The 115,343-nt window shown below is 46.1% G+C and carries 102 protein-coding genes, 2 tRNA genes and 2 pseudogenes (1 of these 106 running past the window's edge); 68 read left to right on the forward strand and 38 right to left on the reverse strand.

The window, feature by feature from the left end; genetic code table 11:
• Positions 1-1,260: DUF4114 domain-containing protein (locus QUB26_RS00935; protein ID WP_333316179.1), on the reverse strand; the 1,260-nt coding region annotated here is incomplete at its 3' end.
• Between the two features lie 641 nt (positions 1,261-1,901).
• Between QUB26_RS00935 and QUB26_RS00940 the strand changes: the two genes are divergently transcribed.
• From QUB26_RS00940 to QUB26_RS00955, 4 genes are all read left to right on the forward strand, one after another.
• Positions 1,902-5,423, forward strand: coding sequence for a hypothetical protein (locus QUB26_RS00940; RefSeq protein ID WP_333316181.1), 3,522 nt, complete (start codon positions 1,902-1,904; stop codon positions 5,421-5,423).
• A 367-nt stretch (positions 5,424-5,790) separates the two neighbouring features.
• Positions 5,791-8,664: a zinc-dependent metalloprotease gene (locus QUB26_RS00945; protein ID WP_333316183.1), complete on the forward strand. Its 2,874-nt coding sequence runs from the start codon at positions 5,791-5,793 to the stop codon at positions 8,662-8,664.
• A gap of 138 nt (positions 8,665-8,802) precedes the next feature.
• On the forward strand, positions 8,803-9,573 hold the full coding sequence (locus tag QUB26_RS00950; RefSeq protein WP_333316186.1) for a CPBP family intramembrane glutamic endopeptidase: 771 nt from the start codon (positions 8,803-8,805) through the stop codon (positions 9,571-9,573).
• Positions 9,574-9,579: 6 nt separating this feature from the next.
• On the forward strand, positions 9,580-10,128 hold the full coding sequence (locus tag QUB26_RS00955) for a DUF1349 domain-containing protein (RefSeq protein ID WP_333316188.1): 549 nt from the start codon (positions 9,580-9,582) through the stop codon (positions 10,126-10,128).
• A 156-nt stretch (positions 10,129-10,284) separates the two neighbouring features.
• Here QUB26_RS00955 and QUB26_RS00960 read toward each other — a convergent pair whose 3' ends face one another.
• The 3 genes from QUB26_RS00960 to QUB26_RS00970 all read right to left on the reverse strand — a co-directional run bounded on the left by QUB26_RS00960 (position 10,285) and on the right by QUB26_RS00970 (position 11,711).
• On the reverse strand, positions 10,285-10,563 hold the full coding sequence (locus tag QUB26_RS00960; protein WP_333041853.1) for a Photosystem I reaction center subunit PsaK: 279 nt from the start codon (positions 10,561-10,563) through the stop codon (positions 10,285-10,287).
• 298 nt (positions 10,564-10,861) lie between these two features.
• Positions 10,862-11,074, reverse strand: coding sequence for a chlorophyll a/b-binding protein (locus tag QUB26_RS00965; protein ID WP_333056696.1), 213 nt, complete (start codon positions 11,072-11,074; stop codon positions 10,862-10,864).
• A 511-nt stretch (positions 11,075-11,585) separates the two neighbouring features.
• Positions 11,586-11,711: a hypothetical protein gene (locus QUB26_RS00970; protein WP_263053573.1), complete on the reverse strand. Its 126-nt coding sequence runs from the start codon at positions 11,709-11,711 to the stop codon at positions 11,586-11,588.
• Between the two features lie 49 nt (positions 11,712-11,760).
• Between QUB26_RS00970 and hflX the strand changes: the two genes are divergently transcribed.
• Complete coding sequence (gene hflX / locus QUB26_RS00975; protein WP_333240419.1) at positions 11,761-13,356, forward strand: GTPase HflX; 1,596 nt, start codon at positions 11,761-11,763, stop codon at positions 13,354-13,356.
• 666 nt (positions 13,357-14,022) lie between these two features.
• On the opposite strand, the gene QUB26_RS00980 is transcribed toward hflX, so the two are convergent.
• Complete coding sequence (locus QUB26_RS00980; RefSeq protein ID WP_333056697.1) at positions 14,023-14,220, reverse strand: hypothetical protein; 198 nt, start codon at positions 14,218-14,220, stop codon at positions 14,023-14,025.
• A gap of 655 nt (positions 14,221-14,875) precedes the next feature.
• Between QUB26_RS00980 and grxC the strand changes: the two genes are divergently transcribed.
• Both grxC and gshB read left to right on the forward strand, forming a co-directional pair.
• Positions 14,876-15,139, forward strand: a complete 264-nt coding sequence (gene grxC / locus QUB26_RS00985; protein ID WP_333056698.1) for a glutaredoxin 3 — start codon at positions 14,876-14,878, stop codon at positions 15,137-15,139.
• A gap of 67 nt (positions 15,140-15,206) precedes the next feature.
• Complete coding sequence (gene gshB, locus QUB26_RS00990; protein ID WP_333316191.1) at positions 15,207-16,166, forward strand: glutathione synthase; 960 nt, start codon at positions 15,207-15,209, stop codon at positions 16,164-16,166.
• 59 nt (positions 16,167-16,225) lie between these two features.
• Here the strand turns inward: gshB and QUB26_RS00995 are convergent, their stop codons facing one another.
• On the reverse strand, positions 16,226-16,354 hold the full coding sequence (locus QUB26_RS00995; RefSeq protein WP_333316192.1) for a hypothetical protein: 129 nt from the start codon (positions 16,352-16,354) through the stop codon (positions 16,226-16,228).
• A gap of 11 nt (positions 16,355-16,365) precedes the next feature.
• Here QUB26_RS00995 and QUB26_RS01000 point away from each other — a divergent pair, with 11 nt between their 5' ends.
• The 4 genes from QUB26_RS01000 (at position 16,366) to QUB26_RS01015 (ending at position 23,761) form a co-directional block, all read left to right on the forward strand.
• Positions 16,366-17,505, forward strand: coding sequence for a Gfo/Idh/MocA family oxidoreductase (locus tag QUB26_RS01000; protein WP_333316194.1), 1,140 nt, complete (start codon positions 16,366-16,368; stop codon positions 17,503-17,505).
• 465 nt (positions 17,506-17,970) lie between these two features.
• Positions 17,971-19,785 carry a CHAT domain-containing protein gene (locus QUB26_RS01005; RefSeq protein ID WP_333316196.1) on the forward strand — a complete coding sequence of 605 codons (1,815 nt, stop codon included), beginning with the start codon at positions 17,971-17,973 and terminating at the stop codon, positions 19,783-19,785.
• A 166-nt stretch (positions 19,786-19,951) separates the two neighbouring features.
• Entirely contained in the window at positions 19,952-20,533 is a 582-nt protein-coding gene (locus QUB26_RS01010) for a hypothetical protein (RefSeq protein WP_333154909.1), read from the forward strand.
• A gap of 726 nt (positions 20,534-21,259) precedes the next feature.
• Positions 21,260-23,761 carry a glycosyltransferase family 2 protein gene (locus QUB26_RS01015; protein WP_333240432.1) on the forward strand — a complete coding sequence of 834 codons (2,502 nt, stop codon included), beginning with the start codon at positions 21,260-21,262 and terminating at the stop codon, positions 23,759-23,761.
• A gap of 432 nt (positions 23,762-24,193) precedes the next feature.
• Here the strand turns inward: QUB26_RS01015 and QUB26_RS01020 are convergent, their stop codons facing one another.
• On the reverse strand, positions 24,194-25,618 hold the full coding sequence (locus tag QUB26_RS01020) for an ABC transporter substrate-binding protein (protein WP_333240434.1): 1,425 nt from the start codon (positions 25,616-25,618) through the stop codon (positions 24,194-24,196).
• Positions 25,619-26,567: 949 nt separating this feature from the next.
• Here QUB26_RS01020 and QUB26_RS01025 point away from each other — a divergent pair.
• The 6 genes from QUB26_RS01025 to QUB26_RS01050 all read left to right on the forward strand — a co-directional run bounded on the left by QUB26_RS01025 (position 26,568) and on the right by QUB26_RS01050 (position 31,401).
• Positions 26,568-27,479 carry a heme A synthase gene (locus QUB26_RS01025; protein WP_333240437.1) on the forward strand — a complete coding sequence of 304 codons (912 nt, stop codon included), beginning with the start codon at positions 26,568-26,570 and terminating at the stop codon, positions 27,477-27,479.
• A gap of 307 nt (positions 27,480-27,786) precedes the next feature.
• The gene (locus QUB26_RS01030; protein ID WP_333240439.1) at positions 27,787-28,764 is read left to right on the forward strand and encodes a heme o synthase; all 978 of its coding nucleotides are present in this window, start codon (positions 27,787-27,789) and stop codon (positions 28,762-28,764) included.
• Between the two features lie 152 nt (positions 28,765-28,916).
• Complete coding sequence (locus QUB26_RS01035; protein ID WP_333240441.1) at positions 28,917-29,156, forward strand: DUF4926 domain-containing protein; 240 nt, start codon at positions 28,917-28,919, stop codon at positions 29,154-29,156.
• A 402-nt stretch (positions 29,157-29,558) separates the two neighbouring features.
• Entirely contained in the window at positions 29,559-29,909 is a 351-nt protein-coding gene (locus tag QUB26_RS01040) for a hypothetical protein (protein ID WP_333240443.1), read from the forward strand.
• Positions 29,910-30,100: 191 nt separating this feature from the next.
• On the forward strand, positions 30,101-30,610 hold the full coding sequence (locus QUB26_RS01045; protein WP_333240446.1) for a hypothetical protein: 510 nt from the start codon (positions 30,101-30,103) through the stop codon (positions 30,608-30,610).
• Positions 30,611-30,624: 14 nt separating this feature from the next.
• The gene (locus tag QUB26_RS01050) at positions 30,625-31,401 is read left to right on the forward strand and encodes a hypothetical protein (RefSeq protein WP_333240448.1); all 777 of its coding nucleotides are present in this window, start codon (positions 30,625-30,627) and stop codon (positions 31,399-31,401) included.
• On the opposite strand, the gene QUB26_RS01055 is transcribed toward QUB26_RS01050, so the two are convergent.
• The gene (locus QUB26_RS01055) at positions 31,398-31,706 is read right to left on the reverse strand and encodes a hypothetical protein (protein ID WP_333240450.1); all 309 of its coding nucleotides are present in this window, start codon (positions 31,704-31,706) and stop codon (positions 31,398-31,400) included. The genes QUB26_RS01050 and QUB26_RS01055 overlap by 4 nt on opposite strands.
• On the opposite strand from QUB26_RS01055, the gene QUB26_RS01060 reads away from it, so the two are divergent.
• From QUB26_RS01060 to QUB26_RS01090, 7 genes are all read left to right on the forward strand, one after another.
• A complete protein-coding gene (locus tag QUB26_RS01060; protein ID WP_333240453.1) occupies positions 31,705-32,118 on the forward strand; it encodes a hypothetical protein in 414 nt (137 codons plus the stop codon). The genes QUB26_RS01055 and QUB26_RS01060 overlap by 2 nt on opposite strands.
• Positions 32,119-32,286: 168 nt before the next feature.
• Positions 32,287-32,664 (forward strand): GIY-YIG nuclease family protein, encoded by a 378-nt coding sequence (locus QUB26_RS01065; protein WP_333240457.1) that lies wholly within the window; start codon positions 32,287-32,289, stop codon positions 32,662-32,664.
• 5 nt (positions 32,665-32,669) lie between these two features.
• Positions 32,670-32,876, forward strand: coding sequence for a hypothetical protein (locus QUB26_RS01070; protein WP_333056716.1), 207 nt, complete (start codon positions 32,670-32,672; stop codon positions 32,874-32,876).
• Positions 32,877-33,039: 163 nt separating this feature from the next.
• Positions 33,040-33,279 (forward strand): hypothetical protein, encoded by a 240-nt coding sequence (locus tag QUB26_RS01075; RefSeq protein ID WP_333240459.1) that lies wholly within the window; start codon positions 33,040-33,042, stop codon positions 33,277-33,279.
• Positions 33,276-33,527, forward strand: a complete 252-nt coding sequence (locus QUB26_RS01080) for a hypothetical protein (RefSeq protein ID WP_333240460.1) — start codon at positions 33,276-33,278, stop codon at positions 33,525-33,527. The genes QUB26_RS01075 and QUB26_RS01080 overlap by 4 nt, the downstream gene beginning before the upstream one ends.
• A gap of 18 nt (positions 33,528-33,545) precedes the next feature.
• Complete coding sequence (locus QUB26_RS01085; protein WP_333240462.1) at positions 33,546-34,238, forward strand: SRPBCC family protein; 693 nt, start codon at positions 33,546-33,548, stop codon at positions 34,236-34,238.
• A 476-nt stretch (positions 34,239-34,714) separates the two neighbouring features.
• Complete coding sequence (locus QUB26_RS01090; protein WP_333240465.1) at positions 34,715-35,089, forward strand: signal peptidase I; 375 nt, start codon at positions 34,715-34,717, stop codon at positions 35,087-35,089.
• On the opposite strand, the gene galK is transcribed toward QUB26_RS01090, so the two are convergent.
• A complete protein-coding gene (gene galK, locus QUB26_RS01095; RefSeq protein ID WP_333240467.1) occupies positions 35,079-36,158 on the reverse strand; it encodes a galactokinase in 1,080 nt (359 codons plus the stop codon). The genes QUB26_RS01090 and galK overlap by 11 nt on opposite strands.
• Before the next feature lie 378 nt (positions 36,159-36,536).
• Here galK and rsmA point away from each other — a divergent pair, with 378 nt between their 5' ends.
• A complete protein-coding gene (gene rsmA, locus QUB26_RS01100; RefSeq protein ID WP_333209787.1) occupies positions 36,537-37,358 on the forward strand; it encodes a 16S rRNA (adenine(1518)-N(6)/adenine(1519)-N(6))-dimethyltransferase RsmA in 822 nt (273 codons plus the stop codon).
• A 125-nt stretch (positions 37,359-37,483) separates the two neighbouring features.
• On the opposite strand, the gene QUB26_RS01105 is transcribed toward rsmA, so the two are convergent.
• Positions 37,484-39,010: an ATP-binding protein gene (locus QUB26_RS01105; protein ID WP_333240469.1), complete on the reverse strand. Its 1,527-nt coding sequence runs from the start codon at positions 39,008-39,010 to the stop codon at positions 37,484-37,486.
• Between the two features lie 90 nt (positions 39,011-39,100).
• Between QUB26_RS01105 and ispE the strand changes: the two genes are divergently transcribed.
• From ispE to QUB26_RS01135, 6 genes are all read left to right on the forward strand, one after another.
• Positions 39,101-40,078 carry a 4-(cytidine 5'-diphospho)-2-C-methyl-D-erythritol kinase gene (gene ispE, locus QUB26_RS01110; protein WP_333240472.1) on the forward strand — a complete coding sequence of 326 codons (978 nt, stop codon included), beginning with the start codon at positions 39,101-39,103 and terminating at the stop codon, positions 40,076-40,078.
• A gap of 183 nt (positions 40,079-40,261) precedes the next feature.
• On the forward strand, positions 40,262-40,615 hold the full coding sequence (locus tag QUB26_RS01115) for a DUF3082 domain-containing protein (RefSeq protein ID WP_333039267.1): 354 nt from the start codon (positions 40,262-40,264) through the stop codon (positions 40,613-40,615).
• Positions 40,616-40,690: 75 nt separating this feature from the next.
• On the forward strand, positions 40,691-41,317 hold the full coding sequence (locus QUB26_RS01120) for a DUF488 domain-containing protein (protein WP_333316198.1): 627 nt from the start codon (positions 40,691-40,693) through the stop codon (positions 41,315-41,317).
• On the forward strand, positions 41,295-41,747 hold the full coding sequence (locus QUB26_RS01125) for a DUF488 domain-containing protein (RefSeq protein ID WP_333240476.1): 453 nt from the start codon (positions 41,295-41,297) through the stop codon (positions 41,745-41,747). The genes QUB26_RS01120 and QUB26_RS01125 overlap by 23 nt, the downstream gene beginning before the upstream one ends.
• Before the next feature lie 72 nt (positions 41,748-41,819).
• Complete coding sequence (locus QUB26_RS01130) at positions 41,820-42,500, forward strand: dual OB domain-containing protein (protein ID WP_333240478.1); 681 nt, start codon at positions 41,820-41,822, stop codon at positions 42,498-42,500.
• A 105-nt stretch (positions 42,501-42,605) separates the two neighbouring features.
• Positions 42,606-43,340, forward strand: a complete 735-nt coding sequence (locus QUB26_RS01135; protein ID WP_333240480.1) for a hypothetical protein — start codon at positions 42,606-42,608, stop codon at positions 43,338-43,340.
• A 486-nt stretch (positions 43,341-43,826) separates the two neighbouring features.
• Here the strand turns inward: QUB26_RS01135 and QUB26_RS01140 are convergent, their stop codons facing one another.
• Positions 43,827-45,002: an AAA-like domain-containing protein gene (locus tag QUB26_RS01140; RefSeq protein ID WP_333240483.1), complete on the reverse strand. Its 1,176-nt coding sequence runs from the start codon at positions 45,000-45,002 to the stop codon at positions 43,827-43,829.
• 504 nt (positions 45,003-45,506) lie between these two features.
• Between QUB26_RS01140 and QUB26_RS01145 the strand changes: the two genes are divergently transcribed.
• From QUB26_RS01145 to QUB26_RS31925, 3 genes and pseudogenes are all read left to right on the forward strand, one after another.
• Entirely contained in the window at positions 45,507-46,343 is an 837-nt protein-coding gene (locus QUB26_RS01145) for a sigma-70 family RNA polymerase sigma factor (RefSeq protein ID WP_333247784.1), read from the forward strand.
• A gap of 192 nt (positions 46,344-46,535) precedes the next feature.
• Entirely contained in the window at positions 46,536-48,104 is a 1,569-nt protein-coding gene (locus QUB26_RS01150) for a tetratricopeptide repeat protein (protein ID WP_333316200.1), read from the forward strand.
• A 141-nt stretch (positions 48,105-48,245) separates the two neighbouring features.
• Positions 48,246-48,454: pseudogene (locus QUB26_RS31925) on the forward strand (serine hydrolase domain-containing protein).
• A 162-nt stretch (positions 48,455-48,616) separates the two neighbouring features.
• On the opposite strand, the gene QUB26_RS01160 reads toward QUB26_RS31925, so the two are convergent.
• Both QUB26_RS01160 and QUB26_RS01165 read right to left on the reverse strand, forming a co-directional pair.
• Positions 48,617-49,420 carry a lectin OAA family protein gene (locus QUB26_RS01160; protein ID WP_333206283.1) on the reverse strand — a complete coding sequence of 268 codons (804 nt, stop codon included), beginning with the start codon at positions 49,418-49,420 and terminating at the stop codon, positions 48,617-48,619.
• Between the two features lie 156 nt (positions 49,421-49,576).
• Entirely contained in the window at positions 49,577-49,951 is a 375-nt protein-coding gene (locus QUB26_RS01165; protein WP_333240495.1) for a hypothetical protein, read from the reverse strand.
• A 180-nt stretch (positions 49,952-50,131) separates the two neighbouring features.
• Here QUB26_RS01165 and metH point away from each other — a divergent pair, with 180 nt between their 5' ends.
• Positions 50,132-53,884 carry a methionine synthase gene (gene metH / locus QUB26_RS01170; RefSeq protein WP_333316202.1) on the forward strand — a complete coding sequence of 1,251 codons (3,753 nt, stop codon included), beginning with the start codon at positions 50,132-50,134 and terminating at the stop codon, positions 53,882-53,884.
• 476 nt (positions 53,885-54,360) lie between these two features.
• Here metH and QUB26_RS01175 read toward each other — a convergent pair whose 3' ends face one another.
• Both QUB26_RS01175 and QUB26_RS01180 read right to left on the reverse strand, forming a co-directional pair.
• The gene (locus QUB26_RS01175) at positions 54,361-54,984 is read right to left on the reverse strand and encodes a hypothetical protein (protein ID WP_333240500.1); all 624 of its coding nucleotides are present in this window, start codon (positions 54,982-54,984) and stop codon (positions 54,361-54,363) included.
• A gap of 269 nt (positions 54,985-55,253) precedes the next feature.
• Entirely contained in the window at positions 55,254-55,580 is a 327-nt protein-coding gene (locus QUB26_RS01180) for a YbjQ family protein (protein WP_172184303.1), read from the reverse strand.
• Positions 55,581-55,730: 150 nt separating this feature from the next.
• Here QUB26_RS01180 and QUB26_RS01185 point away from each other — a divergent pair, with 150 nt between their 5' ends.
• Both QUB26_RS01185 and crtO read left to right on the forward strand, forming a co-directional pair.
• Positions 55,731-56,831 carry a tetratricopeptide repeat protein gene (locus QUB26_RS01185; protein ID WP_333316204.1) on the forward strand — a complete coding sequence of 367 codons (1,101 nt, stop codon included), beginning with the start codon at positions 55,731-55,733 and terminating at the stop codon, positions 56,829-56,831.
• A 433-nt stretch (positions 56,832-57,264) separates the two neighbouring features.
• A complete protein-coding gene (crtO, locus tag QUB26_RS01190; RefSeq protein ID WP_333316206.1) occupies positions 57,265-58,962 on the forward strand; it encodes a beta-carotene ketolase CrtO in 1,698 nt (565 codons plus the stop codon).
• 77 nt (positions 58,963-59,039) lie between these two features.
• Here the strand turns inward: crtO and QUB26_RS01195 are convergent, their stop codons facing one another.
• Entirely contained in the window at positions 59,040-59,171 is a 132-nt protein-coding gene (locus QUB26_RS01195) for a hypothetical protein (protein WP_333240508.1), read from the reverse strand.
• A 285-nt stretch (positions 59,172-59,456) separates the two neighbouring features.
• Between QUB26_RS01195 and QUB26_RS01200 the strand changes: the two genes are divergently transcribed.
• From QUB26_RS01200 to QUB26_RS01215, 4 genes are all read left to right on the forward strand, one after another.
• The gene (locus QUB26_RS01200) at positions 59,457-60,557 is read left to right on the forward strand and encodes a saccharopine dehydrogenase NADP-binding domain-containing protein (RefSeq protein ID WP_333240511.1); all 1,101 of its coding nucleotides are present in this window, start codon (positions 59,457-59,459) and stop codon (positions 60,555-60,557) included.
• 387 nt (positions 60,558-60,944) lie between these two features.
• Positions 60,945-61,295 carry a hypothetical protein gene (locus QUB26_RS01205; protein WP_333240513.1) on the forward strand — a complete coding sequence of 117 codons (351 nt, stop codon included), beginning with the start codon at positions 60,945-60,947 and terminating at the stop codon, positions 61,293-61,295.
• Between the two features lie 286 nt (positions 61,296-61,581).
• Positions 61,582-62,103 carry a hypothetical protein gene (locus QUB26_RS01210; protein ID WP_333240516.1) on the forward strand — a complete coding sequence of 174 codons (522 nt, stop codon included), beginning with the start codon at positions 61,582-61,584 and terminating at the stop codon, positions 62,101-62,103.
• Positions 62,104-62,785: 682 nt separating this feature from the next.
• A complete protein-coding gene (locus QUB26_RS01215) occupies positions 62,786-64,111 on the forward strand; it encodes a hypothetical protein (protein WP_333316285.1) in 1,326 nt (441 codons plus the stop codon).
• A 140-nt stretch (positions 64,112-64,251) separates the two neighbouring features.
• Here QUB26_RS01215 and QUB26_RS01220 read toward each other — a convergent pair whose 3' ends face one another.
• The gene (locus tag QUB26_RS01220; RefSeq protein WP_333316208.1) at positions 64,252-64,539 is read right to left on the reverse strand and encodes a hypothetical protein; all 288 of its coding nucleotides are present in this window, start codon (positions 64,537-64,539) and stop codon (positions 64,252-64,254) included.
• A 145-nt stretch (positions 64,540-64,684) separates the two neighbouring features.
• Between QUB26_RS01220 and QUB26_RS01225 the strand changes: the two genes are divergently transcribed.
• The 4 genes from QUB26_RS01225 to QUB26_RS01240 all read left to right on the forward strand — a co-directional run bounded on the left by QUB26_RS01225 (position 64,685) and on the right by QUB26_RS01240 (position 70,584).
• Positions 64,685-65,578 carry an ion channel gene (locus QUB26_RS01225; protein WP_333316210.1) on the forward strand — a complete coding sequence of 298 codons (894 nt, stop codon included), beginning with the start codon at positions 64,685-64,687 and terminating at the stop codon, positions 65,576-65,578.
• Positions 65,579-65,637: 59 nt separating this feature from the next.
• Positions 65,638-65,985 carry a DUF433 domain-containing protein gene (locus QUB26_RS01230; protein WP_333240524.1) on the forward strand — a complete coding sequence of 116 codons (348 nt, stop codon included), beginning with the start codon at positions 65,638-65,640 and terminating at the stop codon, positions 65,983-65,985.
• Positions 65,986-66,179: 194 nt separating this feature from the next.
• Positions 66,180-67,355 (forward strand): exonuclease SbcCD subunit D, encoded by a 1,176-nt coding sequence (locus tag QUB26_RS01235; protein WP_333240529.1) that lies wholly within the window; start codon positions 66,180-66,182, stop codon positions 67,353-67,355.
• A gap of 187 nt (positions 67,356-67,542) precedes the next feature.
• A complete protein-coding gene (locus tag QUB26_RS01240) occupies positions 67,543-70,584 on the forward strand; it encodes an SMC family ATPase (protein WP_333316212.1) in 3,042 nt (1,013 codons plus the stop codon).
• 32 nt (positions 70,585-70,616) lie between these two features.
• Here QUB26_RS01240 and QUB26_RS01245 read toward each other — a convergent pair whose 3' ends face one another.
• Entirely contained in the window at positions 70,617-71,192 is a 576-nt protein-coding gene (locus QUB26_RS01245) for a Uma2 family endonuclease (protein ID WP_333240534.1), read from the reverse strand.
• A 166-nt stretch (positions 71,193-71,358) separates the two neighbouring features.
• On the opposite strand from QUB26_RS01245, the gene QUB26_RS01250 reads away from it, so the two are divergent.
• The 4 genes from QUB26_RS01250 to QUB26_RS01265 all read left to right on the forward strand — a co-directional run bounded on the left by QUB26_RS01250 (position 71,359) and on the right by QUB26_RS01265 (position 75,314).
• Positions 71,359-71,778: a XisH family protein gene (locus QUB26_RS01250; RefSeq protein WP_333240538.1), complete on the forward strand. Its 420-nt coding sequence runs from the start codon at positions 71,359-71,361 to the stop codon at positions 71,776-71,778.
• Positions 71,766-72,098 (forward strand): XisI protein, encoded by a 333-nt coding sequence (locus tag QUB26_RS01255; RefSeq protein WP_015174218.1) that lies wholly within the window; start codon positions 71,766-71,768, stop codon positions 72,096-72,098. Before QUB26_RS01250 ends, QUB26_RS01255 begins: the two co-directional genes overlap by 13 nt.
• 116 nt (positions 72,099-72,214) lie before the next feature.
• A complete protein-coding gene (locus QUB26_RS01260; RefSeq protein WP_333316214.1) occupies positions 72,215-73,384 on the forward strand; it encodes a pyridoxal phosphate-dependent aminotransferase in 1,170 nt (389 codons plus the stop codon).
• Between the two features lie 16 nt (positions 73,385-73,400).
• The gene (locus tag QUB26_RS01265) at positions 73,401-75,314 is read left to right on the forward strand and encodes an aminopeptidase P family protein (protein WP_333316215.1); all 1,914 of its coding nucleotides are present in this window, start codon (positions 73,401-73,403) and stop codon (positions 75,312-75,314) included.
• 493 nt (positions 75,315-75,807) lie between these two features.
• On the opposite strand, the gene QUB26_RS01270 is transcribed toward QUB26_RS01265, so the two are convergent.
• Positions 75,808-75,880 (reverse strand) — tRNA-Thr (locus QUB26_RS01270).
• 141 nt (positions 75,881-76,021) lie between these two features.
• Positions 76,022-78,178, reverse strand: coding sequence for a WD40 domain-containing protein (locus tag QUB26_RS01275; RefSeq protein WP_333316217.1), 2,157 nt, complete (start codon positions 78,176-78,178; stop codon positions 76,022-76,024).
• 653 nt (positions 78,179-78,831) lie between these two features.
• Here QUB26_RS01275 and QUB26_RS01280 point away from each other — a divergent pair.
• The 5 genes from QUB26_RS01280 (at position 78,832) to QUB26_RS01300 (ending at position 88,673) form a co-directional block, all read left to right on the forward strand.
• Positions 78,832-79,932, forward strand: coding sequence for a sulfate ABC transporter substrate-binding protein (locus tag QUB26_RS01280; RefSeq protein WP_333240554.1), 1,101 nt, complete (start codon positions 78,832-78,834; stop codon positions 79,930-79,932).
• A 238-nt stretch (positions 79,933-80,170) separates the two neighbouring features.
• On the forward strand, positions 80,171-81,031 hold the full coding sequence (gene cysT / locus QUB26_RS01285; RefSeq protein WP_333240557.1) for a sulfate ABC transporter permease subunit CysT: 861 nt from the start codon (positions 80,171-80,173) through the stop codon (positions 81,029-81,031).
• Positions 81,021-81,899 carry a sulfate ABC transporter permease subunit CysW gene (cysW, locus tag QUB26_RS01290; protein WP_333057939.1) on the forward strand — a complete coding sequence of 293 codons (879 nt, stop codon included), beginning with the start codon at positions 81,021-81,023 and terminating at the stop codon, positions 81,897-81,899. The genes cysT and cysW overlap by 11 nt, the downstream gene beginning before the upstream one ends.
• A 193-nt stretch (positions 81,900-82,092) precedes the next feature.
• A complete protein-coding gene (locus QUB26_RS01295) occupies positions 82,093-82,452 on the forward strand; it encodes an NIL domain-containing protein (RefSeq protein WP_333057940.1) in 360 nt (119 codons plus the stop codon).
• Positions 82,453-83,294: 842 nt separating this feature from the next.
• The gene (locus QUB26_RS01300; protein ID WP_333316220.1) at positions 83,295-88,673 is read left to right on the forward strand and encodes a DUF4347 domain-containing protein; all 5,379 of its coding nucleotides are present in this window, start codon (positions 83,295-83,297) and stop codon (positions 88,671-88,673) included.
• A gap of 64 nt (positions 88,674-88,737) precedes the next feature.
• Here QUB26_RS01300 and QUB26_RS01305 read toward each other — a convergent pair whose 3' ends face one another.
• Positions 88,738-89,118 (reverse strand): cytochrome c, encoded by a 381-nt coding sequence (locus QUB26_RS01305; protein WP_333205447.1) that lies wholly within the window; start codon positions 89,116-89,118, stop codon positions 88,738-88,740.
• 180 nt (positions 89,119-89,298) lie between these two features.
• Here QUB26_RS01305 and petG point away from each other — a divergent pair, with 180 nt between their 5' ends.
• A complete protein-coding gene (petG, locus tag QUB26_RS01310) occupies positions 89,299-89,418 on the forward strand; it encodes a cytochrome b6-f complex subunit V (protein WP_006632329.1) in 120 nt (39 codons plus the stop codon).
• Positions 89,419-89,625: 207 nt separating this feature from the next.
• On the opposite strand, the gene QUB26_RS01315 is transcribed toward petG, so the two are convergent.
• Entirely contained in the window at positions 89,626-90,708 is a 1,083-nt protein-coding gene (locus QUB26_RS01315; RefSeq protein WP_333316222.1) for a glycosyltransferase family 1 protein, read from the reverse strand.
• Positions 90,709-90,803: 95 nt separating this feature from the next.
• On the opposite strand from QUB26_RS01315, the gene QUB26_RS01320 reads away from it, so the two are divergent.
• Positions 90,804-90,953: a hypothetical protein gene (locus tag QUB26_RS01320; RefSeq protein WP_333240937.1), complete on the forward strand. Its 150-nt coding sequence runs from the start codon at positions 90,804-90,806 to the stop codon at positions 90,951-90,953.
• Here QUB26_RS01320 and QUB26_RS01325 read toward each other — a convergent pair.
• The 11 genes from QUB26_RS01325 to QUB26_RS01370 form a co-directional block, all read right to left on the reverse strand.
• Positions 90,936-92,006, reverse strand: a complete 1,071-nt coding sequence (locus QUB26_RS01325) for a glycosyltransferase family 1 protein (RefSeq protein WP_333316224.1) — start codon at positions 92,004-92,006, stop codon at positions 90,936-90,938. The two genes, QUB26_RS01320 and QUB26_RS01325, sit on opposite strands and share 18 nt — an antisense overlap.
• A gap of 169 nt (positions 92,007-92,175) precedes the next feature.
• Complete coding sequence (locus QUB26_RS01330; protein ID WP_333316226.1) at positions 92,176-94,305, reverse strand: glycosyltransferase; 2,130 nt, start codon at positions 94,303-94,305, stop codon at positions 92,176-92,178.
• A gap of 231 nt (positions 94,306-94,536) precedes the next feature.
• On the reverse strand, positions 94,537-95,094 hold the full coding sequence (locus tag QUB26_RS01335; RefSeq protein ID WP_333316228.1) for a hypothetical protein: 558 nt from the start codon (positions 95,092-95,094) through the stop codon (positions 94,537-94,539).
• Between the two features lie 230 nt (positions 95,095-95,324).
• Positions 95,325-96,398, reverse strand: a complete 1,074-nt coding sequence (locus QUB26_RS01340; RefSeq protein WP_333316230.1) for a glucose-1-phosphate thymidylyltransferase — start codon at positions 96,396-96,398, stop codon at positions 95,325-95,327.
• A gap of 284 nt (positions 96,399-96,682) precedes the next feature.
• Complete coding sequence (locus QUB26_RS01345; protein WP_333316233.1) at positions 96,683-97,393, reverse strand: M15 family metallopeptidase; 711 nt, start codon at positions 97,391-97,393, stop codon at positions 96,683-96,685.
• Positions 97,394-97,573: 180 nt separating this feature from the next.
• Complete coding sequence (locus tag QUB26_RS31930; protein WP_445299580.1) at positions 97,574-97,663, reverse strand: DUF433 domain-containing protein; 90 nt, start codon at positions 97,661-97,663, stop codon at positions 97,574-97,576.
• A gap of 124 nt (positions 97,664-97,787) precedes the next feature.
• Entirely contained in the window at positions 97,788-98,450 is a 663-nt protein-coding gene (locus QUB26_RS01350) for a class I SAM-dependent methyltransferase (RefSeq protein ID WP_333316235.1), read from the reverse strand.
• A 119-nt stretch (positions 98,451-98,569) separates the two neighbouring features.
• Complete coding sequence (locus tag QUB26_RS01355) at positions 98,570-98,881, reverse strand: hypothetical protein (RefSeq protein ID WP_333316237.1); 312 nt, start codon at positions 98,879-98,881, stop codon at positions 98,570-98,572.
• Positions 98,882-99,049: 168 nt separating this feature from the next.
• Complete coding sequence (locus QUB26_RS01360) at positions 99,050-99,247, reverse strand: hypothetical protein (protein ID WP_333316240.1); 198 nt, start codon at positions 99,245-99,247, stop codon at positions 99,050-99,052.
• The gene (locus tag QUB26_RS01365; RefSeq protein ID WP_333316242.1) at positions 99,248-99,670 is read right to left on the reverse strand and encodes a type II toxin-antitoxin system VapC family toxin; all 423 of its coding nucleotides are present in this window, start codon (positions 99,668-99,670) and stop codon (positions 99,248-99,250) included.
• Between the two features lie 11 nt (positions 99,671-99,681).
• Positions 99,682-100,128: a type II toxin-antitoxin system HicB family antitoxin gene (locus QUB26_RS01370; protein WP_333316244.1), complete on the reverse strand. Its 447-nt coding sequence runs from the start codon at positions 100,126-100,128 to the stop codon at positions 99,682-99,684.
• Positions 100,129-100,366: 238 nt separating this feature from the next.
• Between QUB26_RS01370 and rpmH the strand changes: the two genes are divergently transcribed.
• The 10 genes from rpmH (at position 100,367) to QUB26_RS01420 (ending at position 108,911) form a co-directional block, all read left to right on the forward strand.
• Positions 100,367-100,504 carry a 50S ribosomal protein L34 gene (rpmH, locus tag QUB26_RS01375; protein ID WP_006632320.1) on the forward strand — a complete coding sequence of 46 codons (138 nt, stop codon included), beginning with the start codon at positions 100,367-100,369 and terminating at the stop codon, positions 100,502-100,504.
• Positions 100,505-100,546: 42 nt separating this feature from the next.
• Entirely contained in the window at positions 100,547-100,951 is a 405-nt protein-coding gene (gene rnpA / locus QUB26_RS01380) for a ribonuclease P protein component (RefSeq protein ID WP_333313693.1), read from the forward strand.
• Positions 100,923-101,315 carry a PH domain-containing protein gene (locus QUB26_RS01385; RefSeq protein WP_333057957.1) on the forward strand — a complete coding sequence of 131 codons (393 nt, stop codon included), beginning with the start codon at positions 100,923-100,925 and terminating at the stop codon, positions 101,313-101,315. The genes rnpA and QUB26_RS01385 overlap by 29 nt, the downstream gene beginning before the upstream one ends.
• Before the next feature lie 204 nt (positions 101,316-101,519).
• Positions 101,520-102,668, forward strand: a complete 1,149-nt coding sequence (gene yidC / locus QUB26_RS01390; RefSeq protein WP_333316246.1) for a membrane protein insertase YidC — start codon at positions 101,520-101,522, stop codon at positions 102,666-102,668.
• Positions 102,669-102,679: 11 nt separating this feature from the next.
• A complete protein-coding gene (locus QUB26_RS01395) occupies positions 102,680-103,153 on the forward strand; it encodes a R3H domain-containing nucleic acid-binding protein (protein ID WP_333039170.1) in 474 nt (157 codons plus the stop codon).
• A gap of 97 nt (positions 103,154-103,250) precedes the next feature.
• Positions 103,251-103,763, forward strand: coding sequence for a YceD family protein (locus tag QUB26_RS01400; protein WP_333316248.1), 513 nt, complete (start codon positions 103,251-103,253; stop codon positions 103,761-103,763).
• Between the two features lie 115 nt (positions 103,764-103,878).
• On the forward strand, positions 103,879-105,387 hold the full coding sequence (locus QUB26_RS01405) for an AAA family ATPase (protein WP_333240896.1): 1,509 nt from the start codon (positions 103,879-103,881) through the stop codon (positions 105,385-105,387).
• Positions 105,388-105,588: 201 nt separating this feature from the next.
• Entirely contained in the window at positions 105,589-106,050 is a 462-nt protein-coding gene (locus QUB26_RS01410; RefSeq protein ID WP_333057961.1) for an SH3 domain-containing protein, read from the forward strand.
• 447 nt (positions 106,051-106,497) lie between these two features.
• Positions 106,498-106,674: a hypothetical protein gene (locus tag QUB26_RS01415; protein ID WP_006632312.1), complete on the forward strand. Its 177-nt coding sequence runs from the start codon at positions 106,498-106,500 to the stop codon at positions 106,672-106,674.
• A gap of 656 nt (positions 106,675-107,330) precedes the next feature.
• Positions 107,331-108,911, forward strand: coding sequence for a peptidoglycan-binding protein (locus QUB26_RS01420; RefSeq protein ID WP_333316251.1), 1,581 nt, complete (start codon positions 107,331-107,333; stop codon positions 108,909-108,911).
• 174 nt (positions 108,912-109,085) lie between these two features.
• Here the strand turns inward: QUB26_RS01420 and QUB26_RS01425 are convergent, their stop codons facing one another.
• The 3 genes and pseudogenes from QUB26_RS01425 to lipA form a co-directional block, all read right to left on the reverse strand.
• Positions 109,086-109,613 carry a transcriptional repressor gene (locus QUB26_RS01425; protein ID WP_006632310.1) on the reverse strand — a complete coding sequence of 176 codons (528 nt, stop codon included), beginning with the start codon at positions 109,611-109,613 and terminating at the stop codon, positions 109,086-109,088.
• A 366-nt stretch (positions 109,614-109,979) separates the two neighbouring features.
• Positions 109,980-111,245: an RNA polymerase sigma factor SigC gene (gene sigC, locus QUB26_RS01430; protein WP_333240889.1), complete on the reverse strand. Its 1,266-nt coding sequence runs from the start codon at positions 111,243-111,245 to the stop codon at positions 109,980-109,982.
• 871 nt (positions 111,246-112,116) lie between these two features.
• Positions 112,117-112,992: pseudogene (gene lipA, locus QUB26_RS01435) on the reverse strand (lipoyl synthase); the annotation flags it as partial.
• A gap of 91 nt (positions 112,993-113,083) precedes the next feature.
• Here lipA and QUB26_RS01440 point away from each other — a divergent pair.
• Positions 113,084-113,157, forward strand: a tRNA-Pro gene (locus QUB26_RS01440).
• Between the two features lie 78 nt (positions 113,158-113,235).
• Here QUB26_RS01440 and QUB26_RS01445 read toward each other — a convergent pair.
• Positions 113,236-113,487: a flagellar alpha dynein gene (locus tag QUB26_RS01445; RefSeq protein ID WP_333316253.1), complete on the reverse strand. Its 252-nt coding sequence runs from the start codon at positions 113,485-113,487 to the stop codon at positions 113,236-113,238.
• Positions 113,488-113,838: 351 nt separating this feature from the next.
• On the opposite strand from QUB26_RS01445, the gene QUB26_RS01450 reads away from it, so the two are divergent.
• A complete protein-coding gene (locus tag QUB26_RS01450; RefSeq protein ID WP_333316255.1) occupies positions 113,839-114,960 on the forward strand; it encodes an EAL domain-containing protein in 1,122 nt (373 codons plus the stop codon).
• A 75-nt stretch (positions 114,961-115,035) separates the two neighbouring features.
• Here QUB26_RS01450 and QUB26_RS01455 read toward each other — a convergent pair whose 3' ends face one another.
• Positions 115,036-115,343: the 3' end of an SDR family oxidoreductase gene (locus tag QUB26_RS01455; protein WP_333240883.1), read on the reverse strand. Its footprint extends 568 nt past the window's final position; the window shows 308 of its 876 coding nt (coding positions 569-876); the start codon falls outside the window, past its right edge; the stop codon is at positions 115,036-115,038.

A 115,343-nucleotide genomic window follows, 5' to 3' on the forward strand; every position in this document is an offset into this window, starting at 1 on the left:
AACTGCGGGGGAATTTTCGGTTTCTGTTTCAGCCGAATTCATCTCGGAATTAGGAATTTCCGAAACAGTCGGATTTTTGTCTTCAAATGCGGGGGAATTTTCGATTTCTGTCTCAGCCGAAGTCGTCTCGGAATTGGGAATTTCCGAAACAGTCGGATTTTTGTCTTCAAATGCGGGGGAATTTTCGATTTCTGTCTCAGCCGAATTGGTTGTAGAAGTAGTATCGGGTTTTTTGTCTTCTAACTTAGTCTCAGTTTTTGGCGCAGCATAAGCTATCAATTCTTTAGCTTTCTCTGATGTACGCCAATCGGAGTTTTTGGCAATTACATCATCCATTGAAATGACTTTAGGGGTGGCGCCTTTGAGCGAAAAGATGATATCATTGTAATCAGCATCGCTCCCTTCCCCTATCCCCATATCTTCCATAACAAATATACTGCCCCCATTCACCGCACCGGCAATTTGTCCTGGTTTAAAAACATCGCTGGAATTAGCTGTCGCCATTGAGAATAAGGGTTTTTTGTCTCCATCAATTCCTGGATTGTCGTATACTTCTTGTATTGTGCCGTTGGGAACTAGGATGATACCAATTTCATCTCCTGGTGTCATTGCAAAGGTTTTAATTCCTCGGTATTCCCCGATATTGAAGTTGTTTTCTCCCTCGAAACTAGAGAATTTCGCTGCTTCTTTACTGTCAGAAATGGCGATATAACCGAGTGAGGAGTTGCTTAAAGCGCGTCTGGCTGCTTCTTTGATAAATGCTTCGGAATCGGGAACAAATTCTTGCATTCCTGTGAGGCTGATAATTGCTAGTTCTCCTTGATACGAGCCTCCGTCTGATAGGTAATCGAACACAATTTTACCTGTTTCGTCTGCTTGGAAAATGCCGGAGTCGAAAGAGATGTTATTGCGAGTTGCTGGCTTGGTTGTATCGCCTGTGATTGCGTCGGTTTGAGTGGTGGATGTTTGCGGTTCTTCGGCGATGCTGTTGGTTGTTGGTGTTGAATCTTTGTTGAGGATGAAGGCGTCTATCTCTGCTTGTTGGGGAGATATTTCTGGGCTTTTATCGAGGATTTGGTTGTTTGATTGTAATAGTTCAACGCTGGGGTTTGTGGAGGATGTTTCGTTAACTGTTAGGAGAGTTTTCGGGGCAGAAGAGTAATTATTGGTAGAATTTGCTAGTTGCAAGTCTTCTGCAATGTCGGGGATGACAGAAATATTGGCAGTTATTTTTGGGGTAGATGCTTCGATTGGTGACATGATTTAAACTTCGGTTTTTTGATGATGAAAGTGACTAAAATTATGCAGAAGTTGAGGATGTTAATCTTGAAAATTTCGCAAGCAAAGCGATTCCAGACGATGCTGGAATTTTGTTTTTTTATTGAGGACGGAAGCTGCGATATCGACAGGTGAAAACTTGCCGATGCGGCTGAAAAAAAAATGATGTGATGGAATAATTGGGTTGTTTTATTGCTACGAATACATTTGAGAATATCAGTAACTTTTATCGATCGCAAGCGGTGTTCGCCATCAGGAAGTAAACTTTATGAAAGCTTTAATCCACTTCCGTGTACTGAAGTGTCACGCTACGAATTGTGGGATGAGTGACAACTTTGGACTGGCGATCGCCCAACTAATTTTTCTGTTTGTTGTATAAAAAGTAACTTAATTTGTTCGCCAAATTACGAAAAAACCGATCGCAACAACAGTAAAGGCTTTGGAAACTAGGTTGTACAGTCCAGGACGCAGACACACTATATGTAGTGTGGTGCGATTCCTAATAATTACTAACGACCAATGACTGAGGACTTCGCCTAAGTGAAGCCTAATATATGCCAAAATACGGACGAAATGTGCTATCTGTAGAAGACGAAAGCAGCCTTGACGAAATTTAAAGTCCCATGTTGAATGCGAACGGGAGCATATTGGCAGACAATCGATCGGCCGCGTCGCAGTGGGCGCAAGAAGCTTTAGGGCTTCCCGAAGTTCAAGTACAAGCGCGTTTGCGGGGAAACCACCTGCACATTTTGTGCGAAGCAGCGCAGTGTCCGTCTCAAGAATTGGTGACGGCGAGATTTACCAGCGCCCTCGAACACACTGATTTAACGCAACTGCTGCCCGATCGACCTAAAATTTACCAGTTGTTTCTGTGCGGCCGCAAAATCGGTTCCCGACAAAATGACTGGACAGTCCGGCTCGATTGCAGCAGTCCCAAGCAACAGCAACAGCCACAGCAACCGGAACCAAAAGTTGCCGAAGTGCCGCCGCCAGCGACTTCCCCCGACGAACCGCCAGCAAGCCCTAAAAGAGGCGGATTTTTCGGCAGATTTAAGAATGACAACCGCAAAGTCAAACAGACACCAAAACCGATAGAAACAGTCGCGCAACCGCCGCAAGTACGGGAAGAACTGGATTTTGACGCCGACAGTCTGCCCGTCGCCTCCCGCATTGAATACCCAGAAGCTTTTGAAACTTCCCCCGTGACGATCGACACTTCGGCTGCTGCGACGCGGGAAGCCGTCGGTTCCGCCGTTCCCCCGCAGCAGAAAGCCAACCGTGGCGCAGTGGCTTTGATTCAATCCCCCCAAGCTGACTCAGGCGAGGGCGATCGCGATGGAACATTAACGGTTTCGCCGGAAACGTTGGCGCGCCGGGGCTATCCAGATGCGATCGCCAGCTATCTCAGCGAAATCCTCGGCCCGATGGGAGTTTCGGTGAAAGTAAGCATTCGCGAAAAAGAACTCAAAAGCAGCCTAGAAACCCAGCCGGTGAATGGGCCGGAAAATATCAAGCCCAAAGAACGCCGGCTGCTGGTGCTGTGCGAGTCAGCTTACAGCCCCGACCCCTCATTGCTGGCCGAACCCATCGCCGGCAGGCTACGGAAACTGCAACTAGAGGATTTCCGCGAAGCCGTGATCGCCAGCCAAGTCAGCGGCGAAGCGAAACCGGACTGGCTGCTGCGGGTGGATTTGACTTCGCCCGACAAAATTCTTAAGGAATGGGCTAGGTGGGGAGACGTACAGTCGATCGCCAAACTGCTAAACCAACACTTGGCTGCATCGAGAGTCGAAGTGCGGGCTACCCTCAAAGAAGCAACCCTCCACCTGTTTTGCAGCAAAACTGCCAAAAAAGGACAAAAGCCTAAACGGCAAGAATACCCCGACAAGCAGCAAACCACCGACACGATCGCCCCTTTGTTAGCCTCCTTTGCACCCCAAGGCATCCGCGCAGCTACTATCTACGGCGTAGAACCAGCCAAGGACTCTCAGGCGGCGCCGGAGTCCCCCGTGTGGATAGACTGGGTGGACTTGCCTGCCGCCCACCACCCCGACTTGGCTGCAAACGCTAGAACGCTTGCAGTTGAGGGCGACCAATTGGCTCTGACTTTTTTATTGAACAGGTTGCTCAACCCCAATCTCAGACGCAAGCTGGAAACAGGAGGGATTCGGGCTGTCGTGCTGCAAAAAGCCAACGTGCTGCACGTCATGACAGAAGCTCTGACTTGCCCTTCTCAGTCGAAGATAGGCCCGCCGGTGGCGAAATTTTTGCGACAGTTACAAATTCCGGGAGTGGCAGGGGTGCGAGTCTACGGACGGCGCGCGGGCCAGAAGCTGCCCCTGTGGCGCTACGCAATCGACCTCAGAACCGCTGTTGACGAAGAATCAGCGACGGCACCCGCACAGGCTCCCTCCCAAGTGGCTGTGTTGGAAAAGGAACCGGTGCCGGAGTTTGCGCCGGCGGAGGATGGGAGTTTTTCGGGTTTGGGCGACAATTTGGTGTTCGATGCTCCGACGCCCAACTCCTGGCGGCCCCGCTTCAAAATCAGACTCCCCGGATACAATCTGGGCGAGCAGTTAGTTCAAGCTGCGGTGCAACCGCTTGTCGCTTCGGGTTTGTTTGTTCCCAACGATGGTTTATCCACGAATGCTGCTGCGCCGGGTGGCGTGAGAGCCGATCGCGCGGCGGGAATGGCTTTGATTTGGGCGATCGCCGGCTGTCTGCTGACTTTCAATACCGATTGGATCCTCGGTCAATTTCTGCAATCTGCGACGGTCAGTCAAGCTCCTAGTGCCTCCGAAGTTTGCAGCGGCCCAAATTGTCAACATTCAGCTCCCAAGGCTTTAGGCGACGTTACAGCCAGACTTCCGAACGAAACCGCGAACCCCGTTCCCCCTTCTGGGGAGGTGAATTTGCCTCGAATTCCGTTGCAACCGTCGCCGGAAGCGAACCAGCAAGAGGCTTTCAATGGCTCTGGGTTTACGAAACCGGGAAATACTAGCGTTCCTGTAGCTGATGTTTCTGCTCCTCCGGTGTTCCCAACTTTGAGGAGCGAGCAGCTTGACGATCAGATAGCGCGCTATCAAGAGTACATCCACCTGCACAAAAAACCGCCGGATATTTTAATTGTCGGTAGTTCGAGGGCGCTGCGGGGCATCGATCCGGCGGTTTTGGAAACAGCTTTGGCAGCTTCGGGCTATCCGGGGCTGAGGGCTTACAATTTTGGAGTTAATGGAGCTACTCTCCAAGTTGTAGATTCGATCGTCCGCCGGATTTTGCCGCCGCAACAACTGCCGAAATTGTTGGTGTTGGCTGACGGGGCGAGGGCTCTCAACAGCGGGCGGCCGGATTTGACTTTTAGTGCGATCGCTTCTTCGGAAGGTTACAGGCAATTGAGCCGGGGTAGTTTTCTGATCCCCACCAATCAATTAGAATCCGAAACATCGAAAGAAAGCGCTAACAATCCGGTGGCGACTGCGACTGAATTGGTGAACAATTTGGGACAAGCTCAAGCTAATGTTCAGCAAGTGGTGAGTCAAAAGTTGGTGGAGGGTTCTGCAACTTACAAAAAGCGCGATCGACTTAAAGGGTTTTTGCGATCGATCGTTAATCCCTCAGCCCCTGTTGCAACCGACAGCCCCCAAACCGCAGCCCTGGGTGAACAAACAAGGGAAAATAATGCCCAGCCAACTGCTGTGAGTAAACCAGTCAGCGAGTATCAACCAAATGGCTTTTTGCCGATCGATATACGCTTCAATCCCGAAACTTACTTTCAGAAACACCCGAAAGTATCTGGTTATTACGACTCCGACTATCAAAATTTTAAATTGGTAGGCGAACAAGCTCTAGCACTCAAAAATCTGATCGAATTTACCAAAGTTCGCAACATCAATCTGGTGTTTGTGAATATGCCTCTGACTGAAGATTATTTAGACCCGGTGCGGACAGGTTACGAACAAGAATTCCGGCAATATATGCAAGAATTAGCAGCTCAAAGCGGACTAATTTTCCTAGATAAGAGTTTATTGTGGCCCCAGGCGCGGGAATCTTTTTCCGACCCCAGCCACCTCAACCGTTACGGTGCTGTTGCAGTTTCTAAGCGGTTGGCTCAAGATCCCATGATTCCCTGGCCAGCGCAACAATAGTTCTAATTTTTGAGCTTTGAGTTATTTTAGATGTTAAATGCTCCTCAGATGTTGCACCATTGTCAAGAACCGGCTCTTCGGCTCGTTCCACAAAGAGTGAGTTTTCTTCTTGTGGAACAGGCCGGAAAGCCTGTTCCTAAACAAGTAATATCAGGTTCGGTTAAATAGATATAATTCCTGTAGGGGCGGGTTCACCAATAATAATTCCCTAAAATTGACAATCTCATAAACCCGCCCGGTCGGTTCTTATAAGCAATTAACCGAACTTGATATAATTGAGAATGGTGCAAGATGTGAGATGCTCCCAACATTGCGAGTGCGGCTCGACTATCTCAAAACTATTCTTTCCTGCGGCTAAATACTGAAAATGAAAAGATTGATATTTCCTGAAAATAGCAAAAATACACAGATAAAAAATCCTAGAAAAAATCTGCCTTTGATATTTTTTATATTATCTTTAGCATTTTTCTGTTTCAGTTTGTATAAAGGTTTCTTTTTACCATTAGCTTTATCATCTGGGCCGCCCAGCAACGAACCAAGTACCGAACAGCAAACTCTGGCACCCTTTGAAGAGGTTGTCAAAGACGCGAAAAAGTTAGAGGGACTATTTACTCTTTACCGCAATCAAGCAACTGATAAAGTATATCTGGAAATTAAACCGCAACAACTCGACAAAAAATTCCTGTGCTTTGTGACATTGGCATCGGGTTTGGGGGAAGCGGGCATTTTGAGCGGAATGCCGATCGGCGATTTCTTGTTTCAACTGCGGCGCGTCCAAAATAACGTGCAGTTTGTGATACCAAATATAAATTTTCGCACAAGTCCGGGCGACCCGCAAGCAGGTTCGGTAGCACGGGGATTTAGCGAGTCGATTCTCTATTCTTTGCCTCTCAAAAGCATTCATCCGCAAAGACAAACTCTGCTAATCGATTTAGGCGATTTGCTGATGAGCGACAAACGCGATTTACCAGGGGTAAAAGCGATTTTGCCGATGCTTTTGGGCGCTTCTTACTCGATCGATGCAGACAAGTCTTCTTTTAAAGATGTTAAAGCGTTTCCGCTGAATGTGGAGATTGCTTCTGTCTATGGTTTTTCTAGCGATAATGACAGTGAAGTTAACTATTTACCTTCGATTCCTGACAGTCGGGCTTTTAACCTCCGCATTCACTACAGTTTCTCGGAAGTGCCGCTAAATAACGGCTATCGGCCCCGACTTGCGGACGAGCGAGTGGGCTATTTCCTCACAGCATATAAGGACTTTTCTGACAAGAATAGCCGGGAGCCTTTTGTGCGCTATATCAATCGCTGGCATTTGCAAAAGCAAATCCCGACGGCGCCGATGTCGCCTCCGGTTCAGCCGATCGTCTTTTGGATTGAAAATAATGTGCCTACCGAATACCGAAACGCAATCCGCGAGGGCGTTTTGGTGTGGAACAAAGCTTTTGAAAAGGCAGGTTTTACTGAGGCAATTCAGGTCAAACAAATGCCGGACAATGCTAAATGGGACCCGGCTGATGTTCGCTACAATACTATCCGCTGGTCGAGTTCTTTTGAGCCTCAGTTTGCCGGCATCGGGCCGTCTCGCACTAACCCGCTGACGGGGGAAATTTTGGATGCTGACATTCTGTTGGATGCTAATGTTGTCCGGGAAATCAAACAGGGTTATCGGTCTTTGGTGGAACAAAATAGATCGCTATCTAAGAGTTTTCAAGGGCGAAACGGTTCTAATACCAATCCCTGTCAGTTTGGGATGTATTCTCGCTATTTGAAGGTGCTAGAAAATGGGGATTTAGGAAAAAGCAGCGGGGAAAATGCTCAAGGTGGAATTGCTGATGATTTGCCGACTTTGGTAGAAAGATACCAAGAGCAAAAGCGATCGTCTTTATCGCGGTTGATGTCGAGTTCGGATATGTGTTTTGGGTTGGAATCGAACCGCCAGTTTGCGATGGGGGCAATGTCGATCGATTTGTTGGAAAATGCAGCGCCTAGCAGTGGGACGATTGACAATTATGTGAATGAATATATCCGATTTTTGACAGCCCACGAAGTCGGTCACACTCTCGGTTTGAGGCACAATTTTCACGGGAGTACGATGCTGCAACCGGAGGATTTGAACAATACTCAGGTAACTCGGACGCAAGGTTTGGTAGCGTCGGTGATGGATTATGTGCCGATTAATTTGGCACCTGCCGGAACTGTGCAGGGCGACTATTATCCAACGATTGTAGGGCCTTATGACGATTGGGCGATCGAGTATGGTTACAAGGTGATTGGCGGCCGGGACCCGAACAGCGACTTACCCACGCTGCAACAAATTGCCAGCCGCGGTGCGGAACCCCAATTATCTTACGCGCCGGATGAGGATTCTTTTGATATTCTCGATCCGGCTGCAAATACCTTTGATCTCAGCGCCAATATGCTGAGGTATTCGCAATGGCAATTGGATAATGCTAGGGCGATGTGGAAGCGTTTGGAAAAGCGAATTCCGGTTGGGGAAAACGGTTATAACGAACTGCGGGTGATGTTTGATTCGGTGTTCGGGTATTATGTTCAGCAGGTGATGAATGCTACTTTGTATGTGGGGGGACAGTCGTTTAGTCGGATTCGCCCTGGAGATACTAATGCGAAGTTGCCGTTTGTGCCGATCGAACTTTCTGTGCAGCGAGAAGCATTAGCAACCCTTGAAAAGTACGTTTTTGCGCCGGATGCGTTTAGTTTTGCGCCGGAATTGCTGAATAAATTGGCGCCTTCGCGCTGGGAACACTGGGGAAGTCCGGCTTTGGTGTTTCCTCTAGATTACCCGATCGGCGATCGAATTACTTTTTTGCAGCGGTTTGTGTTGCGGGTTTTGCTATCTCCGACGCGCTTGGCGAGGCTGCGGGATGCGGAGTTAAAATCAGCGCCGGAAACTGCTTTGAGGTTGCCGGAAGTGTTGAATACTGTGCAAAAGGATATCTGGCAAGAGGTTTTGCAGCCGGAAAAGAAGATGCAAATTCCAACTTTTCGGCGTTCTTTGCAGCGGGAACATTTAGCAATTTTGATCGGAATGGTGCTGCGAAAAACGAATGTTCCAGAGGATGCGCGGAGTTTGGCTTGGTACGAGTTGCGGCAGTTGCGGGAGGGTTTGAGCAAGAGTATTCGGAATTTGGATCGGAATGCGGATGCTTATACGCGGGCTCATTTGGAGGAAACGCGCGATCGAATTTCTAAGGTTTTGAATTCGCAAATTCAGTCGAATTAACTGGGGGGTTCAGAAACCGGGTTTTTGAGGAAGATATTTCGTGGCCACCCCCAGATTCGATAAAAAACCCGGTTTCTTTGGTGGAAGTGCGTAATTCCTGACTTATTAATTGGGTGTTTCTATCTGCAATCAAAAATTATGACTACAGATACTTCAAACAAACATCACCTTCGATTGGCGTTATTTTGGGCATTACTGGGGAGTCTGGCAGCGTTGGCATTATTTCCTTATGCGCTGTCTCTGAATCCAGCAGTTAGGCAAGTGCCTACACCGTTACCTGTTATAGCTATTGCGTCCGCCCTTCAAACTGGACTTCTTTTGATTCTCCTGAATTGGATTGGACTGCGCCTCGGTAAATCGATCGGACTTGATACGCCCATAGCTCGTGCTTTGGTATATCGACAGCCTGTTCCCACTCTTTCTAAATCTGCTATCAAAACGGCACTGATAGTCGGTGGCGTTGGTGGCATCGTCTTAATTGGATTGAGTTTAGGGTTTGAACCTTGGATGCCTCCAATGGCTTCAACAACTGCGTTAAAAATTGACCTCTGGAAACGCATATTAGCTTCCTTCTACGGAGGCATCACCGAAGAACTCTTGCTGCGACTGTTCGGTATGACATTGATGGCGTGGCTACTTTGGAAGATTTTTGAGCGAGACAAACTGCAACCCTCTACATGGATTTTTTGGCTGGCAATTGTGGCGGCGGCAATATTGTTTGGTGTGGGTCATTTGCCTGCCGCTGCCAATCTCTGGGGGCTAACCCCAATCGTCATTTTCCGAACGATTGTGCTCAATGCCCTCTTAGGGATTCCCTTTGGTTTTCTTTACTGGCGTTGGGGATTAGAATATGCTATGTTATCTCATTTTTTGGCCGACTTGGTACTGCACGGAATTGGAGGAAGTTAGCAAGAGATGCAAACAATGCAATGGTACAACGAACCTTTACAATGGCATGAGGATAACGATGTTATCTACATTACCGCCGGCGCGAAGACTGACTTTTGGCGCCAAACTCATTACGGATTCATTCGCGATAACGGCAACTTTTACTACCGTCAAGTCTCAGGCGACTTTACAGCCGAAGTCAAAATTACTGGTTGCTATCGATCGCTCTACGATCAAGCAGGATTGATGATTCGAGAGAGCGAAAATATCTGGCTAAAGTGCGGCATTGAGTTTGTTGAGGGAGTGCAAAACGTGAGTGCGGTTGTGACACGAGACTATTCCGATTGGTCTGTTATGCCGCTGGAAGTGCCGCCTGTTTCCCTGTGGCTGCGGGTAAAGCGCCGAGCTGAAACGGTGGAAGTGCAATACTCGTTGAATGGGTCAGACTATTCAATGATGCGACTGGCATATCTAACTGAGTCACCAATCGTTCAAGTTGGGTTAATGTGTGCGGCTCCCCAAGGTGAAGGCTTTGCAGTCGAATTTGAAGGCTTTAAGCATAGTAAGCTGATCTAATAATGTGGATGGTAAAAAAACGATTTCTGCGCCACTCCATATATAAAATTAAAATTAGGGGTAAGTGCTTTTCACTTACCCCTACCATTTTTTTGGCGCTTTTTAACTTACTAAAAAATCTAGCAATAAATCACCACAAAAGCGACGCCATTTATGCTAGAAATATTTGTCGATGTTGAGGGTCAAAATCATAAATGCTCCGAGCAAATGACCTGCGCTCATGCAAGCCAGAAATGCCGGTACGCTAACATTGTTGAACAAAGACGGGAAGGGCAAAGGCATTTTTGGCCCGACGTGGGGATACCAAATTCGGCGACTGAGAACTAGCAATGCTAAGATATTGCAAACAAACATCACTATTGGTTTTTGCCAATTTCCTGATGCTGTGTCAGCCAGGGTCGATTCTACTACTGCCAGTAAATTTGAGTTAATCATCGTTGATGCTCCTATTTTTCATAAATTATCAGAAATGCTTGATGAGATTTTTTGCCAAAAATACAGCAGGGGCGATCGCCCTTACGCAATAAATATCTGTTGCTATTAATATTCACCGCGCCAGCTACAGCGCCCCCACCCGTAATCGTCGAATCACAGCAAGAAGTCTTTTAATGCCATTCAAAAGTAACGAAAGATACAAAGGGACCAAACCATACTCGCTGCCATTTGTAACTTTTAGCCTGTCTGGCAGTGGCGGCATTTACTCACGCTGCCAGACAGGAAACACACCTACTCATTACTGAGCAATGTAGGTAGGCAGAAAGTGGAGAATGTCGCGCAGAACGCTAAATCCAGCAGCATCCCAGAGCAAATAAGCTAAGAAACCGATCATCGCTAAGCGACCGTTCCAAAGTTCTGCTTGTGGGTTGAAGCCAAACAAGAAGGCATTCCGATCTTTGCCGTTGTAAGCATTAGCTGTAGGAGGCAGGTTAGTAGGACGAGTTTCCATGTTTTTACATTCCTTAACAATGTTTCGCTTCTCATGGTAGCGGCCTAATTTCTGCTTTGCTATCTGTCTCTAGGCCCAAGATACACACAAGTCTAAAGGAGGATTTGGAAACGGAAAAAAAAATGTTAAGTTTTGTTTCGCGAGATTTTTCAGCGATCGCCTGTATCTGTAGATACTAAATACAAGTGCAAGTTGAGATTGCTGCTGTGACAAGCCCGATCGCGCTGCCGCGACAAAAAACGGCGCTTTTGACTCGTCAGTAGATTTGAGATTTGAGATTTACTCTACAGATGAATCTGGAAGCTCTAAAATTTTGGCAGACTCACGACTGTTGTCGGAAAGCAAGTATCCGTTTTTGAGCTCGCTCAGACTGAATCCGCGAAATCCTAGAAGCAAGAAAATTTAGTAAATTTAAACTCAAAAGCCGAACACATAGCGCGGGAGTTAATTAAAATAGGAGATAAACAGATCGATCGGGAGAAACAGTTATCGAAACCATCTACGGCCATCTTCAAGGTTTAAAGTCCAGCCAGCTCAAGCAACTCGAAAAGCTGTACCACCAGCGACTACCGGGCGATCGCATCACCACTGCAGAATTCGCCCAGCGCGTCGCCGCCATCAGCACGGAAATAGACAAACCAATCTGCACCTACATCAACCGCCGTGGACAAGTAATTCGCGTCGGCGTGGGTTCACCGCGGCAAACCCAGATTGCACCCTTAGAATTACCCCGGTATGGGGGAGGTCGCCTCAGCGGCATTCGCTGCATCGCTACCCACCTAAAGCCAGAAACCCCAAGCGAAGCAGCCCTCACAGCAATGGCAATTCAGCGCCTGGATGCCCTGGTTTGGCTGACACTGACGGGGGGAGGATTTCAGCGTCGGGGGGGCGGTGCGACTGGTTACATCCAAGAAACTTATCTCGCTCACCTGATACCCCAGGGAGATCAGCCCAATTTTGAGTTCTCTGTTTTGAGCGCTCAGTTAGAACCAGATTCAACTGATGAAATAGAAGAGCCTTCAATTCCAAAGTCACTAATTCAAACTCCACACTTTCCCTGGAAAATATCAGAACCGCTGAATTTGGAAGAACTCGCCGACCAAGATTTTCTGGATTTGGTGGAAGGGCTCGAAGCAGAGTTTCAAGCAGAGTTTGTCGCTAAGCAGGTCGATGCAGACCAAGACAAAGTGCTGCTGGTAGGTGTAATGACTCAGCACATGACTCAGTTGGAGTTTGAGGACGGGCTCGCAGAAATCACGCGGCTGGTTGAAAGCGCCGGCGGTCAGGTTCTGCAAACAGTGCGCCAAAAACGATCGCGCCCCCATCCGCAGACAGTGGTCGGCGAAGGCAAAGTTCAGGAAATTTCCCTCACCGCTCAGACGATTAGCGCTAACCTCGTGGTATTCGATCGCGACCTGGCACCCGCACAAATACGTAACTTGGAAACTCAGATAGGTCTTCGCGTTGTCGATCGAACAGAGGTAATTCTCGACATCTTTGCCCAAAGAGCTCGATCGAGCGAGGGTAAACTACAAGTCGAACTCGCTCAGCTAGAGTATGCCCTGCCCCGGCTCAGAGGTCGCGGTCAGGCAATGTCGAGACAGGGTGGTGGCATCGGTACCAGAGGCCCAGGGGAAACCAAGCTAGAAACCGAACGGCGGACGATCGCCAAACGCATTTCTCGATTGCAGCAAGAAGTAAATCAACTGCTGGCGCACCGCTTCCGGCTGCGGCAGAACCGCCATCATCACGATGTACCCTCAGTGGCGATCGTTGGCTACACTAACGCCGGTAAATCTACTCTGCTCAACCTGCTCACAAATTCCGAAGTCTATGCCGCCGACCAGTTATTTGCCACCCTCGACCCCACAACTCGACGGTTGACCATTCCTGGCACTGTCACTAGGGAACCGCTATCGATCGTCCTCACAGATACAGTGGGCTTTATTCGCGAACTGCCTCCTGCCTTGATCGACGCTTTCCGGGCTACCCTCGAAGAAGTCACTGACGCCGATGCTTTGCTGCACCTCGTCGATCTCTCCCATCCCGCGTGGCAGAGCCAAATTCGATCGGTCATGAATATTTTGACCGATATGCCCGTAACTCCCGGCCCAGCCCTTGTAGTCTTTAACAAAATAGATGCCGTAGATGGAGAGACTCTCGCCCTCGCCCGAGAAGAATTTCCTCAAGCAGTATTTATTTCGGCCGCCAAAGGTTTGGGGATGGAAACTCTCCGCGACAGACTAGCTCAGCTCATTCAATACGCCCTCTACCCTCGGTAAATACTTAAATATTCCTTTTGAATAGTTGACATGGGGGAATATACGTACATATACTGAGGACAGATTTAGTCGAAATATGAGATGATAAAAGAGTAGTCAGATTGTGCATGGCAAAGTACAATACAGCAGCTCTATTTGGCGAGCGGTTAAATAATTAATTCCCGGAGGCCGCGGTCAAGGTAAAAAGACTCTTTGTTAATGGCTGTAAGGGCTGTTGGTTCAGAGGTAGCAAAAAGATGTTGCTTAACTGTTGCTTAACTGTTGCTTAACTGTTGGTTAACTCTGTGCAAACTACCTGTCTGTGCAAACCTCTGTGCAAACCACGGTACGGGATGTCAAGGTAAAAGAGAATAATTTTATTAAAGTGTTTGGGCACTTACCTCAAGCGCTATACTATCTTTTACAGACGTCCGCGAGAGAATACATCTTATTGATTGTAAATTGATTGTAAGATTGATTGTAAGAACTCTAAAATCCTTGCCCGTCGTACAGCGCTAATCTCTAGGACTATTTCTATTTTTCGATTTTACCACTGTTTAACTAAATAGTTATGTGTACGCCACTGGCAAAACTAGCAATTGGACTCTCTGCCACAATGGCAACAGCGTTTTACTATCTAGCTGCCGCCCCTCCGGCAGCTGCAGTAGATGTCTGCGGTCCGGGAAATTATTCTACTGCCTGTGCCCCCCCGCCGGCACCCACCCCAACGGCATCGGAGAGCCCATTGGCGACCCAGCCCCGTTTGTCCCAAATATACAGAACTACACCTTCGAGAAATGCAACTTCTATTCCGGAACCGGGTACTGCGATCGCAGTCCTACTGACAGGTGCAGGTATGATATGTTCCTGCAGAAAGCGAAACAATCAGGTTGGTCCGCAGCGCTAGGCAGGCTGATGACCAACCTGTTTGCCTTTAAAATGTCTCCGTTTTTTTTAAGCGAGGATATTTGTTTACTTAAATTTATATAAAAAATAAAAAGTTGTATAAAAAATAACTTGACACCTAGCTTGTGCGCTGCAAATAGAGCCAGATTGGGAATGAAGAAAGCGATAGCGACTTCAGTCAATCGATTTTAGATTTTAGATTTGAGATTTTAGAGGCGACCCCACGGATAAATGCTCTTTCTTGAGGATTTTCGATTTTCGATTTGGGATTGATTCCACGGATAAATCACGTGGCGGGTACCACCTTTGAAATTCCTGGTCAGGGTAAAAACAAGGAAGAAGGCAAATGCACTTCCTGGCAAGGGTTTTAGCAATGAATAACCTCCGGTGCAACAGATAAGGTTGCTATATGTTGCTATATATAATAAAAATTAAAATATAAAAATTAAAATAAGATTGGTTAAGATCAATGCTTCGCACAGTTTTTGAGAACCCACCGTATAATAAGGGTTTCAAGGCTCCTAGGCAAGTTTGCTACCAACGAAAAATCGAGGGTTTCAGCCTAGGAAGTAAAAAAAGTCCGCACTAGGGTTAAGATTAAAATTAAAAAATATTGTTATTGTTTGAGCGTCCCATGACCCCTAAAGTAGAAATTTACACTTGGAGAACCTGCCCGTTTTGCATTCGTGCCAAAGCACTGCTGAAACGAAAAGGGGTTGATTTCACAGAGTACGCGATCGACGGAGATGAAGCGGCACGGGATCAAATGAGCGATCGAGCCCACGGAGGTCGCACCCTGCCCCAGATATTTATTAACGACCAACACATAGGCGGCTGCGACGACATCCACCAACTCGATACTCAAGGCCTGCTAGATCCGCTGCTAGCAGCAAAATGAGGCATTCCCTGTGGAATTTTCAATTAGCCCAAATTTTTAGGCGACCAATTCTTAATTTTAACTGACAATGAAATTTGCATTCATCATCGATCCCCTCGCGCGACTAATTCCAGGACACGATACCAGCGTAGCGCTGATGGAGGCAGCTCAAGAGTTGGGTCACGAAGTCTGGGCGACTCAAGCCAACGAATTAAGCGTCATCGGCGGCAAAACCTGGGCAATGCTCAGTCGGGTAGCCCTCACCCCAGTAAAAGTGGTAGAGGGACGCTGGGAGGCGGCTGAGGCTTGGTACCAGGTAGAACAGCCTACTTTGCAGCCTCTGGAAGCAATGGACGCTGTATTTATGCGGACAGATCCCCCAGTCAACATTCCTTACCTTTACGCTACTTACCTTCTAGATGGCATCGATCCGGCTAAAACTTTGGTAGTTAACAGTCCCAAAGGATTGCGGGCGGCGAATGAAAAGATGTATGCTTTGCAATTTGAGGGAGCGATTCCTGAGACAATTGTTTCTCAAAACAAGCAGGTAATTCGGCACTTTGTCGAGAAAAAAGGAGCAGCAGTTCTTAAACCCTTGGGCGGCAAAGCTGGCGAGGGGATTTTGTTTTTGGAAGCGGACGATCGCAATCTTAACTCCCTGGTCGAAATTAGCACTCAACAAGGGCAAATTCCAGTGATGGTTCAGACTTATCTGCCGGAAGCCAAAGAGGGAGACAAGCGGATTATATTGTTAAACGGCAAGCCGATCGGTGCTATCAACCGCATTCCCACCGGAAATGAATTTCGCGGCAACATGGCCGTCGGCGGCCGAGTCGCAAAAACCGAAATTACCGATCGCGAACTGGAAATTTGTGCTCAGTTAGAACCAGTGCTGCAACGGGACGGACTGTACTTTGTCGGCATTGATATTATTGGCGGTTATCTCACAGAAGTTAATGTCACCAGCCCTACAGGTATCAGAGAAATTGACTTGTTTGACGGCGTTAGTTTGGGCAAACAAGTAATTGAATGGGTGGTTAGTCATTAGTCATTAGTCATTAGTCATTAGTCATTGGTTAGTCGTTATTAGTTATTGCTTATTTACTACTAATTAGCAATGACCAATACCCAATACCCGATGCCCGATGCCCGATGCCCGATGCCCAATTCCCAATTCCAAATTCCCAATTCCAAATTCCAAATTCCCAATTCCAAATTCCAAATTCCAAATTCCAAATTATTAAATTATGTCAAAAATTGGCGTTGCAGTAGTCGGTACAGGTTTCGGTCAAAAAGTACACATTCCCGGATTCCAGGCCCATCACCGGACAGATGTTGTCGCTGTTTACCACCGGAATTTAGACAAAGCAAAGGATCTCGCCTCTACCCACAATATCCCCTACGCTTGCGACTCGATCGCCGATATAGTAGCCATCCCAGAAGTAGCGGGAGTCAGCATTTCCACACCGCCCTTTTTGCATTATGAAATGGCAAAAACCGTCTTGGAAGCAGGCAAGCATTTATTATTAGAAAAACCCACAGCCCTGACAGCAAATGAAGCCAGGGAACTTTACCGATTGGCAAACAACGAATCTCAAACCGATTTTAAAAATGGTGGTTCGAGAGCAATTGCCACAATGGACTTTGAGTTTCGCTTCATCCCCGCATGGCAAATGCTAGCAGAATTATTGGCAGCAGAATATGTGGGAGAAAAGCGTTTAATTAAGATTGATTGGCTGGTTTCGAGCCGCGCTGATGCGAGTCGCCCCTGGAATTGGTACGCGCAAAAAGAGCGAGGCGGCGGCGTTTTGGGCGCGACAGGTTCTCACGTTTTTGATTATATTAGCTGGCTGTTCGGCGCGCCCCAGAGGCTTTCTGGGCAATTGATTACAGGAATTTCGCGGCGGCCAGATCCGAATGATTCGGGAAAATTAAAATTAGTTGATGCAGATGATTCTTGCACGTTGATGTTGGAATTAGCTGGGGGAACTCCTTGCCAAGTTTGTTTGAGTTCTGTTACGTATCAAGGGCGGGGACACTGGGTGGAAATATACGGGAGTAAGGGTACGTTGGTGTTGGGAAGCGATAACCAGCAAGATTACGTCCACGGATTTCGCTTGTGGGGTTCCCAAGGTGGAGAACCTTTAGCTGAAATCAAAATTCCTCAAAGATTGGAGTTTCCTCAAGTTTATCCAGACGGGAGAATTGCACCCTTTATTCGAGTAGTAGATAGGTGGGTTGAAGCAATAGATGCCGGTAAATCCTTGATACCGTCCCTCAGAGAAGGGGTTTACTCGCAGTTGTTGATGGATTTGACCCAGGAGTCGAATGCTACGGGGACTTGGGTAGATTTACCGAGTATTGATAAATTTTTGGGCACTAAGTAAAAACTCCCAAAGCAATCTCTCGCACTCGATCGCACCCCAAACCCGATAAACTACAAATAGAGAAACTCAATCCCACCCTATATCCAGAGTCGGTAGTTGTCAGTAACTCAGGGCTAAAGCCACTGAGCTTGTAAGAAATTACAAGTTGTTCTGACCAGACCCCTCTCAGGAGGAGACGTTATTCAGGTCACGATACCGGAGAATGCGACGCCAGTTTTCCGCTCTGTCATCTGCAATTAAACAGTTTTAAAGTCACTGAAACAGTGTTGCAGGTCTAACAAGCCTTTATAACCAGGTCGAGGCGAACATTACCCGAAAGGGATTCGGAGACAACCATATCTCCACAGAGGGGCAACCATACCCCTCTAACCCCGAAAGGGGATTCAAGGCGGTTGAAACCGCCGAGTCGTTTTCCTCTCAGGACTAAAGTCTCTGAGCTTCCCACTTACCGAGTGTTTTTTGTGAATGGCGCGCCCTGAAAGTCCTTGCCTCAGTATAGCGATCGCTCGCCTGAGAACCTCTGGGGCAAACCATTTTGCCACTTGGGTTCTACAAGCTCCCTATCCCAGCGGGTACGTTCACCACGATTGTATGTGGCCCGATACCCTCTCCCAATCATGGAAAGCTTGGCAGGAAATGTTTTCGCCCTCCGGGACAATTCACGAATTGCCCCTAAATCCTGATGGCAGTTTGGTCTCGCCGGAAAACAACCAGAATATACTGGCAGAAACTGAACAACGAATACCGACGCCCTCTGTGCCCCTCCACCTCGGTCAAGGGGGGTGGGGCGACAAGGGGGATCAGCATCCGCCTCGGCCACCGGCAAGCTACAGCAGTCGCCTGATGCAGCATTTGGGGATTAATCTTTGGCAGTGGCTGTTTGAAGGGCCGATTCAGGGTAGTCTGCAGGAAAGTAAAGGTATCGCGATCGGGCAAAATCTACCCCTGCGAGTGCGCGTAGACTTGCGCGAACCGTATTTAATTGCTTTACCTTGGGAAATTATGCAGCCTCAAGCTGGTCAACCAGCAATTTCTCTGTCGCAGCAATTGCTTTTTAGCCGCACTACCAGCAATGTTGAACCTTTGCCACCCCTGCATCCTGCGGAGTCGCTCAACATTTTGCTAGTTTTGGGACAAGCAGAACCAGGCGGCGGTGCTAATTCTCAATTTTCCAACAGTAATAACGGTCATTTGCAGTTGGGAGAAGAAGCACTCGCCCTAGCTGGCATTCTGGAAAGTGCTTTTCAAACCGACGACAGCGGCAAATATTTTGACATCAGCGTTCCGACTCGCGTCGATACTCTGATCGAACCTACTCCGGCGGAACTCATTTCTCGGCTGGAAACGCAAGCTTACAACATTCTGTTTTACGCCGGCCACGGGATACCGGGCCCCGACGGCGGTTTGCTGTTTTTGGGGCCGGAAACGGCGATTAATGGCACTGAACTGGCTCAAGTATTAGTTCGGTGCCGCGTGACTCTGGCGGTGTTTAATGCCTGCTGGGGAGCTCAGCCGGCGGTGGAGAGGTGGCACTCAACTAACGGCCAGCAACAGGCGATCGCCCGCAGCAGTTTGGCTGAGGTACTGATCCATCACGGGGTGCCTGCGGTGTTGGGGATGCGGGACTCGATCGCCGATCGTGAGGCCCTGAGTTTTATCCAAACTTTTGCCCAAGCTTTGGCCGGACGGATGTCGATCGATCGGGCAGTTGCCGTCGCCCGACAGCAGCTACTAACGCTTTACAAGTTCAATCAACCGGCTTGGACGCTGCCTGTGCTGTATATGCACCCTGAGTTTGACGGTCAGCTAACTGAGCCGGTTGATGACCTCAAAACTGAGTTGCCTTTAAATTCTTCTACTTGGCTGGGACGGTTGCCGTCTTGTGCTTATTTGCGGGGGCGCGATCGACCCAATGGCAAATCCACCGACTCGAGCAATCAGGTTTGGCCCATTCGCGCGGGTATGGTTCGAGTCGGACGCTGGGAAGAAAACGACGTAGTGATTCGAGAACAGTGGGTTTCTCAAAAACACGCCGAGATTTTCTGTCGCAACACGATCGGAGATAGCCGGGAAGAACCTAGCTACTTCCTGCGCGATTTTTCTCGCTACGGGACTCTAGTTTTGGGATCTGAGGGATGGCAGAGAGTTCACCACCAAGAATTGCTGCTACGCAGCGGGACTCAGCTAAAATTTGGCAGTTCTCAAGGTCAGATTTTTGAGTTCACTATTGAGGTTCCTAAAACTTCGGGCTACAGTGAGACTGATTGCGGAACGAATTAAGGTGCGGGTGTAGCTAATGAAGACAAGCGGCGAGTAGCACAGCAAAGTTCTAGGCGTTAAGTCTCCAGTCTGAATTTAAGAGAGTTACTCACCACTGATAGCTCGGCACTAGCTCTTGGCACAGTCCCCCCTCTGTCTTTTCCTTTTCCCACTTAGGTATTACATCATGGCTACCCAATCTACTGATTCTGAATATTTTCGAGATTCTCAAACTCAGGCCCAGATGGAACTTCTCGCCACAATTGTTCAGACTGATGTTGCTTACCCCTGGAATCCTGCACAGCTTGAATCGGAATCTTATTTAACTGCCCTAGAGCAGGAATTTGCGCTATCTGATTCATTCAGCGACAGCGATATTGCCCTGAAGTCGCAAGTTTTATTTTCGCAATTAGAACAAGTTTGGCTGACGACTGCTCTGCAAAAGTCTTTGCGCGAGAAATTTGCTCGCGTTCCTCAAGATTTTTTGGCCAGCATCGCTCAAAGCGTGCAAAACGCCACTGTTAAGTATCAATCTTTAGCTGACCAAATGGTAGAGTGCGTCTTAGATATTTTGCCTCAGTGGGCTGAGGAAGATTTGCAGGTGTTGGCACGTCCTTTGGCTTATGCCATGCGAGATGTGGATTCGGAAGGGGGAGAATTAGTGATGGCTACTAAAAGACCTTGGGCCCAATTGTCGGAAATAGAACAAGCCAGAGTTAGTTTGGCTGTCGCCCGCTATGCAATCTCGCAATTAGAAATTGCTGATTAGTTTTTGGATGGCTAAATTTTTGTGCTGCGATCGCGGTAATTTTTTTAAATTAATATAAAATTAATCTACCTTTAGTTAGATGTCAAATTCGTCTAATTGTTAAATCCTAGGGATTGCTATAGTTTGATATAGCAATCCTATTTGATTTGTAGACAAGATAATTTTTTTTGAACTATAGCAAGCGGGCCCGACGTTTAGGACTGGGATGTGGCAGCATTTTCAATCAGCTTTTTATGGGCGGCGTCGCAGAAACGGCCCACAAGAAATATTTTTTATGGTGAAACAGGCCCGAAAGCCTGTTGCTGACATTGCTGAAATCCTTGCCGAAGATTGCTTTTGACCCCTCGCCTCCAGGATACCCGCCACGTGATTCATCCGTCCAGAAATAAAAAACCTGTCTCCGATGAAACTTGCCCCCCTAATTGATCCGTGGGGTCAATGCTAAAATCTAAAATCTAAAATCTAAAATCTAAAATCTAAAATCGATTGACTTCTCTCCTCGGTAACTAAAGCCTTATTCCTTCTTGCTTCTGCTATATTTTGCCAGGTTTGGACTTGCTAAGCAGTTTGGCAACCGCAAGCAAGATGAATTATCATACAATGGTCAGAATGTTAAAAAATGTAAAGAGAGTAATTGGGGTGTGTCGGAATTTTCAACTGAATTAAAAAGTGGACAGCAGGAAACCCTTACTGTTGCAGGCACGATCGGGACTTTAAAATTATTTTATGACAACTTCAAGATTTGATTTTCAAGACTTGAAACGCCGCTTTGGGCGGATTTCGCGGGTGCAGACGGCAACGCTAGTCGTGTTGGGGGTGGTTGCTTTCGCAGGTGCGATCGCCGCAGCCTGGTTTGGCAGTGAAGGTACAGTCAGCGGTATTTTTGCCACAATTAACATTTGGCAGCAAAACCCGCCTGTGTGGCTGCAAGTGCCTGCTACGAGCAAGATGTATTTGTTACTGCCGACTTTTATGCTGGTTTCGACCGCTTTAGCTGCAATTAAAATTTCGCCTCAACCGCAGAAATGGTCGCGCGCTGTGGTAGTTGCAATAGTTCTGGCTTTAACGATTCGCTACGTTTTATGGCGATCGCTCGCTACTCTAAATTTAACCGATCCCCTCAACGGTATCTTTAGTTTGGGGCTGTTTTTCCTAGAAATGTTACTGGTTTTTAACAGCAGTATTCAATTGTATTTAATGCTGAGAATGAAAGACCGGCGTCGAGAAGCCGATCGCATGGCAGTTGCAGTTGAAGCTGGAAACTTCACCCCGCCCGTAGATATTTTTATCCCAACTTACAACGAACCGACTTTTATTTTACGGCGCAGTGTAATCGGCTGTCAAGCATTAGATTATCCCAACAAAAAAGTATATTTGCTCGACGATACCAAGCGGCATGAAATCAAGTTGCTAGCAAAAGAACTGGGATGCGAGTATATAACCAGACCCGATAATATTCACGCCAAAGCTGGAAACATCAATCATGCCACAGCCCTAACAAATGGAGAACTAATTGTAGTTTTCGATGCAGATTTTATTCCCACTAAAAACTTTTTAACTCGCACAGTTGGATTTTTTCAAAATCCCGAAATCGCCCTCGTTCAAACACCGCAAAGCTTTTACAATCACGACCCCATCTCCCGGAATTTAGGTTTAGAAAATGTGCTCGCGCCGGAAGAAGAAATCTTTTATCGGCAAATTGAAATCATCAAAGACAGCGCCGACAGCGTAGTTTGTTGCGGTACATCTTTTGTAGTGAGGCGAAGTGCTTTAGAAGCAGCCGGAGGCTTGGTCACAGATTCAATCTGCGAAGATTATTTTACCGGAATTCGGCTGTCAGCAACCGGATATCGCTTAGTTTATTTAGATGAAAAATTGAGTGCTGGTTTGGCGGCTGAAAGTATAGAGGCTCATCTAAATCAAAGGCTACGCTGGGCGCGAGGCACGCTTCAGGCATTTTTTATTGATTCCAATCCTTTAACAATTCGCGGTCTCAGATTCGTACAAAGGCTGTCTCATTTGGAAGGATTGTTGCACTGGTTTACCAGTTTAACCAAGGTTTTATATCTGTTGATACCTTTAGCTTATTCATTTTTTGGCATAATTCCTTTGCGGGCAAGTGCGCGGGAATTGCTGTACTTTTTCCTGCCTTACTATTTGGTGCAACTGACTGTGTTTTCTTGGCTGAACCGCAGATCGGGATCGGCTTTGCTTTCGGATATTTATTCGTTCGTCCAGTGTATTCCTTTAGCGGTGACGGTGGTGAGTTCCATGCTGAATCCGTTTGGAAAAGGGTTTCAGGTGACGCCAAAAGGAATGGCGAGCGATCGCTTTCGTTTTAACTGGAATTTGGGATGGCCTTTGATTGTCTTGTTCGCAGCTACAGCAGTCAGTTTGTGGCACAATTTCAACATTAATTTAGTTAAAAATGTTGGCACCGTACAGTCAATATCAGAAAGTGCAGATTTGTCAAAAAGCCTGGGTTGGGGATGGATTTGGAGCGCGTACAACCTGCTGATGCTGGGGATTGCCTTGCTGATTTTGGTGGATATTCCTAAGCCGGACATTTACGAATGGTTCAATTTACGCAGGGTTGTACAACTGAATATTGGCGGTCAAAGTTTTTGGGGTGTAACCACTGTAATTTCGGAAAGTGGCGCGGAAGTTGCTTTGACACAGTGGCCAAGTTTTGCGGTGAAAAATAAAGGCAGTAAAGAGAGTTTTACAGCAGCAGAGATTTTGCCAAAATATGCCGTTCCGACAACTTTATCCCAGGGTAAAATAAAAGCGCTCCCTCGCAGTGCGACAGTCAAAGCAAGGATATCTGTAGGGCCGTCTGTTGTTGAGTTTGGCACTGAGCGTCCTTTGGCAAAAGGTTTGATTGATTGCGATTCGGCGACTTTGGAAATTATGGAAGAGAACTGTTTTATTCCTGTGGCTAAGATTGAGTTGGTGAGCGATAAATCTCAGTTGGAGTCGAGTTTTCGGGATGAAAAAGAGTGCAGTTTTGCGGAATTTCCGACTGTGCGAATTGCGTTCGATCGCCTGAACATTAGCCAGCACCGCTGTTTGATCGAAATGCTGTATTGTCGCCCGGGCCAGTGGCAGCGACAGGAAACTCCGGGAGAATGGCGATCGTTGTGGCTGTTGTTGAGAATTGCTTTGAAACCGAGGGCTGTTTTTGAGAGGAATAGGGCAGTTAGGGCGATCGCAGTTTCGCAACTTTAGATCGAGTTTCCATCCCGCGCGGCTTGCACCAAACCTTTATCGCGCTAACAAAAAATCCCATCAAGCTGCCCCCGCCAAGGAACAATGGTAGATTTTATAGCAACCGCCAAGACGGTTAGGACTTGTTAGGAATGAGAATTAAATAACTTAGAATTTTGATGGTTCTTGTGGGATGGGCGTCCCGCCCGTCCAGAAAGGGCGGGCGGGACGCCCAACTCACAAACTTGTGTAAATTATTTAATTCGCGATCCTTAATGGCTGACACGATTGATTTTATTGCTTCTTCCTTCTTCCTTCTGCTAAGCTGTTGCGCGTTTAAATTGCATATTCGGGACGGGCTAGAAGCCCATCCCACAATAATTTGAGTGATTTTTGACACACAATTTAAATGGAGAACAGCTTATACATAGACAAATGACCAGAACTTGTTTTTTAATTAATCGGCACAAATTCGTAACCGTAACTGGTGCGATTTCCGGGTTTAACAGTTACTAATTGAACTGCTCGATTACGATCGCCCGAAGGCAAAAACCGAATCGGGCCCGATGCTCCATTTGCCGAAAAATCTGACGCCGATAAAGCTTGTTGAATGCCTGTACGAGTCGGATTGCGCCCTATACCGGCAATTAAGGCGATCGTCGCATCGTAGGCTAAAGCTGTGCGCCAACTTACTTCAGCATTCCAAAGTTGTTTGGATGTTTGGGGAAAGTTGGACTGCGGATCTGCGAGAATGTGCCAAGGAACAGCTAGCACCATATCTGTTGCTCCTGCGCCACCGATTTGCAGTGTTTTAGCAGTATAAGCACCGTCTCCTGCTAGTAAGGGCAGCCGTTTGCCGTTTACTTGCACTACTTGCAAAGCTTGGTCGATCGTGGTTGAATCGGATGCTAACAGAATCACTTCTGCTCCTTGGGCGATCGCACTTTTAACGCTATCGGCGGCATTAAAATTGCCATTAGCAAAGTCAAATTCCAATACTATTTGTCCTCCATCTCCGTAAACAGCCGTCGTGAATTCATCTTTTAAAGATTTGCTGTAACTGCTAGCAGAATTAAAAAATACAGCAGCTTTTTGCTTTTGCAATTTTTCCACCATATAACGGGAAAGAGCATTAGCTGCAAACCGATCGCTCGGCACTGTCCGAAATATATTGTTGGCAACTCCTGAGAGCTGCACTGACGTACTTGTGGGAGAAATTGCTACTAATTGTTTTTGCTGGTAAATCTTGCTAGCTGCTAGCGTTGTATCTGAACCAAAATGCCCAATTACTCCTATAATCTCCGAATTATTTGCTAAAGCAGTAGCAATTTGGGCAGCCATTTCTTGGTTGTTGTCATCCTTAGCAATTAGCACTTTTAATGGAGTCCCGCTAACGCCGCCTCTTTGGTTGATTTCATTTTGAGCTTGAGCTACGCCCCGCAGAATTTCTAGAGCCGCATTGATATCGCCTCCAATGGGAACTGCGGCGGCAATTGTGTAGGATTTCCGATCGCCGATGCGGGCGTTGTTGAGGTAAATTAAGGCTTCTGGATCGTTGCGATTGGTTTTCAGCGAAGCTTGTAAATCGGAAATAGCTGCGTTATAGTTGCCAGAGGCGATCGCCTGTACTGCTGTTTGTTTGGTTGTTGTGGCTTGCTCTGGAATTAACACTTTTTGTCCGGCACTCAGACGCTGCTCAATTGCCTGATCTGACTGCGACGAATTAGTCGGAGGCTTGGGAAATGTCGGATTTTGGGGTGATAAACCCCCGACATTGATGCCGCCTCGGCTTGTCAGCCACCAAATACCTGCACCGGCTAGTCCGATCGTAATTAGGAGGGATAAGATGAGAACAGCAGTTTCATTTTTTTGTGACATAATTTTATATTTTTAGATTTTTGAAATAACGAAGTCATTAGTCATTAGTCATTAGTCATTAGTCATTAGTTATTAGTCATTAGTCATTAGTCATTAGTTATTAGGCTAGATTCAAAAACATTGACCAAGGATAAAAAGTGATTTTAACTTGGCGAGCCAGAATTGATGTATGGTTCGTCAGATAGAGGGATTGGATCTATCAATTGATGATCTCGGAGCAGAGGCACCATGCAAGCCTAAAATCCAGTAGTCACTACTCCCTTATTATATGCGATCGCCCGGACATGATATAATTCAGTAACATTGGCCTAGTAAAAATAGCGATCGCACTGTTTAGTCTGAATGCCTTCAAGGTGGTTCCACCAGAAAAGTGCAGGAATTTTTATAAGTTACCGATTCAAAGATTAGTGAACCCTACCCTGCAAGAGCGCCACTTCCTCCATTCCCAATTTAGTTAAGCAGGCAAGAAATGATAACTGGTGGATTAGATAAAACGCTGAGTGTTGGAACTGAATTATACAATCTAAGGTGAGTAAACCTGAGAACTACCTTGAATAACACCTAGGGGGTAACTCTTCAGTCCTGTATTTAGTTACAAATTTTTACGTTAAAGTTGGGTATATATCATAAACCTTTCAAAAAAAGCTTTTCTTAATGATATCTTTATTTTTCTCCGCGAGGGGGACAGGGAGGGAGGCTGTAACAGCAAAGGGTTCGGTAAAATAATTAAAGTTTGTTGAAATTTATAAAAATAGCTGCAATACTTTGTAATGTAAAGAGGAAAGTTGAAAAATATCTAAAGACAAACTAATTGGATTGCGATGTCGCTAAGGTAGTATATATGACGGTTTGTCACCGAAAAAGAGTGTTAAGCTCAGCTAAGCTCAGCAAAAGTAAAAGCTCGCTATTTCATTAAGTTCGATCGATAACAAAGGCTAAGGTAAAGTTCATGGCAAACTCAGTTTTAAATCAGCCAAAAGCAGCAGGAGTGCAGTGGCAGCCAAAAGATATTATCCGCGGCTTAGTGTGGAAAATTGCGATCGCAACCTGGCTGTTAATGGCAGTAGGCAGCGCCACGCGAGTCATGAATGCGGGGCTCGCTTGCCCCGACTGGCCGCTGTGCTACGGTCAATTAATACCTGCAGCGCAAATGAATTTGCAGGTATTTCTGGAGTGGTTTCACCGGTTGGACGCAGCAGCGATTGGCCTGAGCGCGATCGCACTTTTAGGACTATCTTTGTTTTACCGCAGCCGCCTGCCAAAATGGCTGCCTTGGGCGAGCGCCGGAGCACTATTTTTAATCGTTTTTCAAGGCGTATTGGGCGGCTTGACAGTAACACAACTGCTGAGATTTGACATCGTTACCGCTCACTTGGGAACAGCTTTACTATTTTTTGGCGCCCTGCTAGTCATCGGTTTCATGCTGACTCCCTACGAAGCTACAGGAAATGCAGGCAAATTGGCTTGGGTAAGTTCGATCGCAGCATTATTAGTTTACCTGCAAAGTTTGCTAGGAGCATTAGTAGGCTCTAGATGGGCACTGCACCAATGTTTGGACTCCTCAGAATTGTGCTCGGTAATGAACAGCCACATCGCCGGTATCGTACCAGCTACAGCAGCGACTTTAGCCGTAGCAGTCATGGCTTGGCGGCAGCCTGCACTGAGCCCAAAATTGCGAAAACTGGCTAACTGGGCGAGTGTTTGCCTCATTGCTCAATTAGTTCTGGGATTAGCAACTTTCCGGCTGCACCTTCAGGTAGAACCGCTGACAGTCGCCCACCAAGCAGTCGGTGCTGCTTTGCTGGGAACCCTGATAGCTTTTAGTGTTTTAGCTTGGCGCGATCGAGTTTTATCAGCTTGAGAGTAATATTATGTCCGGTAGCATCGTTATTATTATAATCCAAGGTCTTGTAGGGGCGGGTTCACCATCATTCTCGATAAAAGCCAACAGTTTCCTAAACCCGCCCCGCCCAGACAAGCACCAATCAACCGGACACTCTCTAAAACGCAGATTTATCTATTCCTTGAGTAAGAGAGGGCTGATTTATCTCTCGTCGGTGGGGGCGGGTTTATTAATCCTTTTAGCTACGGCAGATATCTCTCGTAAAACCCGCCCCTACGAACCAATGACAACTAACTGACAACTGAAAACTAACAACTAATAACCGATGCAAGAAGTTCTTACAAACAATAGCCCCCGTCTCCACGAAAACTTTTCGCAAGTCGTGAAAAGTTACTATCAACTAACAAAACCCAGAATTATTTTACTGCTGCTAATCACCACATCAGCAGGAATGTGGATGGCGGCAAAAGGAGAAGTAGATCCGCTATTACTGGTATCAACTATTACGGGAGGCGCTTTAGCTTCTGCGTCGGCGAATACCATTAATTGTGTCTACGACAGCGACATCGATTATATTATGGAGCGCACCCGGTGGCGGCCGATTCCTTCCGGGCGTGTCAAGAAGCGGGATGCTTTGATATTTGCGATCGCCCTAGCTACAATATCCTTTACATTGCTCACAGTTGTTGCCAACTTATTAGCCGCATTACTAGCAATGTCAGGCATCCTTTTCTATGTCCTAATTTACACCCACTGGCTGAAGCGTCACAGCGTGCAAAACATCGTCATCGGGGGTGCAGCAGGGGCGATTCCCCCGCTTGTTGGGTGGGCTGCGGTTACGGGAGATTTGAGTTGGGGTGCGTGGCTGCTGTTTGGAATTATATTCCTGTGGACACCGCCGCATTTTTGGGCATTAGCAATGATGATTCGCGATGAATACAAGGAAGTAGGCGTGCCGATGTTACCCGTAATTGAGGGCGACGAAGAGACAGCCCGCCAAATTTGGATTTACACGCTATTGATGATTCCTGCAACTTTGCTGCTAGTTTATCCCCTGCATTTAGCGGGCGCGGTGTATGCGGGAACAGCTATTTTCCTCGGTGCTATTTTTGCCCAAAAAGCTTGGTTGCTGTTGCAGACTCCAGAGGATAAGATTGTTGCGCGATCGCTCTTCAAATACTCTATTCTGTACCTGATGCTATTGTGTGCCGGAATAGTCGTTGACAGTTTGCCTGTGACTCATAATTTTACTACTGCTGTTGTACAAAACGTGCAAACTTTGATGAGTGCAGTTGTGATGTAGTAATTAGTTAAATAGCAATTATTAAAATGAAACCCGCATCTAGCGGGTTTTGTTTGTTTAGGGTAAAATAGCGAACGCCATTCTCCTATCTGCGTTAATCAGCGGTTAAAAAAGAGCGAATACCTATCCTGTCAATAATTGAGGAGGTTGTGATGACGTTACACGAGTATGATGTTGTTGCCTTGACCGCAGAAATTCAGGCAATCCATAAAGCAACCTCTCAGCCAATTTTGCTCAGACCGGGACAAGTTGGCACTATTCTCATGAGCTTTGAGGATCGCGCTTATCTAGTAGATTTTGCCGATGCTCAAGGTAATACCTATGCAATGGAAACCGTTCCTTCAGAAAAACTCATGCAACTCGTTTATGAGCCACTTCCTGCCTGCGCCTAACCTACAAATAATACTTTACAGAGTATTGAGTTGGAACTGGCGATCGAGGAATTATATCGCGGTGTGAGTGTGGGGCGATAAATGAAGTAAGCGAGAGACAAAGGTTTCAGACGAGTTTAACCAATGTTACAGCAGTCGCCAAGGCGCTTTGGTTATTGAGCCTTTCGACTTTGCTTAGGACTCAACGATCGTAAATGCCTTAACCACTTGGCGGTTGCTATAGTATCCGTTCCTTATCTGTTTGACAGAATCACGGAAACTTTCCGTGTATTCAGAAAAATAGTGTTTTTGTGCAGGCAAGCTCTCCGTATATTTACTGAAATCTGGTAAATGACCTGTAAGTAGTTCATATATCCCGTATAACCTTTTAGATACATTGTTGATTTAGATGGAGAAAAAAATATGTCAGCGTTCGATATGCGTGGTCAAAAAGTGAATTATCAGTACAATTCTGCTGGTAATATCAATTTTGGTAATGTTCAAAATCCAACAGATCTCATCAGTGAGTTGGAAAAACTTAAGGATGAGATATCAAAAGCTGGTGAGGCTCAAGTTATCGATGCTGAGATAGTCACAGATGTTCAATATCAAATTCAGAAGGCTGTCGATCAAGCCAAAAAACCTGAACCAAATAAAAATTCCATATTGGAGCATCTTGGTACAGCGAAGGACTTCCTGAAAAATGCGATTGAGGTTGGTGGTATTATCGCAGGCATCGCAAAATCTATTGAGATGGTTCAACAACTGTTTTAACAGTTGTGACGTTGACAGGTGTTCACGGCGGATAAGCTGTTTTGCATTTAAACTGTATGTCAAGAAATAATCAAAGTCTTGTGGGACGTTGCTCCTAGCCCGTCCCGAATATGCAATTTAAATGCGCGACAGCTTAACAGCTAGCTACGATTTTTAGATGAATAGTCACTGAAGTGAGAAGTTAGAAAATCATGGCCTACGACCAGCGTAATCAACGTGTCCACACACAAGTTAATAACATCAATGTAGAAGCCCAACCATCACCAGATCCCGCTGTTTTATTGAATGAAGGTATTAAATTGTTGGACGTAAAGTCTTATCCGCAATCAATAAACTTATTCAATGATGCAATTAAAGCTAATCCATCAATAGCTTATGTCTACTACTATCTGGCACTAGCATTGCTCAGAGGCAGACGACCCAAAATATTGAAACGTAGTGAAATTGAAGAAATCGATCAATTGTTGGCTACGGCTAGTGCTATGGGTGATTTTGACGCAACTGTTTATTGGTTTCGAGCACTTGTTCGATATGACTATTACGTTGGCAACGGAATGAACTGCCCATCACCATCCATCGAAAGCATATTGGAATTTATTCGTCCTGGTGAGACAAACATTGATAGATTGCGAGCATTGCTAGTAAAACTACCGATGACTGGTAATCAAATGTACATGGATCTTGTAAACCAAATTAACTGATTGGATAAAATTCAATGGAAGCATCCCAAGGTATCGCATTAAGTCAATCCGTTTCGGAGAATGATAAGCGTAAGAGAATCCGCAATTATTTTCAGAAACTTAAGATAAAATGGCAAATCATTCTTATTATTTTCAGCTTCATCTTCCTGCCACATTCCTCTACATTAGGCATGGGTGTAATTTTTCTAATGATAGGAGGAGCATGGTTGTTTATCGAGATTAAACGTATGATGGATGCTCCTGGGGATCTAACCATTGATTCTTGGCTACTTGACGATATCGAAAATCTCAAAAAACGCTCATTGCAGCGTCTCAATATTGAGGAATCTGAATTAATCAGAGACTCGGTTGTAATTCGTGGTCCAATTCTCTGGTCAGTTTATGGTATCCTAAATAAGGAACTCACATGGAAGAAAGGTAAGGATAAGTATATTCGATTTAGCCTCAATGCCGTAACAATCATACATTTAACAGAACACAAACTCAGTTCTTATCAATGTGACTATAACTTCATGAGAGGCGTTCCTGTTAATGAAAGAGATGATGAATTTTATTATCGAGATGTAGTTGCAGTTTCAACTAGAGACGATTCTACTAACTACACATTGCCAAATGGTTTTATCATGAAACAGGCTCAATTTTTTAAGCTGGCGGTAGCAGGTGGGGATAGCATTGAGGTTGTCGTTAATTCATCAGATCTGGTTAAATTTACAGGTGGAGCTATGTTGGACACCGGACTTGATGATGCTCTCAAGGCCTTGCGAAAAGTGCTAAGTGAAAAGAAGATTTAGCAATATAGCAATCCTAAATGAGTCGTAAGTTTTTTACCCCACTTTGCAACCCTCCCCTTGCTAAGGGGAGGGGGCAAGAAATTCACAAATGATTTAGGATTGCTATATACATTTTCTTGAAGTCGCTCTTTCATTCGTTTAATTCCTGCTTCAATGCTAGGGAGTCTTTCTGACAAAGCATTTTTGATAATTTGTCTGAGTGAATCTGGATATTTTGATCGGAGTTTCATCTCAGCCATAGTTTTTGATAATGTGAAAACCCGATCGCTAAAATGATGAATAGATGTTGCTGCCAAGATAACCATGACCACCATCACCCTCAACCTCTCTCCCGAACTCGAACACCAGATCCGCACTGAAGCATCTCGACAGGGCGTTGAACCCGATCGCTACATCCTCAACGCCCTGCAAGAACGCCTCCAGCCTAGACTTCCAACCACCCAACCTACTGAAGCCGACTTGCTGCAACAAATTAACATCGGCTTTAGTGCACAAACCTGGGAAGAATACCATGCCCTCATCGCCAAGCGTCATGCCGAAACCCTGACTCCCCAAGAACACAAGCAACTGATCCAAATGAGCGATCGCCTTGAACAACTCAACGTTACCCGCATTCAAGCCTTAATTCAACTCGCAACCTTCCGCAACCAACCTCTGACGGAGCTCATGCAAACCCTCGGCATCAATCCTCAACCCGATATCGTTGATTATGCCTGAATCCCGCCTCACACAGCAGCAACGACAATTCATTAAACAACGCGCCAATGGTTGCTGCGAGTATTGTCTCAGTACGATCGACAAAAAAACGGTTCAATTCCGTTTATTTGGGAGCTATAACAGAATTTGTGGGAACATGATTTCTGTGCAATTAGCCTTCTTGCTTCCATGCCAACAAACGATTCTGAACTGCAAGCCCAAGCGCGGAGAATTCTAGATGCGATCGCCTTCACTCCTTTCGAGCAATGTCAACCCTTGACCCGTGAGTTTGATAAGATTCCTGCTCGCCCTGGCATCTATGCAGTCAGGCACATAACTGACGGATTACTTTACATCGGTAAAACCAAGAGCCTACGAGGACGCTTCAGTGGCGGGCACAAGGCTTTTTTATGGGCGTGGCTCGATAAGTACAATGACGAGGATGTGCGGATTGCAATGCAATTAATCTCTCACTGTGAAAACCCTGCGTTACTATTGGAGCTAGAAGCCATCATTCTAAGAGCCACTGAACCTCCGTACAACGTTCAAATTCCAACCCAAAGGTGAATGCCATGCAAGCCAAACTTCAAGAACAACTTTCTCCTGCTGATGCCGAAGTTATTTTGGGACGTTTGCCAGAACGAATTAAAGCAGCTCTAATCGCGCGTGCTGCGGAAATTGAATATCCGATCGAAGCGCTGATCGAAATGGCGATCGCCAGTTTTCTCGACACAGAAGCATTAGGTTTCGTAGATTGCAAACCAGGACGCGGGCAGTAAAAGCGACAAGAGCTTTAAACCCCCGTTTTAGTCCGGGGATGAAATGCTCTACAGCAGGCGATCATTACTTTAGGCAGACGCCGGAGCCGCGCCAGGAAAGATACATTTTAAAGAATCTGTTGTTTTCATTACACAACCCCTTATTAGAAAAAGAGTTTCAGCGGTGAACTTAATATCTGCAGAGGAACTCAAAGCACTGGTACAACAATCTCCGGGATTGTGCGTATCAATTTATATGCCAGTCGCTCGCTCAACAGAAATTCAACAAAATCCGATTCGGTTCAAAAATTTAATCAGAGAGGCTGAACACAAAATAGTAGAGTACGGATTTGATAAGAAAGAAGCGGTGGGATTGCTAGAGCCAGTCCGAGCAGAAGCAGCGATAAAATTTCTGCGGATTTGAAAGAAGCTGTTTCGGCTGCTTATTTTGGACGGGTCGATCGACTATTTGTTGCTCTTGGCGTTCAGCAGTGGGGTACTTTTAATCCCGATACTAACGCGGTGCAAATCCACCCCGATGCAGAATTGGGCGACGCTGATTTGTTGAATGCGGCAGCAATTCAAACTATTCTCAACGGCGGAACTGTTTACGCGATGCCGCCGGAACAAGTGCCGGACGAGGCACCTTTAGCTGCTATTTTTCGCTATTAATTCACGAGGTTTAAACCAATGGAATCTACTTCAATGACAAATTCCGACAAACAAAACCAAACTAACACCGGCGATACCGAACGCTGGGCATCTTTAATTGGTGGCGGGGCGCTGGTGCTTTTTGGTTTGTCGCAGCGTTCTTTGAGAGGTGCTTTGCTGGCGGTTGCAGGCGGTGGTTTAGCGGCTCGCGGGCTGGGGGTTGTAGAGGGTTTGCAGTCGGCCGCAGATGCCAATCAAAGCATTAAAGTTGAAAAGACGGTGACGATCGACAAACCGGCTGATGAATTGTACCGTTTATGGCGCAATTTTGAAAACTTGCCTCGGTTTATGAAGCATCTCAAACACGTTACGGTCATCGATGAAACACGTTCTCACTGGATTGCCAGCGCGCCGATGGGCAATAGTGTGGAATGGGATGCAGAGATTGTCCGCGAAGAAGAAAATCGCTTAATTGCTTGGGCGTCTGTGGAAGGATCTGATATTGACAATTCTGGCTTTGTGCGCTTTCAACCGGCACCAGCGGGACGGGGTACAGAGGTAAAAGTTGTCATCGAATACAACCCTCCGGGCGGTGCAATTGGTGCTGGTGCTGCTAAACTATTTGGCGAAGCTCCCGAACAGCAAATTGCAGATGATTTACGTCGCTTTAAGCAGTTGATGGAAGCTGGGGAAATAGCGACTACGGAAGGTCAATCTTCGGGCCGCAAGTAAGTATCGCACTTTTGGTGGTAAGCCCTTGTAGGGACACAGCGAGTGTAGGGACTTAGGCCAAGCCCATAGGTGTTCAACTTAAGCTTTTTGTCCACCAGTCCTCCCGCCCACCCGTTAGTCCGCCAGGGAATGAATTCCCTGTCTCATAGCGAAAGTCCTCTCAAAGAGGACTGAAAAACTCATTAGTCGTCTTCAGACGACTTTAGCTTTGAGGCAGCCAGGGAATGAATTCCCTGTCTAATAGCTAAAGTCCTCTCAAAGAGGACTGAAAAACTCATTAGTCGTCTTCAGACGACTTTAGCTTTGAGGCAGGGGTTTCAACCCCTGTCGGACTGTGGGACTATCGGTTGTACGTTAAGTTGACACCTATGGACTATTAAAGTGTCCCTACGACACGAGCGATCGAGCGGGATGTCCTTGAGTACCAAACGTAGAGTTTGTGCTCTCAAGCTATTTGTTGTTTACCTGATTAGCTGATGTCATCTCAAGTGGTTTTCGGAAATGCGGGCGCTGAAGGTGCAAGTCGGGGCGGTTGGTTTGCGGGTCACTTTATGACGCCGGAAGATGACCCGCGATCGACTTCTGTATTAGAGGTAAAATGGGGCACTCACCCCGCCGGAGATTGTAGGACTCAGTGGGCGGTAAATGCAGAAGCCACGACGCTTTCTATCCTGGTAAAAGGGCGGTTTCGCCTGCAATTTCCAGAGCAAGAAATCTTGCTTTCTCGCGAAGGAGATTATGCTCTCTGGCTGCCGGGAGTGCCTCATTATTGGTCGGCCGAGGAGGAATCGGTAATCGTGACTGTGCGGTGGCCTTCCCTACCGGGAGATAGTTCTGGAGTTAAGAATTAACTTTAATTTCGGGAACCAAAACGCGGCCACTATAACCCGCGCGCTGGTAGCGATCGATCGCCTCGGATGCAATAACACCCGCTTTCCCACTCTCCACCAAGGCTACGCAAGCACCGCCAAAACCTCCGCCCGTCAGCCTTGCGCCGAAAACTCCGGGGATTGACTGCAAGATGGCCGCCAGCGTGTCTACTGCCGGCACCGAAACTTCGTAGTCGTCGCGCTGACTGGCATGGGAAGCATTCATTAACTCGCCAAAACGTTTGGCTGGTAAAGATTTTACCGCTTCGAGTACGCGGTTGTTTTCAGTAACCACGTGCCGCGCTCGTCTTCTGAGGGGTTCCGGCAATACTTCGACAGCTTGGGGATCGGCGATATCCCTGAGAGCTTTAACTCCCAATATCCGCGCGGATTCCTCGCACTCGGCGCGCCGCTGGTTGTAGCCGCTTCCTGCGGCGAGTTGGTGGCTTTCGCCACTGTCAATTATTAAAATTTCTGTGTTTGCGGGAAAAGGTATCGGGCGGCATTCGAGGCTGCGGGTGTCGATTAATAGCATGGTGTTGGTGTCTGCTAAACTCGACGCCATTTGATCCATGATCCCACAGTTCAAGCCGGCATATCGGATTTCGGCTAGCTGTCCGATTTGAGCTAGGCGCACGTCGTCTATGGGGAGGTTCAGCAGGGCGCGCACTCCTCTGAGGGTTGCTATTTCTAAAGCGGCGCTGCTGGACAAACCGGCTCCGATCGGCACAGTCGAGGTAATGTAGAGATTTATTGGCGGTATTTTGTATCCTTCTTTTTCTAAAAGTCTGAGGCAGCCACAGATATAAGTGACAAATTTTTGCGGTATGGTATCGTCGTCTGAATAATTTATCAGTTCGTCATATTCTGCTGAATAAAAATGGTGGCGATCGTCGCTGCTGAAGCCGATTTGTACTGTGGTGCGCTGGGGAATCGCTGTTGGAAGTACAAATCCATCGTTGTAGTCTGTGTGTTCGCCCAGCAGGTTTACTCGGCCGGGGGCGCTGGCTGTGGTTTTGGGTAATGTACCAAATACTCGTTGGAATTTCATTTTTGGGGAAGTGGTAATTGGTTCTTGGTTATTTGTTATTGGTTATAGCAATCCTAAATCATTTGTAAATTTCTTACTCTCTCCCCTTGATAAGGGGAGGGTTGGGGTGGGGTAAAAAATTTACGACTCCTGCAAGGATTGCTATATTTGTTATTGGTTATTTGGAAAAACAGCTATCCCTGTCTCCGTGCCTTCCGTGTTGTGCTGTTGGTAATTGGGAAGAAATAAATTTATTTTTTATCGTTTGTCCTTATTATAGTGCCCAAGTTTTGTGGTTAATTCAACCCCTGTTAACAAAAATAAACATCACCGTAGGTTGGGAAAAGATATTGAGCTGTGATAGAATGACAGGCTAAGATTTCTCCAAAAATTCAAAAAATGCGATCGACCAGACCCCGGAAACAGTTTGCTCAACATTGGCTCAAAAGCGAGAAAGCCTTAGATAAGATTGTGAAAGCGGCTTCTTTGGATGGCGATCGCGTCCTGGAAATTGGGCCGGGCACGGGGATTTTGACTCGACGCTTGCTGCCTGCGGCTGAGTCTGTTGTAGCTGTGGAGATCGATCGAGATTTGTGTCTCAAGCTAGCCAAACAACTCGGCAAAACCGACAATTTTTTATTGCTGCAAGGCGACATCCTGGAAATGGACTTAGAGGCTGAACTAACAGCCTTTCCCAAATTCCAAAATCCCAATAAAGTTGTTGCCAATATCCCTTATAATATTACCGGCCCGATTCTGCAAAAACTGCTGGGAACAATCTCTGTTCCTGCTGCTAAACCCTTCGATGCGATCGTGCTGTTAGTGCAGAAAGAAGTGGCCCAAAGGCTTTACGCTAAACCGGGTTCGACAGCTTTTGGCGCGCTGTCGGTGCGGGTGCAGTATTTAGCAGAATGCGAGTTAATTTGCGATGTGCCGTCTAAAGACTTTTTTCCGCCGCCAAAAGTCGATTCTGCCGTGGTGCGGCTGCTTCCCAGACAGATAGAAACTCCGGCGGTTAATCCGCGCTATTTGGAGAATTTAGTTAAGTTGGGATTTGGTAGCAAGCGCAAGATGCTGCGAAATAATTTGAAAGGGGCTGTGGACTTAGATAAACTCGTTCAATTGCTAGAAGAGTTACAGATAAATCCTCAATCTCGCGCTGAAGATTTAAGCGTGGAGCAATGGGTAAAGTTGAGCAATAATCTTATGTGCGAGGTTTGAAGTTCAGGATTGTGTTAGATACCCGAATTATTAAATAATTCGGAGATATGGGTGTTTTTTTTTTCAACACTTTTACCTGTGACTACTAACAGTTGAATTTAGGTTTTCTGGGATTTCTGAAAGGTTTATTGCAGGCTAATCGGAATTTTAATAATAAATTCTGCACCTTTCCCAGGTGCAGAAATACACTGCAATTCGCCTTGATGTCTTACTGTGATAATTTGATAGCCAATAGATAAACCTAATCCCGTGCCTTTACCTACTGGTTTAGTGGTAAAAAATGGATTGAATAACTGGTTTTTCACCGATTCGATTATTTCTGGCCCGTTGTTGCTAATTCGGATTTCTACCACTTCACTGTCTGAAAGTTGGGTAGAAATTTTGATGATGCGGCTATCAGCTTCATTGGCTGCAATCGACTCGCTGTGGCTGTCATCTTCTAAAGCATCAATAGCATTAGCCAGGATATTCATAAACACTTGATTTAGCTGTCCGGGGTAGCACTCGATTCGGGGTAAATTGCCATATTGTTTGATAACTTGAATATTCGCCAAACCGGGCTTAGCATTCAATCTGCTTTGCAAAATCATCAGTGTGCTGTCAATTCCTTCGTGAACATCGGCTAATTTCATATCGGCTTCGTCATGGCGCGAAAAAACTCGCAGCGACTTGACAATACCGAGAATGCGCTCGGCCCCGTTTTTCATAGAAATTAATATTTTTGGTAGATCATAGATAATAAAATCTAAATCTACAGACTGGAGTTTTTCTTTAAGTGTGGGTAAGGGATTCGGATACTGTTCTTGATAGATATTCACCAATTCTAGCAAACTATCGGCATACTCGCGAGCGTGAGTAACATTCGCGTAAATAAAGTTAATCGGATTGTTGATTTCATGAGCAACCCCAGCGACCAATTGCCCCAAAGATGACATTTTTTCGCTATGAATTAGCTTTGATTGAGCCTGCTTCAATTCAGACAAGGCTTGTTCGAGTTGTTGAGTTTGAGTCTTTAACTCTGCGGTGCGTTCTTCAACTCGAATTTCTAATTCTTCTTTAGCTATTTTTAGTGCAGCTTCGGCTAATTGGCGATCGATAATTTCCGATGCTAGGAGTCGGTTTGCCAATTCTAAATGTTGAGTTTGAGACTTTAACTCTGCGGTGCGTTCCTCAACTCGAATTTCTAATTCTTCTTTAGCTATTTTTAGTGCAGCTTCGGCTAATTGGCGATCGACAATTTCAGCTTCTAGGAGTCGGTTGGCGGATTCTAACTGTGCGGGACTGGGGAGTGCTAGGGCTTGAGGCATTAAGTCTACCAAAAGTATGGCTGTAGCTAATGAAATAAGGGCAGTAATTGCTTTCATTGTTCCTGAAAGCCAATAGTTAGGATGCCAAAGTGTCCAGAGTTCAAATATGTGAGTGATGCCACAGGCGACAATAAAGGCTCCAAATAGGGCAAAGATCCAATTAAAGGGCAAATCTTCGCGTTTGGAAATAAAATAAACCAATGTAATCGGGATGGAAAAATACGCGAGTGCAATGATAGAATCTGAGGCTAGGTGAAGCCAGACTAACGGGGTATGCCAGAGATAGCAGTGGCCGTGAGGAATAAATGGCCCGGAAGTAAAAAAAGTTTTCCACATTTCCTGCATAATATTTCCTTTGAGTTGTGAGAAAATGGACTCTGACTGGTGTCAATTAATTTCAACCAGGGGTTTCTTTCACCTGCGGCTTAATCACCTATGCGTTCATATTCTCTGCTAGCTTCAGCAAAAATCAATCTGTATCTGGAAATCATAGGCGATCGCCCCGACGGATTCCACGAACTGGCGATGGTACTTCAAAGCATAGATTTAGCCGATCGAATTGACTTGCGCGCGATCGGTACGGACACGATTCGCGTGCGCTGCGATCACCCGCAAGTCCCTCCTGATAAGAATAACCTGGCCTACCGGGCGGCGGATTTGTTGGCGAAGCAATTCCCCGATGCTTTGGCGAAATACGGCGGAGTCGAGATTGCCATTCACAAGCAGATTCCAGTGGCGGCGGGGCTTGCAGGCGGTTCGGCCAATGCGGCTGCGGTTTTAGTCGGGATGGATTTGCTGTGGCAATTGGGACTTACTCAGTCGGAGTTGCAAGAGTTGGGGGGAACTTTGGGTTCGGATGTGCCTTTTTGCATTGCGGGAGGTACGGCTTTGGCAACTGGTCGCGGAGATCAACTGTCGCCACTGCCTGATTTGGGTGGCTTTTTTGTGGTTTTGGCAAAGTACCGCAACCTCAGTATTTCTACGGCATGGTCGTATCAAACTTATCGCCAGCAGTTCAGTAGTTCCTATTGTGCAGCGGAAGATTTGGTGTGCCGTCGGCAACGGCTGCATTCGGGCCCGATGGTGGGGGCGATCGCCCAAAAAGATCGATCGAAAATTGGTCAATTACTGCACAACGATTTAGAAAAAGTTGCTTTACCTGTGTACCCGCAGGTGTTGCAGTTGCGGCAGGCTTTTGAGTCGGCGGGGGCTTTGGGAACGATGATGTCGGGTTCCGGGCCGACGGTGTTTGCGCTGGCAGAGTCTTCAGAGCAGGCTCAGCAGGTTTTGGAACGGGTTAAAAGTGCGATCGCTTCTCCAGATTTGGATTTTTGGGTAGCACAGTTTAGCAATACTGGGATTCAGATTTTTTCGGAGGGAAACGAGACGAAACCGCCGATTTCGAGGGTGTAACTCGAAGAGGGTGCGATCGCCATCGCCCGTTAAACCTGTCTAACAGGCGAGGGTAAAGATTAATCTAACTTTTCGCAGAGTCTATTGAGATCGAAGAACTGATAATATGTCATGCAACACCGATTTTAGTTTTGGTGAATTAACCAGAAATCTAAAATCTAAAATCTAAAATCTAAAATCGCCATGACTGATTTAACTAATCCAAATTCTACTTCTAAACCTCTTAGTTCGGCTGGAGATGCAACCTCTGCATCTTCCACGCCGCCGACGATTTTGCGGTGCGTGATGGGTTCCCTGATTGCGGGCGGGTTTGCGGCGGCTTTGTACGCGCTAACTTTGTCTATAGTCCAAACTTTTGCAAATTCCCCCATTCATTCTGACAATGTGACTGCGATTAACATTGGCGCGGCTGTGCGAACTTTAGTCATGGGAATTGTGGCTTTGGGCGCGGGTGTTTTTGCTTTTGCATCTTTGGGTTTGATGCTGCTGGCTGTGCAACTTGTAATTCAAAAGTTGCTAAAGAAACCTACAGCTTGAAGTCTACCAATTGCAAAAATTGGGCTACACAAACTTTCATCCGCAAGGCAAAGACTGCATAGTAAGATCGAAGCAATGGAATTATTTACGATCGGACACTCCAATCTAAGTATTGAAGCGTTTGTTTTGCTGCTGCAAAAACATGGCATTACGGCGGTTGCGGACGTGCGATCGCATCCTTTTAGCCGCTATTTACCTCATTTTAATAAATCCGAAATTAAAGTTTCTCTGTCAAGTGTTGGCATTCAATATGTTTTTTTAGGCAAAGAGTTGGGCGCGAGACCAGAGGATTTAAGCTGTTACGATACTAGCGGCAAAGCTTTATACGATCGCATAGCAGCAACTCCTCTATTTTCCGAAGGAATTCAGCGCTTGCTCAAAGGCGCAGCCAATTATAAAATCTGTTTAATGTGTGCGGAAAAAGACCCGATTACTTGTCATAGGACTATTTTAGTTTGCCAGAAACTCAGAGAATTTAATTTACAAATTCATCACATTCTTTCCGATGGAAAATTAGAATCGCACGAGCATTTAGAAGAAAGACTTTTGAGCAAGTTTAACAAAGGCAAAAAAAATAATGAGCCAATTCAGCTAAGCTTGTTTGAATTAGAGCCTCAAGTTAAACAGGAAATAGTAGATTTAGAAACAGCTTATTATCGTCACGGATTGGAAATCGCTTATGTCACAAAAGAAAGCAATTAATTTATTTACAATTGGTTTTACTCAAAAAAGCGCCGAGCAGTTTTTTGATACTTTGATGAAAGCGGGAGTCCGCAGGGTGATAGATACGCGGCTGAATAATGTATCGCAGTTGGCGGGTTTTGCTAAGCGGAAAGATTTAGAGTATTTTTTGCGAACCATTGGCAATATTGAGTACCTTCACATTCTGGATTTAGCGCCAACTCAAGATATTTTGGATGATTATAAAAAGAAAAAGGGAGATTGGGAGGTTTATGAACAGAAGTTTTTGGGCTTAATGGGCGATCGACAAATTGAACACAAGGTTTCATCGGATATTTTAGACTGCGGGTGTCTGCTTTGTAGCGAACCAAAACCTCATAATTGTCACCGCCGCTTAGTTGCTGAATATCTCAGCGAGAAGTGGAAAAATGTCACAATTAATCATCTTTGATTTAGTGAAAAGATTAGATAATGGTGGGATGAATCTAAAATCTAAAATCTAAAATCTAAAATCTAAAATCGAATGACTCGGATAATTTGTCTCGCTAATTCCTGGAAACGCGGCGACAGGTGCATCGCCGGAATTAATGAACTTCAAGGTAAGTGGGTGCGTCCTGTTTCCGACTTACCAGAGGGCCAAATTCCTAAAGAAATGCGGCAGATAAATAGACTTGAACCCGCGTTGTTAGATGTTCTAGAAATTCCTCTGGCAAAGACGGGGCCGGACTTTGGCTTTGAGTGTGAAAATCTTTCTGTTTTACCGGGAAAATGGCGGCAAGTAGGGAAAGTTCCGTCAGCATATTTGCTGAAATATTGCCAGAGTCAAGAATATATTTTGCACAACGATTTGCGATATGTTACGGTGGCATATATGCAGTCTTTGCCAATGTGCGATCGCCTAACTTTGCAATTAGTCAAAGCAGTAAGATTTACGGTAAAAAAGCTAAGTCAAAGATTTGAAGGTGGTAATAAATGGGAAGGATCTATTGTCACGCAGCATGGTCAAAGATTGACTGCAACAATTACAGATCCGGTGTTTATTAGAAAGTTAGAATTGGGGTATCAACCGCAAAAAGCTTGTTTGGTAACAGTGAGTTTGAGTATGCCTTGGCGGCCCGATGATTGGGAGGGAGATGACCCTTGTTGGAAGTTGATTGCGGGTGTGGTAGAGTTGCCGGAAGATGTTGTTGATGATGAAATTTAGTTTTGACCCAAATGGGCGATCGATTATTTATTTCTTTTTATTTCCCGCAAAAACTCTGTTCATGCTATAATTCTGCGGGACTGTAGCAGAAAGGGGTGCTTTTTGATGAAAGCAGAATTTTATTTTGACTGTCACAAATATATTTGCAGTTTAGTTCAAGTGGATTTTGTCAAAGAATTAAAAATAAAAAATCATCAAGGTTTTGTTTTGGCTGTTAAGCAAGGACAAAAGATTGGACTTTTGGGAAAAAGTCGTCATAATGCTAAACAAGTTGATGTATCTAAGCCACATTTTTATAATGTAATTAAAGCGGCTATGAGCGCTTTGGAATTAGAAACTAAAAATGAGGTTATATTAGAGAGAAATCGAACTCTTGCTGATGCCGAAGAAATGATTCAGCAGCAAAACCGAGAAATTCGCGTTCTCAACGAACAGATTAGAATGCTTGGAACTAAGGTTGATGAATTGTCAAGGGAAAAGCAGCAGTTATCCATGCAGCTAGTAGAAAAGGAAATCAGAGAAACTGCAATTAGTCAAGAACTTGATGATTTTCCTGCTTTCGAGGAAGATTTAGTGGCGGCGGAAATTGAGCAGGGGATTGGAGAAGTTGAAATTAGTAAAAAAATCGAAGAATTGTCCGTTCAAGCTGCTGGGTTGGACGTGCAGTTAATAGAAAATCTACCGGATTATGAGGAAATTGATGAAAAGGAAGAAATGACCGAAAGCGATGTTAAAAGTGTCACTGTAGAAATTAGAGAAGAAGTAGAATTTCAAGGAGGCGAAACAGAAATTAAGCGACTGCCTAAAAGAGGTTCCCAGAGAAGGATGAGAAAGAAATAATGATGATATATCTTTTCTAGAGTGTGAGGCGCTATTTATAGCGAAAATGTGCGCCATATACACGCTAAATATAGAGTTGATGCGTATCTATTGTGCATCTTTTATTCCTCGCTATGTGGCAAAATTTCTCTAATTCTTGTCCGAAATCAACTGACGGCTGCTCTTTGTCCGATCGCCCTGCTTTGTTCAATAAATCCGGGTACTTCTGCGATCGCCAAAAATGGAAAAGCTAAACTTTGAGCAGCACGATCGTATTTTCCCTCTACAAGCTGATATAGTTCTAAGGTTTGCCCGCGCTATCTCCAAAGTTCGGGAACGCCAAGGGAAGAATAGATTGTGAACTTATTTAGATAATAATTTGTGTAGTCAGACTCTACACCCAAATCCGGCGGCGGGTCTGTTTCTAAGTCAAAATTTTTGCTTCTGAATAAAGCTTAATTCTGGATGTAGAAACAGGTATCCGGTTCGATTTCTAGAAGCGGATTTTTACCGGATAAGATTAGGGTGTAGAGGAGGAATATAGGGAATAATATAAAGTTTGGTGACAATTTTCCACACTTGTGCTATTTGCCACATTTGTTCCTGCGAGATATCCTGCGCCCAAATATGATATAAAGCCAATCGGATTAAATGGGGATTTCCACCCACAAAATTTATTAGTTTCTCTACATCCTGTATTGGCAAATTCAATCCATGCCGAAGTGCTAAATCTTGCACTTGAGCGCTGGTAAAATCAGGTATTTCAACTGACAGCCCTAGATTTAATGGGGATTGATTGATATTGAGGGGAATAGAAACTTCTGTCGAGTGTACTACTACTAACCGAAGTTTCTGCCAGATATTACTATTGCGATCGCCATACTTTCCTTTTTCGTACCAAGCTCGCAGCAGACTAAAAAAGTCAGAGGCAATTTCGGGGTGAGTGAAAAGGCGATCGACATCATCTAGGGCGAGTACCAGCGGTGAATCGATTTGAGCTAATAAATAATTCTCAAAATAATCTGTGGTGTTATAGTTGCTACCAAACATCTCATCCCAATAGTCTGCTAGTTTGTTCGGTAGCTTCAAGCTCCGACTCACGCAAGCACAAAACCATTGCAAGAATCGATCCAGATTGGTGAATACTTTTTCATCAGCCAGCTTGAGATTCAACACCACTGTTTGATAGCCCTCTTTTCTCCCCCGTTCCAGGATTCTTGCCATCAAGGAAGTTTTACCCATTAGTTGGGGAGCTTTGATGCGAATTAAGGCACCTGGTTGCAAAATCGCTTCGCAGGTGCGAGATTCAATGGGAGGGCGTTCTACATAAAACGCCGAATCGAGAGGTACTTGACCCCCCGGTAATTCTGGTTTTACATCTACACGATCGGGTTCAACTTCTTTAATCTGAGTTTCTGGCCAAGAATAATCAGAGGGATCCAGAATTAGATTAAAAGCCCTGAAATAGCGCTTGAGGGTTTGCTTATCAACGGTAGTAGAGCCATTATTGACCCGGAGCAAGGTATCTACAGCTAAGCCAGTGCGATCGCTCAACTTTTCAAGAGTGTACCGGTAGCCACAGTTTTCTTTAAATTCCGCCTCAGATTTCGCTTTCTGAAGTTTGCTCGATCCTTGAGGGGTAAGGATGACACCGCGCCTGCGTCTGTATTTAGGCTGATACATGGGGTTATTCAACTTAAGCTAGCGTACATTTAACTTTTAAATTGAAAAAATCTAGGAACAGCTTTCCATTCCTCTCCTTTGCACCCAAAATCGTTGGCCATCCTACGGTATTAGCCGGGAACTTAAGTAAATAAATAGCTTAAGAGCCGTTAGTTAAGCTAAACCACAGAAATAATAGAGTATTTTCCCTAATTGTAAGAAATTTTTCCGAATTTGAGCAAGTTTGGCTCATGAGGTTGCTAAATTGGCTACCCACCTAAAACGGGACATTTTGGTTATAGACCCCTTTCTCCAAAGAAGTTTATTGTCCCGCCATAGAAGGGTAGCCACTAAATTTTCCAACTTTTACACCCCTACGGGTGGTATGGGGTGGGAATTTGAGGAGGAAAAATCCTTAACTTCGGATCTTAACTGCGAAAACTGCGATTGTTTACAGCGAGGAGAAGAGGCAGACTGGACTGTAAGCTTGTTCAGCCAATGCTCTCCTAGTGAAGGAACAACTTGATGCTAGATAAAGAAAGCTTGACAGAGAATGTAACAACGAATGTAACTCTCCACCGATTTCGTTCCCTGATCGCTCAAAAAGCCACAAGTGAGACAAAGTTAGACGAGCAACTCCTATTAAAATGCCTGTCTCAAGGCGACAAAAGAGCATTCTGGCAGTTATGGATATGGCATCAAGATTATCTCTACCGTTGCTGTCAAACATGGATGGGAGGCGATCGGGTAGAGGCAGAAGAAGCACTGAGTCGAGCAAGGCAAAAAGCCTGGGAAAAAATGCCTTCTTTCGCTGGCACAATTACTTATCCTAAAGCTTGGCTGGCTCGACTAACCCATAACATCTGCATGGATATACATCGAGAACGCAAGAAAGGTGCAAAGGGTGTCGAGAACATTGAAAATATTTCCGAAGATGAGGGAATTGGTGGTAGCAGCGAATCACCCGAAGCTGCCATGCTCCGTCAGGAAACGAGCCAACACATACGCCGTGCTATTAATAGTCTACCTGCCAAACTGCGAGACCCTTCCATTTTGCGGTGGTATGAGGAGATGCCTTACCGAGATATTGCCAAAAAATTGGCTCTTTCTGAAAATAATGTGCGGAAACGCATCCAACTGGCACGAGAGATTCTGCAAAAGCAGTTGCACAATTATCGTTTAGGTTTGGATACGGCAGAAGTCGAGGAACCGAAGTCGGATGAGCCGGCGACATCTGGCTGCGAAAAGTTGAGGGTAGAAGAGTATGTGCAACAGCCAATTGATTATAGGGTAACAACTACTTATCTTGATTCACTGTTACATACGAGATATAGCTCATCCAGCCTTTTGAGTTGGAGATAATTCCGAAATCTTACAGAATACAGAGCTTTTCAAGTCTGATTGTAGGGGCGAGTTTGGTACGTTGTTGCGCTTTAGCGCTCTTATGAAAACTCAGATAAGAGCGCTAAAGCGCAACAACATACCTTAAAAGGAAAGTGTTGCCGATATTGGGGTGCATTTACAAGCCATTAACTATAATAGGTTTACTCCAATATGTCTAGAGTCACTGCTACTTGCCTGGTACAGCTTAATCAGCCTACCGGGGTGGAAATGAATGCTTATCTAGTTTTAGATGAGAAACTCACAAGGCAAGATATTAAGCTTAAAACATTAAGTAAATACGTGGAGCAGCATCCCACGGGATGGAAGAAACGAAGGGAATTAGCCGAACTGCTATATGCAATGGGCAACTGGCAGCAAGCAGTGGAAGAATATCGCCAAGTGCTACAACGGCAACCTCAATTAATTGATGTGAAATTGCTATTGGGAAAAATCTTGCAGTTGATGGGGAAAGAGACAGAAGCAATTGCAGTTTATGAAACGGCTAAAAGTTTATCTGACAACGAAGCAGTCGGACATCATATTAATGGATTAATTGCAGTGTGTCGCCGTTGTATTGAGCAGGCGGCGGTGTCTTTTGAACAAGCAACATTCCTAGAACCAGAGAATACGGCTCACTGGCTGGCTCTGGGATTGATTTATTTGGAAAAAGAGGCTCCCATTGCAGCGTTGCAAGCTTTTGATACGGTTTTGCAACTGAATCCGAATGACGTTGTAGCTAATAGTCACAGCTACGATGCGTTGATGATGTTGGGGAACTTTCAGGAAGCGGAACAACGTTTGCAGCGAGTGCTGGAGGTGTTTCCCCAGGATTTGCGGAGTCTCAAACTGCTGGCGGATAGTCGCTGTGGTACGGGATTAGTTGGGGGTGAGGAAGGTAAGCGGACAAAGCAAATGATTCAGACGATGCTGCGAATTGCTCCCAATGCTGCTTATGTTCATGATTCGCTGGCCCAGTACCACCTGTTTCGCGGGGAGTGGAAAAAAGGGGTAGCTGTTTTGCAGGAGTTTGTTGAACAGCATCCGCTTAATCTTGGTGGCTGGTATTTCTATGGGCGATGTCTCTTCCGCACGGGGAATTCTATTACTGGGGCGGAAGCGATGCTGAAGGCGTATCGGTTGTATCCCAATGATGGGGAAATTTATCGGGCGCTGTGCGAGATTTTACCTGTGGCGGGGAGAGGAGATGAGCTCAAACCTTTGGTGGAAGAGATGTTGGAGCGGTTTCCAGAGCGCTGGAGTGTCTGGGCGACGGCGGGACGGGTGCTGGTGGAACATTTTCAAGAGATGGAGCGCGGATGTGCGTTGTCTGCGCGGGGAATGCAGCTACAGCCGCAGTTAGCTGATGCTTGGTTCCGACATGGGCGGGTGTTGGCGCTGGCGGGGCGACACCGGGAGGCAGTGGAAGTGTTGGAGCAAGGTTGGCTGTTGTTATTAGAAGGGGGGGGTTGCTTGCAATCTGTACCTGCGGCGGTGTGGTTGGGTGAGAGTTATCGGGTTTTGGGTGAGGAGGAGAAGTGTCGGGGTTGGTTGGAGAAGGGGTGCGTTGGCGCTCTGGAATTGATGAGTTTTAATCCCGGTGTTGCACATTACTGGTGTGGTAGAGCGTTGTCGGGGTTGGGGGATGTGGGGGGTGCTGTGCAGAGTTATCGCAATGCTTTGAGTCAGTATTTGTTTTACCCTGCTCGTGGGGAGGTTAAGGAAGGTTTGGAAAGTTTGTAAATTCTTAATTTGAAAGGCTTCTGTTTTTATAGGTTTGTGGGTGCATCTATCTACCCAATAAATCCTAAAACTCAAAAAAATCATCAGAGCGAATTCCGTTCATTCGTAGAAGAAACACTCAAACAATGGCAGGTGTCAGGAGTGGCGATCGCGATCGTACAAAATGACCAAATCATCCTCTGTGAAGGCTTCGGATTAAGAAATGTAGAGCAGAATTTACCCGTTACACCGGAAACCGTTTCCCCATTGCCTCTTGCACCAAAGCCCTCACCGCCATGACTATCGGCTTGCTAGTGGATGACGGTCAATTAGATTGGGATCGATCGATTCGAGAGTTTTTGCCCAACTGACAATTGCAATAGGAAACCTATTTTTTTTGAAAACAATCGGTCAACCCTTTACTGCGTGTGGGGTTGACCGATTGTTCTTGTCCCGTCAGGTCAAGCTTTGGTGTCAATAAGCTGAAATATCTCTGTAGGCAAACCGAGCCAAAAGCTTAAATTCAAAGGGGTTCAGGATTTTCGTTGCCCCTTGAACCCAATCGGCCCTTCTCCAGCATAAGTCATGCTGCCAGTCAGAGTTTTACCACCGTCATCAGATTTTAGGTTTAGTTCGACCACATTTTGGTTAGCGCGGGAACCGATCACCCATTTGCCTCCTGGATTCCAAGGTGCAGTAGCCCCTCCCCATTGGTTCTCAACTGTGTAAGTATTACTGTCAGAGCGGGTAGCTCGAAAGCCAATCGGCCCTTCTCCAGCATAGGTCATGGTGCCGTTGAGGGTTTGTCCGCCATCAACAGACTTAACATTGATAGCGACAACGTTCTGGTTAGTGCGACCACCGATCGCCCATTCACCTCCTGGATTCCAAGGCGCGGTAGTCCCTCCCCATTGGTTCTCAACCGTGTAAATATTACTAAAGAAGGTAGCTCGAAAGCCAATCGGCCCTTCTCCAGCATAGGTCATGCTGCCAGTCAGAGTTTTACCACCGTCATCAGATTTTAGGTTTAGTTCGACCACATTCTGGTTAGTGCGGGAACCGATCACCCAATCGCCTCCTGGATTCCAAGGTGCAGCAGCCCCTCCCCATTGGTTCTCAACTGTGTAAGTATTACTGCCAGAGCGGGTAGCTCGAAAGCCAATCGGCCCTTCTCCAGCATAGGTCATGGTGCCGTTGAGGGTTTGTCCGCCATCAACAGACTTAACATTGATAGCGACAACGTTTTGGTTAGGACGACTACCGATTACCCATGTACCACCTTCATTCCAAGGAGCAGATGAGCCACCCCATTGATTTTGCACTTGGTATAACGTCATAATTTTCTTGATGTAGTAATATTGGTTGTTTCTACATCCTTAATACGATCTCAAAACCCAATTCGTGAATTTTTCGAGTTATCCCGAAGGATAGCTTTGCACGTACTGACTTAATTCCATTCGCTATCGCTTCTTTGTCACTTACCATTCAATCAGCTATCGGTTCACTGCATCAAGGAGACTTTTGATGAACAGCCAATGGAATCTGAGCCAATTTCGTTTATTATTAGAAGAAACATTCAAACAATGGCTTGTACCAGGAGTAGCGATCGCGATCGCACTTATCAGCATAATTACAAGATAGCCGAGAATTCGATCGCCCTTTAACATCACTCGTTTAATTATTTCGATCGCATTTTCGCAAAAATCCTCAACAGTTAAGCGGAAAAACCCCTCGCAGCCGATAATCACCCGCTTCTCCCCCAAATCTCCACGCACAACAGCATCCTCGAAATAATCTGACATTTCCCGCACACTTACAGGTACGATCGAACTATTGTCATCGGATTTGAGATTGGGGATTGTCCCCATCAGTCAGCCTGCGCGTGGGAATGAATCCGGGGGCTGGTTTTTTTTTATTCAAAATCCCCAATCCCAAATCTCAAATCGGCATAGTCATTAGCCATTTGCCAACAGTCACATAATTGTTGACAATATTGCACAATAGATAAAATTGTAAATATATAGCACCTGCGTTTTTTTTGACCGCTTATGAATAGCAGATTCCTCGATCGACTCCACCACCCCTCGCGCCCCGTCATCGTCTTCGACGGCGCAATGGGAACCAACCTGCAAGTCCAAAACCTCACCGCAGAAGACTTCGGCGGGAAAGAATACGAAGGCTGCAACGAATATCTCGTCCACACCAAGCCGGAAGCCGTCGCCAACGTGCACCGGGGATTCCTCGAAGCAGGGGCCGATGTCATCGAAACAGACACCTTTGGCGGCGCTTCCATCGTTCTCGCCGAGTACGATTTGGCAGACAAAGCATATTATCTCAACAAAACAGCCGCCGAACTCGCCAAGGGTATCGCCGCCGAATTTTCCACGCCAGAAAAACCTCGATTTGTCGCAGGATCGATCGGGCCAGGCACCAAATTGCCCACATTAGGACACATCGATTTCGACACACTCACCACCGCTTTTGCCGAACAAGCAGAAGGACTTTATGACGGCGGCGTTGACTTATTTATTGTCGAAACTTGTCAAGATGTGCTGCAAATTAAATCAGCATTAAATGCTATTGAGGAAGTATTTAAGAAAAAAGGTGCGCGAATTCCGTTAATGGTATCAGTCACAATGGAAGCCACCGGCACAATGTTAGTCGGTTCCGACATCAGCGCCGCCCTCGCAATTTTGCAGCCGTACCCCATAGATATCTTAGGATTAAATTGTGCCACCGGGCCCGATCGCATGGCCGAACACGTCAAATACCTTTCCGAACATTCACCCTTCGTCGTTTCCTGCGTTCCCAACGCCGGTTTACCCGAAAACATCGGCGGCCACGCGCACTACAAACTCACGCCAATAGAATTAAAAATGGCCTTGATGCGCTTTGTCGAAGACTTAGGCGTGCAAGTCATCGGCGGCTGCTGCGGAACCCGCTACGATCACATCCGCGAACTATCAGAAATTGGCAAAACTCTTAAACCCAAAATCCGCGAAATTACTTGGGAACCATCCGCCGCTTCAATTTACACCGCCCAACCCTACGAACAAGAGAATTCCTTCTTAATTGTCGGCGAAAGACTCAACGCCAGCGGTTCCAAAAAATGCCGCGATTTGCTAAACGCTGAAGACTGGGACGGTTTAGTAGCAATGGCGAGGGAACAAGTGCGAGAAGGCGCGCACATTCTTGATGTTAACGTTGATTATGTCGGCCGCGACGGCGTGCGAGACATGAAAGAATTAGTTTCCCGCGTTGTGACTAATGCAACTCTCCCTTTAATGCTGGATTCCACAGAATGGGAAAAGATGGAAGCCGGTTTAAAAGTTGCGGGCGGCAAATGTTTGCTGAATTCCACTAACTACGAAGACGGAGAACCGCGTTTTTATCAAGTTTTGGAGTTGGCGAAAAAATACGGCGCGGGCATAGTTATTGGTACAATTGACGAAGACGGGATGGCGAGAACTGCCGACCAAAAATTTGCGATCGCCCAACGCGCCTATAACGCCGCCGTCGCCTACGGAATTCCCGCCGAAGAAATCTTTTTTGACACCCTAGCTTTGCCCATTTCTACCGGGATAGAAGAAGACAGAAAAAACGGCAAAGCCACCATCGAATCCATCCGCCGCATCCGCCAAGAATTGCCAGGATGTCACGTAATTTTAGGAGTTTCTAACATTTCCTTCGGCTTGAATCCGGCGGCGCGGCAAGTCTTGAATTCGATGTTTTTGCACGAAGCAATGCAAGCGGGGATGGACTCGGCAATTGTCAGCGCCAATAAGATTTTGCCCCTAGCTAAAATCGACCCCAAACACCAAGAAATCTGCCGTAAACTGATTTACGACGAACGGGAGTTTGACGGCGATATTTGCGTTTACGACCCCTTGGGCGACCTGACAACGGTGTTTGCGGGCAAAACTACCAAGCGCGATCGTACAGAAGACGCAAGCCTCCCGGTAGAAGAACGTCTCAAGCAGCACATCATCGACGGCGAACGCATTGGGCTCGACATCCAACTCGCCAAAGCCTTAGAAACCTATCCCCCCCTCCACATTATCAATACCTTCTTGCTAGACGGGATGAAAGTAGTCGGAGAATTGTTCGGTTCGGGACAAATGCAACTACCCTTTGTATTGCAGTCAGCAGAAACAATGAAAGCGGCAGTTGCCTATTTAGAACCGCACATGGAAAAGTCCGAATCCGGGGACAATGCCAAAGGCACATTCATCATCGCTACTGTCAAAGGCGACGTTCACGATATCGGCAAAAACTTGGTTGATATTATCCTATCAAACAACGGCTACCGAGTGATCAACTTGGGAATTAAACAGTCAGTTGACAATATCATCGAAGCTTACGAAAAGCACAAAGCCGACTGTATTGCCATGAGTGGCTTGCTGGTAAAATCCACCGCATTCATGAAAGAAAATCTGGAAGTATTCAACCAGAAAGGAATCACAGTTCCGGTAATTTTGGGCGGCGCGGCTTTGACTCCCAAGTTTGTACATGAAGACTGCCAAAATACCTACAAAGGTAAAGTCGTTTACGGCAAAGATGCGTTTTCCGACTTGCACTTTATGGACAAACTCATGCCAGCCAAATCTGCTGGAAAATGGGAAGACTTGCAAGGATTTTTAGATGAAATCGGGCATGATAATGGGGCGGTTAAAGAAGCTAAAGCTTCGCCAGAAACTTCTGTAGAAGATGCGAAGAAAGCAGACACTCCTGTGGTGATAGATACCAGGCGATCCGAAGCAGTGGCAGCAGATATCGATCGCCCGAATCCTCCTTTCTGGGGAACGAAACTGTTGCAGGGAGAAGACATCCCATTTGAGGAGATTTTCTGGCACTTAGATTTGCAAGCTTTAGTTGCGGGTCAGTGGCAGTTCCGCAAGCCAAAAGACCAATCGCGGGAAGAATACGATGCTTTCTTAGCTGAGAAAGTTTATCCCATATTGGAAGAGTGGAAACACAAAATTATCACTAAAAAGTTACTGCAGCCGCAAGCAATTTACGGGTATTTTCCCTGTCAAGCTGAAGGCAATTCTTTGCATTTGTACGACCCGGAAATTATGAATGGCGGGCAAACAATAATCAGTGGCGGGCAAACAATAATCAGTGGCGGGCAAACAATAATCAGTGGCGGGCAAGATGCCCACCCCACAAAAGAAAGTGGCACAGGCATCTTGCCTGTGGCTGGAACAGAAAGTGGCACAGGCATCTTGCCTGTGGCTGGAACAGAGAGTGGCACAGGCATCTTGCCTGTGGCTGGAACAGAGAGTGGCACAGGCATCTTGCCTGTGGCTGCAACATTCACATTTCCCCGGCAAAAATCGGCGCGCCGGCTGTGCATTGCGGATTTCTTCGCGCCCAAAGAATCGGGTAAAATCGATGTATTTCCCATGCAAGTAGCGACAGTGGGAGAAATTGCTACAGAGTACGCGCAAAAGCTATTTGCTAACAATCAATATACCGACTATCTCTACTTTCACGGGTTAGCGGTACAGACAGCGGAAGCAATAGCAGAATGGACTCACGCGCGAATTCGGCGGGAATTGGGATTTGGTAGCGAGGAACCGGACAACATTCGCGATATGCTGGCACAAAGATATCGCGGTTCGCGGTACAGTTTCGGCTATCCTGCTTGTCCGAACATGGCGGATCAGTACAAGCAACTGGAATTGTTAAAGTGCGATCGTATCAACCTGTACATGGATGAAAGCGAACAACTTTATCCCGAACAATCAACAACCGCAATTATCACCTATCACCCAGCAGCCAAATACTTCAGCGCTTAATTTCTAGGGTGCGACTCACACTTTTTTCTGTCGTTTTTCTCGTTCTTGTACTCGTTATACTCGTTACCAGGCTCTGCCGATTCGTGATAACTTAACGTCAAACCCAATCACAGACTGCTGTTTGAGTATTAAGCTCAGATCCCCCCTAGCCAACCCCTACTCCCCTTAAGAAGGGGGGGACAAGAGTCTTCTCAAAGTCCCCCTTCTTAAGGGGGATTTAGGGGGATCTAGACTTAGCTAAAGGCGAGATTTATCAATGGTTTCAGTCTTAAGTTGTCACCAATGGGCTCTGCCTGGGAACAAAGATCCAGAGGCTCTGCCTCCATTTAAAAACCTGGAGGCAGAGCCTCAAGAAATGCGTTCCAAGGTAGAACCTGGGAACGAGAAAAAAAATAGTTCACGAATTAAAGCAACAAAAAAGCACCTTAACAAAAGTGCTTTCTATGTATATGAACTTTCCGTGTCTGACGAAACTTTTATGAGTAATTCCGGGGAGTGCGTGCACCGGCAGATGCTCCTACCATCGAAGCAACTAAACCCAATAGTGAGCCGAACAAAAACGACCAACCAGCTTTCGCAGCATTACCAGCGATATTGCGAGTATCCTGAGCAGTTACGTTAGGCGCTTGGTTCGGCAAATCGACCCCGCTTTGCTGCGCTTGATTAATTGCTTCTCCCGCATTCGCAGCTATGACGCCAAAAGTGCCGGCCACGCCATTTGCTAACAGCCAAGAGCCGATTGTTAAGGTGGTTGCCCACAAAATTGCTCCGTTCAAAAGCGCTGTGTTGCGGTTCATCGGGCCGCAAGCGCGAGCAGTTACCCAACCGCCAAGGGCTAAGCTAATTAACAAACTGATAATTGACCAAATTCCGACGCCGGTACCCACGTCTCCTGAAATAGTGCGCGGAGCTCCTGAACCAGCAATGCTGCTCAACCCGATCGCAGCGCCCAATGCACTTAACACCAGTTGTGTGGCGATCGCAATTACCAAACCCGAAAAAATCGGGCCCCAACGTACTCGATCGTGGTATTCCATCACTGAATTTACGACCACGGGTTCAGTACCAACGTTATCTACAGGTCTATTTACGTATGACATAGGTTTTTCTTTCCTCTTAGAGTTGCTTTAATTTTTAACAATCTTTCACTTAAGCATTGATTGTGGCTGAGATTGATAAAAACTATATCTGCCTGGGGAAATAACCAGTATCTATGTCTGAAGAAAGAAACGAAAAAGTCATCCGCCCCCAGCCACCCGCTATTAGCTAATGACTGATGACTGATGACTGATGACTCATAACTATTTTATCCCGTTGGAAAAGTTCCCGGATGTATACAGGAAATGCGGACGTATACAGAAAAAACTGCTTAACGCAATCTTACAGCCGTTCCAACGGCAGTAATCAGCAGCAAAGCCCCGCTGGAGTCTACATTAATCGTGCCGGTGTCAACTTCCACCCCGATTACGGCATTGGCGCCGAGGCGCTGGGCCCGTTTTTCGAGTTCCGCGAGGGCATCTCGCTGTCCTTTGAGAAACACTTCCTCGTAACTGCCGGTGCGGCCGCCGATGATGTCGCGAATGCCCGCGAAGAAATCTCGCAGGGCATTGGTGCCGTAGACAACCTCAGCAGTTACAATTCCCAGGTAAGATTGAATTTCTGCTCCTTGGATGATATCAGTTGTTGTTACAATCATCAGTTGGCCTCAATCACGAAAATTTTGAGTGGGTCTTGTTCTGTAGATTTACTACATCTCGCCACTCAAACATTCCTGGTAAATCATAAGTTGTCAGCTTGTCAAGCTGACAGCAACTCGCTCTTCCATTCCACATACTCTTTGAAACACATGGCCGTGCACAAACAAAGTCTCTTGGTATTCAGTACGTTGCTAATAGCAGGATTCGCTGTCGCAGCGCCGCTTCGGGCGCTCTCAGCAGAAACAGTCGTTCAAGTCAACCCTCAAAATGATTCAAATTTAGATGCTCTGCTGCGACAAGGGCGCGAGTTTGTAGATGTAGGAGACTACAGTAGGGCGATCGCCATTTATCAGGAAGCTGCGCGTTTAGATACGGAAAACCCGCGCATTTTTTCTGGTATTGGCTATTTAGAAGCGCGTCAAGGCAACTATGAAGCCTCAGTAGAATTTTACCAACAAGCGATCGGTCTGGAACCGAACAATGCGGACTTCCAATACGCATTAGGATATGCTATGGCGAATTTACAAAACTACCCCGCAGCAGCCACAGCTTATCGCCGCGCCGCTGCGCTCGATCGCAAAAATGTCAATGCCCGCATCGGTCTGGGAGTGGTACTCTTTCAGCAAAAAGATTACAGCGGTTCTTTTAAAGCATACCAAGAGGCGATCGCCCTCGATCCAAAAAGTTGGCAAGCTTATTCTTCAATGGGTTTAGTATTGATCCAGCAGGGAAGTTTTGCCAGTGCTGTCACCGTGCTCCAAGAAGCAGCCCAACTCGCTCCCAAACAAGCAGGTGTCCAGTTAAAATTAGGCACTGCTTTGCTGCGTGCCGGCTATACTTCCGAAGGGCTAGCAGCTTTTGAAGAAGCTGCCAAATTGGAGCCCCGGAATCCAGAAGTGCAGCTAGAAATTGGCGAACTTCTCCAGGCTCAAAACGACTTCGACGGAGCGCTTATAGCTTATCAGCGGGCTATTGCGGTGCGACCGAATTTAGTGGAAGCACACGCAGGAATCGGCGAAATTCAACTGAAAAAACAAGATTTTTTAGGAGCCATTACCACTTTTAGGCGAGTGATTGGACTCGATCCAAACCGGGCAGAAGCTTATTATAATATGGGTACGGCACTCAAAGCGCGCGATCGCAAATCCGAAGCAATTGAAGCTTTTAAACAAGCCCTCGACACTTACCGCCAGCAAGGCAACAATGATGGTGCCAAAAAAGCTGAGGCTGCGCTCCAGCAACTAAAGTAATATGTCTCAATGTACTAATAGGTAATTGGCTAGCAGTTTTGAGTGTGGAGTAAGTATTTTTCCTAGGGCTTAACTCCTTCCACTCCCCGTCTTGCAAGGAAAAAAGCAATCTCAAAACTGTTTCTCTTCCCTATTCCCTATGCCCCCTTTCCTCTTCCTTCTTCCTTCTTACTTCCTTTGCGTAAATTGTTTAATTGAACGCAGATAAATTTGCCTAAATATAGTACAATATTGGCGCAATTGGAGAAGGGTGAGTGCTCGGTAAGTTTAAGCAGAAATCAGGGCGATCGCACAACAGAATTTTGTCAAAGCTCCCTCTTTTGTAATATGCTAAAAGGGCTTACTGACAATGAATCTATTTCTATTGGTAGAGACAGCCAACTTGTTAACATTTGTAAAATAAGCAAAATATCCTCTCCCTAGAACTTCATCTATGCAAACGTATGATGTCATTATCATAGGCGCAGGTCACAACGGACTCGTCTGTGCATCTTATCTGCTGAAAGCTGGATATACCGTCCTGTTGTTAGAAAAACGTTCGGTTCCCGGGGGCGCAGCAACTACTGAAGCGGCCATTCCCGAATTACCGGATTTTAAATTCAATATGTGCGCGATCGACCACGAGTTTATCCATTTAGGGCCAGTTGTAGAAGAATTAGAACTGGAAAAATACGGTTTAGAATATCTTTTCTGCGATCCAGTGGCCTTTTGTCCGCATCCCGACGGTAAATATTTCTTAGCGCACAAATCCGTTGAAAAAACTTGTGCTGAAATTGCCCGCTACAACGAGCGCGACGCTAAAAAATATGCCGAATATACAGACTTTTGGCAGCGGGCTTTAGGGGCAATGGTTCCGATGTTTAATGCGCCACCAAAATCGATCGTAGATATTCTGGGCAACTACGATATTTCAAAAATCAAAGATTTATTGTCAGTCATCGGTTCACCCGACAAAACGCTGGACTTTGTTCGCACGATGCTCACCAGCGCTGAAGACCTTCTCAACGAGTGGTTTGACGAGGAATTTATCAAAGCACCCCTAGCAAGATTCGCCGCAGAACTAGGCGCGCCTCCTTCGCAAAAAACCCTTGCTGTAGGCGCAATTATGCTGGCAATGAGACACAATCCCGGCATGGCAAGACCGCGCGGTGGGACGGGTGCATTAGTGCAAGCGCTGCTCAATTTAGTGAAAAGCTATTCCGGTGTGGTACTTACCGACCAGCACGTCGAGAAAATATTAGTTGATGATGGTCGCGCTGTGGGAGTTCGAGTTGCCAACGGCACGGAATACCGTGCGACAAAAGGTGTCATTTCTAATATTGATGCTAAGCGCTTGTTTCTGCACTTAATGGACTCCAACGATGTTGACAGTGCCGACCCGGATTTGCGGGAAAGATTGGAGCGCAAAATTGTTAACAACAACGAGACTATTCTCAAAATAGACTTAGCTCTCAATGAAATGCCCAAGTTCGATCGCTGGAATCATCGGGACGAATATTTAATTGGTTCGGTTTTAATTGCAGACTCGGTGAAACACGTTGAAATTGCTCACAGCGAGCCTTCAATCGGCAGAATTCCCGACTCTGACCCATCGATGTATGTAGTGTTTCCGACGGTACTAGACCCGTCAATGGCTCCCCCCGGACATCATACGGCTTGGATTGAATTTTTTGCTCCTTACCAGATCGAAAATGCTGAAGGAACCGGCCAGCACGGTACGGGTTGGACGGATGAGCTGAAAAACAAAGTTGCCGATCGCTGCATTGATAAATTAGCAGAATACGCGCCAAATATCAAAAATTCAATTATAGGGCGCCACGTGGAAAGTCCGGCAGAATTGGGAGAGCGTTTGGGGGCTTTGAAAGGGAATTATTATCACGTTGATATGACGCTAGATCAGATGATATTTTTCCGTCCTTTGCCGGAGTTGGCGAATTACAAAACGCCGATCGATGGTTTGTTCCTCACGGGGGCGGGAACGCATCCGGGTGGCTCAATTTCTGGGATGCCGGGACGCAATACCGCTCGCGTTTTCATGCACTCGCAGCAGCCTTTCGCGCAGACTTTAGCAGATGCGGCTAATACTCTGAAAGCGAAGGGGAAGTCGGTATTTCGGAGTAATGAGAAGTAAGGTTTTTAGCAACCGCAGATGAGGGCAGATAGACGCAGATGAATCACATCTGCGTTTGTTTGTTTGTTTGTATTGATTTATCTGTTGGCAAGTGCGATAATTTTTTCTGGTTGATTCCCTGTGAAGGGAAAACGATTTGCGATCGCCCTCAATACCCTTTCTAAAGCCTGTGAATCTTTCGGGCTGGGTGGCGACGGTTTGCGTTTCATCAAAGCTGTTAAAATATTTTGTCATCCTAGAGCATCTTCCATCGATAAAATTCTCAATATGAGAATAACAAGTTAACGCTAAAAGCATTTTTGAACTTAGTATTGCAGTCAAATATATAATTTAGCAGAACAGGCAAGCCCCTGGTAGAAGTCGCTCCCCATCTCCGAATCAGGGCGCCGCCGATCCCCCAACATCTCGCATTCTCCTCAATTCATACTTTATGCGGATGAAAACGCCGGCCCCAAGTTGAGAGACTGAGAAGTGGCGTTACCCTTTTTTTAGCGATGGCAAACCGAGTTTTGATTGTCGGTGGGCGGGGACGAATTGGCAGCAGCGTTGCCCAAGACCTTGTTACTCATACCGACGCGGAAATTACTGTTACCGGACGCAACTCTGAAGCCTCTATTGGGCCAGGATTGCCGCCGGATAGGGTGCAGTATCAAACTTTAGATTTAGCAGACAGTGCAGCCCTGCACCAAGCGGTTTCATCCTCTAATCTCGTCGTTCACTGTGCGGGGCCTTTTCACTACCGAGACGCTAGTGTACTGAAAACTTGCATAGAAGCAGGTGTTAATTATACTGATGTCAGCGACAGCCGCAGTTTTACTCGCAGAGCTTTAGAATTGCGCGAAACAGCTAAAAATTCTGGGATTACTGCTATTATTAACACTGGCATTTTTCCCGGTGTGTCTAATAGCATGGTGCGGCGAGATGTGGAACAATTAGATGAAGCAGAAAACATCCATTTGAGTTATGTTGTCGGAGGTTCTGGCGGTGCTGGCGTTACCGTTATGAGAACCACTTTTTTAGGTTTGCAAACTCCTTTTGACGTTTGGGCCGATCGCAAGTGGCAGCAAGTAAAACCCTACAGCGATCGCGAAACAATTGAATTTCCAGCACCCTACGGCAACACAGGCGTTTACTGGTTCGATATGCCGGAAGCAATCACTTTGCCCGAAACTTTCCCCGTCAAATCAGTTGTGACTAAATTCGGTACGTCTCCCGACCTTTACAATCACCTTACCTGGTTTGTTGCCAAGTATTGGCCCGCTAGCTGGCTCAAAAATAACTCCGTGATTGAATTTCTCTCCTACGTCAGTTACGGGATGACCAGTGTTAGTAATAGTTTTAGTGGGGTTGGTGTGGCAGTGCGATCGCAAGTGACCGGTCTCAAAAACGGTCAACCCGCTAAAGTTTGCTCGACAGCGATACACCCTAGTGCAGCAGTCGCTACGGGCATCGGTACTGGCAGCATAGCTCAATTAATGTTAGAAGGAAAACTGGAAAAACCGGGCGTTTGGTCGGTCGAACAAGCTCTTTCTACTGAGCTATTTGAACGAGCTATGCAGAACAGAAAACTAGACATAGAGCAGGTTCTTTTGTAGTTAGTTAGGTTATTTATAGCAATTTAAAATCTTGGAAAATAGGATTTTTGCCAGAACTGCGAAGACGCGAAAGACGCGCCTAAAAAGAAGAGTCAGGGGCTTCTTAATTGATGGGAAAACCCCTAGATAGGGTTCCTCGCAGGAATTGCGATCGCCCCTGATAGGAGATGAGTTCCGCTTGTATAACTAATCTATCTTTTGGTAGAAGTAATAATAACAAGCAGGCGCTTAAGATATGGGATGTCACGGGAAACATCCCTTTTGGCTCGCTCTAGATGCGGTAGCTGCGACAAAGAATGCGCTTGAACCAAGGTTGTCAATGTGCGATCGCAGTGAAGGGGCGACAAACACCATGATTTTTGCGGAAAAATACGAGGAGAAGTTGATATGAAGCGGGTTTTAAAAGCTCTAGGACAAACATTGAGCCAAAGCATTTTGCTGGTATGTACCCTGGCGTTCATTGGTCTGCTAAGTCTAGCGATAGTACCCAGTCAGGCTGCTTACGCAGGTCAAGACAGGAGTCAGGCGCAGCCAGAAGCTAAAATTACTGACCCCGCAGAAAGTTTCGAGGATCTCAATCCCCAAGCAGCTTACGAAGAAATAGTCAAAACCTCTCAAAATCCTGCAACGGTCGAGAAAGCTTACGACGAAAGCTTAAAGGAGTACAAGGGAGAACACCCGCAAGAAGGCATAGTTCAAAAAGCTGAAGAGTTGATCGAAAAGGTAACTGGCAACTAATAAATCCAGAGATTTATATCTAACTCAAGTTGCTGGTAAATAAACAGCTTCAGTGAATAAACAAGGGAGCCGAGTTTAGAACTCACTTGAACATCACGATCTAGGGTGCGCCTCGGCGCACCTTATCCCTTGAGAGTAGCGTGTAAAACTCGTTTTTGAGTCGAGAAGTATTTGATCGTTTCCTTCCTTTTGAAGCTAGCAGCTTCATCCTTAAGGCAGATGAATAGATATGAATTTAAAAGGTAAATTTAATCATAGTTACAGTTAGATAAAAGGAAAAAATATCATGAGCGATGACAAAAAAACGGTACATGAACCTGATGCTAACCTAGATCCGCTTTCGGGGGAAACCGGGGCTCATCCAGTCGCAACGGGTATTGGTGCGGCGAGTGCCGGTGCTGCGGGTGCTGCGATCGGCGGTGCCATCGGCGGGCCTGTAGGAGCAGTTGTCGGCGCTGTTGTGGGTGCCTTTGGCGGCGGTTTGGCGGGCAAAGGTGTGGGCGAGGCGATCGACCCCACGGTAGAAGAGGCTTACTGGCAAAGCAACTACAGTTCCCGTCCTTACGTGGACACGAGCGCGACTTACGAAGACTATCAGCCTGCATACCGCACGGGTTATGAGGGATACAGTCGCTATGGCGCTACTGGTAAGAAATACCACGAGATCGAACCGGATTTGCAGCGCGACTACGAAACAAATCGCGGTAAGTCTAATGTGACTTGGGAAAAAGCTAAGCACGCCACGCGCGACGCTTGGGATCGGGTGGAACGGGCTGTTCCTGGCGACATTGACAAAGACGGCCGCTAAGGGCTTACACCAAATATTTCTCAGTCTTGGAGACACACAAACTCAAGCATTCCGGTGATTTTTAGCCGGATACCGGAATGGAGGGAAGTGTTTGATCAAAAAAACCCGGCTGCTGCGTCTGAGACTGTTGTTGATAGGTAACACAGTTTTTAACGCGAGTTTAGCGAAGTTTTTGGGGATTTTCAGCCCCTCTCTACATCGGAGAGGGTATTTTTATGCTCGCTTGAAATCGCATTTTTTAGCACGATTTTTATTTCATATCATGTTCGATCGAGTGACCGCGACTAAAAGGGCGGGTTTTTGAGATTGTCAATTATTGGCAGATATTTTTCGTGAACCCGCCCCTACCATATTAGGGCTAATCGACCGGAAATGATATCACAGGACTGTTCGCTGTGAGAACTCGCTAGAGACGTAGAGGCTTTGCTGTGCGGGACGATCGCACTCCTAAAAAATGCTTTTTACCAAATCGGGATGCTTCCGTTTGAGATTAACATTTTTTTTTGACTATTAGCCTTAAAATTAAACTTATTCAGGACTGAGGCATCGATTGCATATTTCTGTCATTGTTCGCGATGCGCTTTCTTCAATCGCAGCCGGATCGTAAAGCGTCGGTGGCTTCAACTCCGATAATTGTTAACCTAAATCCTCTCATTCAAAATTGGTATTACTTGTGGATGAAATGTTGGAAAGAGCTTGGACACTCAAGCAAAATTTAATTGACTTTGTGCTGGATGCTGAGGGAGAGTTGGCGGTAGCTTTGGAAGCTTTTGCAGCAGCTCGATCGACCGGCGAGCGCTACGATATTGCTCAGCAAAATCAAGTGATTGACAGTTTTACCATCGAAGGTAAAGTCGGAGAGAAAACGCCGATCGACCTATTTGTCGAAAGTCAGCCGGATTTAACCGAGAGCGATCTTAGCTTGCTCGAAAGTTGGGAGCACAGAAGCTTCACTGGCTTATTTGAAATCACTCAACTTTCCCCCGACAGGTTTGAACTGATGAACTGGCTGACGGCTAAGCACTACGTTGTCAAGCCTAACAGTCCTAATTTTCTGGCAGAAATGTCTCGCTTTAAGTTAGGAGAAATCTTGCTGGCTAGGATTTCTCCCCTTACCGATGACTGGTGGATACTTTCGAGCTCTCCCATTATGAAGGGGAAATTGGGTAAGCCGAAGTTGGCGGTGGCGATCGGTAATTTCAAGCAAAATCACAAACAGAACCTGTACAGCGATGCCCCGGAATTGTTAGAGCAAGCTTGGGAGTCGGTAGAAAAGTACCACGAAGATTTTACCGAATTTTTTGGCAGTGAGGAATTGACGCTATCGGGGTATCACCTGAATAAACAGTTGACTGAATTTCAGGAATTTATCACTAAAAAACGCCTAGCTGATATCGGCGTTGATGGAAGTAAATCTCTGGCGGATATCGTTGAAGATGCCGGAGTCGATCGAGAAGAAGTCAAAGCAGCCGCCATCGCCGCAGCAGGTGCTGATGCTAACGCAGTTGAGGTAATGCTCGACAGCAATGCTAGTGCAAAAATGGTAATGCCGAAAGTCGAATTGCCCGATCGCTTCAAGAAAGCCGAACAGGTGAGTGCACTTTCTCATCCTCGCTGGGGACAAACCTTTTTGTCTACTTACGCTCAATTTACTGCACTGCTAGCAGCCGAAGACTTTTCAACCGTTCCCGGTTACGAAAAGCTGGTGCGTAACTATCTAGAAGATCCTGCAATTAATGTCTGGATTTGGCAACGGTTAGCTAAAGTTAATCCAGCGAAATTAGAACAAATTTTGCAAACTGTATTGGAACGTACAGACTTTCAGCTCGATCGCGATTTAGATGCCTTGCTGCAAGAGTTTAAAAAACCCTTAGAACCCGAACTCCCGGAAATTGCCAGCGTTCCCGTGCACCTGCACAACTTATTTCAGGAAGCTTTAGGCGAAGTTAATAAGTCAAAGTCCAAACCCCAGGATAAAAAGAAAAGCTCTAAAGGCTTTAAATCCTAAGCCACTAAGTTCGCGGCATACTCACAGCTAACTGTGAGCGGATTGCCCGGTAATATTACTCAAATAGCTTTGCAGTCAGGACTTTAGTTTTTCTTCACCGCGATCGAAAAAACTGAAGTCCTCACTACAAACACTTTTTGTTAATCTTCAACTCGTCGGACAGCCATGCGTTGCAGCGGCAGGCTGAGTATGCTAGAAGCAGTCAATAAGTAAGAAAGAACCGTAGTCAGCTTTAAACTGAGCAATAACCAGCTATCCTCTGGTAGGTGAAGTTTCAGCCCGAAAAAAGAGATGCAGTACACTATCCAGTAAGTAAAGCTCATCTTGATTAGAATTTCTTCGCTCAAAGTGCGATCGTCCGTTGGCTGCGAGTCACGATTATCACCCAGCAGGACTAGACCCGCAATAGATGCCACAAAAGAAACCATAACGAGATAGTCATGCCAGTTAAGCTCAACCATTTCTAAACTCCGCTTTTATCCGAATTTTTGGAATCAGACATCAGTCTAAAGGATAAGTTTTCCCGGTCAAAGCAATAGTTACAAATTGAAACAGCCGCAGTTACAAATCGCAATGAAAATTCCCCGCAACCGCCAGGAACAGACTCGTTTAGTCAGCCGCCAAGGACAATTCCCCTTAAATATTGTCAAGTTGGGAGTACCTCGCCTGCATTTTGCAGACCTCTACCACAGGCTGCTAACTCTTTCTTGGCCTCGATTTTTCATCCTGATTTGTCTCTCCTATACAGTCGCGAATTCTTTATTTGCCTTAGCTTACTTGGCGGGAGGAGATTGCATTGCTAACGCGCGGCCGGGTTCTTTCCAAGATGCTTTTTATTTCAGCGTGCAAACAATGGCGACGATCGGCTACGGCGCCATGTATCCGCGCACGGATTACGCTAATACTATAGTTGCGATCGAAGCACTTTTTGGTTTGTGGGGAGTAGCGATGGTGACGGGACTGGCTTTTTCGAGATTTTCTCGACCAACAGCTAGAGTTATCTTCAGCCGCGTAGCTGTGATCGCTCCTTTCAACGGTGTTCCGACTCTGATGTACCGCACTGCAAATCAGCGTTTTAACCAAATTTTAGAAGCGCAGCAGCGAGCTACTTTGATCCGTGACGAGGTAACAGCGGAAGGAGAATTTATGCGGCGTTTTTACGATTTGCAATTGATGCGAAGTCACTCTCCGGTTTTTGCATTAACTTGGACGGTTATGCACGCAATTGATGAGAACAGTCCTTTGTACCAACTTACTGCCCAAGACTTGATGGAACAGCAAGCGGAAATTGTAATTACGTTAACAGGAATTGACGAAACAGTTTCGCAAACTATTCATGCGCGACATTCTTTTGTGGCGTCTGAAATTATGTGGAATATGCGGTTTGTAGATATTCTTTTGAAATCGGCGACGGGAGGGCGGGTGGTTGATTATAGTCGGTTTCACGATGTGAAGCCGGTTGAATGAAAGTTGGGAGTTAGCCACCAGTGCTAGAATACCTGTATGGCAAAAAAAAGTTAATATTTATGAACTCAATAACTGCAAATACGACACTGAAAGAATTGCAAGCGCAACTCTTAGCTTTAACTCCCGAAGAGAAGGCTCAAGCTATAGAATTACTAGCCCAAAGTTTAAGAAAATTTTGGTCGGGAATTCAAAAGACTCCCGGCGTGTGCGGCGGCGATGCTTGCATCAGACAAACGCGAATTCCTGTTTGGGTGCTGGTGAATGCTCGCCGTTTAGGTATTTCTGAAGCTGAACTCCTAGAAGACTATCCGACTCTGCGTGCCGCTGATTTGGCGAATGCTTGGGCTTATGCTGAGGCATATCCTGATGAGATTGAAATAGCAATTAGAGAACAGGAAGAGGCATAAACAGTGGCAGATATTTATAGCGAGATCGCACAAAGCATTAAAACTGAAATATTTTACCATTTTAAATCAGGCTTTTATGAACGGGCAAGATGCCCGTTCCACAAGAAATTTATTCTTTGTGGAACGGGCCGAAGAGCCCGTTCTTGAAAATGGTACAACATCTCAGTTAAAATAAACAAAAAAATCCTTGTACTATGCGAATAATTCATACTGCTGACTGGCATTTAGGGCGGCGTTTCCGAGGGATCGATCGCACTTTTGAAATTGCGATCGCCCTGGAACAGATTTTGAAGCAAGCAAAAGCGTTAGATGTCGATGCTGTGCTCGTTGCGGGCGACATTTTCGACGTGCCCAACCCTCCCGCTTACGCCGAACGCATTGCTTATAACTTTTTCTGCGAACTCCAAGCGGCAGGAATTCCCGCAATTGCGATCGCCGGTAATCACGATTCGGCATCCCGCATCGACAGCATCGCGCAATTGCTTTCCCTCGCCGGTGTTCGCGCTTTAGGCAAACCCAGGCTTTCCGCCGACGGCGGCACGATTACTCTCAATACAAAAAGCGGTAAACTTTGTGTGGGAGCGATGCCTTTTGCTTCCGAACAAAGACTGTTAGATGCTAATTCTCTCTGGCAGTCGGGCGATGCCGATCGCCGCAAAGATTACCGCGAAATAGTAGCATATTTACTCGAAGATTTAACCAGAGAGTTTAGAGACAATACTGTGAATATTCTCATGGGACACATGAGCATTGACGGCGCTCGGTTGGCAAAATCCGAAGTCGCTTATTACACGCGAGAAAAATACCTGCTGTCATCAGAAACTCTGCCCCCGGAAGCTCAGTATGTTGCCCTCGGACACATCCACATTCACCAGCGGATTTCTGAGACTTCTCCCGCTTATTATTCCGGTTCTTTGATTCAATTAGATTTTGGAGAAGCGGAACAGGAAAAAGGATTTTGCTTGATAGAAGTTGAGCCGGGAAGTCAGGCAAAGGTGGAATTTAAGCCTGTGGCTTGCCACAAGCCGTTAAAAGTGCTTAAATGTCATAACGACAATCTCGATGAAACTTTACAAGCTCATCAGTATCATCCGGGTTTCTTGAAAGTAATTGTCGAACTGGACAGTCCGCAAATCGGACTTGCCGATCGAGTGCGCCAAATCTGTTCTCAAGCGTTGTTAATTGAACCGCGCTATCCAGACGCAGCGCTAGAAGCAACCGAAATAACTAATATCGATCCCAATAATTTCGATCCGGCAGCAGAGTTTTGCAACTATTATCAAAACCGCTTGGGAACGACACCAAAACCGGCAGTATTGGAGGAATTTAAAAATTTGTACAAGAAGTTTAAGGAAACAGTTAATAATTAGATGGGTAAAAAGATACAATCCAAAATCCCAAATTAACTGGTTCCCAGCCTCCGTCTGGGAACCAATATCCAGAGGCTCTGCCTCGCGCTTAAATAGGAAAATTGGAGGCAGAGCCTCCGGATATGCGTTACCAGGCAGAGCCTGGTAAAGAGTAATAGAAATCCACCATCTAAAATCTAAAATCAGTATGCGTCCACTCGAACTTATTCTCGAAGGATTTACCAGCTTCCACCGCGAACAGCGTTTAGATTTTTCTCAACTCGATTTGTTTGCAATTACTGGTGCTACAGGTGCGGGCAAATCTTCACTGTTAGATGCCATGACTTACGCTCTTTTTGGCACGACAACTCGCAGCGGCAAACAAGTAAGTGATTTGGCAAGTCAAGGCAGCGAAAATTTAAAAGTGCAGTTGCGTTTTGCTGTGGGTTCGGCACAGTATCGGGTGACGAGAAGGTGGCGTTTCCGTCCGAAATCTCCTGAAAATAAGGTGATTTTGGACAACTGGCAAAATGGTCAATGGGAAACTTTGGGAACGAGTATTGTTGCTGTTCAAAATACCATTGAACAGATTTTAGGAATGGATTTTGATACTTTTACGCGAGCAATTGTTCTGCCTCAAGGCAAGTTTGATGAGTTTATTAAAGGGGATACATCTAAACGTCGGGAAATTTTGCGGCAGCTAGCAGGATTTGAGATTTTTGAGCAGATGCGGAAGGAAACAAATGAACTCGCAAAGCTGCTGAAACAGGAACGGGAAATGGTGGAAAGGCAGCTAGCGGATTTAAGTGCGCCGACGGCTGATGAGGTGGCTCAAAGACGATCGCAACTTTTGATTTTAGAGCAGCAGTTGCCTGAGTTCGATCGCGCTGTGATGAAAGCTCAGAAGGCTCTAGATGAAGAGGAACAGCTATTTTCGCAAATCGCTCGCTGGCAAGAGTTACAACAACAACTGACCCAATTAAATGCTAATTCTGCTGAGGTTGCAATTTTAGCACAGCGTTTAGAAAGAGCGCAAACTGCCAATCATTTACAGGGAGATTGGGCTTTAGTGCGATCGGCTCGCAGTCAGTATGAAACTGCCGAAAGTGCCTCTGTGGCAGCGCGAAAGCAGTTAATTAAAGCTCGCTCTGAGCTAGCAGTAGAGCAGCAGCAACTTGACGCGGCAAAAGCCAAAGAAGAGGTGCTAGCGCCACAAATTAAGGCTCGCGAAGATGCTCTAGCTGCTGCTAAAGTATATGAAGAACAGCGCGCTCAATTAGAAAAAGAAGTTGCGCTTGCCCAAAAAATTCAACAGGAAAAACTCCGCTTTTTTATGGCAGCAGATAAAGAACTGCAAGCTGCTAACACTAAAATTCAAGGCGCGGGTTTTCGAGTTACTCAAGCAGCGGCGCAGCTCGAACAGTATGCGCCGGGAGGAAAGCGTTTAGAGCAATTGCAGCAAATTTCACCCTTATTGATGGAACTTCAGCTAATTACCAAGCAGCAAAAGACTCAGCAAGAACAGTTGGATAAATCTCTGGCAGATAAGGAAAAAGCTCAACAAAATTATGTGAAGGCTACCACTAATTTAGAAGCAGTTGAACTCAGGCTAAAAGAGTGCGATCGCGAGTTAGAAGTGGCCCAAACCGCTAATGCGGAAGCGGCACGTTTAGAGAGTGTTGCTGCTATCAGAATGTCACTGAATTATGGCGATACTTGCCCGGTGTGCGGGGGGGTGCATCCTGAGAGCGACAGCCTCCCTCCTTTGCCAGATTCTAATATTGTCGATGTCGCTGATTTGCGACAGAAATTGGCGGGGGCAAATCAGCTTTTTCAAGATGCTCAAAGGTGGGCTGCTGAGGCAAAAAGTACAGCTTCAGCTTGCCAGCAAAAAGAGTCTGAAATTGCTCAAATGCTCGAATTAACTGCGAATAGAGTTGCAGAATTGCAGCAGCAAATCACTCAAGTTCTGGAAAATCCTCAATGGGAAAGCTTGGGGTTGCAGCAGGAGTTGGCAATCCTTAAAGAGAGCGATCGCCAATACCGCGAAACCGAACAGCAGTTCCAACTGGCATCATTGGAATATGATAATTTTCAAGAAAGATTTAATTTGGCGGTGGCGACTCAAGCAGCTAAACAGCAGGAATATCAAGATGCGATCGCCGAATCAGACCGCCGCCAGCAGCAGTTCCAAAGTTGTGTAAATGCGCTTTATCAAATTACCGAATATCAACCTTATGCTAATTTAGCAAAAGTCTTAGAACAAGACAAACAAGACTTGGCAAATCTGCTTAAAGTTGCCGAAAAATCCTATCAAACTGCTCAAAATAAGGTTATTCAAGCAGCAGAGAGAGAGCAACAAGCTGGAGAAGTTTTTGGACAAGCCCAAGCCCAGAAACAGCAGCTAAACCTGGATTGGTCAGCAAAATTAACGGCGGCTGATTTCACCGAAGAGACCTTTTTAGCAGCGGTTGCGACAGTTAAGGAACAATCAGAATGGGAAAACGCTATTCGCTCTCACCGCGAATCAAAAATTCAGTTAGAGACGCGGGCAAAAGATTTGAGCGAGGCGATCGCAGGCCGAACTACCGATGAGAATACTTTAGCACAAGTGCGATCGGCAAAACATACCGCCCAAGAAAACCTCAAACAAGCCAACAACAACCGCGCCGAACTTTTAGCTTGGATTCAAGTAGCAGCTCAAAATCTCGAACAAGCCGAAAGACTGTCACAGCAAATCACAAATTTCACAGAACAAGAGCAAACTTATCACACCTTAGCGCAGAATCTCAAATCCAACGAATTTCAATCCTACATTTTAGAACATTTAGAAGCAGAATTAGTCGGCAGCGCCACATTAATTTTGCAAGAATTAACTGAGAATCGCTACAAATTAAGAAACCAAGACGGCGAATACTGGGTAGCAGATAATTGGAACGGCGGCGAAGCTAGACGAGTGCGAACCCTTTCCGGCGGCGAAACCTTTGCCACTTCCTTATCAATGGCTTTAGCTTTGTCAGAAAAACTGTCTCAAGGATCTCACTTGGGCAGCTTGTTTCTCGATGAAGGATTTGGGACTTTAGATACCGAAACTCTCGAAAGCGTTACTCAAATTTTAGAATCTTTGCGGCAGCGAGACAGGATGATTGGAGTGATTACCCACGTTCGAGAATTGGGCGAAAGATTGCCCGCACAAGTTAAAGTGTTTAAGTCGCCACAAGGTTCTAAAATAGAAGTTGAAAGAGTTTAAGTCTCTACTTGTTGCGATATATTGTAGTTTTTCTAGAATTGTGTTTCTTCTTCTGTAAAGATAGGAGGCCACAGTTCAGAAACGGGCAATTCCCAACCGGGGAAAAGTTCTGGTAATGTTAAGATATCGCCATTTTGTAAAATTTGTGGTTCGCCAGCCGATCGATAAATCTTCACTGTTTCTGCATCAGGATCGATCGCAATTCCGACAATCGCTCCGAGCTCAACAAACTTCAAAACCTTGGTTTCGATAGGCTGCGTGCGATCGCTTTGAGACTTAATCTCTACCACCAAATCGGGAACCAACTGTCCAAAATAACGCGGACTTTGGCGCAATCGTGCGGCGCGCACAAAGGAAACATCGGGCGCTTTGACGTTAGTATCTGGCATAATAAAGCCGCCTGCGGAGTCAAAAACTCGTCCGAGACGGCGGGGATTTACCCAAGCGAAAAGAAAGGCAATGAGACGGCTGCTGATTTCACTGGATACGATGTCAGATGGGCCCATAATTGAAAGTCTCCCGTCTTCTAGTTCAATTTGGTAATCTAAACCAGCTTCGGAAAAAGCGGTTTGAACTTGCTCAACATCTTTGACAGTCATCGTTGACATAGGAACTTTCTCCTGTTATGAGCTGATATTTCATTTTAGCACGATCGTTATTTTCAATCTATAATTTAGTCAAAAATTTAGACTTTTTACTTGTTTGTCGGCACTTGCTAAGTTATAATTATCGCAATAGATACTTTTTGAATATAGTAAAACAGTTTTTTAAATCATGTCAGCCAAAGATATCTTTCACAACACAGTACGTGCGGCTTTGGAGAAAGATGGATGGACAATTACTCACGATCCTCTATTTCTAAAAGTAACTTCTCAAGTAAAAATGCAGATTGATTTGGGAGGAGAGAAATTACTTTCTGCCGAAAAGGGGAGGCAAAAAATAGCAGTCGAAGTAAAAAGTTTTGTGGGCTTGTCGGCGCTGTCAGAATTCCATACGGCTGTTGGTCAATTTCTTAATTATCGAGTAGCATTGGAAAAATTGGAATCAGAACGAGTGCTGTATTTGGCAGTGCCTACAGATATCTATCAAGATTTTTTTACAGACTCGTTTATTCAAACTGTGTTAGAACGATATCAAATAAAGATGCTGGTTTTTCATGTGAAGGGACAGGAGATAACATTATGGAAAGATTAGATTATCGCCAGTTAGTTCAGAAAGTCATACATCAACACGCGACAGAGCAGTCGGAGCAAGATGTAGAAACCACTGAAATTGTTTTCGATACGGAACGCGACCGCTATTTATTGTTGTATGTAGGATGGCGGGATGAAGAACGAATTCATGGATGTCCGATTCATGTTGATATCAAAGATGGAAAAATTTGGATTCAGCGCGATTTTACGGAAGCAGGAATTGCCAATCAATTTCTAGAATTTGGAGTCCCTAAAACAGATATTGTGTTGGGATTTCGAGCGCCTTATGTACGGCAATTTACTGGATTTGCGATCGCGTAAATCCTTAAATAATTTCCCACACAAAAAATACCCAAAACCCCGACTTATCGAATAATTCGGGGTTCTAATCTGTAAGTTTTGTCAATCTACTTAACGACCCAAGAAACAAATATTATATGAAAAATTACCCCACTCGAATGCAATCGGTGCAGTCGCCCATAATTCCAGTAGTTGGCGAACTGATTCGCCAAAATCCGGGAACGATATCATTAGGACAAGGCGTAGTTTACTACAATCCGCCACAAGAATCATTTGAAAAAATCCCCGAATTCTTTGCAAATCCCGAAAATCACAAATACAAAGCCGTGGAAGGAATTCCACAATTACAGGATGCAATCGCCGCTAAACTCAAAACCGATAACGACATAGAAATTAATAGCAAAAACTGCATTGTCGTTACCGCCGGCAGCAACATGGGATTTACCAACGCTATTCTCGCCATCACTTCTGCGGGAGACGAAGTTATTATCCAATCACCTTATTACTTCAATCACGAAATGGCGGCTATTATGGCAAATTGCCGACCAGTGATAGTAGAAACCGACGCAAACTATCAACTTAATATCGATGCTATAAAAAAAGCAATTACCGACAAAACGCGAGCCATAGTTACCATTTCACCAAATAATCCTACTGGTGTTGTTTATTCAGCCGAAGCACTCCGAGAAGTTAACGAAATTTGTCGCCAGCACAACATCTATCACATCAGCGATGAAGCTTATGAATATTTTACTTATAACGGCGTCAAACACTGTTCGCCCGCCGCTTTTCCCAACAGCAGCGAACATACAATTTCTCTGTTTAGCCTCTCCAAAGCCTACGGTTTTGCGAGTTGGCGGATCGGGTATATGGTAATACCAGAACACTTGCTCGTTTCTGTGAGAAAGATTCAAGATACCATCTTAATTTGTCCGCCCGTAATTTCTCAGTATGCAGCCCTGGGAGCCTTGCAAGTTGGTAGAGGTTACTGCGATAATTATGTAAGGGCGATCGCATCTGTGCGCCAACTCGTATTAGACGAACTCAATACCATCCAACACTTGTGTACAATTTCCCCAGCCTGCGGAGCATTCTACTTTTTCTTGAAACTTGATACTGAAATTGATACAATGGAATTAGTAGAAAAATTAATTCGCGAATATCGCGTAGCAGTGCTTCCCGGTACAACTTTCGGCATGGATAGCGGCTGCTATTTGCGGGTTGCTTACGGTGCTTTGGAAAAAGCAACCGCCACCGCTGGTATTAGGAGATTAGTTAAAGGTTTGAAGACAATTTTAAACAAGTAAAATAGGAAATTTAAAAATGGTTGCCACTAACTTAAAAGCAAATACAAATCTTCAAGATACATCCGCTGCAAAACTGGCAGACTTGCGCGATTTGATGGCCGATTACGACTTAGATTGCTATTACATCCCAGCGGTTGACGAACATTTAAATTTATCAGTTCCAGCCGCCAAGCAACGGCGGGCTTGGATGTGCGGTTTTACGGGTTCCGCCGGTGATTTGTTGGTTGGCAAAGATTCCGCTTGGTTGTTTGTGGATTCCCGCTATTACGAACAAGCCGAATTGCAAGTCGATACTGGAATTATTCAAATATCGAAACTCGGCTTAGAAGGAAATTTAACCTTAATTGAAACTTTAGAAAAACTGGCTGTAGAATCTGCTGAAAAATCAAGAAAAATTCGCATGGGTTTTGACCCATTTACCGTAGCGACAGAGCAATATCAAAATTGGGTGAAAAAATTTGCCACTGCGGAGATTGATCTCATACCAATCCGGGAGAATTTGACAGACAAAGTGCGATCGCAAACTCCTTGGCAAACAGCAGAGACTTTACCCGCGATTGATGCAGAACCCATATTTAGCTTACCTGCATCCCTGACAGGAGAAACCGCCGCCGAAAAATTAGCCAGAGTCAGGGAAGCGATGCAAAAAGCCAATATCGATGTGCTTCCGATTACCAACCTGAATCAAATAGCGTGGCTGTTCAATCTCCGAGGCTCGGATATTCCCCACATCCCCATTTTCATATCCTATGCCATTGTCACCACAGATTCAGCGTTTTTGTTTACAAATCCCGAACGAATTTCGCTAGAAATCAAGCAAGAATTGCGGGCGGATGTAACTTTGCTTCCCTACGCAGACTATCCGCATACATTAGAAACTTGCGTAAATTTGCCACATAAAGTTCGGGTACTTTTAGACCCGAAACACAGCACAGCAGGCACGTACCAGTTAATATTAAACCATCAACAAGCGCAGTTTTACAACATCGAAATAGTTTTTGAGGCTCATCCGGTAGAAGGGATGAAAGCTCGCAAAAATCCCGTAGAAATTGAGCAGATGAAATCAGCCAATTTCAAAGCAAGCCGAGCGAAAACTTTGGCTTTAAAGTGGTTGACAGAACAGCTAGAAAATGGTAACGTATTGACTGAGTTTGATGTCAAAGAAAGCATCGAAAGATTTTATCAGGAAGAAACTGATTTTCAGACTTTAACTTTTAGAACGATCGCCGGTGCGGGAGCCAATAGCTCGATCGTACATTACGGAACCCCCAGCCCAGAAATAACGTTAAAACCAGGGGAACTGCTGTTATTGGACTCAGGCGCGCAATATTTAGCAGGTACAACCGACGATACGAGAACAATAAGTATCGGAGAACCGACGGCGCTACAAATAGAACACTACACCACAGTTTTAATCGCGCACATCAACTGTGCAATGCAGCAATTTCCCAAAGGAACAACGGGAGCGCAATTAGATGCGATCGCCCGTGCGGTATTATGGCAAGAACAGCTAGACTACGGACATGGCACCGGGCACGGAGTCGGCGCGTTTTTAGCAGGCCACGAAGGGCCCAATGGCATCAGCAAATCGGTACAATATCCCCTAGAAGCCGGAATGGTAACGAGCATCGAACCGGGATATTACGAACCGGGATGGGGCGGAATTCGCCTCGAAAATCTCTATGTTGTCAGGGAAATGCCATCAAAAAATGGTACTGTTTGGTACGGATTTGAACCGCTGACGTATATTCCGTTTGAGCGCAAATTAATAAATGTCGATCGGCTGTCAAAGACTCAACTCGCATGGTTGAATAATTATCACGCTTCGGTAGTCGAGAAACTGGAACCCGTACTTGATGCAGCAACAATTGAATGGTTGAAAAAAGCCGCCGCACCCTGTGTGATATCAATTCCGGTTGCACCGGAATGATACCGAGGACACTGCAATGCTCATAGATGTCAACTTAAGGTCAGCCCGAAAGTCCGACAGGGGTTTCAACCCCTGTCTCAAAGCGAAAGTCCTCTTAAGAGGACTGAAGAACTCATTAAGCTGTCGCGCCTTTAAATTGCATATTCAGGGCGGGCGGGACGCCCAACCCCTACTCCCCACAAGAGTTAGATTGTTTTTTGACAGACAATTTAAATGCAGAACAGCTTAGTCCTCTTAAGAGGACTTTCGCTATTAGACAGGGAATTCATTCCCTGGCGGACTCGCGGGCTGACTAACGGGCTGGGCTGGCTGACAGCTTAAGTTGACACGCCTTGGGCACAGTGCGGTGTCCCTACCCCAAAATAATATTGTAATATTGTAGGGAAACAGCACGTGCAGTCTCCTGATTTCTTAAAAAACAGAATACCAAAATCCCCGACTTCTCCAAGAAGTCGGGGATTTAAGATACAAACATTTAGAGAATTTAGAGTAAAGCTGGTGACAGGATTTGAACCTGCGACAGGCTGATTACAAATCAGCTACTCTACCAACTGAGTTACACCAGCAGTGAAACTTAATATAGCAAACTTATAGTCATTAGCGCAACCCCCCCAGCCAACTTTTTTTTTCAAATTCGCTCAAAACCCCTCCCCGTAAGGGCAAAACCGGAATTGTCTGCCCGCTGCCCACAGCCCACTGCCAATTAACTAATCGCAGCGCCAAATCTTAATCGTCTGATCCGCACTGCCGCTGGCGAGCAAATTGCCCGAAGGTGCGATCGCCACCGAATACACCGTACCCGAATGTCCTTTAAGAGTGGTCAACAACTCCCCCGTCTGCAAATTCCAAATATTAATCGTATTATCATCGCACCCGCTAGCCAAAGTCAAACCGTCCCCACTGATAGCAACCGACTCGCCCCGACTCACATAATTCTGCAAAATATGCACCGCCTCATTCGTTCCTAAATTCGTTACACCCTTTCCCCTCCCAGAATTAGTATTTAAAATCCGCAACAAACTCCCCGTCTGCAAATTCCGCAGCTTAATCGTATAATCATTGCTCACGCTAGCAAGAATCTGACCGTCGGGCGCGATCGCCACAGAATTCACCCCAACATTCAACCCCGAAAGAGTCCGCAGCAACTTACCGCTTTCCACATCCCAAACCTTGCTCGTCGCATCCGAACTGCCACTCGCCAATATTTTACCGTCCGGGCTAAAAACCACCGCATTCACATTGTCAGAATGACCCTTCAAAGTCCGCAGCAACTCACCACTCCGCAAATTCCACAGCTTAATCGTATTATCAGCCCCGCCGCAGCTAGCAATTACCAGGCCCTTCGGGTTAATCGCCACCGAATTCACCTCCATAGAATGTCCCGGAAAAGTACACAGCAAATCACCGTTGTGCAAATTCCAAAACTTAATTGTTTCGTCCGAACTGCCGCTGACCAACATTTTTCCGTCATAGCTAATAGCAACCGAATTTACGCGATCGGAATGTCCCGTCAGAGTGCCAATTAATTCCGTGGTTTCTAAATCCCAAATCTTAATAGTTTTATCCCAACTACCGCTAGCCAAAATTTTGCCGTCAGGGCTAATCGCCAGAGAATTCACAAACGATGAATGTCCCGGCAGCGTATATACACACCGCCATTTCTGATGTTTTAATTTGTGAGCTAATTCCTTCACCCGCTTAGCTGCAGCCTCAGCTTCCTCTCTGCGTTTGAGTTCAGCCTCCTCCAAACGCTGGCGTTCCGCCCTAGCTTTCGCCTCTCGCAGCGCCAGCCGGCGCATCTCTCCCTTAGAGACTATTCGCTGCTGCTCCTGAATTTCTTTAAGAGTTTCAATATACGGTTTTGCCCAATCTTTAGAAAACCATTCCTGAGCAAATTCCGCCTCTAATGTAAATAACTGAGGTTCGTGAGTAAAATCGATATTTAAATAATACAAATCCGCTAAAAAAGCCGCCAATAACTTGTGAATAGTCACAATTATTTGCCGAATAATCCGCAGGCTCAGCTTTCTATCTTTTCCCTCTGCCTCCAACTGTTGATAAACCTCTTCCCAATTCCAAGGCTGCATCGCTACTAGAGAAACGCTCTGATTGATGACTCCCCAAAAACCAACATGAAAATTAACTTCATAATCGCTGATATCGCTGTACAGTATAGCTGTAGGGACGGGAGACAACACAGTCTGCAACCGCTCCACATCAATATCGGAAATCGATTTTTTGAAATAGTCTCCGTAAAACTGAACCGGGCACAAATCTCCGTGCGGGGGGTAGTGCTGGTTCAAAAAAGCTCTTAACTTAGCCGGCAGCTCGATATTCAGATTGTGGCGAAACGAATCAGGGCAATCTTGGCTAATTTTTGCGGGAGCAACTAACAGCAGCAATCGGTGCTGCTGCTGCTGCAAAATCTGTTCAGTTTCCTGCCTGCTCAAATTAGAAAACCAGTTGTCCTTGTCCCAAAGAGTTTGAATTTGGCTCAGCTTAACTCGAATTGCTTCTGATTGAAACTCCCGCATTAAGTCGCGGCAAAGTCGGCTAATTGCCCGCTTATCTCTTACTTCTTGTGCCTTAATTCGATTAGCCCGTTCTTCCTTTACCCTTTCTTCTGCGCTGGCGATCGCGATTAATTCTTGTTCTCTGGCCTGCTGCCGCTGCAAATATCTCACTTGTGCTTTAATCCAGCGGGGGTCTTTTTTGATTTGCTGGTTCAAAGCTGAAGAACCAGAGGGCTCAATTTCGGCATAGCGTTCGTTGACAGCGCTTGCTCCCAATCTTTCTCCCAATTCCGAGGCTACAGGCTTCAACAGTTCAATTAGGGTGTCTGAGACTGGGCGGGGTAAGGACATACCAGTTAAAACTTTTTCTTACTTAAGGGCGATCGCGCGAGTCAATCGATTTTAGATTTTAGATTTTAGATTTTAGATTTTAGAATTGAAGCATGACCCCACGGATAAATTCGGGGGCAAGTTTATCGGATACAGGTTTTTTATTTCTGGACGGATGAATCCGGGGGCTTGTATCCTGGATGCTTTCGCTCAGGCATATCTCGATGGGGCGGGGGATCTTGGCATGAGCCCTACATTTGGGCGATCGGTCATTCGATTTTAGATTTTAGATTTTAGATTTTAGATTGACCCCACGGATAAATTCGGGGGCTTGAGGATTTTAGATTTTAGATTTTGGATTGATTCCACGGATAAATCACGTGGCGGATACCACCTTTGAAATTCGCTTGTCAACGTATCTAGAAGGCGTATCGTGCTGCCGCGCAAGTTTAGCACCTTAACTCAATCAGAGTATTTATACACTTTACATTTTACCCCGAATCTGAATCCAAAGCACCGACGGAAAAGACTTCAGGATATGCGATCGACCCTGAGTTCCCCCAATTTGTTTTTTTTGTTGCCTTTTGACTCGCTCTTGTCTATAATCGTACTTCACCACCCTAATTACGGTATTCCGACCTAATAACCGTACTTTATCTAGAGGAACAAATATAATGAGCCCGTGGCAACGCCTAACTCAACACCTTCACTGGCCAAAACAGCCACCAGCCAGCACAAATAAATCATTGACGGCGCTGAAAAGATTTGTATCGCTATTTGTAGTGGGAATAACTTTAAGTCTGACCGTTGCATCCTGCAGCCAGGGCACCACCAAAGGCAACGTAGAATTAACCCTAGTATCCTTCGCAGTCACCAAAGTCGCCCACGAAGCCATAATTCCCAAATTCGTAGAACAATGGCAAAAAGAAAAAGGCCAAACCGTCACCTTCAACCAAAGCTACGGCGGTTCCGGTTCCCAAACTCGCGCCGTAATTGACGGTTTAGAAGCAGACATCGTACACCTAGCCCTCGCCTTCGACACTCAAAGAATCGAAAAAGCCGGACTAATTGAGCCTGGATGGGAAAAAGAAGTCCCCAACGAAGGCATAGTCAGCAAATCCGTAGCAGCAATAGTCACCCGCGAAGGCAATCCCAAAGGCGTCAAAACCTGGGAAGATTTAAGCAAAGACGGAGTAAAAGTGATTACTGCCGATCCCAAAACATCAGGCGTGGCCCGCTGGAATTTCCTCGCACTTTGGGGCTCGGTTGTTAAAACCGGAGGAGACGAAACCAAAGCATTAGACTTGACTACTAAAGTCTACAAAAACGTCCCCATCCTGACTAAAGATGCCCGCGAAGCCACCGACGTATTTTTCAAACAAGGCCAAGGCGACGCCTTAATTAATTACGAAAACGAGATTATTTTGGCTGGTGAGAAAGGCGAAAAACCGACTTATACTATTCCAGACGTGAATGTGTCGATCGACAATCCCATTGCCATTATCGATAAAAACGTTGATAAACACGGTAATCGCGAAGTCGCCGAAGCATTTGTCAAATTTCTGTACACCCCAGAAGCTCAGCGAGAATTTGCCAAAGCAGGCTTCCGCCCAGTAGATGCGACAGTAGCGGCGGAACCGGAATTTGCCCAAAAATATCCCCCCATCAAAACCCTATTTACAGCTCAAGACTTAGGAGGTTGGGGAGATATTCAGCAGAAATTCTTCGATGACGGAGCTATTTTTGACAAAATTCAAGGTTCAATTAGACAGTAGTGGCCGGGGCGGGTTTACGAAATGATTGGTTTTAGGCAATTATTATTGGTAAAACCCGTATCTGGTATGGTGCGTCGCTCCTAGATATTCGATCGCGCCTTGCCGATTGTAGGATGGATCCGCACCCTACATCTATCTAATGAGCCAGGGTTTACCAGATGATTGGTTTTAGGCAATTATTTTTGGTAAAACCAGCCCCCGATCGCAATTATTCTTTCCAACTCAAAACTATTCACTTATGGCTGAATCATCTGCAATCAGTAACCCTCAATCTCCGATCGAAAATATCAAAAGGGCGATCGGCAAAATCACATTACCTTGGGGAATCACCCTAGGCTACCTCAGCTTAATGCTATTGCTCCCAGTTTCAGCATTGCTGCTGAAAGCCAGCACAGCAAACCCCGCCGAATTTTGGAAAATTGCCACCAGTCCCATCGCCCTTTCCGCCTACGATGTCACCTTCTTTACGGCATTAATTGCGGCATTAATTAACGGAGTCTTCGGCACATTAATTGCCTGGGTATTAGTCCGCTACGACTTTCCCTTAAAACGGATTATAGATGCAATCGTCGATTTACCCTTTGCGCTCCCTACCTCCGTCGCAGGTTTAACCCTCGCCACAGTTTACAGCGATAACGGCTGGATTGGTTGGTTTTTTGCACCTTTGGGAATCAAGATATCGTTTACTCGCTTAGGCGTAGGTATAGCGATGATATTTATTTCCTTGCCATTTATCGTTAGAACCGTACAGCCAGTTTTAAACGAGATGGAAAAAGAGATCGAAGAAGCAGCTTGGTGTTTAGGTGCTTCTCAATTTGAAACCTTCTGGCGAGTAGTTTTACCGCCGTTATTTCCGTCTATTTTAACCGGAGTAGCACTCGGCTTTTCGCGAGCGGTAGGCGAGTACGGCTCTACTGTAATTGTAGCTTCTAACATACCGTTCAAAGATTTAATCGCGCCCGTATTAATTTTTCAAAGATTGGAACAGTACGACTATGCAGGAGCAACAGTTATCGGCACTGTCATGTTAGGTATTTCCCTGGCAATGTTGTTCGCCATTAATCTCTTACAAGCATGGAGAAGACGCTATGACGACTAATATCAATTCACCCGCTGGTTACAAAAGTCCGCCCGCAGGTTCTAGTCGGAGCCAGGAAAAAGCTTGGGTAAAACCAACTTTAATCGGAATTGCGATCGGCTATCTCGCTCTTGTCTTATTTATCCCCACTCTCAACGTTTTTTATCAAGCTTTCAGAAAGGGATTTGAGCCATTTTTTTCTAACTTAACCTCACCAGATTTTCTGCACGCAGCGCAACTAACCCTGATAATTTCTCTGATAGTTGTGCCAATAAATACAGTATTCGGTTTGTGTGCAGCCTGGGTAATTGGCCGCAATAAATTTCGGGGGCGCACGCTATTAATCAGCCTTTTAGACGTGCCTTTTGCCATCTCTCCCGTAGTTGCAGGTTTAATGATTGTACTGCTTTACGGTCGGCTGGGATGGTTCGGGCCGTGGCTGGAGGCGGCAAATATCAGGGTTATTTTTGCCTTCCCTGGAATGGTGCTAGCGACTGCTTTTGTTACCTTGCCTTTTGTGGCCCGCGAAGTAATTCCTGTTTTGGAAGAAGTCGGAACAGATCAAGAAGAGGCGGCGAAAACTTTGGGAGCAAATGACTGGCAAATTTTCTGGAATGTCACGCTTCCCAGTATTCGCTGGGGATTGCTTTACGGAGTAATTTTGACCAATGCTAGAGCAATGGGAGAATTTGGAGCCGTCTCTGTGGTGTCGGGAAATATTGCTAAAAAAACACAAACTTTGCCTTTGTTTGTAGAGGATGCTTACAAGCAGTACGCGACGCAAGCCGCATTTTCGGCTGCGGTAGTTCTCGGTCTTTTAGCAGTTGTTACTCTCGTGCTTAAGGAGATTTTAGAACGAAAAACTAGGATTAAAGAAGTTGAAGAATAGTCATTAGTCATTAGTCATCAGTCATTAGTCATTAGTCATTAGGGTGCGCGCTGTGAACTTCATCCCTCAAACCACTCATTAGTAAGGTGCGGCGCTATCGACAATCTAGTGGGAAGCTCGAAAATCTCGCAGCGACGCACCCTACAAGATATTGGTACAAAATGTAAACTGAAACAAAAATTAGGAGTCCCAAATGTTAGCTCACAACACTAGCGAATCTCAATTTGAGCCGATCGACAATTTTCACAAAACCCAAGAATCAGATATTCCCAAATCTGAGATTGGCGACAGCAGACCAACTCAAACCCGCATTCGCATTCGTGTTCCTAAAGAATACCATCAGGAACCTGTAATCTCTAACCTGATTTCTGAATACGGTTTGACGGTAAATTTTAATGCCGCTTTGTTGGGTGTCAAAACTTTAGATGACGGTTGGTTTGATCTGGAACTTAACGGTACAAGTAAACAGATTGAAACGGCTCTGATTTATCTCAATGATTTGGATGTAGAAATCTGGAGCAATTCCAATAATCCCGATGAAGAAACTTGGTAATTAGTGAGTCTGGGACGCACCAACCTGGAAGATCAGCTAAGGATCGCGAATTAAATAATTTACACTCTTGAAAGTGGGATGGGCGTCCCGCCCGTCCAGAAAGGGCGGGCGGGACGCCCATCCCACAAGAACCATCAAAATTCTAAGTTATTTAATTCTCATTCCTAATATTCTGGACTGACACGCATATTTTTTTCGACCCGATTTATTGAGCCTAATAGTCTCAAGTAATGTTAGTCATGAGTCAGCCTATCTCTTCCTGTAAAATAACCGTTATCAAGGTTCTAGTGAGGAATGCAAGCCTTCATAAAACTCAGAGGACTTGTTGCATTCCTCCCTACAAAGCAATTTAATGGCGGTTGTTCGTTAGCGAAGCTTGCAGAAGAGGATCGCACATACCGATCATTCAGCAGGGAACAACTACCAAATAACACCAGCTTACAGCTAATAATCGTGACTGATGACTGTTGATTAACAAATATCGATCGCCATCAATTAACTATTGGATTGACAATTTTTATAAAATCTGGTTTTTTCTCCATCTCTGGCATATCAATAAACAGCGCGCAAGTCTTCTCCAACATTGTTGTAACAGCCGGAACAATATCCCCCTATAAAACTTCTAAACAATCAAACTAACTCAGTTATGGCAGGGCAGCATAAAAAAAAGTTTTTGTCAATATTCAATTTAGGTGAAAGTTAGGTTAGGTGAAATTAGGAGCGATCCTCTTCTGCAAGCTTCGCCAACGACTCTCATCCGCACTCAGCGGGAAAGCTCGATCGCTGCTGCGGTTGGTTTGTGATATGAATTTGATGTGTGTGTGTACCAGGAGAATTTGAACGTGGAACCCTATAAAGAACGGAAACACCAGATAGTTTTTGCAGATTCACAAGTTAAAGATTGTGAAAGTTTAACAGAAACGGTCAATCCCGATACAGAAATTGTTATTCTCAAAGCCGATCGCGACGGGATGGAGCAAATTGCCGAAACACTGAAACAGCGGCAAAACATTGCAGCCGTCCACATTTTGTCTCACGGCGCAGCAGCCAGCTTGCAACTGGGAGCAACAGAACTAAATCTGTGCAACATTGAAAGCTACCGCAATTATTTAGAAACATGGTTTGCTTTGCCAGCAGCCGAAACAAACTCGAACTCTTCAATTACAGCTAAACCCGAAATTCTGCTTTACGGTTGCAACGTCGCCGCCACAGAAGCAGGTGTCGCTTTCGTCCAAAGGCTGAGCCAGCTCACGGGGGCAAATATTGCCGCTTCAGACAACTTGACCGGTAGTGCCGCCTTGGGTGGAGATTGGGAACTCGAAGTAACTACGGGCAACATAGAAACACCTTTAGCATTTTCGGCTGAGGCGAGGGAAGCTTACAGTGGCGTACTGGCTGACTTGAACCAAAGGACTGGCGACTTTAACGGACTGGTAAATGCCATCAATGTTGCCAACATCAACACTGGCATTGACACGATCACTCTCACTGCCGATATTACCCTCGCAGGGCAATTGCCGAGAATTACCGACACCACCACTATTGTTGGCGGTGGTTTCAAGATCAGCGGCAATAACAACCGTGCCTTTGTAGTTGATAACACAACATTTAACATCTCAAACCTCACCATTGATTCCGCACAAGCAGTAGGCAACGCAGGAACCGCCGGTGGTGGTGGCGCCGCAGGCTTAGGTGGCGCCCTTTTTATCAACAGCGGTACAGTCACAGTTGACAGAGTTACTTTTTCTAATAACTCTGCCGTTGGCGGTGCAGGTGCGGCGGGCAATGGTGGCAAGGGTGGTAGCGCGGATCTGGCTACTGTCTTTGGAGGCACAGCAGGGACAAATGGTAGAAATGGTAGAAATGGTCTACCAAGTAATGGCGCTGCCGGTGGGGTTGGCGAAGATGGCGAGGCTGGCGGTACTGGTAATGCTGGCGGTACTGGCGGTATTGGTGGCACTGGCGGTACTGGTGTTGGCGGCACAAACGGTGGTGCTGGTGGCATTGGTGGTGCTGGTGGTGCTGGTAGTGTTGTCGGTAGTGGCGGCGGTGGTGGTGGTGCCGGTGGCGGTGGCGGTCCTGCTGGTACTGGTATTCCAGGTAATGGTGGCAATGGCGGTGTTGGCGGTGCTGGCGCCTTTGGTGGCGGCGGTGGTGCTGGCGGTACTTCTGGTACAGGTGCGGTGCTTGGTGCTATCGGCGCTGGAGGCATTGGCGGCTTCGGCGGCGGTGGCGGTAGTGGCAATGTTGCAAGCGCAGGAGGCACTTTTGGCGGTGCTGGTGCTACTGCTGGCGGCGGCGGTGCAGGTTTAGGTGGCGCGATTTTTGTTGGCGGTGGCACTTTGACCATGACCAACAGCACCTTATATAGCAACACAGTTACGGGTGGCAATGCTGGTAATGTTGCCGCAGGTGCGGGTACAGCCGCAGGTGGTGCAATTTTCGTCAACTTAGGTGCTACAGCTACCCTCACTAACAACACGATCGCTTATAACTCTGCAACAGCCGCCACAGTTGGCACACCGCCTAGTCTGATTGCTAGTGCCGGAGGAATTTACAACAACGGCGGTACAGTTACAGTCAAAAACACGATCGTCGCTGGCAACGTTGCTACTACCGACACTGATGTTACAGGGACATTCACCGGGAACAACAACCTGATTGGGGTTCTCGGCAGTAGCACTGGTTTTACAGCGACTCAGCAACTAACCGGTGCTTTGACAAATGTATTAGCACCAGTCGGCTCTGCCGGATTGAATGGCGCAACGGCTCCGGCTCCTTTCACCCTTGCCCTAGTTGATAACAGCCCGGTCACAACTAGCACTAACCAAGCCATTGGCGGTGGCAACAGCGCCGACGCAACAGCGGCCGGTTTAACTACTGACCAACGCGGTACAGGTTTCCCTCGGAAAATCGACAATACTCTTGTCAGCAAACCTAGTGTTGACATCGGTGCTTACGAGTACGGCCCAGTGGTCGTGGGTCAGAAATTCAACGACCTGAACGGGGATAGCCTGCAAGGTGCCGCGGCAACTGAACCAGGTCTAGGTGGCTGGACTATTACCGCAGGTACGAAGACTAATGTAACATCTGCGGTTGCTGCCACTCTCGGCCAATACACTCTCACGGATACTAAGGCCAATACAGCGATCGCAGAAACGTTACAAACCGATTGGGTGCAGACTTTAGCACCAACGGTGACGACTGGTACTGCTGATGTTACGGGTGCTAACTTCGGCAATTTCCAACTGACATCGATCGCGGGCAAAACCTACACCGATCTCGTCGGCAACAAAGTCTTAGACCTTGGCACCGACACCACATTAAACGGCGTCACGGTAACTTTATACAAAGACACCAACAACAACAACACGCTAGAAGTCGGCACAGATACGGTTGTGGGCACTCCACAAACCACTGCGGGAGCCGGAGATTACACATTCGCGGATATAGGCCCCGGCAATTACCTGATACAAGCCACTGCCCCAGCCAACTCCACTATCTCTTTCCCCGCTGCCGCACTTCCCGTTACCGCCCAAAGCGGTACTCCCGTCACCGGTCAAAACTTCGGCATTTTCCAAAACATCACCGTTAGCGGCACCAAATTCACCGACCTCACAGGTAATAGCTTCTCTGCTGACGACACCCCCCTCAACGGCACTACCATTCGCTTGTTCAAAGATACTAACGATAACAGCACTTTAGATAGCGGTGATACGGAAATTGCCTCTCAAGTTACCGGTACAGCGCCAGCGGCGCCTGGGACGTATAGCTTTGCCAACGTCGGCTCCGGTCGGCACTTTGTGAGAGAAGACGTGCCGGATGGTTTCTCACAAACCGCCGGCCCGACTTTTTATCCAATTAACCCGGTCAGCGGCACAAACATTACGGCTCAAAACTTCGGCAATTTCCAACTAGGCAAAATCAGCGGGATCAAATTTAATGACCTCAACAAAAATGGCATCCAAGATGGGCCAGAAGAACCACCGCTAGGAGGCTGGACAATTTACTTGGATGCCAACGACAGCGGCAGCCAAGATGCAATACCAGGCGAAACAGGCACCAACGCCACCGTCACCGATGTCGCCGGTAAGTATCAGTTTACCAACCTGCCAGCCGGCACTTATACAGTGCGGGAAGTGCCACAAACCGGCTGGACGCAAACTGTACCCCCCGTCAACCCAGCTAGGCCTACTGTTCCCGGCGCGTTTACGATCGCCGTCACCAGCGGCACAGACTCCCAAAACAACAACTTCGGCAACTTCAAGCCCAACTCGATTAGCGGTCTGAAGTTCAATGACCTCAACACAAATGGCATCCAAGATGCGCCAGCAGAAACAGGACTACCCAACTGGCAATTCTTCCTCGATACCAACGATAACGGTACTCTCGACACTGGGGAACCGAACACCCTCACCGATGCCACCGGCAACTACAAATTCCTCGATTTGTCAGCCGGAACCTATAAGGTGCGGGAAGTCTTGCAGCCTACTTGGACGCAAACTACCTCCGACCCGGCGGACATCACTGTCACCAGCGGTCAAGATATCGCTAATATCAACTTCGGCAACTTCCAGTCGAGCACTATCAGCGGTCAAAAATTCAATGACCTCAACAACAACGGCGTTAAGGATGCCGGAGAATTGGGGCTAGCTAACTGGCAAATATTCCTCGACAGTATCACTCCCGATGGCATCTTTCAGCAGGGCGAACCGACTACCATCACTGATGCAGCGGGCAACTACACTCTGCGAGATATACCTGCAGGTACTTACCAGGTAAGGGAAGTCCAGCAAAACGGCTGGACGCAGACGACCCCTAACCCCGCTCCCGTTACGGTTAATCCCTCGGATAACATCACAGGCATTGACTTCGGCAACTTCCTGCCCCAACCGGGGGCGATCCGAGGTCTGAAGTTCCAAGACACCAACAACAATGGCACTCAGGATGCTGGAGAACCGGGTTTACCCAATTTCCAAATTCAGTTAACCAATGTCGTAGCTGGAACTGCTCCTGCTCCTGTTACTACTACCACAGACAACAGTGGCAACTACCTGTTCGCGAACCTAACGCCGGGAACCTACCGCGTCAGGGAAGTCAACCAAACTGGGTTTACCCAAAGCACACCCGACCCTGCCGACATCGCCCTAACTTCAGGCGCTATTGTTACGGGCATCAACTTCGGGAACTTCCCAGCGCCGCCGCCGCCGACGCCGACTCCGACGCCGACTCCGACTCCGACGCCGACTCCGCCGCCAGTGCCACTGCCACCTGTACCGACGCCGACGCCTGCACCTGCGCCGACGCCTGCACCTGCGCCGACGCCTGCACCTGCGCCTGCACCTGCACCTGCGCCGACGCCTGCACCTGCACCTGTAACGACGCCGACGCCTGCACCTGTACCGACGCCGACACCGACACCGGAACCTGTACCGACAGATTTGGTTTGCCCTGAGAACTTCCCCAGGATAGCTACTCCCACTGAACCAGGTACTCCGACCGCGGGTAATGTGATCAATGGCCCTAACGGGGACGATACGATCGTGGGTAGTGCTGGCAGTGACTCTATCTTCGGGTTGAGCGGCAATGATTTGATCTTTGGTCGAGGGGGCGGTGACTATATCAATGGCAATACGGCCAACGATACTGTCTATGGAGGCATCGATAGCGATACTCTCTTTGGTGGCAAAGGGTTTGACCTGATTTTTGGCGATCGCGGTAACGATACGATTTTTGGCAATCGTGGCAACGACTCTCTTTCTGGCGACGAAGGCAATGACTTATTGTACGGGGGCAAAGCCGATGACGTAATTTTGGGAGGCGCTGGCGACGATGTGCTCTTTGGCGATCAAGGCAATGACACTCTCTGCGGCGACGACGGTAACAATACCTTAATTGGGGGCAGCGGTGATGATTTGCTCTTTGGTGGCACCGGCGATAACTTGCTCTTTGGTGGTATTGGCAGCGATACTCTCGTCGGTGGCAGTGGCAGCGATGGTTTTGTCTTGTCAGCGGGGGGAGGAATTGACACGATTTTCAACTTCACTGCAGGAGTTGATTCGATCGAGTTGGTGGGAGGCTTGGACTTCAATCAACTGTCGTTAACCGAAACTAATGGCTCGACGGCGATCGGAATTGCCAACAGCGACCAGATTTTGGCTATACTGACGGGCGTACAGCCGAGCCAGTTATCGGCTCAGAGTTTTAACTTGCTGGTTTAGTCTGCCGATCAAAGTTTCGAGTGTCAGCCAAAGAAGGGGAACGAATTCCGTTCCCCTTCTTTGGTCAAATTTGTTCGAGATACTTCAGCAAGTCGGCCATTTCTTGCGGACTCGGTTGAAACTGGGGCATTGGTGGGGTTTGCCCGCTGGTGACTTGCCGGATCAGATCCAATTCGGATTTGCGATCGGAAACTCCGTGCAAGTTGGGCCCGACTTGACTGTCTGAAACGGAGATGTGACAACCCGCACAGTTCATTTGAAAGATGGCGGAACCCTGAAACGGGTTGCCCGTGAGGGATAGGACGCTTTTGACGTAAGGATCGGCGACTTGAAATTGACGTATTGTGATAATTGCCAACATGATGGCAAGCAACACCGCTAGCGCAAATATGGCAAGTCGCTCGATCGGGTTTTTAATTTCATTCCTGGCAAGTTGGTTATTCAAAGGAGTTCAATTAAAAATAGTATCTACAAGAAAATTTATTTCTCATAACATAGCTTAATCGTTCGCAGCGGGGAGAGCAAGGTCTGAGACTCCCGGAAGGGCGCTTTTTGGAAAATTCATCTGTGTAAGTGCTGGTAATATTAAAAATAGGTTGTTAAATCTTAACGTTAAGGAGCTCTCATGGTAGAACCGCTGCTTTCAGGTATTGTTCTGGGTCTAATCTTTGTTACTCTGGCGGGGCTGTTTTTTGCTGCTTATCAGCAGTACAAGCGCGGCGATCAGTTGGGTATCAACAAGTAAAAGGGACCTACAGTCTCTAACTCAGGCTGTCAGGGAATGGGGAATTGGGCATGGGGCATGGGGCATCCGGCATTAAATCTGCCTACTGACTTCTTCCCTCTTCCCTATTCCTTGTTCCATCCGTTACACCCGTTACACAATCCGTTGCCGAACTTCCTTGTTCCATCCGTTACATCCGTTACACAATCCGTTGCCGAACTTCCTTCGTTAAAGATATCGATCGAGAATAGCCGCAGTTTCCAAGCCTGTTTTTTCCCAGCTAAATTGTTTTGCTCTGGCTAAACCGAGCTCCCGCAAGTGCGATCGAACTTTGGCATCGGCTGCAAGCTCTTGCATAGCAGAGGCAATTTCCTCAACGCTGTAGGGATTGACTAACCATGCGCCGTCCTCCGCCACTTCTGGCATTGAAGACAGGTTAGAGGTGATGACAGGAGTGCCACAGGCCATTGCTTCGAGCACGGGGAGGCCGAATCCTTCCCAAAGACTGGGGAAAACCAGGGCGATCGCTTGGTTGATGACTTTGGGTAAGTCTGCCGCGGGGAGGTAATCTAGGAATTTTACTCGATCGACCAATCCCAATTCTTGAACCTGCGCCTTCAGTAGCGGGGTATAGCGTTTGTCTTCCGAACCTGCTATCCACAATTCGTACTCGGAATTATGATGCAAAGCAGCAAAGGCTGCTACAACTCGCTGCACGTTTTTATAAGGATTGTGGCGGCCGATATAAAGAAAATAATTGCTTGTTGGTAAGTCTAAAAAACGGAAAAAACTGGCATCGTATCCGGGGAAAATTGGCGTAATTAAATTAGTAGGAATATTGCAAAAATTATTGATATCTTTAGCAGTTGCTTCCGAGTCGCAAATGACGTGTTCAGCCTGCCGCAGCACTTGGGGAATGTAATAGCGGTGGTAAGGTGTCAGAGGATCGAAGCGGCGGGGAAATCGCAGCGCTATCAAGTCATGTACTGTAATTATATAGCGGCAACCGGCAAATAAAGGAGCTTCGGGAATTGGGGAAAATAACAGGTTAGATTTTAGCTGTTTGTAAATTTTGGGGAGTTGGGTTTGTGTCCACACCAATCGGTTGATGTGTCCTTTTGTGCCTTGTTCGGGCGTTAGGTTGCCGGGGATTTGGTAGCAGTTGCTATTGGGGAATTTTTCGGCTGTTAGTAATGTTGGGTTGAGGTATTTTAGGTGGGGAAATAGGTTTTTGGCGTAGATGGCTAAGCCGGTTGGTTTGGAAATTAGGAAGGAGAGGTTGATGAGCAGGTTGGATTGGGGATTGGGCATGGGATAATATGTAGATTGCGGTTTTTTGGTGGGATTTTTTTTATTTAACCTGAGATATTACACCATTATCAATTAGCTTTTTAGGAACAGGCAAGATGCCTGTTCCACAAGAAAATTTATCTTTTGTGGAACAGGCATCTTGCCTGTTGCTGACAATGGTGCAAGATGTGAGTTTAACCGCAGAGGGCGCAGAGGACGCAGAGAGGAGAAAGGAAGAGAGGGAAGGTTTAAAGGTATTGTTGTAAGATGTGGGCGGTTGCTTTTCCGGTTTTGTGCCAGCTAAATTGAGATGATCTGGCTAAACTAGCAGTTTTTAAGTTCGATCGCACTTTTGAATCTGTGGCTAGTGTTTGCATGGCTTCGGCTATTTCTCCGACGCTGTAAGGATTGACTAATAATGCGGCATCTCCGGCTACTTCTGGCATAGATGACAGGTTGGATGTGATGACGGGTGTGCCGCAAGCCATTGCTTCTAAAATTGGTAAGCCGAATCCTTCCCAAAGTGTAGGGAAAACTAGGGCGATCGCCTGATTCATCAGTACGGGCAATTGAGAATAGGAAACGTAACCGAGAAATTTTACCAAAGATTGTAAACCTAATTCTTCAACTTGTGCTGTCAACTGCGGCGTGTAGGCATTGGGAGGCCCTGCTAGCCACAATTCGTAGTTTGTGCGATCGGGCAAACTCGCAAATGCAGCAATTAATCTTTCCAAGTTTTTGTAAGGATCGTGTCTGCCGGTATAAAGAAAATAATTTTTGGCTGGCAAGTCGAGATATCTAAAATTAATATTATCGCAAGCTAGGGGAATTGCGGTCATCTTTTTAGGCGGAATTTGGAAAAAGTTAGCAACATCTGCCGCCGTTGCTTGAGAATCGCAAATAATGTGTTCTGCTTGCCTCAAAACCTGCGGTATGTAGTAGCGAAAATAAGCTGTTAATCGAGAAAACCGTTGGGGAAATCGCAAAGGAATTAAATCGTGAACTGTGACGATGTAGCTGCAGCCGGAATACAAAGGTGCTTCGGGAATTGGGGAAAATATCAGGCTTGACTGCAATTTTTTGTAAATTTTAGGTAACTCAAATTGAGTCCACAGCAGCCTGTCAATTTGTCCTTTTGGGCCGCGATTCGGTGTCAGAGTTTCGGGAATTTGGTGGCAAGTATAATCGTTAATTTGCTGGGAAACGAGTAATGTGGGTTCTAGTTGTTGCAGTTGCGGGAAAAGATTAGCGGCGTAAGTTCCAATTCCCGTTGGTTCAGGACTTAAGAAGGATAAATTGATTAACAGTGAATTAGACATGATTTTAGGGAAAGATATCTGGCGACTGGAAGTCGCGACTACACATACAAAGTCCGCCTACGCGGACTAAAGAAAACGCTAATAAAATCGACTTTGATATTAGTCCTCTTTAGAGGACTTTAGCTTTGAGCCAGGGGTTTTAACCCCTGGTGGACTATTTAATTAGCCTTTAAGTTCGATCGAGCATTTGAGCTATATCGGCAGGATTTGGCAGCCGAATTGTAGCATACTCTTGGTGAAGAATATCAAAAAAACTATTGACTTTTTTCTCAAAATGTGCAAGTCTAAAGTTCTGACTACGTTGCTGTGCACCAGCTTGAAGTTCTGCTAGCAAATCAGGATTAACAATTAGTTGATGTGAATGCTGGCACAGTTCCTCAACGGTATTGAACACAAAGCCCGATCGCCCATGTTCGACAATTTCCGGTTGGCCGCCACCGTTGAAAACAATCGGAGCACAATAGTTGTGCATTGCTTCCACAGTCGCCATCCCGAAATGCTCAAATCTTTGAGGATTGACTTCACCCAAACCGCAGCCGTGCCAAAATATACTTGCTCTAGCATAAAGTGATTTTACCTCATCAAAGTCAACATTGACTTTGAGATCGATCGCCCTTGAATCTTGCTTCAATAAATTCTGAACCGTCTTTAAATAAGGATTTTTCGGAATGCTGCTGCCAACTAAGATTAGTCGCCATCCTTCAAGTTCTTTGGGATAATCGGCTAGCAAACAGCGGAAAGCTTTAATTAGTTCAATTTGCTTTTTTGTTCCCCCAGCTTCAAACTGTCCCACAGCCAAAATTATTTTTTCTTTCGGCACTTTAACTGTTGCCATTTCCACGGGCGGATAAAGCAGAAAAGTTGGCTGTAGGTTCCAGCGTTTTTCCAACCACTTGAGGGTAAATTGACTGTTGGCAATAATGAAAGTGTAATCATCGACAGCAAAGTGACGGTTGCGGAAGGTATTGGGAAAGTGGCAGAAAAATACTGAGATCGGCGACAGTGGTTTAACTTTTTCCAGTTGGTTCGCGTTGATGAAAATATCGTAGTTTTTGCTTTCTCTAGCAATTTCATCAAAGGGATTTTCCATATCCTCCACGATGATGCTGGAATCGATGCACTGCATTCCGCGTTTCTCGTAAAACGCCAAGGGCATAATTTTAATTTTGCATCCTGAAAGGTTGAGTCCGTACCACGATTCTAAGTCGGAAACAGCAACTGGTTTGTTGGCGATAAAAGTAATGTCAAATTCATTTTGTAGCAGTGAGGCGAGGGTAGCGACGTATTTTTGACCGCCGCCGATAAAATGCAGTCCGTGATCGTAAATGGCGATCGACATTTTGCGATCGCCCCGAACCACCTGCAATCGAGATAAAATGCGATCGATCTTCAGGCGACTGTAAATCACCGCCAACTTTTCCGACAACTGCGGCAATACAGTTTCGATGATTTCTGGTTTCTGATAATCTAGAAGTTTTTTAATCGCGACAAATAAACTCTCGAACAGCAAATCGTACTGCTTGTTAGTAAAAAAATCAGAAGTATGAATTCCTTTGACTAATTGCAACGGTTCATGTTTTGCCAAATACAAAAACCGATTGCGGTTGCAGAAATACTCGGTAAGTTTGCTACCTTTACTCGAACCCCGATACTCGTGATGGGCGATAGCGGCGGGAGTATAAAGCATTTTCCAACCGCGTTTGTGGCAGCGTTTCGCAAACTCTACATCCTCAAAATACATCACAAAATCTTCATCTATCGGCCCCACATCTTCCAGACATTTCCTGCGGAAAAGCACCGCCGCCCAACAAAGCCCTTCGACTTCCCGTTCTATATCGTACTGTCCCGAATCTTTTTCGCCAAAGCCGACATCTTGCCAATAAAAGTTAGGTAATTGCTGAATACCAGCGCTGTTAATTCGCCCGTCTTTAAACAACAATTTGCCGCTAGTCGCACCTACTTCTTTATTAGTTTCTAGCCGTTTTACAAGAATCTCTAACCAGCGACTGTCAAGGGTAGCATCGTTATTTAGAAAGCCGATATATTGCCCTTTTGCTTCGCTGATGCCGAGGTTGAGGGCTTTAGCAAAGTTGTTGGCAGTATTGACAAAAATCCGAACTTTGGGAAATAGTTCGCCCAGGAAATTAACGGAATCGTCTTGAGAACAATTATCAATTACAATTAAATCGAGTTGTGATTCGGGATACGCAAGTTTTTGTAGAGATTTTAAGCAATCTTTCGTGTGGCGCAGACCGTTATAGTTGACTATAATTAACGAGCATATGGGCAGTGCAGTCATTCGATTTTAGATTTTAGATTTTAGATTTTAGATTGAGGAATTGAAGGATTGAAGGATTGAAGAACTTTCGATTTGGGATTGAATCATTGAAAATTTGAAGGATTTAGGATTTTAGATTGAGGAATTGAATAATTTTCGATTTTTGATTGAAGCATTGAAGCATTGAAGCATTGCTCTCGCGAATAAATCTGGGGCCTTGTGACCAAATTATTTTGGGTCATCTTTGATGCTTTATTTTTGTCGATCGAGCAATTGAGCGGTAATCTTCTCTAAAATAGCAGTATGTTGCTGCTGCACTGCTTTAATTTGCTCTATTTCAGACTGAAAAGTTGCGATCGCTCTTTGTTGAGTCTCAAGCTGTGCTGTAACTTCGGGATATTCGCTGCTGAATTCCGATTCAATTTTTTCAAAGAGAGTTTGTTGATTTTCTTGCAATTTTTGCAATTGTGTGCTTAATGTATGCACGACCCGCGTATTAGCAAAATTGTAAATTACTTGTCGTTCGAGTACCGGTCTGAGCAATTTTCGGACTATTTTCCTAACGACGATGACTGCGGAACCGAGTCGCCTTTGGTAAGAGGTAATGGGGATATTATAAATGTCGAAACCTGCCTTTAAAAGAGCGATATCTTCATCATCTTCATTTTGGGCGTGAAGCGAAGCTATCCCGAAGGGAATCGCACTATTTTCTGTTCCCAACAGGGGCGGCTCAGCAATACCAATTCGCGGCTCCAAAGTTTGTCGCAATTTATGTATTATCTGTTGAGTTGGTATTTCTTCGTACTCCAAACTTTCCTCTCCTTTAGATAACTTACTATGACTTATTATGGAACAGGCATCTTTGCTGTTTCAATCATTGTAACTAATTGTGAACAGGCCTCTTTACTGTGTGAATAATTGTAATCAATTGGGGAACAGGCAAGATGCCTGTTCCAGGGCGGGCTAGGATGCCCACCCACAATAAAATTCATCTCTTGTTAAATCAGGATTATTGCTTCCGATATTGGCAATATCTCAATTTAAGCTAACTCAATTTGACTGTCATCACCAATCATAAACCGCAGAGCTTTTGGACGAGCAGGCGCAGTGGTTAGTTGAGCTCGCTGCCCGATCACGCTGTCAACAATTCGTTGGTGAATGCCAAGTATTTTCGCCCCTTGCAATATTACACTGTGTTCGATATCAGCATCAATCATCGTCACGCGATCGGCAATACTGCTGTAAGGCCCGATAAAGCAATTTTCAATGCGGCAATTTTCCCCAATTACCACTGGCCCGCGAACTGTAGAATTAATGATTTCCGTTCCTTCTCCTATTTGCACTCGCCCGATAATTTGACTTTTGGTGTCTACTTTTAATTCAGTTGAAGCTACGATACGGCTATCTAAAATGATTTGGTTTGCACTCAGCAAATCGTCTTTTTTCCCCGTATCCAGCCACCAACCTTCTAAATTGCAGGCTTCTACGTGTTTTTCCTGATTGATGAGCTGTTGAATGGCATCGGTAATTTCGAGTTCGCCCCGGGGCGAAGGTTGAATTTGATCGATCGCCTCGTGAATAGTAGGAGCAAAAAAGTAAATCCCCACCAGTGCTAAATTCGATGGCGGGACTTGTGGTTTTTCTACTAACTCCAAAACTCTTCCTTTCTCATCAACTTTTGCCACACCGAAAGCAGAGGGATTGGGAACTGGACGCAGCAAAATCAGAGCGTCTAGTTTTTGCTTGTTAAAAATCTCTAAAAACGGATCTAGCTGATTTTCAATTAAGTTATCTCCCAAATACATAATAAACGGAGAATCGCCCAAAAAAGGTCTGGCAACTTTTACCGCGTGAGCGAGTCCCGCCGGCTTTTCTTGCAAAATATAAGTAATTTTTGCCCCGAAGCGAGATCCATCTCCTGTTTTCGTCTTCACCTCTTCTCCGGTTTCGGGACTAATAATAATCCCAATATCCGTAATCCCAGCCGCCACAATTCCTTCAATTCCGTACCACAGTATCGGCTTATTTGCTACAGGAACCAACTGCTTAGCACCCGTATAGGTGAGGGGACGCAAGCGTGTTCCTTTGCCGCCAGAGAGGATGAGTGCTTTCATTGGGTGAACTCTAAGTTATCCTTTAGGGTTTGCGGTGCTGGCAACTATTGCCTGCACTTGTTCGCTCTCGTTGATTTTAAACTACCGCTACCCCGCTGGCAATAGTTGCCGTGTATTTTGACACCAATGATTTATTTTGATCGTACTTTTATAGTCCGGGACGCATAGAGTGTCAGAAACTAGCTTTATTGCCACAGGAAGCAGTTAAAAGCTGAGTTTTTTTGTCAAAAAACCCCGTTCTTAAGGTTGCGACTGCGCCACTCCCGATTTAATTGCCTACCCTTTTAATAGCGGCCATATCGAGCAATCAATTGAATACCACTATTGTTTTGATTTGTCAACCAAGCCCACATCTGATCGCCCAGACAAAAATGCCACCATTCGTTAGGATGTTGCTGAAAACCCGCAGCTATCATCGCATTTTTTAAGATTTGCCTGCGGCGGTGATATTCCTGTTTTTGCGACTCCTTGCTATTACCAAAATAATCGGGATAAGAACGTTCTGATATTTCATCAATCGGAGAACCCATATCAATTCGCCGATTATTTTCATCTACTAAAGTTATATCTAAAGCAGCACCTGTACTGTGAGGAGGAGGCGTTGCGTGATCGAGGCTCGGCACTGCCCAAAATTGATATACGTGTTCTATAATCACTTGGCGTTTGTCTTCGGAAACCGGAAAATCGCAGCCTTGAGCTATGGCAATTTGATTAAAAGTATAATCTACCATAAATTGCTGCACTTCCACCGGCCGATAAGCGTCAAATATCAGAATTTTCCAATTTTGATGATTTTGCTGTAGCTGGGTTTGAGCGGCGATTAAACTATCTACAACTCCTTGCCGCAAGTAGTAAGGGGAATCTGCTTTGCTGTTGTGATACGGTGCACCCAACTTTTGATAGGGGTGCGGAATTTCAAAGGCAAAATGTTCTTGTGGAATCGGGACTAAAGGTTCGCCGCATTCATCGATCGCTATTTGCTGGTATGGTTTCATATCAAGGTTTTACCCTACTTTATGATTACTGATGAACTACAATACTCAGTATATGCTTTTCACTTGATTCCGTCGCGCGGCAAATAGCAAAGCAGCTAGAATATCCTCATGTTCTAAATCGTCCTAGTCATCTATAATTTCTTTAGCATTCATACCCGAACTAAGTAATTCAATAATTAACTATACTGGATATCGGAAACGGCGAATACATGGTTTTCCGTGACAGATATTTGGATCGAGTGTGATGCGTTGCAAAAGTTTGTTTTCCATATTTTAGGAACAAATATTAAATATATTCTAACCTAAAGAGCGTAGCTTTCGATGGGTTTGTAGTAAGGACTTTAGTGTTTTCAATCTCCACCTAAAGTCCTAAAGTCCTTACTGACCCAAAATCCTAACTTTGGCGGTAAGCAACTACCGCATAAAATGGATCGCCGCTTGGTATTCGCAGCATTTGCATAAAACTCGGCAAGTTAGGCTTGCGAACAATTACTTCCGGCTTGCTAAATCCGGGTATGTTGGCTCCTTTGACAGAATCAAAGTAACCCTTGACTAATTCTACCCGATCGCCCTCGGAACCTTCCCGCCAAGCCGCGATCGCCTTTTGATAAAACATCCGGTTGGAAAAACTGATAATTGCTACGCCCCCTGGCTTCAAAATCCGGTGAATCTCGGCAAAAACCGCATCTGGGTGCTGCAAATACTGTACCGAAACGCAGTTGACAACAGCGTCGAACTCTGAATCCGGCAGTGGCAATTTGGGATTTGCGTTCAAATTCTGCACAAAATAATGATTCAGCCTGCGATTCTTTGCCAACTCTTCTTCATTCATGCCGTGCCCTTCAACATGGGCAAATTGCATCTCGTCGGGCAAGTGAGAAACCCAACTGCTCATCATATCAAAAACCCGAGTATTCGGTTTCAGCCGTTCCCGATACAAATCGGTTAGTTGCTGAATGAATCCATCGTCTACGTGCGTTACAAACCGAGGATAGGAGTAGAACAAATTGTCGTCGGTGTCATCTAATTTGGTGCGTTGATTTCCTTGGAGTGGCATAACGTGCGATGTGCGATCGTAACTTTACTCTTCTTATTTTACTAATAATTAAGAAATGTAAACAGATTCCGCAGGATGGACTTCCGGCACTCGCCTGCTCCAATTTTAAATCATCCCCTTCAGAGTCTACTCAGTATTTCTCTTATGCAGGACTCTGCTTCAGCCAGCTTGTCACCACAGCTTCCGGCTCGTCTATCCGTTGATGCAGGACTAACAATAGCTGACCAAGCTGCTTCAAAATAAGGCATGAGCTGGCTCTTTATAGACGGATCGATCGACTGATCTTTTTTTAAATCATCACGCAGGCTAGACACTGCCCATTTGGCATCACTCATCATTGTTGTTTCGTAGGCTTCCAACACCTCGGATCTGGCTTCGCTTAATTGCTGAAGGATTTGATGCAATTTTTTTCTTTGCTCTTCGCACATCACATTCATCACTCCTTGAGAGACTAACTTATAGGAATAGAACAAATTATCGTCGGTATCCTCTAACTTGGTGTGCTGATTTCCTGGGAGTAGGATAACGTGCGATCGTAACTTTACTCTTCTTATTTTAGAAACACTTAAGAATTGTAAATAGGTTTGGCGAACATTTAGTCACCCGGACGATCGCGCTGACTGCGCCTTAGCTGCGGCGATCTGATGTTTTCGGTTAAGGGCGATCGATCGCCCTTGCAATATCATCCGTGTATCCGTGCTATCGGTGTCGTGCTGTTGTTCTATTTTCTCTCTTTTGCGCTGGCGGCCGATCGAACTTTTTTCAACAACTACATCATGCTCGATCGCACATTCCAATCATTGCACTGACCAGTCTTCAAACCTCAATCCAGGGATTCTTTCAAAATCTCGACGATTCCGGGTAAGTAGAATACCGCTTTTTGCAAGTGCGATCGCGGCAATCCGTAAATCTTGCGTGCCAACGCGGATGTTTTGCCGCAAAAATTCCCTATAATAATTTTCAGCATCTCGATCGAAGTCAAGCAATTCAAATTCGGTCAGATAGTTGATGGTTTTTCGCAGACTTGCATAAGCTGATATTATTTCCTCCCCTGATGTCGCTCGTCTGATACGGTTAAGTCGTCCATACATTTGCTCTTCAAATGTAACGATCGTAATGGCAATATCTTTTGGATTAACTGCCCTGACACGCTGCACTATTTGTGGATTCCCCTGCCCAAAAAGTGTGGCATGGTCTGTATCAAATATCCACAAAGTCACTTAGCTGTTTCCTACACCTCTATTTTATTGGTGGCTTCTGCCTCATCGAGTCGATCGTAATATTCTGCCATTTGTGCATTCCTGTCGCGGCGCAGTTCTGCAATATCTTCTAACATCTCATCAAAGTGCGGATCGTTTTTAAAGGCTCCTGCCCACTTCATTAAAGGATTTTCCGCTTGGGGAATGTCTACTGTCAGAGAGACTATTTCGACTTTTTTTAGACGCTCGATCAACAATCGGTGCAAAAATTTTAAAGCTTCTTCTTTAGTAGATCCTGAGCTTCTGCACTCTGGCAATTCCCAAACTATTGCGCTGTAGAGGTCTTCATCGTGCTTTTCAATTAGAACTTGATAAGTTAATTGGGTTAAAGGATTCGGAGTAGGGGTTAATACTGTGGCATTCATCTGTTTTTTCTGGTTGGTTATATTTGGCATTTTAACCCATTGTTTTTCAAACATCCAATTAATTCTTTTCGCAAGGCTTTCAATAGATGTCAGCGGTTCAGAAGGCCACCGCACTTAAAGCCTGCGGGATTTTAGCCTTTACCAATCATTCAAGGCTGCGATCGCAACTGCACTCTTACTCTGATTACATCTCAACCGTGAAAAATATAATTGCCAAGAAAACCCTTCTATGGTATACTAGAAGATTGTGAATATTAATCAAAAGTAAAGTAACAAGCCGGGAGAAATCAAAATGACACAGCAAACCCTGCACGGAACCAGCCGCAAAAGAAAAAGAACATCCGGTTTTCGCGCCAGAATGCGTACCGCAACCGGTCGATTGGTAATCAAAGCTCGCCGCAGCAAAGGTCGCCACCGCCTCGCAGTCTAGCACTGCATCAAGGTTGAGAGGCCTCAACGATCGCCCTACGCCATGTTGCCCGATACAAACCGACTTAAGCACCGAAAAGACTTCAGCGCCGTATACCGCAAGGGAATGCGCCGTAACTCGGCCCATTTCAGCTTAAGAGCTCTGCGTAAACCAAAAAGCGCCGACTTTGCGAAACCGACAGCCGAAAAATCCTTGCAGCCAACTCGCACAGGCATTTCCATCAGCCTGAAAGTCAGCAAACGCGCTGTAGTCCGCAATCGGATTAAGCGTCAGATTCGGGCAGCTTTGCGACAGCTATTGCCCCGATTAAAATTCGGGTGGGATTTAGTAATTGTCGTGCGTCCGATCGCACAAGAGTGCAATTATGCAGAAATTCTGCAAGAATTAGAGCAGTTGTTGGTAGAAGCCGAGGTACTAGATGGGAATTCGAGAGGAAGTATATTATGAAGGCGGCCCCGCGCCCGGAGACTTGATCCTCAATTTACTCCTGGGGCTGACTGTGGTGGGAATCCCCCTAGCGGTAGGAGCAATTGTCCGGGCTCTGTGGCTGCGGTATCGGATCACGAGCCGCCGAGTGTCCGTAACTAGCGGTTGGATGGGGGGCGAACAGACAGACGTTATCTACTCAGATATAGTCAAAATCGTCACAGTACCTCGCGGTTTCGGGACTTACGGAGACATGGTGCTCACCATGAAAAATGGCAGCCGCTTGGAACTCAGAGCTATGCCGAAATTTCGAGCAATGTATGACTACATTAACGAAAAACTGCCCGCAGCCGCTCAAAAAGCAAACGCGGCCCAAGCTAAATAACCGAACCGCTTTCACCCTGATTAGAGGCCCAATTCAGTGCGAGTATTGGCAAACTCATTAAAACAAACCCGCAGACCGGGCGGTCGATCGACGGGCAATGTCCTAAGATAGAGACAAAACCCTAAAAATTGAGGCGGCTCGCCTTCAGCGGGTAAAAATAGTTCTCAACAGCAAACATAGAGCACCTAAATTAACTCAAAGCGAATGGATTTCGGTATCTCGTTTCTCTCCAACAACCTCATGCTTCCGATCCTAGATTTTTTCTACGGGATCGTGCCAAGCTACGGTTTAGCGATCGTAGCTCTGACGCTCGTGATTCGCTTTGCTCTTTATCCTCTCAATGCAGGCTCTCTTCGCAATATGCGGCGCATGAAAGTAGCGCAGCCGTTGATGAAAGAGCGAGTAGATCAAATTCAAAAACTCTATAAAGACAATCCTGCCAAACAGCAGGAGGAAATGAGCAAAGTATACAAAGAATTTGGCAATCCTCTAGCAGGATGCTTCCCCTTGGTGCTGCAAATGCCAGTGCTGTTTGCACTGTTTGCAACGCTCAGGGGTTCGCCGTTTTCTGACATAAATTACAGCGTTAACGTTCAAGTTTTGCCGAAAGAACAAATCGAAACTGTTCAACCGCAAGCTTTTGCTACACCGCCACAAAATATTTACGTCACAGGTACTTTTCATGCTCCTGTTGTGGGGGTAATTCCAGGCGGCGACAAACTCGCAGTCGGCGACACAACCAAGATAAATTTTCAAACCCCAGAGGGCAAACCTCTTAAAGTTTTAGCGACAGAAAATAAAAGCGAAATCGACTTTGAACCCGGCTGGAAAGTCATCAAAGGCGAAGAAGTGGTAAAGGTAGATGAACAGGGCAACATCACGGCATTAGCGCCCGGTGAAGCCACAGTTCAAGGCACAATCCCCGGATTGGCTAGTAACAAAGGATTCTTGTTTATTGAAGCTCTAGGCCGCGTTGGCGCGATCGACTCAGACGGTACACTCCACTGGGATATTTTGGTGATGATCCTGGGCTTCGGCATCAGTTTGTACATCAACCAAACCCTTTCAGGACAAGCACAAGGGCCAAACGACAACCCCCAACAGGCTACAGTTAACAAACTGACGCCAGTCATATTTTCAGGGATGTTTTTGTTCTTCCCGCTGCCCGCCGGCGTGTTGATGTATATGCTGATTGCTAACATCTTCCAAACAGTTCAATCGTTTATTTTGTCGCGAGAACCGCTGCCCGAAAACCTCCAAAAAATAGTGGACGAAGCAGAGGCGAAAACCCAAAAAGAACAAGGATTAGATGCACTTCCCTTTGAGCCCAAGCGTTCTAAGAAAAAGGCTTGATTTTAACAACAATGAAAGACTCTCAAATGCAGCGCGGACAGGCATGGTTAGAAGAATTGCTACAACTGTCCGCAATTCCTTCAAAAGTGGTATGCGAACAACAAAAAGATTGCTATTGGATGACAATAGATGAAAGCAATCTGACTCCAGAACAAGTTGCAATCTTAGTCGGGCCAAACGGTAATGTAATAGATGCCATTCAGTACCTCTGTAACACGGTTCAGAATATAGGTCAGGAAGTAGAGGAGTCAATTCCTTATACAGTTGAACTAAATGGCTATCGCATCCGCCGCCAAGAGGAATTGCGATCGATGGCAGAGTACGCAGCAGATCAAGCCCGCTCGACGGGAGTTGAAGTGGAAATAAAATCGCTGTCTTCGGCAGAACGCCGTCAAGTCCACAGCTTTTTGAGCGAATGTGAGGATATAGAAACTTACAGTCAAGGACAAGAACCCGATCGGCGTTTGGTAGTGCGGCTGCGCTGACGCTAAATCAGGAAGAAGGAAGAAGGAAGAAGGAAGAAGTTAAAAATTAACTATTCCTTTTGACCTTTGAATTCAAGAAGTAGGAAGGCAAAAGATTATGGAGACAATTTATATCCCTCATCTCCTCACAAAAAGTGAGCGGAAAGAGGTCATTGATTTTGAAGAATTTATCCCCGATTTAGAAACTCTTACTCCGGTGCGAGGACGACTGCAAGTGACTCACCAAGGGAATTATCTTGAGGTGAAGGCGAAAGCAGAAACAATAGTTACTCTCACCTGCCACAGATGCTTGAAACAATACAATCATCGTTTGGCACTCAACTCATCGGAACTAATCTGGCTCGAAGAAACAGCAAATCAAACAGATTCCAGTTCAGCAGAAATAGAAGTAGCTTTAGAAGATTTGGTGGAAAATTTGTCCCCAGGTGGCTATTTCTATCCGGGCGATTGGGTGTACGAGCAAATGTGTTTGGAACTGCCGCACAAACAGATATGCGATATTGAATGTCCGGGAATTTCTTTAACTGATGATGCCAATACAGAAAGCACCGAAACAGTCTCAGACAGTCGCTGGGCGTCTCTGGAAGCACTTAAACGGCAATTGCCTTAGTCAGTTGGCAGTGGGCAGTTGGCAGTGGGCAGTTGGCATTAGCTAATAAGAAATAAGAAATAAGAAATAAGAAATAACCACTGACAACTAACAACTAACCACTGACAACTGACTAATGACTATTTTTAGCGACGAGTTTGAACTACTCCTGCGATCGCGCTACCCCCTAATTTACATTCCCACACGGGAAGAAGAGCGCGTAGAAGCGGCGATCGCCCAAAGTGCCAAAAAACAAGGTTCTCGCGCCGTCTACATCTGGGATTTTGTGGACGGCTACCAAGGCAATCCCAACGATACAGGTTTTGGCAAGCGCAACCCGCTGCAAGCTTTGGAATTTCTAGAAAAATTACCCGCCACCGCGCCGGCAATTTTTATTCTGCGCGACTTTCAGCGGTTTTTGGAAGATGTCTCGATTTCCCGCAAGCTGCGGAATTTGGCGAGACTCCTCAAATCAGTACCCAAAAATATTGTCATCATATCTCCTATAGTTTCGATCCCCGAAGACCTCAGCGAAGTGATGACTGTTTTGGAGTTTCCCCTGCCTGCGGCGGCGGAAATCAAAATTGAGGTAGAAAGGCTATTAGGGGCTACCGGACAAGCCATTGAAGGGCGTTTGCTGGACGAAATAGTACGCTGCTGTCAAGGGCTGTCGATCGAACGAATCCGTCGAGTTTTGGCCAAGGCGATCGCCACCAGAGGCGAACTCCACCCCGACGACGCGGAACTGATTTTAGAAGAAAAGCGCCAAACAATTCGTCAAACTCAAATTCTGGATTTTTACCCAGCCCGCGAAAATATCTCCGATATCGGCGGTTTGGACAATCTCAAAGAATGGCTGCTGCGGCGCGGTGGTGCTTTTTCCGATCGAGCCCGCCAATACGGTTTGCCGCATCCCAGAGGTTTGTTGTTAGTCGGAATTCAAGGAACCGGAAAATCCTTAACAGCAAAGGCGATCGCCCACCACTGGCATTTGCCTTTGCTGCGGTTGGATGTCGGGCGCTTGTTTGCCGGATTAGTCGGAGAATCGGAATCCCGCACCAGGCAAATGATTCAGCTAGCGGAAGCTTTGGCCCCCTGCGTGCTGTGGATTGACGAGATTGACAAAGCTTTTGCGGGATTGGACGGTAAAGGGGATTCCGGGACAACCAGCCGGGTGTTCGGGACATTTATTACTTGGTTGGCAGAAAAAACTTCGCCGGTGTTTGTAGTCGCAACAGCCAACAACATCCAGTCTTTGCCGCCAGAAATGCTGAGAAAAGGCAGGTTTGACGAAATATTTTTTGTGGGTTTGCCCAGCCAGGAGGAACGGCGGGCGATTTTTGAGGTACATTTGTTGCGGTTGCGATCGCACAGCATCAAAAATTACGATGTAGAGCGCTTGGCTTACGAAACTCCCGATTTTTCAGGGGCCGAAATCGAGCAAACTTTGATTGAAGCAATGCACATTGGGTTTAGCCAAAATCGAGACTTTACCACTGATGATATTTTAGAATCAGCTAGTCAGATGGTGCCCTTAGCCAGAACGGCTCAAGAACAAATCCAGTTTCTCCAAGATTGGGCTGCTGCTGGGAAAGCTCGCCTTGCTTCTAGATACGGCAGTCTGAGCCGCCGGATTCAGGGTTAACCTTTTGAAGTCAGTAGTCAGTTGTCAGTAGCCAGTTGTCAAATTTTACTCAACATTCAGCATTCAACACTCAACAGTCAACCTTCTTCCCTCTCCCCTCTGCCTTCTGCCTTCTGCCTTCTGCCTTCTGCCTCCTGCCTTCTGCCTGACATCCGTTACATCCGTTACATCCGTTGCCGAACTTCCTTCATTTGCGGTTTTATGAACACTGTATATAGCGTTTTCAAATTTTTAGTGGGTTTTCTGCTCGCGATCGTCCTGATGGCAGGTGCTAGCGTGGCTGCTGCACTTTACTTTGCCGCTAAGCTAACTACTATCCCCGAAAAACCTGTTTTTTCCAACGACAAAACACCAGCTCAGGTTGCGGGCGCGGCGCCGAAGTCAACAGCCCAGGCTAGCCCTGTTTCTACATCTAGCGATGCCCCGTCTCCCAAACCGCTGGAACCGGGAGCTTACCGCGCGATGGTGACTCAGCCGATCGGCTTAATTCTCCGCGATACTGGTAGCCGAGACTCGAACCGCATTGGCGGTGTTGCTTACAAGGAAAGAGTCGTAGTTTTGGAAGAGTCGCCCGACAAAGAGTGGCAGCGAATTCGCATTGAGGATGGCAATCGCGAAGGTTGGGTCAAAGGTGGCAATACTGAAAGAATTGAGGGCGAATAGGAATTAGATAACAAATATACTCATCTCATTGTGAGGGCAGCGAACCAATCGCAGTGTGAAAATTGTTCACCAACGCCGGGTTTTTTCCTGTGTATTGTTGCCAATAGCGAGATACACATTTATCACAAAAAGTCAAGTTAAATTTATTTTCGATATTTGAGATTGCAGTTTGATGCGCTGAGACTGCGGGTGCGATCGCCCCTGCAACATCCTGAATTTGACATAAAAGCCCAGCAGACAAAAGGTTTCAATAGCTAAAAGTCAACAGAAAAACTCAATAATACATAAACCTAACTTATGTAATTCAGGAGAGTATGTTAAGAAAATTAGCAAAATTTTAAGGTTAGTTGCAAAACCCAGGCTGTTGTCACCGCTGAACAGGTAAGAGTGGTAGCTTGGATTACAAGATGTAAGTTTTCAGCTATTCAGCTACCAACAATAAAAAATATGTACGACAAACGTCCCGATCGAGATTTGGCGACTGCTGCTGTTACTGCGGCTTTGGGAGCTGGGGTCGTTACCTCTTTTGCCGTGAGCAGAGGGCAAAACCCGCTGGTAGCCATCGCAATTACTGTTTTTGCAGCGGGAGTAGCTGTAATTTGCGATCGGTTCGGCTTAATTTAAGCGAGCGTCGATTTTTTAATACACAGTCAACTTACGAGATGTTACACCATTCTCAATAAGCTTTTTATGAACAGGCAAGAAGCCTATTCCACAAGAAAATTCACTCTTTGTGGAACAGGCATCTTGCCTGTTCTTAAGAATGATGCAAGATGTGAGCTTATCAAAAAATCCCCGCCCTATTTGCAACTAGCAAAAGTGGGGATTTTTAGTGGCTAGTTTTTGGGTTAATCAGCGGTACTTTCCTAGACGCACTCGCCACATCAAGAAGCCGCGTTTCTTAACAAAAAACCTGCGGTTTCAAACTCTTTACCCGACAACAAATTAAGGTGATGACAGCCTGCGCGCAACTCTTGTGGTAATTTCTGCAGCAGCCAGATAAAATATTAGCCACCACTACCCCAGAACTTATTGTCTTTCGGGCTTAAAGGCTAAGACTATGCCTGCAAACTTTTTTGTTGAGTCTCGCGTCTCTAGAAGCAGCGATGCTATCTTGGTTGTTACCTGTAATTATTTTTGACTGTAAATTTTTTATAAAAACGGGTGCTTCGCGCTTTCCCAGTAGAACTTAGCGTTGATAGAATCCAAGCCAAGCGTGCTAAAAATAATTTTTGGCAGTTTGCTCACACAATCCACCCACAATTTCACACTAAAAAATTATGGAATCTCTTGCTTACCTCGAACTTGCTCTTGTTTGCGAAGCACCCCCAGAGTCGAAAATTTTTGATCGGCCCAATTGGCAAAATCTATCGAGTCAGAGTTACGTCCGTTTGCTGTCTCTGGCTTTGATGCTGTCGGTTTTGAGTGCAGCAGGTGCGGCTTTTGCTCAAATAGATCCGGGATATCCCAATGTGCGAGCGATTCAAGACAGGTTGCGGGAACTCGGTTATTTTCCCAGATCATCGACAGGTCAACTCGGCCCGGTAACAAAACAGGCGCTGACTAACTTTCAGCGAGACTATCAACTGTCGCTGACTGGTAGGCCCGATCGAGCTACTGTGATCGCACTCAACAGTTTTGCCAGGGATGACGATCGACCTTTTAATACTATTTATACAAATTATCGGGAGCTGCGTTTTGGAGACGCGGGTGCAGGTGTTTCGGCACTCCAGCGCAGGTTGAAGCAGCTAGGCTACTTCAGCGCCCATCCCACAGGGAGTTTTCGCGAAGTTACTCAAAATGCCGTTAGATACTTCCAGCGAATTAATCGACTGCGGGTGACTGGAATTGCCGATAGGCAAACTTTAGCTTTGCTGTTTGGTTCCACCCGGCCTCTTCCCCCCGTTACGCTTCCGGGGGATATTTCGGGAAATGGCGGTTGCAAGGGGCTGCGGTTCGGGGACAGAGGGGCGACGGTAGACTTGATCCAGCGGCAATTAAAAGCTTTGGGCTATTTTGAAGGCGGCGTTGACGGCAAGTTTCGGGAACGCACTCTCTACGCTGTGACTCGTTTTCAGCAAGATTACAATCTCGTTTCTGACGGCTGCGCTGACACTGCTACTTTGACTGCTATAGATGCCCAGATGAGGCAAGCTCAAATTACCTCATGGACTGAGGAAGATTATCAACAGAGTAATGCCGGAGATTTTCTGGAGTTGGGCGACAGAGGCCGAGAAGTAGAATTTGTCCAGCGGCGGCTGCAAGAATTGGGTTATTACAGGAGCCAGATTCACGGTTGGTTCGATCGACCAACTCAAGCAGCTTTGATCCGCTTTCAGAGAGATAGCGGGATGTTCGGGACTGGAAGAGTCGATCGCAGCACTCGATCGGCTTTGCGGCAAGGCAACAGGCAGGCCTCCGCGCCTGTGCCGCAAATTGCCGCTGGTTTGCGACGGGGCGATACTGGGCCTGCTGTCCGACAACTTCAGTCTGCGCTCAGAAGTCTGGGCAAAAACCCCGGCCCGGTGAACGGAGTATTTGGAGCCGAAACCGAGTTTGCCGTGCTGTCGTTTCAGCAGGAACGCAATTTGTCACCGGCGACGGGTATTGCCACTCCGGCGACTTGGGCTGCGATCCAAAATGGATTAGCTGGGCGGGTAGCTGTTCCTGCTGTTCCAATTAGCAGCAGTTTCAACTCTCGATCGACGAGCATTCAGCAATTACAAAGGCGGCTGCAAGACCTCGGCTTTTACACAGGCTCGATCAGCGGAGTTTTTGATACTTCGACGAGAGATGCCCTTGATCGAGCTCAGCGCAGTTACGGGGTCAGCAGCGACGATTTGTTGAGCCAAACTTTTTAGCCCCAGCCTTGCGACTACATCAAAGAAATCGGGTTTCTGCTTTCCGACTCATTCCTGAAATGATGTATTTTTCCTAAGAAACCCGGTTTCCGCGTAACTGCGATCGCACTTGGGCTACCGATTTTTGTTAAAAATTGTAACAAGTCGTACTTGAAATGCGAAAATAGTGTAATCTCACTCGATTGAATCCGGGGCGCTGCTGCCGTTTTGGGCGATCGACCTCGGACAAGACCAATTGCTGGAAACCAAAGACGGCCATCCCATCCGCAAAGCTTCGTGGCACACCGTATGAATGGTTAGCTGGCAGTCTAGCAGGTGCAACCCGGACTTTTCAGCTTGCTTCATGCCAATTTTCAAAATCGAATCGTTGTTAAATTCGATCGTTCTGTTGCACTGAACGCAGACTAGGTGGTGGTGGTGATGCGGGTAAGGCTGGTTTATTTCATAGTGTTTGTGACCTTCTGCTAGTTCGAGTTCGCGGAGCAGGCTCATCCTTGCCATTAACTTTAAAGTTCGGTAAATGGTGGACAAGCTAATGTTTTCGCCGCGATTTTTTAACAAAGTGTACAAATCCTCCGCACTCAGGTGATTGCCTTTGGGGAGGTTCTGAAACACGTGCAAGATGGTTTCCCGTTGGGGAGTCATCCGCCAGCCTTTGTCATTGAGTTCGGATTTGAATGAGGACGCGGTATAAAGTGCCATAGTGACCCTCTCAAGAAAGTCTGCCTATTGACAATAATACACAACGATCGAGATATTTTGCAAATATCGCAGCTTATTGAAAAAAGATTGAGGAAAAAATTTGGTTTTTGATATTGTTTGACTTTTAACCAGCTTTATGAATGAAAGCATCCAGGATACAAGCCCCCGAATTTATCCGTGGGGTGAATGCTTCAATTCTAAAATCTAAAATCTAAAATCTAAAATCTAAAATCGATTGACTTGCTGCAGAGGACAGAGAAGTTGTTGAGAAGTAAATATTTTTACTTCTGCCGAATGCCTCATGCCTTCTGCACAAGTGCCGAATGCCTTGCTCCCTGATTAATCGCGCTGACTGACCGCCCAAATTTAAGTTAGAGACTCCAGATAGTCGCGGACGCGGTTGCGACGCTTAGGTTGGCGGAGTTTTTGCAAAGCTTTGGCTTCAATTTGGCGGACGCGCTCGCGGGACAAGTCGAGGGCACGACCGATTTCTGCCAGCGAATAGGGGTGTCCGTCACCCAAACCAAAGCGCATCAGAATTACATCTCGCTCGCGGCTGGTCAAATCTGCCAGCAGTTGCTGCAAGTCGCGGTGCAAAGCTTCTCGCATCAGCATTTCTTCTGGGGAGATGCTGTCGGTTTCGAGCAAGTCGCCCAACTCTGTATCTTTTTCGTTGCCCACTTTAGTTTCCAAAGAAACAGAACGGGGAACGCGCAGCAAAACTTCTCGGACTTGCGATGCCGTCATGTCCAACTCGACAGCGATGTCTTCGATCGTAGCTGTCCGACCTTTTTCTTGAGAAATTTTGCGCTGGGCTTTTTTGATTTTGTTAAGTTTTTCGGTGATGTGGACGGGGAGGCGAATGGTGCGGCTTTGAGTGGCTATAGCCCGCGTAATTCCCTGCCGAATCCACCAGTAGGCATAGGTGCTAAACCGATAGCCCCGCGTCGGGTCAAACTTTTCTACAGCTCGCTCCAGTCCGAGAGTACCTTCTTGTATTAAGTCGAGCAGTTCTAAACCGCGATTTTGATATTTTTTCGCCACCGAAACCACCAGGCGCAGGTTCGCCTTAATCATGTGGTCTTTAGCTTCGACGCCTTCAGCTTGAACTCTTTCGATCGTCTCAACCGTCATCTCGGCTAACTCGGCCCACTGGCGCTTGCCTTCGGCCATAATTCGCTTGAGTTCTGGCACGTCACCGACGCCGGCAGTTAATGCCCAGCGTTCCAAGGAAGGTTTGTGTCCCAACTGTGCGGACAAGCGATCGCGCACTTCAATTAAATGCACGAAACGCGCAATTAGCCCTTCTTCCTGGGAGGCGACGGTGTTGCGTAATTCCAGCAATTTGATATAGCGCTGAACTTTTTGAGCTTCCGAGACTTCTTCGTCTCTACCCAAGAGACGAACCCGACCTATTTCTTGGAGGTACAGGCGCACTAAATCTGTAGTGCGACGGTTGGCATTTTTTTGCAATTTGGCTGCTGGGTCTGCATCTTCTGTCTCTGCTGGGTCTTGGTCGAGCAGTTCGTCTCCAGCTTCTTCAACATCTTCATCCAACACATCACCTGGCAAGGGATTGACTCGCAGTTGTTCGTCGAATTCAGCTTCAGCGTAAAAAGAGGTGGCTGGCATAGTGATTTTCTCAGTGGCTCCGGTGAAAAGATGCTACGCTTGGCGGTTATTTATAATTAAGATGCCCACTTGGTTAAGACGAAGCATCACCGCTTTGTGTTTCTTTAGTAACTTTCCTGACTTTTCTGCTGTTGGAGAGATCGAACTTTTGCTGCCCCACTTGTTTTACCAAGATTCTGGAAAACGCTAAGAACTTTCTGATGTAACAGGTTGAAGGCCCGAAAAGTGTGCTTTACTTCTTTGTTTATGTAGCTAGTATAGATAGTGACTCGCTATAAACAAGTGACGTTAGTCAGAAGTTAAGTTAATCTTCATCACCGATAAGCTGGTTCCCGATCACTTCGGAAAATTCGCCATTTTTTTAATAAAACTTTATATAACTCCGCGCTGTTGATTAAATACGCTGCCGTGAGCGCAGAAGTTTAATCCATTATAGAATATGGGTTTCAGAGTTGCTAGAGTCCCCAGTACCGAGTTATTGGCTGACGCAAAAACCGGGTTTCTCGATGTCTTTTGCGTAAGTCATGAGTTTGAGGGGGCGATCGACCGATAATTGTTTTGCTATGGGCTGCGGCTTCGGGCTTAACATCAGGCCGAGAACCCCAGCATCAGAAACGGGGTCTTTTGCACCATGCCGTCACAGAAAGCGCAGGTTTTTCGTTGCTGTTGACTCGATCGGGTCTTAAAGTCCTGGACGCATGGGTGCGTCGAAACCGGGTTTTTTAACCAAAATACTTGATTAAAGCCCTAAATCTCGGTTAAAAAACCCGGTTTCTTTGTGGGCGAGTGGCTCAATCCTATCTTACTGAGAATGGTGCTATCCTCTTCGAGGGCTTCGCTAACGGTCGCGAGTCAACTCAACTTAAAATTGCTAGCGTGGGTAAAGTTTCATCAGTTCCCTCACCTGTTCGGCGTGATAGGAACTGCGAGTTAAGGGAGAAGCGACAACTTGCAAGAATCCCAAAGATTCGCCAAACTTTCTCCAAGCATCAAACTGTTCTGGAGGCACAAAGTTTTCTACGTTCAAGTGCTTTTGAGTCGGTTGCAGATACTGTCCAACTGTTAAAATATCGCAGCCCACAGCCCGTAAGTCCTGCATCGCCTCCCGAATTTCGGCGTCTGTTTCTCCGAGTCCCACCATGATGCCGGATTTGGTGTAAACCCCAGGTGCGAGTTGGCGGCTTCGCTGCAATAGTTCCAAGGTGCGATCGTACTTTCCTTGCGGCCGCACCTTGCGGTAAAGTCGCTTTACGGTTTCGGTATTGTGGTTGAGTACCTCTGGGCGGGCTGCGAGAATAATTTCTAAAGCTTGCCAGTTGCCACACAAGTCGGGAATCAAAACTTCTATAGTTGTATCGGGCATCGCCGATCGCACTGCTTGAATGCACTCGACAAACTGAGACGCGCCCCCATCCGGCAAATCGTCCCGGTTGACAGAGGTAATCACGACGTGGTTGAGTTTGAGCCGCTGCACCGCTTGCGCCAATCTTTGGGGTTCTGTGGGATCTAAAGGTTGGGGCTTTTTCTCAAAATCGATGTCGCAGTAAGGACAAGCGCGGGTACAAGCCGGGCCCATAATCAAAAATGTCGCAGTACCTGCGTTGAAGCATTCGCCGATGTTCGGACACGACGCCTCCTCGCAAACCGTATTCAGGGATAAATCCCGCAAAATTTCTTTGACGTTGCCGACGCGCTCCCACTGGGGGGCTTTAACTCGCAACCACTGGGGCTTAACTGTCACGTCTGTCTCCGCCTGAGTAGTGTTTTACAAATAATTATATACGAGGTTGCTAAATTTTTACTTGAATGTGATAAGCTTAAAATCTAGTGACTAATTTCGGGATGTAGCGCAGCTTGGTAGCGCACCTCGTTCGGGACGAGGGGGTCGCAGGTTCAAATCCTGTCATCCCGATTGATTTTAATTCTTTACAGGTAACGGGTTTCAGATTTATTACTCTCTAGCATATTCCATTTTCCGCTCATCCTTCGCTCAGTCCGACTCTTCTAAGTGGCTGAGTATGTCCAACCCTGTTTGCAGATCAGCCAAGTCCGCTCTCGACTTTTTACGCCGCGCTTTCAACTGATTGAGCAAGTCAGCCGGCTCTGGAAATTCTGCGACGGTCGGAGCTGAGTTTTTATTTGCTTCCCGTGAGCGCCGCAGTTCCTTGAGCTCTTGCTCCAGCATCTGAACCTTCAATCCCAAGTCGATCGGGCGATTCCCTACGGGATAGCTGCGCTTCACGGGCGTGTTAATTCCCCTTGGCTAAAAAATTAACTGTAGCGACTGTTTTGGCAGAGGGAATTATAGAATAAAACATAAACAATCAGAGCAGCAGTAGAGAGTAGAGAACAAGTCTTTGCCTTCTCCCTCTGTGATGATTTGGGACAGTGTTTTATCACAGGTACTTGCTTAATACTGAGAACTTTGACCAAGGTTTGAAACCGGAGGTCAGTATAAATACTGCAATAATTCTTAAATACAAGTTCATTAAGATTTACATCTTGAGATAGATGAATTAATAGCTGAATGAGCTTATAATAAAGTTAATTGTTAGCTTGTCTAAAACTAACCCAAAAACCGGAGGATATTCCAATGCAAATAAGTGGCAAAGCCTTCGGCTCCTGCTCTCGCTGCGAAACAGTACCCGAAAAAATAGAGGGTAGGGGAGGTCTATACCTATGGTTTCCAGTATCGCACACGCTGACCAAGGTTATTTCTGCCCTAACCAAGGCTGAATTTGAATTCTGCCTGTTAGAAGAGAGCAAGTGTTTGTACATTATGCTTGAGGGAATAGCCAAAGAAAATTTTAACGCCCTAGCATCATCGGTGCTGACAACTCAAGAGTTGAAAGAGACAAAAGTTTTGTGGATGCGCGAAGTTGAACAGCCAAAACTTAGCGATTTTTATCGCAGCACTTCCTTAGACTCTTTTATTAATTTGACTAACTCTGATTGGCTGTTAGATTTATTGTCCGAAGAACGCATTACTACACATTTTCAGCCCATTGTTTATACCTCAGATACTTCTAAAATTTTTGCCCACGAAGCGCTGCTCCGAGGAATTGATGAGCAAGGAAACTTAATTTATCCGGGTCGGATTTTTTCCCAAGCAGAATCAGCAGGCCTAATTTTTCAACTAGATGTTTTAGCCCGGACTCGCGCTATCCGCGAAGCCCATGTTTACGATATCAAAGAACTACTTTTTATTAATTTTTCTCCAACTTCAGTTTACGATCCCGCTACGTGCCTGCGAAGAACAGTACAGGCTATTGATGAAGCGGGAATTCCTCACAGCAATATTGTTTTTGAAGTAGCGGAATCTCAGCACCCTCCTGATCTCGATCATTTGATTAATATTCTGAGGTTTTACCGAGAGGCGGGATTTTTAATTGCCCTGGATGATTTTGGCAGCGGTTCTTCTAATTTAAATTTGATGCACCAACTGCGTCCAGATTTTATTAAGTTGGATATGGAATTGATTCGGAATGTCCATCAAGATTATTATAAGGCACTAATTACTGAAAAGATGTTAGAAATTGCCGCTCAATTAGAAATTAAAACTATTGCTGAAGGTGTGGAAACTTTGGAGGAGTTTGAGTGGGTGCGACAACGGGGAGCAACTTTTGTTCAAGGTTATTTGATTGCTAAGCCGACTTCTCCGCCGATCGCACTTACAAGCTATATTGGTGCTCAACCACTACCTATTTCTGCTTAAATGGTTTTCAGGTGCGATTTTGCGTTACATTTGCTCATTACCAGGCAGAGCCTGGTAACGAGAATTACTAGCACTTTAAACGCTCAAATTGCGCCGCAGAAAGCTTTCTAAGGATTCCATTTTCATGCTGTAGATTGATTCCAAGTTTTGCACTTCTTCGGGAGTACAGAAATACTCGTTACCCAGCAATACCCGCAAAGTTCCTAAGTCTTTTTGAGCTTGAGGATTCAATAAACCCAAGGCATTTCTCAAACCGTCAAACACCATCAGTGGCGGGTTGATTACCATCGGTTCGCGCTTGAATAAGCGTGCAAAAATGCGGGGAATGTCGTCTCTTGTCAGCACATCCGGGCCACCGACTCGCAGAATTTGGTTGCGGGCGC

It is taken from the genome of Microcoleus sp. B4-C1 (assembly GCF_036705285.1).
Taxonomy (GTDB): Bacteria; Cyanobacteriota; Cyanobacteriia; order Cyanobacteriales; family Microcoleaceae; genus Microcoleus.

Bases quoted from the DNA above. Each gene is read 5' to 3' on its own strand.
- QUB26_RS00940 (WP_333316181.1), top strand. From the start codon at position 1,902: ATGTTGAATGCGAACGGGAGCATATTGGCAGACAATCGATCGGCCGCG.
- QUB26_RS01230 (WP_333240524.1), top strand. From the start codon at position 65,638: ATGAACTCAATAACTGCAAATACGACACTGAAAGAATTGCAAGCGCAA.
- rsmA (WP_333209787.1), top strand. From the start codon at position 36,537: ATGCGATCGACCAGACCCCGGAAACAGTTTGCTCAACATTGGCTCAAA.
- QUB26_RS01240 (WP_333316212.1), top strand. From the start codon at position 67,543: ATGCGTCCACTCGAACTTATTCTCGAAGGATTTACCAGCTTCCACCGC.
- QUB26_RS01140 (WP_333240483.1), bottom strand. From the start codon at position 45,002: ATGTATCAGCCTAAATACAGACGCAGGCGCGGTGTCATCCTTACCCCT.
- QUB26_RS01065 (WP_333240457.1), top strand. From the start codon at position 32,287: ATGCCAACAAACGATTCTGAACTGCAAGCCCAAGCGCGGAGAATTCTA.
- QUB26_RS01320 (WP_333240937.1), top strand. From the start codon at position 90,804: ATGCCTGTTCCACAAGAAAATTTATCTTTTGTGGAACAGGCATCTTGC.
- QUB26_RS01385 (WP_333057957.1), top strand. From the start codon at position 100,923: ATGGGAATTCGAGAGGAAGTATATTATGAAGGCGGCCCCGCGCCCGGA.
- QUB26_RS01000 (WP_333316194.1), top strand. From the start codon at position 16,366: ATGTCAAAAATTGGCGTTGCAGTAGTCGGTACAGGTTTCGGTCAAAAA.
- QUB26_RS01150 (WP_333316200.1), top strand. From the start codon at position 46,536: ATGTCTAGAGTCACTGCTACTTGCCTGGTACAGCTTAATCAGCCTACC.
- QUB26_RS01145 (WP_333247784.1), top strand. From the start codon at position 45,507: ATGCTAGATAAAGAAAGCTTGACAGAGAATGTAACAACGAATGTAACT.
- QUB26_RS01035 (WP_333240441.1), top strand. From the start codon at position 28,917: ATGACGTTACACGAGTATGATGTTGTTGCCTTGACCGCAGAAATTCAG.
- QUB26_RS00960 (WP_333041853.1), bottom strand. From the start codon at position 10,563: ATGATTAACTCAAATTTACTGGCAGTAGTAGAATCGACCCTGGCTGAC.
- QUB26_RS01315 (WP_333316222.1), bottom strand. From the start codon at position 90,708: ATGCCCAATCCCCAATCCAACCTGCTCATCAACCTCTCCTTCCTAATT.
- QUB26_RS01425 (WP_006632310.1), bottom strand. From the start codon at position 109,613: ATGGCACTTTATACCGCGTCCTCATTCAAATCCGAACTCAATGACAAA.
- QUB26_RS01405 (WP_333240896.1), top strand. From the start codon at position 103,879: ATGACTATTTTTAGCGACGAGTTTGAACTACTCCTGCGATCGCGCTAC.
- QUB26_RS01115 (WP_333039267.1), top strand. From the start codon at position 40,262: ATGACTGATTTAACTAATCCAAATTCTACTTCTAAACCTCTTAGTTCG.
- QUB26_RS01125 (WP_333240476.1), top strand. From the start codon at position 41,295: ATGTCACAAAAGAAAGCAATTAATTTATTTACAATTGGTTTTACTCAA.
- QUB26_RS01350 (WP_333316235.1), bottom strand. From the start codon at position 98,450: ATGCCACTCCAAGGAAATCAACGCACCAAATTAGATGACACCGACGAC.
- QUB26_RS01420 (WP_333316251.1), top strand. From the start codon at position 107,331: ATGGAATCTCTTGCTTACCTCGAACTTGCTCTTGTTTGCGAAGCACCC.
- QUB26_RS01410 (WP_333057961.1), top strand. From the start codon at position 105,589: ATGAACACTGTATATAGCGTTTTCAAATTTTTAGTGGGTTTTCTGCTC.
- crtO (WP_333316206.1), top strand. From the start codon at position 57,265: ATGCAAACGTATGATGTCATTATCATAGGCGCAGGTCACAACGGACTC.
- gshB (WP_333316191.1), top strand. From the start codon at position 15,207: ATGAAATTTGCATTCATCATCGATCCCCTCGCGCGACTAATTCCAGGA.
- cysT (WP_333240557.1), top strand. From the start codon at position 80,171: ATGGCTGAATCATCTGCAATCAGTAACCCTCAATCTCCGATCGAAAAT.
- QUB26_RS01280 (WP_333240554.1), top strand. From the start codon at position 78,832: ATGAGCCCGTGGCAACGCCTAACTCAACACCTTCACTGGCCAAAACAG.
- QUB26_RS01295 (WP_333057940.1), top strand. From the start codon at position 82,093: ATGTTAGCTCACAACACTAGCGAATCTCAATTTGAGCCGATCGACAAT.
- QUB26_RS00955 (WP_333316188.1), top strand. From the start codon at position 9,580: ATGCAAACAATGCAATGGTACAACGAACCTTTACAATGGCATGAGGAT.
- QUB26_RS01250 (WP_333240538.1), top strand. From the start codon at position 71,359: ATGTCAGCCAAAGATATCTTTCACAACACAGTACGTGCGGCTTTGGAG.
- QUB26_RS01005 (WP_333316196.1), top strand. From the start codon at position 17,971: ATGGCGCGCCCTGAAAGTCCTTGCCTCAGTATAGCGATCGCTCGCCTG.
- cysW (WP_333057939.1), top strand. From the start codon at position 81,021: ATGACGACTAATATCAATTCACCCGCTGGTTACAAAAGTCCGCCCGCA.
- QUB26_RS01135 (WP_333240480.1), top strand. From the start codon at position 42,606: ATGAAAGCAGAATTTTATTTTGACTGTCACAAATATATTTGCAGTTTA.
- QUB26_RS01265 (WP_333316215.1), top strand. From the start codon at position 73,401: ATGGTTGCCACTAACTTAAAAGCAAATACAAATCTTCAAGATACATCC.
- QUB26_RS01045 (WP_333240446.1), top strand. From the start codon at position 30,101: ATGGCCTACGACCAGCGTAATCAACGTGTCCACACACAAGTTAATAAC.
- QUB26_RS01220 (WP_333316208.1), bottom strand. From the start codon at position 64,539: ATGGTTTCTTTTGTGGCATCTATTGCGGGTCTAGTCCTGCTGGGTGAT.
- QUB26_RS01020 (WP_333240434.1), bottom strand. From the start codon at position 25,618: ATGTCACAAAAAAATGAAACTGCTGTTCTCATCTTATCCCTCCTAATT.
- QUB26_RS01070 (WP_333056716.1), top strand. From the start codon at position 32,670: ATGCAAGCCAAACTTCAAGAACAACTTTCTCCTGCTGATGCCGAAGTT.
- QUB26_RS01120 (WP_333316198.1), top strand. From the start codon at position 40,691: ATGGAATTATTTACGATCGGACACTCCAATCTAAGTATTGAAGCGTTT.
- ispE (WP_333240472.1), top strand. From the start codon at position 39,101: ATGCGTTCATATTCTCTGCTAGCTTCAGCAAAAATCAATCTGTATCTG.
- QUB26_RS00950 (WP_333316186.1), top strand. From the start codon at position 8,803: ATGACTACAGATACTTCAAACAAACATCACCTTCGATTGGCGTTATTT.
- QUB26_RS01130 (WP_333240478.1), top strand. From the start codon at position 41,820: ATGACTCGGATAATTTGTCTCGCTAATTCCTGGAAACGCGGCGACAGG.
- QUB26_RS01205 (WP_333240513.1), top strand. From the start codon at position 60,945: ATGAAGCGGGTTTTAAAAGCTCTAGGACAAACATTGAGCCAAAGCATT.
- QUB26_RS01345 (WP_333316233.1), bottom strand. From the start codon at position 97,393: ATGAAACCATACCAGCAAATAGCGATCGATGAATGCGGCGAACCTTTA.
- QUB26_RS01395 (WP_333039170.1), top strand. From the start codon at position 102,680: ATGAAAGACTCTCAAATGCAGCGCGGACAGGCATGGTTAGAAGAATTG.
- QUB26_RS01195 (WP_333240508.1), bottom strand. From the start codon at position 59,171: ATGAAACGCAAACCGTCGCCACCCAGCCCGAAAGATTCACAGGCTTTA.
- QUB26_RS01040 (WP_333240443.1), top strand. From the start codon at position 29,559: ATGTCAGCGTTCGATATGCGTGGTCAAAAAGTGAATTATCAGTACAAT.
- QUB26_RS01235 (WP_333240529.1), top strand. From the start codon at position 66,180: ATGCGAATAATTCATACTGCTGACTGGCATTTAGGGCGGCGTTTCCGA.
- QUB26_RS01325 (WP_333316224.1), bottom strand. From the start codon at position 92,006: ATGTCTAATTCACTGTTAATCAATTTATCCTTCTTAAGTCCTGAACCA.
- QUB26_RS01225 (WP_333316210.1), top strand. From the start codon at position 64,685: ATGAAAATTCCCCGCAACCGCCAGGAACAGACTCGTTTAGTCAGCCGC.
- QUB26_RS01050 (WP_333240448.1), top strand. From the start codon at position 30,625: ATGGAAGCATCCCAAGGTATCGCATTAAGTCAATCCGTTTCGGAGAAT.
- QUB26_RS01400 (WP_333316248.1), top strand. From the start codon at position 103,251: ATGGAGACAATTTATATCCCTCATCTCCTCACAAAAAGTGAGCGGAAA.
- QUB26_RS01025 (WP_333240437.1), top strand. From the start codon at position 26,568: ATGGCAAACTCAGTTTTAAATCAGCCAAAAGCAGCAGGAGTGCAGTGG.
- QUB26_RS00965 (WP_333056696.1), bottom strand. From the start codon at position 11,074: ATGGAAACTCGTCCTACTAACCTGCCTCCTACAGCTAATGCTTACAAC.
- QUB26_RS01200 (WP_333240511.1), top strand. From the start codon at position 59,457: ATGGCAAACCGAGTTTTGATTGTCGGTGGGCGGGGACGAATTGGCAGC.
- QUB26_RS01010 (WP_333154909.1), top strand. From the start codon at position 19,952: ATGGCTACCCAATCTACTGATTCTGAATATTTTCGAGATTCTCAAACT.
- QUB26_RS01165 (WP_333240495.1), bottom strand. From the start codon at position 49,951: ATGGGGACAATCCCCAATCTCAAATCCGATGACAATAGTTCGATCGTA.
- QUB26_RS31930 (WP_445299580.1), bottom strand. From the start codon at position 97,663: ATGGAAAACAAACTTTTGCAACGCATCACACTCGATCCAAATATCTGT.
- QUB26_RS01275 (WP_333316217.1), bottom strand. From the start codon at position 78,178: ATGTCCTTACCCCGCCCAGTCTCAGACACCCTAATTGAACTGTTGAAG.
- sigC (WP_333240889.1), bottom strand. From the start codon at position 111,245: ATGCCAGCCACCTCTTTTTACGCTGAAGCTGAATTCGACGAACAACTG.
- QUB26_RS01055 (WP_333240450.1), bottom strand. From the start codon at position 31,706: ATGGTTATCTTGGCAGCAACATCTATTCATCATTTTAGCGATCGGGTT.
- QUB26_RS01090 (WP_333240465.1), top strand. From the start codon at position 34,715: ATGTCATCTCAAGTGGTTTTCGGAAATGCGGGCGCTGAAGGTGCAAGT.
- QUB26_RS01415 (WP_006632312.1), top strand. From the start codon at position 106,498: ATGTACGACAAACGTCCCGATCGAGATTTGGCGACTGCTGCTGTTACT.
- QUB26_RS01255 (WP_015174218.1), top strand. From the start codon at position 71,766: ATGGAAAGATTAGATTATCGCCAGTTAGTTCAGAAAGTCATACATCAA.
- rnpA (WP_333313693.1), top strand. From the start codon at position 100,547: ATGTTGCCCGATACAAACCGACTTAAGCACCGAAAAGACTTCAGCGCC.
- QUB26_RS01330 (WP_333316226.1), bottom strand. From the start codon at position 94,305: ATGACTGCACTGCCCATATGCTCGTTAATTATAGTCAACTATAACGGT.
- QUB26_RS01180 (WP_172184303.1), bottom strand. From the start codon at position 55,580: ATGATTGTAACAACAACTGATATCATCCAAGGAGCAGAAATTCAATCT.
- QUB26_RS01160 (WP_333206283.1), bottom strand. From the start codon at position 49,420: ATGACGTTATACCAAGTGCAAAATCAATGGGGTGGCTCATCTGCTCCT.
- QUB26_RS01015 (WP_333240432.1), top strand. From the start codon at position 21,260: ATGACAACTTCAAGATTTGATTTTCAAGACTTGAAACGCCGCTTTGGG.
- QUB26_RS01105 (WP_333240469.1), bottom strand. From the start codon at position 39,010: ATGCAGGAAATGTGGAAAACTTTTTTTACTTCCGGGCCATTTATTCCT.
- QUB26_RS01340 (WP_333316230.1), bottom strand. From the start codon at position 96,398: ATGAAAGCACTCATCCTCTCTGGCGGCAAAGGAACACGCTTGCGTCCC.
- rpmH (WP_006632320.1), top strand. From the start codon at position 100,367: ATGACACAGCAAACCCTGCACGGAACCAGCCGCAAAAGAAAAAGAACA.
- metH (WP_333316202.1), top strand. From the start codon at position 50,132: ATGAATAGCAGATTCCTCGATCGACTCCACCACCCCTCGCGCCCCGTC.
- QUB26_RS01215 (WP_333316285.1), top strand. From the start codon at position 62,786: ATGTTGGAAAGAGCTTGGACACTCAAGCAAAATTTAATTGACTTTGTG.
- petG (WP_006632329.1), top strand. From the start codon at position 89,299: ATGGTAGAACCGCTGCTTTCAGGTATTGTTCTGGGTCTAATCTTTGTT.
- galK (WP_333240467.1), bottom strand. From the start codon at position 36,158: ATGAAATTCCAACGAGTATTTGGTACATTACCCAAAACCACAGCCAGC.
- QUB26_RS01060 (WP_333240453.1), top strand. From the start codon at position 31,705: ATGACCACCATCACCCTCAACCTCTCTCCCGAACTCGAACACCAGATC.
- grxC (WP_333056698.1), top strand. From the start codon at position 14,876: ATGACCCCTAAAGTAGAAATTTACACTTGGAGAACCTGCCCGTTTTGC.
- QUB26_RS01030 (WP_333240439.1), top strand. From the start codon at position 27,787: ATGCAAGAAGTTCTTACAAACAATAGCCCCCGTCTCCACGAAAACTTT.
- QUB26_RS01185 (WP_333316204.1), top strand. From the start codon at position 55,731: ATGGCCGTGCACAAACAAAGTCTCTTGGTATTCAGTACGTTGCTAATA.
- QUB26_RS01450 (WP_333316255.1), top strand. From the start codon at position 113,839: ATGCAAATAAGTGGCAAAGCCTTCGGCTCCTGCTCTCGCTGCGAAACA.
- QUB26_RS01260 (WP_333316214.1), top strand. From the start codon at position 72,215: ATGAAAAATTACCCCACTCGAATGCAATCGGTGCAGTCGCCCATAATT.
- QUB26_RS01245 (WP_333240534.1), bottom strand. From the start codon at position 71,192: ATGTCAACGATGACTGTCAAAGATGTTGAGCAAGTTCAAACCGCTTTT.
- QUB26_RS01370 (WP_333316244.1), bottom strand. From the start codon at position 100,128: ATGTTTGAAAAACAATGGGTTAAAATGCCAAATATAACCAACCAGAAA.
- QUB26_RS01210 (WP_333240516.1), top strand. From the start codon at position 61,582: ATGAGCGATGACAAAAAAACGGTACATGAACCTGATGCTAACCTAGAT.
- QUB26_RS01085 (WP_333240462.1), top strand. From the start codon at position 33,546: ATGGAATCTACTTCAATGACAAATTCCGACAAACAAAACCAAACTAAC.
- yidC (WP_333316246.1), top strand. From the start codon at position 101,520: ATGGATTTCGGTATCTCGTTTCTCTCCAACAACCTCATGCTTCCGATC.
- QUB26_RS00945 (WP_333316183.1), top strand. From the start codon at position 5,791: ATGAAAAGATTGATATTTCCTGAAAATAGCAAAAATACACAGATAAAA.
- QUB26_RS01175 (WP_333240500.1), bottom strand. From the start codon at position 54,984: ATGTCATACGTAAATAGACCTGTAGATAACGTTGGTACTGAACCCGTG.